At 67.3% G+C, this 113848-nt stretch carries 102 protein-coding genes, 2 tRNA genes and 1 pseudogene (2 of these 105 running past the window's edge); 70 read left to right on the forward strand and 35 right to left on the reverse strand.

The genetic code is table 11. The features are described from left to right. The 3 genes in view from ABIB29_RS02980 to ABIB29_RS02990 are tightly spaced (at most 42 nt apart) and all read right to left on the reverse strand, a layout consistent with a single transcriptional unit that may run on beyond the window. A protein-coding gene (locus ABIB29_RS02980) for an FAD-dependent oxidoreductase (protein WP_354169886.1) crosses the window boundary here: on the reverse strand, positions 1 to 609 show its start. The gene continues 927 nt to the left of window position 1, outside the view; 609 of the gene's 1536 nt are visible here — the first part of the coding sequence; its start codon is at positions 607 to 609; its stop codon lies off the left edge, out of view. Next, on the reverse strand, positions 606 to 1478 hold the full coding sequence (locus ABIB29_RS02985) for an FAD:protein FMN transferase (protein WP_354169888.1): 873 nt from the start codon (positions 1476 to 1478) through the stop codon (positions 606 to 608). Before ABIB29_RS02985 ends, ABIB29_RS02980 begins: the two co-directional genes overlap by 4 nt. Before the next feature lie 42 nt (positions 1479 to 1520). Then, complete coding sequence (locus ABIB29_RS02990) at positions 1521 to 1955, reverse strand: FMN-binding protein (RefSeq protein WP_354169889.1); 435 nt, start codon at positions 1953 to 1955, stop codon at positions 1521 to 1523. A 181-nt stretch (positions 1956 to 2136) separates the two neighbouring features. On the opposite strand from ABIB29_RS02990, the gene argS reads away from it, so the two are divergent. From argS to ABIB29_RS03040, 10 genes are all read left to right on the forward strand, one after another. Beyond that, positions 2137 to 3801, forward strand: a complete 1665-nt coding sequence (gene argS / locus ABIB29_RS02995; RefSeq protein WP_354169891.1) for an arginine--tRNA ligase — start codon at positions 2137 to 2139, stop codon at positions 3799 to 3801. Positions 3802 to 3806: 5 nt separating this feature from the next. Next, positions 3807 to 5324: a diaminopimelate decarboxylase family protein gene (locus ABIB29_RS03000; protein WP_354169893.1), complete on the forward strand. Its 1518-nt coding sequence runs from the start codon at positions 3807 to 3809 to the stop codon at positions 5322 to 5324. After that, the gene (locus tag ABIB29_RS03005) at positions 5325 to 6695 is read left to right on the forward strand and encodes a homoserine dehydrogenase (protein ID WP_354169895.1); all 1371 of its coding nucleotides are present in this window, start codon (positions 5325 to 5327) and stop codon (positions 6693 to 6695) included. Next, on the forward strand, positions 6696 to 7802 hold the full coding sequence (gene thrC / locus ABIB29_RS03010; RefSeq protein ID WP_354169896.1) for a threonine synthase: 1107 nt from the start codon (positions 6696 to 6698) through the stop codon (positions 7800 to 7802). A gap of 2 nt (positions 7803 to 7804) precedes the next feature. Beyond that, a complete protein-coding gene (gene thrB / locus ABIB29_RS03015; RefSeq protein WP_354169898.1) occupies positions 7805 to 8791 on the forward strand; it encodes a homoserine kinase in 987 nt (328 codons plus the stop codon). A gap of 339 nt (positions 8792 to 9130) precedes the next feature. Next, positions 9131 to 11347, forward strand: coding sequence for a transcription termination factor Rho (gene rho, locus ABIB29_RS03020; protein WP_354169900.1), 2217 nt, complete (start codon positions 9131 to 9133; stop codon positions 11345 to 11347). A 193-nt stretch (positions 11348 to 11540) separates the two neighbouring features. Continuing rightward, complete coding sequence (prfA, locus tag ABIB29_RS03025; RefSeq protein WP_354169902.1) at positions 11541 to 12614, forward strand: peptide chain release factor 1; 1074 nt, start codon at positions 11541 to 11543, stop codon at positions 12612 to 12614. Positions 12615 to 12631: 17 nt separating this feature from the next. After that, a complete protein-coding gene (prmC, locus tag ABIB29_RS03030) occupies positions 12632 to 13504 on the forward strand; it encodes a peptide chain release factor N(5)-glutamine methyltransferase (RefSeq protein ID WP_354169904.1) in 873 nt (290 codons plus the stop codon). Between the two features lie 36 nt (positions 13505 to 13540). Further along, positions 13541 to 14329 (forward strand): L-threonylcarbamoyladenylate synthase, encoded by a 789-nt coding sequence (locus ABIB29_RS03035; protein WP_354169906.1) that lies wholly within the window; start codon positions 13541 to 13543, stop codon positions 14327 to 14329. Then, complete coding sequence (locus ABIB29_RS03040; RefSeq protein WP_354169907.1) at positions 14326 to 15093, forward strand: WecB/TagA/CpsF family glycosyltransferase; 768 nt, start codon at positions 14326 to 14328, stop codon at positions 15091 to 15093. The genes ABIB29_RS03035 and ABIB29_RS03040 overlap by 4 nt, the downstream gene beginning before the upstream one ends. Here ABIB29_RS03040 and ABIB29_RS03045 read toward each other — a convergent pair. Further along, the gene (locus ABIB29_RS03045) at positions 15090 to 15986 is read right to left on the reverse strand and encodes a glycosyltransferase (protein WP_354169909.1); all 897 of its coding nucleotides are present in this window, start codon (positions 15984 to 15986) and stop codon (positions 15090 to 15092) included. The genes ABIB29_RS03040 and ABIB29_RS03045 overlap by 4 nt on opposite strands. 296 nt (positions 15987 to 16282) lie before the next feature. On the opposite strand from ABIB29_RS03045, the gene ABIB29_RS03050 reads away from it, so the two are divergent. From ABIB29_RS03050 to ABIB29_RS03115, 14 genes are all read left to right on the forward strand, one after another. Next, entirely contained in the window at positions 16283 to 17416 is a 1134-nt protein-coding gene (locus tag ABIB29_RS03050) for an MraY family glycosyltransferase (RefSeq protein ID WP_354169911.1), read from the forward strand. A gap of 121 nt (positions 17417 to 17537) precedes the next feature. Next, on the forward strand, positions 17538 to 18023 hold the full coding sequence (locus ABIB29_RS03055) for a hypothetical protein (protein WP_354169912.1): 486 nt from the start codon (positions 17538 to 17540) through the stop codon (positions 18021 to 18023). Next, positions 18016 to 18345 carry a hypothetical protein gene (locus ABIB29_RS03060; protein ID WP_354169914.1) on the forward strand — a complete coding sequence of 110 codons (330 nt, stop codon included), beginning with the start codon at positions 18016 to 18018 and terminating at the stop codon, positions 18343 to 18345. The genes ABIB29_RS03055 and ABIB29_RS03060 overlap by 8 nt, the downstream gene beginning before the upstream one ends. Before the next feature lie 91 nt (positions 18346 to 18436). Then, positions 18437 to 19237 carry a F0F1 ATP synthase subunit A gene (atpB, locus tag ABIB29_RS03065; RefSeq protein WP_354169915.1) on the forward strand — a complete coding sequence of 267 codons (801 nt, stop codon included), beginning with the start codon at positions 18437 to 18439 and terminating at the stop codon, positions 19235 to 19237. A 79-nt stretch (positions 19238 to 19316) separates the two neighbouring features. Beyond that, positions 19317 to 19520 carry an ATP synthase F0 subunit C gene (atpE, locus tag ABIB29_RS03070; RefSeq protein ID WP_009356484.1) on the forward strand — a complete coding sequence of 68 codons (204 nt, stop codon included), beginning with the start codon at positions 19317 to 19319 and terminating at the stop codon, positions 19518 to 19520. A gap of 57 nt (positions 19521 to 19577) precedes the next feature. Next, a complete protein-coding gene (locus ABIB29_RS03075) occupies positions 19578 to 20126 on the forward strand; it encodes a F0F1 ATP synthase subunit B (RefSeq protein WP_354169916.1) in 549 nt (182 codons plus the stop codon). Further along, positions 20126 to 20950 (forward strand): F0F1 ATP synthase subunit delta, encoded by an 825-nt coding sequence (locus ABIB29_RS03080; protein WP_354169918.1) that lies wholly within the window; start codon positions 20126 to 20128, stop codon positions 20948 to 20950. Before ABIB29_RS03075 ends, ABIB29_RS03080 begins: the two co-directional genes overlap by 1 nt. 87 nt (positions 20951 to 21037) lie before the next feature. Continuing rightward, on the forward strand, positions 21038 to 22675 hold the full coding sequence (gene atpA / locus ABIB29_RS03085) for a F0F1 ATP synthase subunit alpha (RefSeq protein WP_282382575.1): 1638 nt from the start codon (positions 21038 to 21040) through the stop codon (positions 22673 to 22675). Between the two features lie 76 nt (positions 22676 to 22751). Then, on the forward strand, positions 22752 to 23645 hold the full coding sequence (locus tag ABIB29_RS03090) for a F0F1 ATP synthase subunit gamma (RefSeq protein ID WP_354169920.1): 894 nt from the start codon (positions 22752 to 22754) through the stop codon (positions 23643 to 23645). An 80-nt stretch (positions 23646 to 23725) separates the two neighbouring features. Then, positions 23726 to 25180: a F0F1 ATP synthase subunit beta gene (gene atpD / locus ABIB29_RS03095; protein WP_354169922.1), complete on the forward strand. Its 1455-nt coding sequence runs from the start codon at positions 23726 to 23728 to the stop codon at positions 25178 to 25180. Between the two features lies 1 nt (position 25181). Then, complete coding sequence (locus ABIB29_RS03100; RefSeq protein ID WP_307459655.1) at positions 25182 to 25466, forward strand: F0F1 ATP synthase subunit epsilon; 285 nt, start codon at positions 25182 to 25184, stop codon at positions 25464 to 25466. A 10-nt stretch (positions 25467 to 25476) separates the two neighbouring features. Then, a complete protein-coding gene (locus ABIB29_RS03105) occupies positions 25477 to 25908 on the forward strand; it encodes a DUF2550 domain-containing protein (RefSeq protein ID WP_354169924.1) in 432 nt (143 codons plus the stop codon). 5 nt (positions 25909 to 25913) lie between these two features. Then, positions 25914 to 27308: an alpha/beta hydrolase gene (locus tag ABIB29_RS03110; RefSeq protein ID WP_354169926.1), complete on the forward strand. Its 1395-nt coding sequence runs from the start codon at positions 25914 to 25916 to the stop codon at positions 27306 to 27308. Beyond that, positions 27305 to 29860 (forward strand): bifunctional lysylphosphatidylglycerol flippase/synthetase MprF, encoded by a 2556-nt coding sequence (locus ABIB29_RS03115; protein ID WP_354169928.1) that lies wholly within the window; start codon positions 27305 to 27307, stop codon positions 29858 to 29860. Before ABIB29_RS03110 ends, ABIB29_RS03115 begins: the two co-directional genes overlap by 4 nt. An 81-nt stretch (positions 29861 to 29941) precedes the next feature. Here ABIB29_RS03115 and ABIB29_RS03120 read toward each other — a convergent pair whose 3' ends face one another. Then, positions 29942 to 30145 carry a cold-shock protein gene (locus ABIB29_RS03120; RefSeq protein ID WP_024365900.1) on the reverse strand — a complete coding sequence of 68 codons (204 nt, stop codon included), beginning with the start codon at positions 30143 to 30145 and terminating at the stop codon, positions 29942 to 29944. Positions 30146 to 30523: 378 nt separating this feature from the next. Beyond that, on the reverse strand, positions 30524 to 31219 hold the full coding sequence (nucS, locus tag ABIB29_RS03125; RefSeq protein ID WP_354169930.1) for an endonuclease NucS: 696 nt from the start codon (positions 31217 to 31219) through the stop codon (positions 30524 to 30526). 59 nt (positions 31220 to 31278) lie between these two features. Here nucS and ABIB29_RS03130 point away from each other — a divergent pair, with 59 nt between their 5' ends. Continuing rightward, on the forward strand, positions 31279 to 31632 hold the full coding sequence (locus ABIB29_RS03130; RefSeq protein ID WP_354169932.1) for an Rv1322 family protein: 354 nt from the start codon (positions 31279 to 31281) through the stop codon (positions 31630 to 31632). A 47-nt stretch (positions 31633 to 31679) separates the two neighbouring features. Continuing rightward, positions 31680 to 32483, forward strand: coding sequence for an alpha/beta hydrolase (locus ABIB29_RS03135; protein WP_354169934.1), 804 nt, complete (start codon positions 31680 to 31682; stop codon positions 32481 to 32483). 47 nt (positions 32484 to 32530) lie between these two features. Here the strand turns inward: ABIB29_RS03135 and ABIB29_RS03140 are convergent, their stop codons facing one another. Continuing rightward, positions 32531 to 33715 (reverse strand): AI-2E family transporter, encoded by a 1185-nt coding sequence (locus ABIB29_RS03140; RefSeq protein ID WP_354170297.1) that lies wholly within the window; start codon positions 33713 to 33715, stop codon positions 32531 to 32533. A 317-nt stretch (positions 33716 to 34032) separates the two neighbouring features. Between ABIB29_RS03140 and ABIB29_RS03145 the strand changes: the two genes are divergently transcribed. From ABIB29_RS03145 to ABIB29_RS03180, 8 genes are all read left to right on the forward strand, one after another. After that, positions 34033 to 35850, forward strand: coding sequence for a hypothetical protein (locus ABIB29_RS03145; RefSeq protein ID WP_354169936.1), 1818 nt, complete (start codon positions 34033 to 34035; stop codon positions 35848 to 35850). A gap of 159 nt (positions 35851 to 36009) precedes the next feature. After that, entirely contained in the window at positions 36010 to 37017 is a 1008-nt protein-coding gene (locus tag ABIB29_RS03150; protein ID WP_354169938.1) for a tetratricopeptide repeat protein, read from the forward strand. Then, positions 37017 to 38117: an NADH:flavin oxidoreductase/NADH oxidase gene (locus ABIB29_RS03155; protein WP_354169940.1), complete on the forward strand. Its 1101-nt coding sequence runs from the start codon at positions 37017 to 37019 to the stop codon at positions 38115 to 38117. The genes ABIB29_RS03150 and ABIB29_RS03155 overlap by 1 nt, the downstream gene beginning before the upstream one ends. An 89-nt stretch (positions 38118 to 38206) precedes the next feature. Then, a complete protein-coding gene (locus ABIB29_RS03160; RefSeq protein ID WP_354169942.1) occupies positions 38207 to 39013 on the forward strand; it encodes an ABC transporter ATP-binding protein in 807 nt (268 codons plus the stop codon). Further along, positions 38995 to 40566 carry a transporter gene (locus ABIB29_RS03165; protein WP_354169944.1) on the forward strand — a complete coding sequence of 524 codons (1572 nt, stop codon included), beginning with the start codon at positions 38995 to 38997 and terminating at the stop codon, positions 40564 to 40566. The genes ABIB29_RS03160 and ABIB29_RS03165 overlap by 19 nt, the downstream gene beginning before the upstream one ends. 106 nt (positions 40567 to 40672) lie before the next feature. Then, positions 40673 to 41455, forward strand: a complete 783-nt coding sequence (gene nagB, locus ABIB29_RS03170) for a glucosamine-6-phosphate deaminase (protein ID WP_354169946.1) — start codon at positions 40673 to 40675, stop codon at positions 41453 to 41455. Positions 41456 to 41545: 90 nt separating this feature from the next. Beyond that, on the forward strand, positions 41546 to 41854 hold the full coding sequence (locus tag ABIB29_RS03175) for a DUF3039 domain-containing protein (RefSeq protein ID WP_494952760.1): 309 nt from the start codon (positions 41546 to 41548) through the stop codon (positions 41852 to 41854). Between the two features lie 219 nt (positions 41855 to 42073). Then, complete coding sequence (locus tag ABIB29_RS03180) at positions 42074 to 43858, forward strand: DEAD/DEAH box helicase (protein WP_354169950.1); 1785 nt, start codon at positions 42074 to 42076, stop codon at positions 43856 to 43858. Positions 43859 to 43970: 112 nt separating this feature from the next. On the opposite strand, the gene ABIB29_RS03185 is transcribed toward ABIB29_RS03180, so the two are convergent. From ABIB29_RS03185 to ABIB29_RS03195, 3 genes are all read right to left on the reverse strand, one after another. Then, positions 43971 to 44321, reverse strand: coding sequence for a hypothetical protein (locus ABIB29_RS03185; protein WP_354169951.1), 351 nt, complete (start codon positions 44319 to 44321; stop codon positions 43971 to 43973). A 107-nt stretch (positions 44322 to 44428) separates the two neighbouring features. Continuing rightward, complete coding sequence (locus tag ABIB29_RS03190; RefSeq protein ID WP_354169953.1) at positions 44429 to 45121, reverse strand: isochorismatase family protein; 693 nt, start codon at positions 45119 to 45121, stop codon at positions 44429 to 44431. Beyond that, positions 45121 to 46449 carry a nicotinate phosphoribosyltransferase gene (locus ABIB29_RS03195; protein ID WP_354169955.1) on the reverse strand — a complete coding sequence of 443 codons (1329 nt, stop codon included), beginning with the start codon at positions 46447 to 46449 and terminating at the stop codon, positions 45121 to 45123. The genes ABIB29_RS03190 and ABIB29_RS03195 overlap by 1 nt, the downstream gene beginning before the upstream one ends. Before the next feature lie 95 nt (positions 46450 to 46544). Here ABIB29_RS03195 and clpS point away from each other — a divergent pair, with 95 nt between their 5' ends. The 6 genes from clpS to rdgB all read left to right on the forward strand — a co-directional run bounded on the left by clpS (position 46545) and on the right by rdgB (position 50916). Further along, the gene (gene clpS, locus ABIB29_RS03200) at positions 46545 to 46913 is read left to right on the forward strand and encodes an ATP-dependent Clp protease adapter ClpS (RefSeq protein ID WP_354169957.1); all 369 of its coding nucleotides are present in this window, start codon (positions 46545 to 46547) and stop codon (positions 46911 to 46913) included. After that, the gene (locus tag ABIB29_RS03205; RefSeq protein WP_354169959.1) at positions 46906 to 47472 is read left to right on the forward strand and encodes a DUF2017 domain-containing protein; all 567 of its coding nucleotides are present in this window, start codon (positions 46906 to 46908) and stop codon (positions 47470 to 47472) included. Before clpS ends, ABIB29_RS03205 begins: the two co-directional genes overlap by 8 nt. A gap of 142 nt (positions 47473 to 47614) precedes the next feature. Beyond that, positions 47615 to 48643: a glutamate racemase gene (gene murI / locus ABIB29_RS03210; protein WP_502915537.1), complete on the forward strand. Its 1029-nt coding sequence runs from the start codon at positions 47615 to 47617 to the stop codon at positions 48641 to 48643. Next, positions 48640 to 49437 (forward strand): MBL fold metallo-hydrolase, encoded by a 798-nt coding sequence (locus tag ABIB29_RS03215; protein WP_354169962.1) that lies wholly within the window; start codon positions 48640 to 48642, stop codon positions 49435 to 49437. The genes murI and ABIB29_RS03215 overlap by 4 nt, the downstream gene beginning before the upstream one ends. A gap of 70 nt (positions 49438 to 49507) precedes the next feature. Continuing rightward, on the forward strand, positions 49508 to 50266 hold the full coding sequence (gene rph / locus ABIB29_RS03220; protein ID WP_354169964.1) for a ribonuclease PH: 759 nt from the start codon (positions 49508 to 49510) through the stop codon (positions 50264 to 50266). Beyond that, a complete protein-coding gene (gene rdgB / locus ABIB29_RS03225) occupies positions 50263 to 50916 on the forward strand; it encodes an RdgB/HAM1 family non-canonical purine NTP pyrophosphatase (protein WP_354169966.1) in 654 nt (217 codons plus the stop codon). Before rph ends, rdgB begins: the two co-directional genes overlap by 4 nt. A gap of 129 nt (positions 50917 to 51045) precedes the next feature. Here rdgB and ABIB29_RS03230 read toward each other — a convergent pair whose 3' ends face one another. Then, positions 51046 to 51813 carry a VTT domain-containing protein gene (locus tag ABIB29_RS03230; protein WP_354170299.1) on the reverse strand — a complete coding sequence of 256 codons (768 nt, stop codon included), beginning with the start codon at positions 51811 to 51813 and terminating at the stop codon, positions 51046 to 51048. A 160-nt stretch (positions 51814 to 51973) separates the two neighbouring features. Here ABIB29_RS03230 and ABIB29_RS03235 point away from each other — a divergent pair, with 160 nt between their 5' ends. Both ABIB29_RS03235 and ABIB29_RS03240 read left to right on the forward strand, forming a co-directional pair. Next, entirely contained in the window at positions 51974 to 52993 is a 1020-nt protein-coding gene (locus ABIB29_RS03235) for a 3'-5' exonuclease (RefSeq protein WP_354169967.1), read from the forward strand. A 79-nt stretch (positions 52994 to 53072) separates the two neighbouring features. Beyond that, the gene (locus ABIB29_RS03240) at positions 53073 to 53633 is read left to right on the forward strand and encodes a DUF4395 domain-containing protein (protein ID WP_354169969.1); all 561 of its coding nucleotides are present in this window, start codon (positions 53073 to 53075) and stop codon (positions 53631 to 53633) included. An 82-nt stretch (positions 53634 to 53715) separates the two neighbouring features. On the opposite strand, the gene ABIB29_RS03245 is transcribed toward ABIB29_RS03240, so the two are convergent. Further along, positions 53716 to 54831 (reverse strand): ADP-ribosylglycohydrolase family protein, encoded by a 1116-nt coding sequence (locus tag ABIB29_RS03245; RefSeq protein ID WP_354169971.1) that lies wholly within the window; start codon positions 54829 to 54831, stop codon positions 53716 to 53718. Between the two features lie 142 nt (positions 54832 to 54973). Between ABIB29_RS03245 and ABIB29_RS03250 the strand changes: the two genes are divergently transcribed. From ABIB29_RS03250 to ABIB29_RS03265, 4 genes are all read left to right on the forward strand, one after another. Then, a complete protein-coding gene (locus ABIB29_RS03250; RefSeq protein WP_354169973.1) occupies positions 54974 to 55903 on the forward strand; it encodes an MIP/aquaporin family protein in 930 nt (309 codons plus the stop codon). Between the two features lie 68 nt (positions 55904 to 55971). Then, a complete protein-coding gene (locus ABIB29_RS03255; RefSeq protein ID WP_354169975.1) occupies positions 55972 to 57150 on the forward strand; it encodes an exonuclease SbcCD subunit D in 1179 nt (392 codons plus the stop codon). Next, the gene (locus ABIB29_RS03260) at positions 57147 to 60251 is read left to right on the forward strand and encodes an AAA family ATPase (RefSeq protein ID WP_354169977.1); all 3105 of its coding nucleotides are present in this window, start codon (positions 57147 to 57149) and stop codon (positions 60249 to 60251) included. Before ABIB29_RS03255 ends, ABIB29_RS03260 begins: the two co-directional genes overlap by 4 nt. Before the next feature lie 135 nt (positions 60252 to 60386). Further along, positions 60387 to 61814, forward strand: coding sequence for an MFS transporter (locus ABIB29_RS03265; protein WP_354169979.1), 1428 nt, complete (start codon positions 60387 to 60389; stop codon positions 61812 to 61814). On the opposite strand, the pseudogene ABIB29_RS03270 reads toward ABIB29_RS03265, so the two are convergent. The 3 genes and pseudogenes from ABIB29_RS03270 to ABIB29_RS03280 all read right to left on the reverse strand — a co-directional run. Then, positions 61804 to 62037, reverse strand: a pseudogene (locus ABIB29_RS03270) (VOC family protein); the annotation flags it as partial. The gene ABIB29_RS03265 and the pseudogene ABIB29_RS03270 overlap by 11 nt on opposite strands. Positions 62038 to 62113: 76 nt before the next feature. Further along, positions 62114 to 63616, reverse strand: a complete 1503-nt coding sequence (gene hpaE / locus ABIB29_RS03275) for a 5-carboxymethyl-2-hydroxymuconate semialdehyde dehydrogenase (protein ID WP_354169981.1) — start codon at positions 63614 to 63616, stop codon at positions 62114 to 62116. Between the two features lie 116 nt (positions 63617 to 63732). Beyond that, a complete protein-coding gene (locus tag ABIB29_RS03280; protein WP_354169983.1) occupies positions 63733 to 64449 on the reverse strand; it encodes an IclR family transcriptional regulator in 717 nt (238 codons plus the stop codon). A gap of 193 nt (positions 64450 to 64642) precedes the next feature. Between ABIB29_RS03280 and ABIB29_RS03285 the strand changes: the two genes are divergently transcribed. The 3 genes from ABIB29_RS03285 (at position 64643) to ABIB29_RS03295 (ending at position 68270) form a co-directional block, all read left to right on the forward strand. Further along, the gene (locus ABIB29_RS03285) at positions 64643 to 65179 is read left to right on the forward strand and encodes a flavin reductase family protein (RefSeq protein WP_354169985.1); all 537 of its coding nucleotides are present in this window, start codon (positions 64643 to 64645) and stop codon (positions 65177 to 65179) included. An 89-nt stretch (positions 65180 to 65268) separates the two neighbouring features. After that, positions 65269 to 66723, forward strand: coding sequence for a 4-hydroxyphenylacetate 3-monooxygenase, oxygenase component (gene hpaB, locus ABIB29_RS03290; protein ID WP_354169987.1), 1455 nt, complete (start codon positions 65269 to 65271; stop codon positions 66721 to 66723). Between the two features lie 191 nt (positions 66724 to 66914). Further along, complete coding sequence (locus ABIB29_RS03295) at positions 66915 to 68270, forward strand: MFS transporter (RefSeq protein WP_354169989.1); 1356 nt, start codon at positions 66915 to 66917, stop codon at positions 68268 to 68270. Between the two features lie 125 nt (positions 68271 to 68395). Here the strand turns inward: ABIB29_RS03295 and ABIB29_RS03300 are convergent, their stop codons facing one another. Beyond that, on the reverse strand, positions 68396 to 69052 hold the full coding sequence (locus tag ABIB29_RS03300) for a phosphoribosyltransferase (RefSeq protein WP_354169991.1): 657 nt from the start codon (positions 69050 to 69052) through the stop codon (positions 68396 to 68398). A 195-nt stretch (positions 69053 to 69247) separates the two neighbouring features. On the opposite strand from ABIB29_RS03300, the gene ABIB29_RS03305 reads away from it, so the two are divergent. Next, positions 69248 to 70555 carry a WXG100 family type VII secretion target gene (locus tag ABIB29_RS03305; RefSeq protein ID WP_354169993.1) on the forward strand — a complete coding sequence of 436 codons (1308 nt, stop codon included), beginning with the start codon at positions 69248 to 69250 and terminating at the stop codon, positions 70553 to 70555. A 104-nt stretch (positions 70556 to 70659) separates the two neighbouring features. Further along, positions 70660 to 71067 carry a hypothetical protein gene (locus tag ABIB29_RS03310; RefSeq protein WP_354169995.1) on the forward strand — a complete coding sequence of 136 codons (408 nt, stop codon included), beginning with the start codon at positions 70660 to 70662 and terminating at the stop codon, positions 71065 to 71067. Positions 71068 to 71172: 105 nt separating this feature from the next. Here ABIB29_RS03310 and ABIB29_RS03315 read toward each other — a convergent pair whose 3' ends face one another. The 5 genes from ABIB29_RS03315 to ABIB29_RS03335 all read right to left on the reverse strand — a co-directional run bounded on the left by ABIB29_RS03315 (position 71173) and on the right by ABIB29_RS03335 (position 75978). Beyond that, the gene (locus ABIB29_RS03315) at positions 71173 to 72000 is read right to left on the reverse strand and encodes an alpha/beta fold hydrolase (protein WP_354169997.1); all 828 of its coding nucleotides are present in this window, start codon (positions 71998 to 72000) and stop codon (positions 71173 to 71175) included. 4 nt (positions 72001 to 72004) lie between these two features. Next, entirely contained in the window at positions 72005 to 72334 is a 330-nt protein-coding gene (locus ABIB29_RS03320) for a biotin/lipoyl-containing protein (RefSeq protein ID WP_056426240.1), read from the reverse strand. Further along, on the reverse strand, positions 72327 to 73367 hold the full coding sequence (locus ABIB29_RS03325; protein ID WP_354170000.1) for an alpha-ketoacid dehydrogenase subunit beta: 1041 nt from the start codon (positions 73365 to 73367) through the stop codon (positions 72327 to 72329). Before ABIB29_RS03325 ends, ABIB29_RS03320 begins: the two co-directional genes overlap by 8 nt. Further along, positions 73360 to 74430, reverse strand: coding sequence for a thiamine pyrophosphate-dependent enzyme (locus ABIB29_RS03330; RefSeq protein WP_354170002.1), 1071 nt, complete (start codon positions 74428 to 74430; stop codon positions 73360 to 73362). Before ABIB29_RS03330 ends, ABIB29_RS03325 begins: the two co-directional genes overlap by 8 nt. 135 nt (positions 74431 to 74565) lie before the next feature. Continuing rightward, positions 74566 to 75978 carry an amino acid permease gene (locus tag ABIB29_RS03335; RefSeq protein ID WP_354170004.1) on the reverse strand — a complete coding sequence of 471 codons (1413 nt, stop codon included), beginning with the start codon at positions 75976 to 75978 and terminating at the stop codon, positions 74566 to 74568. A gap of 176 nt (positions 75979 to 76154) precedes the next feature. Between ABIB29_RS03335 and ABIB29_RS03340 the strand changes: the two genes are divergently transcribed. From ABIB29_RS03340 to ABIB29_RS03365, 6 genes are all read left to right on the forward strand, one after another. Further along, positions 76155 to 76628, forward strand: coding sequence for an Lrp/AsnC family transcriptional regulator (locus tag ABIB29_RS03340; RefSeq protein ID WP_354170006.1), 474 nt, complete (start codon positions 76155 to 76157; stop codon positions 76626 to 76628). Positions 76629 to 76954: 326 nt separating this feature from the next. Next, positions 76955 to 77665: an NUDIX hydrolase gene (locus tag ABIB29_RS03345; RefSeq protein WP_354170301.1), complete on the forward strand. Its 711-nt coding sequence runs from the start codon at positions 76955 to 76957 to the stop codon at positions 77663 to 77665. Beyond that, positions 77662 to 78975, forward strand: coding sequence for a quinolinate synthase NadA (nadA, locus tag ABIB29_RS03350; RefSeq protein WP_354170008.1), 1314 nt, complete (start codon positions 77662 to 77664; stop codon positions 78973 to 78975). Before ABIB29_RS03345 ends, nadA begins: the two co-directional genes overlap by 4 nt. Continuing rightward, on the forward strand, positions 78972 to 80750 hold the full coding sequence (gene nadB, locus ABIB29_RS03355) for an L-aspartate oxidase (protein ID WP_354170009.1): 1779 nt from the start codon (positions 78972 to 78974) through the stop codon (positions 80748 to 80750). The genes nadA and nadB overlap by 4 nt, the downstream gene beginning before the upstream one ends. Further along, positions 80747 to 81724, forward strand: coding sequence for a carboxylating nicotinate-nucleotide diphosphorylase (nadC, locus tag ABIB29_RS03360; RefSeq protein ID WP_354170011.1), 978 nt, complete (start codon positions 80747 to 80749; stop codon positions 81722 to 81724). The genes nadB and nadC overlap by 4 nt, the downstream gene beginning before the upstream one ends. Continuing rightward, entirely contained in the window at positions 81721 to 82878 is a 1158-nt protein-coding gene (locus tag ABIB29_RS03365; protein WP_354170013.1) for a cysteine desulfurase family protein, read from the forward strand. The genes nadC and ABIB29_RS03365 overlap by 4 nt, the downstream gene beginning before the upstream one ends. On the opposite strand, the gene ABIB29_RS03370 is transcribed toward ABIB29_RS03365, so the two are convergent. After that, positions 82875 to 83357, reverse strand: a complete 483-nt coding sequence (locus tag ABIB29_RS03370) for a GtrA family protein (protein ID WP_354170015.1) — start codon at positions 83355 to 83357, stop codon at positions 82875 to 82877. The genes ABIB29_RS03365 and ABIB29_RS03370 overlap by 4 nt on opposite strands. Positions 83358 to 83361: 4 nt before the next feature. Then, on the reverse strand, positions 83362 to 84036 hold the full coding sequence (locus ABIB29_RS03375; RefSeq protein WP_354170017.1) for a DUF1684 domain-containing protein: 675 nt from the start codon (positions 84034 to 84036) through the stop codon (positions 83362 to 83364). Between the two features lie 77 nt (positions 84037 to 84113). On the opposite strand from ABIB29_RS03375, the gene ABIB29_RS03380 reads away from it, so the two are divergent. Both ABIB29_RS03380 and ABIB29_RS03385 read left to right on the forward strand, forming a co-directional pair. Next, a complete protein-coding gene (locus tag ABIB29_RS03380; protein ID WP_354170019.1) occupies positions 84114 to 84944 on the forward strand; it encodes a hypothetical protein in 831 nt (276 codons plus the stop codon). 73 nt (positions 84945 to 85017) lie between these two features. Further along, a complete protein-coding gene (locus ABIB29_RS03385) occupies positions 85018 to 85824 on the forward strand; it encodes a transglutaminase-like domain-containing protein (protein ID WP_354170021.1) in 807 nt (268 codons plus the stop codon). 19 nt (positions 85825 to 85843) lie between these two features. Here ABIB29_RS03385 and ABIB29_RS03390 read toward each other — a convergent pair whose 3' ends face one another. After that, positions 85844 to 86809, reverse strand: coding sequence for an AraC family transcriptional regulator (locus ABIB29_RS03390; RefSeq protein WP_354170023.1), 966 nt, complete (start codon positions 86807 to 86809; stop codon positions 85844 to 85846). Between the two features lie 232 nt (positions 86810 to 87041). Here ABIB29_RS03390 and ABIB29_RS03395 point away from each other — a divergent pair, with 232 nt between their 5' ends. The 5 genes from ABIB29_RS03395 to ABIB29_RS03415 are packed head-to-tail and all read left to right on the forward strand — an operon-like array spanning position 87042 to position 92396. Further along, on the forward strand, positions 87042 to 88388 hold the full coding sequence (locus ABIB29_RS03395) for an ABC transporter substrate-binding protein (RefSeq protein WP_354170025.1): 1347 nt from the start codon (positions 87042 to 87044) through the stop codon (positions 88386 to 88388). Positions 88389 to 88414: 26 nt separating this feature from the next. Then, on the forward strand, positions 88415 to 89383 hold the full coding sequence (locus tag ABIB29_RS03400; protein ID WP_354170027.1) for a carbohydrate ABC transporter permease: 969 nt from the start codon (positions 88415 to 88417) through the stop codon (positions 89381 to 89383). Continuing rightward, positions 89380 to 90294 (forward strand): carbohydrate ABC transporter permease, encoded by a 915-nt coding sequence (locus ABIB29_RS03405; protein ID WP_354170029.1) that lies wholly within the window; start codon positions 89380 to 89382, stop codon positions 90292 to 90294. Before ABIB29_RS03400 ends, ABIB29_RS03405 begins: the two co-directional genes overlap by 4 nt. Before the next feature lie 41 nt (positions 90295 to 90335). Continuing rightward, the gene (locus tag ABIB29_RS03410; protein WP_354170031.1) at positions 90336 to 91397 is read left to right on the forward strand and encodes an NAD(P)-dependent alcohol dehydrogenase; all 1062 of its coding nucleotides are present in this window, start codon (positions 90336 to 90338) and stop codon (positions 91395 to 91397) included. A 24-nt stretch (positions 91398 to 91421) separates the two neighbouring features. Beyond that, positions 91422 to 92396 (forward strand): carbohydrate kinase family protein, encoded by a 975-nt coding sequence (locus tag ABIB29_RS03415; RefSeq protein WP_354170033.1) that lies wholly within the window; start codon positions 91422 to 91424, stop codon positions 92394 to 92396. A gap of 76 nt (positions 92397 to 92472) precedes the next feature. Here the strand turns inward: ABIB29_RS03415 and ABIB29_RS03420 are convergent, their stop codons facing one another. Together ABIB29_RS03420 and ABIB29_RS03425 are read right to left on the reverse strand one after the other, a co-directional pair. Then, positions 92473 to 92934 (reverse strand): MarR family winged helix-turn-helix transcriptional regulator, encoded by a 462-nt coding sequence (locus tag ABIB29_RS03420; RefSeq protein WP_354170035.1) that lies wholly within the window; start codon positions 92932 to 92934, stop codon positions 92473 to 92475. After that, on the reverse strand, positions 92934 to 94064 hold the full coding sequence (locus ABIB29_RS03425; RefSeq protein ID WP_354170037.1) for an LLM class flavin-dependent oxidoreductase: 1131 nt from the start codon (positions 94062 to 94064) through the stop codon (positions 92934 to 92936). The genes ABIB29_RS03420 and ABIB29_RS03425 overlap by 1 nt, the downstream gene beginning before the upstream one ends. Positions 94065 to 94340: 276 nt before the next feature. Between ABIB29_RS03425 and ABIB29_RS03430 the strand changes: the two genes are divergently transcribed. From ABIB29_RS03430 to ABIB29_RS03445, 4 genes are all read left to right on the forward strand, one after another. Continuing rightward, on the forward strand, positions 94341 to 95255 hold the full coding sequence (locus ABIB29_RS03430) for a M20/M25/M40 family metallo-hydrolase (protein WP_354170039.1): 915 nt from the start codon (positions 94341 to 94343) through the stop codon (positions 95253 to 95255). A 334-nt stretch (positions 95256 to 95589) separates the two neighbouring features. After that, entirely contained in the window at positions 95590 to 96861 is a 1272-nt protein-coding gene (gene ectB / locus ABIB29_RS03435; RefSeq protein WP_354170041.1) for a diaminobutyrate--2-oxoglutarate transaminase, read from the forward strand. Positions 96862 to 97109: 248 nt separating this feature from the next. Then, positions 97110 to 98462 (forward strand): aspartate kinase, encoded by a 1353-nt coding sequence (locus tag ABIB29_RS03440; protein WP_354170043.1) that lies wholly within the window; start codon positions 97110 to 97112, stop codon positions 98460 to 98462. Positions 98463 to 98578: 116 nt separating this feature from the next. After that, on the forward strand, positions 98579 to 102802 hold the full coding sequence (locus tag ABIB29_RS03445) for a Pls/PosA family non-ribosomal peptide synthetase (RefSeq protein WP_354170045.1): 4224 nt from the start codon (positions 98579 to 98581) through the stop codon (positions 102800 to 102802). 25 nt (positions 102803 to 102827) lie between these two features. Here the strand turns inward: ABIB29_RS03445 and ABIB29_RS03450 are convergent, their stop codons facing one another. The 6 genes from ABIB29_RS03450 to bcp all read right to left on the reverse strand — a co-directional run bounded on the left by ABIB29_RS03450 (position 102828) and on the right by bcp (position 111395). Beyond that, positions 102828 to 106076 (reverse strand): efflux RND transporter permease subunit, encoded by a 3249-nt coding sequence (locus tag ABIB29_RS03450; protein ID WP_354170047.1) that lies wholly within the window; start codon positions 106074 to 106076, stop codon positions 102828 to 102830. Positions 106077 to 106146: 70 nt separating this feature from the next. After that, a complete protein-coding gene (locus ABIB29_RS03455; RefSeq protein WP_354170049.1) occupies positions 106147 to 107652 on the reverse strand; it encodes a malate:quinone oxidoreductase in 1506 nt (501 codons plus the stop codon). 79 nt (positions 107653 to 107731) lie between these two features. Beyond that, on the reverse strand, positions 107732 to 109360 hold the full coding sequence (locus ABIB29_RS03460) for an ABC transporter substrate-binding protein (RefSeq protein WP_354170303.1): 1629 nt from the start codon (positions 109358 to 109360) through the stop codon (positions 107732 to 107734). 348 nt (positions 109361 to 109708) lie between these two features. Beyond that, positions 109709 to 110383, reverse strand: a complete 675-nt coding sequence (locus tag ABIB29_RS03465; RefSeq protein ID WP_354170051.1) for a fasciclin domain-containing protein — start codon at positions 110381 to 110383, stop codon at positions 109709 to 109711. A 296-nt stretch (positions 110384 to 110679) separates the two neighbouring features. Further along, positions 110680 to 110761: transfer RNA gene (locus tag ABIB29_RS03470), tRNA-Leu, on the reverse strand. Positions 110762 to 110921: 160 nt separating this feature from the next. Continuing rightward, positions 110922 to 111395 carry a thioredoxin-dependent thiol peroxidase gene (bcp, locus tag ABIB29_RS03475; protein ID WP_354170053.1) on the reverse strand — a complete coding sequence of 158 codons (474 nt, stop codon included), beginning with the start codon at positions 111393 to 111395 and terminating at the stop codon, positions 110922 to 110924. 117 nt (positions 111396 to 111512) lie between these two features. Between bcp and ABIB29_RS03480 the strand changes: the two genes are divergently transcribed. Together ABIB29_RS03480 and ABIB29_RS03485 are read left to right on the forward strand one after the other, a co-directional pair. Then, positions 111513 to 111986 carry a MarR family winged helix-turn-helix transcriptional regulator gene (locus ABIB29_RS03480; protein WP_354170305.1) on the forward strand — a complete coding sequence of 158 codons (474 nt, stop codon included), beginning with the start codon at positions 111513 to 111515 and terminating at the stop codon, positions 111984 to 111986. A gap of 106 nt (positions 111987 to 112092) precedes the next feature. Then, positions 112093 to 112233, forward strand: a complete 141-nt coding sequence (locus tag ABIB29_RS03485; protein WP_354170055.1) for a hypothetical protein — start codon at positions 112093 to 112095, stop codon at positions 112231 to 112233. 49 nt (positions 112234 to 112282) lie between these two features. On the opposite strand, the gene ABIB29_RS03490 is transcribed toward ABIB29_RS03485, so the two are convergent. The 3 genes from ABIB29_RS03490 to ABIB29_RS03500 form a co-directional block, all read right to left on the reverse strand. Then, positions 112283 to 112825: a hypothetical protein gene (locus ABIB29_RS03490; RefSeq protein WP_354170057.1), complete on the reverse strand. Its 543-nt coding sequence runs from the start codon at positions 112823 to 112825 to the stop codon at positions 112283 to 112285. 118 nt (positions 112826 to 112943) lie between these two features. Then, positions 112944 to 113019 (reverse strand) — tRNA-Lys (locus tag ABIB29_RS03495). A gap of 116 nt (positions 113020 to 113135) precedes the next feature. Next, positions 113136 to 113848: the 3' portion of a PQQ-dependent sugar dehydrogenase gene (locus tag ABIB29_RS03500; protein WP_354170059.1), read on the reverse strand. Its footprint extends 445 nt past the window's final position; the window shows 713 of its 1158 coding nt (coding positions 446-1158); its start codon lies beyond the right edge, outside the window; it ends in the stop codon at positions 113136 to 113138.

Raw genomic sequence — 113848 nt, forward strand, 5'->3', positions numbered from 1 at the left:
TGCCATGCCGGCGCGGAGTAGTTCCACGGACACGATGGTCACCGCCACCACCGTGAACACGGACGCCATCAGCAGCTTCCGGACCCGGTAGAGCACCAGCAGGACCCCCGGCAGCACCAGCCACAGCATCGCAGGGGTGGCAGCCCACCAGGTGGCGATATTGAGTCCGGTCAGCCCGGTGATGAACGCGCCGGCCGCTGCCGGATTGAAGATGTGGCGGCCGCGCCAGGCGAGGGCGTACTTGGACGCCGACGCGAGCACGCAGGCGAGGGCCACACCGGCCAGGTCCAGGTACTGCAGCCCCGCCGAGAACTGCGTGGGCCAGAAGAGGAAGTAGAGCAGCAGCCCCGTGATCAGGGACGACTCAGAGTGCGGGCGCACATGGAACAGCGCGGCAATGGCACGGTTGGAAGCGTACGTCAGGCCGAGGCAGAGCGCCAGATGCGCGATCATCTCCGGAAGCCCGAACGTCAGCCAGCCAAGCACATCGAGCAGCAGGCTGTAGCCGGCGAGCACGGCCAGGACCCAGAGGACCAGCCGGTACATCGTGAACCGGCCCAGCGCCGTCTCCAGCCGTGAACTGGCGGGCGTGGAGATGGTGGCGGTCATAAAAACAACACCCCTTCAAAATCGGCCGAATATTCCGCGTGGCCGTCCGAGTGGACGGTCAGCCAGGAACAATCGAACTCCTCCCGCAGGCGGGACCCCTCAACGAAAAACAGTGCGGTTGCCAGCGCGTCGGCCACCATGGCGCTCGCCGCCATCGCCCAGCTGGCGACGACGGTGCGCACCGGCGCTCCGGTTGTGCCGTCCAGCACGTGGTGCAGCCCGTCACCCCAGGCGCGCCGGTTGGCGGCGGAAGCGCAGAGCGCCCCGGCCCCGAGGCTGACGATGCCAATGGCCCGGGCCGGATCGTAAGGATGCTCCAGGCCCACCTGAACCGGCACGGAACCCGCGTTGACCAGGTCGCCGCTCGCGTCGATGACGTGCTCGCTGATGCCACTCTCACGCAGTGCGGCGGACAGCAGGTCCGCCAGCTGGCCCTTTCCGGCGGCGCCGACGTCGATCACCACCGGGGTACGGGTGGTCAGCACAGTGCCCTGCCAGTCGAGCACCTCGTCCCAGGGCGGGGCGGGCAGCGGCGGGCCGCCGGGGCGAAGGGAGTGGCTGGCGCCATAGCCGAGCTGTTCGAGGCTGCCGCCGATCAACGGCGTCATGGCCCCGCCGCTGAGCCGGTACAGCTTTTCGTAGAGCGGACCCAGGGCAGCGGCCCCGGCCGGCAGGGTGTAGCGTCCGGGCTGCCGCGCGGCGCCCGCGATAACGGAGTCCGGCCGGAAACGGGACCATGCGGCGTCGTAGTCCTCGACGGTGTCCAGCAGGCGGCGGCGCAACGCGCCGGAGAGCGGGGACGGTGTTGAGATGTCCCAACCCGTACCAATCCCATCGAAACTGAAATCCGTCCAGCCCGGATGCGGCACGTTTCCTCCTGCGGCTACTGGCTGCCTACGACGTGCTGTTTACTACTGGGCCTCGGACTTGATCTTTTCCACAGCCTGGTTGAAGCCGCCGCTCGTCAGCGACGAACCGGCCACCTTGGAGACCTTGATCTCGTTGAGGTTCTTCCCGACGATCTGGGACTGGATGCCGCCGGCGAATTCGCCCTGGAACTTCCTGGTGTTGGGGTTGGACGGATGCTGGGTGATCTGGACGTCGGACACGGCGCCGCCGGCCAGGGTCAGGGTCACCCCCACCGTCTCGGTGCCGTTCGGCGAGACGTAGTTGCCGTCCGCGCTGTAGGTCCCGTCCTTGTAGCTGGCGGCACCCGCGGCGGCTGATGGCGCATCGGGCGTTCCCTGGCTGCCGGTGGCCTGCCCGGGCGCGCAGCCTGCCGCGGAGCCGGCCAGGGACAGTCCGGCGATGCCGACGAAGACGCTTTTCCGGAAGGAGGTAGTCATGCGGCGGCTCATTTCTCTGGCGACGATCGGGGGAGGGACGGGAGGCGGTGACCCGCGAGCGGCGGCCCGCCGCGGACACCAATGACAACGTATGAATCAGCGTAGTGGTTCACTTTGTGATCCGGCGGTCACGTCAGGCACCAAATTCCGCGACACTGCAGGCCACCGGTAGGCTGGAACCGTGACCCCTGAAGAACTCTCCCTCGCCATATCCGCCTGCCTGAAGGACGCCGTCGCCGCCGGTGAAATCGCCCTCCCCGCCTCCGAGGTCCCGGATGCGGTGCGCGTTGAGCGTCCGAAGAACCGGGACCACGGCGACTGGGCCACCAACATCGCCCTTCAGCTGGCCAAAACGGCCGGCACCAACCCCCGGGAGTTCGCCTCCGTGCTGAGTGCCCGGCTGAAGTCCATCGACGCGGTCTCCGCCGTCGACATCGCCGGACCGGGGTTCCTGAACATCACCGTGGACGCTGCCGCCGCCGGCGCCCTGGCCAAGGCCATTGTCGAGGCCGGTCCGGACTACGGCACCAACACCGCGCTCGCAGGCCACACGGTCAACATGGAATTCGTCTCCGCCAACCCCACCGGCCCGCTGCACATCGGCCACACCCGCTGGGCGGCCCTGGGCGACGCGATCGCCCGCGTCCTCCGGGCCTCCGGCGCCGAGGTCACGGCCGAGTACTACATTAATGACGCCGGGTCGCAGATGAACGTCTTCGCCCACTCGGTGCTCTCCCGGCTGCACGGCCGCGGTGTCCCGGAGGGTGGCTACCCGGGCGAGTACATCGCCGATCTTGGCCACGAGGTGCTGACCCAGCACCCGGACATCCGCGAACTGACCGACGTCGCCGCGCTGCCGGTGATCCGCGGCGCGGCGTACAAGGCGCAGCTGCACGACATCAAGCGCACCCTGGCCGAGTTCGGCGTCGCGTTCGATGTCTACTTCTCCGAGCAGGAACTCCACGACGCCGGCGCGATCGAGGACGCCGTCGCGCGGCTCCGGGAACAGGGCCACGTGTACGACGACGGCGGCGCGGTCTGGCTGCGCACCACGGACTTCGGTGATGACAAGGACCGGGTGATGATCCGCGCGAACGGCGAGCCGACGTACTTCGCCGCCGACGCCGCCTACTACCTGTCCAAGAAGGACCGCGGGTACACCGAGAAGATTTACCTGCTCGGGGCGGACCATCACGGCTACATCAACCGGCTCAAGGCCATTGCGGCGGCCGCCGGGGACGATCCCGAGGTCAATATTGAGGTCCTGATCGGACAGCTGGTCTCCGTCAACGGCGCCAAGCTCTCCAAGCGTGCCGGAAACATCATCGAACTCAAGGACCTCATCTCCTGGCTGGGCAAGGACGCGGTCCGCTACTCGCTGGCACGTTTCCCGGCCGATTCGCCGCTGACCCTGGACCCGGAACTGTTGAAGAAGCACAGCAACGAGAACCCGGTGTTTTACGTCCAGTACGCGCACGCCCGTTCCCGCGGCACGGCCCGCAACGCCGTAGCCGCCGGGGTGCAGCGCCGTGTGGACGGCAAAGACTGCTTCGAGGCGTCCCTGCTCGAGCATGCGACCGAGAATGAGCTGCTGTCCTATCTCGGCAGCTACCCCTCGATCGTGGCCAAGGCGGCCGAACTGCGCGAGCCGCACCGGGTGGCCCGCCACCTCGAGGTCATCGCCGGCGCCTACCACCGCTGGTACGACGCCTGCCGTGTGGCGCCGCAGGGCGACGAGCCGATCACCGATCTCAACCGCACCCGGCTCTGGCTCAACGACGCCACGAGCCAGGTGCTGGCCAACGGACTGGAACTGCTGGGCGTCTCGGCGCCGGAACGGATGTAACTGCCATGACCACTAACCCGTCCGCCACCGCCGGCGCAGCCTCCCCGCTCGCGCCGGAATGGCTGCAGGTCCCCGCTGACCTCAATGCCCTGCACGAGCCGCTGTGGGCCAGCGGGGTCAGCCGGAACGATGCCGGCGAACTCGCCATAGACGGCATCCCCGCCAGCGAGCTCCAGCGCCAGTTCGGCACACCCTTGTTTGTGATGAGCGAGAACGACTTCCGGGCCCGGGCCCGGGCCTTTTCCGACGCGTTCAACGACGCCTTCGCCGACATCTGCGGGGGAGTGGACGTCTACTACGCCGGCAAGTCCTTCCTGTGCACGGCGGTGGTCCGCTGGGTGGAGGAAGAGGGGCTGCGGCTGGACACGGCCTCCGGCGGGGAACTCGCCGTCGCCGCCCGCGCCGGGATCCCCGGCGCCGACGTCGCGCTCCACGGCAACAACAAGTCCGACGGCGAGATCCACCGCGCCCTCGACATGCAGCTGGGCCGGATCGTGGTCGACAGCCTCGCCGAGCTCGAACGTGTCGCCAGGATTGCCGAGGCCCGCGGCGAAACCGCGAAGGTCATGCTGCGGCTGACCCCGGGCGTGCACGCCCACACTCACGAATTCATCGCCACGGCCCACGAGGACCAGAAGTTCGGCCTCTCCATGGCCGGGGACTCCACCGAGCAGGCCGGCCTCTCCGCGGCCGAGGAAGCCGTGGCCGCCGCGTCGGGCTACCCCAGCATCGAGCTGCTGGGCCTGCACTGCCACATCGGGTCGCAGATCTTCGAGCCGGACGGCTTCGCCCTGGCAGCGGAGAAGCTGCTGGACTTCCTCGCCGCGATGCAGACCAAGTACTCGATCGTGCTCCCCGAACTGGACCTCGGCGGCGGCTACGGCATCGCCTACACGCCCGTGGACACCCCGCGCCCGGCTGCCGAAATCGCCCAGGCGATGGCCGCCGTCGTCCGCGCCAAATGCGCCGAGCTGGGGATCACCGCCCCGCGGATCTCGATCGAACCGGGCCGTGCGATCGTCGGCAGCAGCACCTTCACGCTCTATGAAGTGGGCACGCTGAAGACCGTCCGGGTCGATGCCCCGACAACCGGTGCCGGCGATTCCGGAGAACCCGGCGAAGCCGGTAAACCCGCCACGCCAAGCGAAAACGTTACGTACCCGCGCCGGTATGTGTCGGTGGACGGCGGGATGAGCGATAACCCGCGTCCGGTGCTGTACGACGCGGATTACTCGGCCATTCTGGCCTCCCGCACGTCGGATGCGGCCCCGCAGCTGTCCCGAGTAGTGGGCAAACATTGCGAGAGCGGCGACATAGTTGTTAGAGATGTATATCTGCCCGAGGACGTGGCAGCCGGTGATCTGCTCGCTGTACCGGGGACCGGCGCCTACTGCTGGGCCCTGTCAAGCAACTACAACTATCTGGCCCGGCCGGGCGTTGTCGCTGTGCGCGACGGATCTGTCCGGCTCATTGTCCGCGGGGAAACCGAAGAAGATCTGCTCAACCGCGACATGGGAGTCTGAATGACCGAATTGCGAACCCTGAAAGTAGCCCTGCTGGGCTGTGGCAACGTCGGGGCCCAGGTTGCGCGGATTCTCCTTGACGACGCCGACATGCTGGCGTCGCGCGCCGGCGCCCGCCTGGAGCTGGTCGGCATTGCCGTGCGCAACCTCGACGCCCCCCGCGAAGTCGAGCTCCCCCGCGGGCTGTTCACCACCGATGCCGAGGCCCTGGTCAAGGACGCCGATCTGGTGATCGAGCTGATGGGCGGGATCGAACCGGCCCGGACCCTGATCCTGACCGCCATGCGCAACGGCGCCTGCGTGGTCACCGGCAACAAAGCGCTCGTTGCCAAGGACGGCCCCACCCTCCACGAGGAAGCGGACAAGGCCGGCGTGCAGCTTTCCTACGAGGCCGCCGTCGCCGGCGCGATCCCCATCCTGCGGCCCATCCGGGACAGCCTTTCCGGCGACCGGATCACCCGGGTGCTCGGCATCGTCAATGGCACCACCAACTTCATCCTGGACCAGATGGATTCCACCGGGGCCCAGTTCGCCGACGCCCTGGCCGAGGCCCAGCGCCTGGGCTACGCGGAGGCCGACCCCACCGCCGACATCGAGGGCCACGACGCCGCCTCCAAGGCCGCGATCCTTGCCTCGCTGTCCTTCCACACCCGTTTCTCGCTGGACGACGTGTACTGCGAGGGCATCAGCTCCGTGACAGCCGCCGACATCGCTGCCGCGAAAGACGCCGGCTTCGTCATCAAGCTGCTGGCAATCGCCGAGAAGCTGGGGACCGCAGGCCGGGAAACAGGCTTGGGGACAGGCTTGGGGTCAGGCACGGAAACAGACGCCGACGGGACCACCGGTGTGTCCGTCCGTGTGCACCCGACGCTGCTGCCGCGCGAACACCCGCTGGCAGCGGTACGCGGGGCGTTCAACGCCGTCTTCATCGAAGCCGAAAACGCCGGCGAGCTGATGTTCTACGGCCAGGGCGCCGGCGGCAAGCCCACCGCCTCTGCCGTGATGGGCGACCTCATTTCCGCGGCCCGCAGCATCGTCCTGGGCGGCCCCGGCCGCGCCGAGACCACGACCGGCCAGGTGTCCGCGCTTCCCATCACCGCTGCGGTCACCAGCTACTACATCGGACTCGACGTCGCGGACCAGCCCGGTGTGCTGGCCAGGATCGCCCAGCTCTTCGCGGAGCACGGCGTCTCCATTGAAATCATGCGGCAGACCATCCACCGCGATGCTGACTCGAATATCGAATCGGCAGAACTCCGGATCGTGACCCACCGCGCAAGCGAGGCTGCACTGGCAGCCACCGTCGAGGCCGTCAAGGGCCTGGACGTTATCAATTCCGTTACATCCGTACTGCGGGTAGAAGGAGTCTAAGTGGCTCACCAATGGCGCGGCGTCATCCGCGAATACGCTGACCGACTGCCCGTTACCGAGGCGACCAAGGTCATCACCCTCGGGGAGGGCGGCACCCCTCTCGTATACGCGCAGCAGCTTTCCGCGCTCACCGGCAGCGATGTCTACCTCAAGGTCGAGGGCATGAACCCGACCGGGTCCTTCAAGGACCGCGGCATGACCATGGCCATGACGGCTGCGGTTGCCGCCGGAGCAAAGGCCGTGGTGTGCGCCTCCACCGGAAACACCTCCGCGTCCGCCGCCGCGTATGCCACTGCCGCCGGCCTGAGGTGCGTGGTGCTGGTGCCCGAAGGCAAGATCTCGATGGGCAAGCTGAGCCAGGCGATCGCGCACGGCGCAACCCTGCTCCAGGTCGACGGCAACTTCGACGACTGCCTCGACATTGCCCGCAAGCTGGGGGAGTCCTACCCGGTGTTCCTGGTCAACTCGGTCAACCCGGCCCGGATCGAGGGCCAGAAGACCGGCGCCTTCGAAGTGGTCGACTGGCTCGGTGACGCTCCGGACTTCCATGTGCTGCCGGTGGGCAACGCAGGCAACATCACCGCGTACTGGAAGGGCTACAAGGAGTACTCCGCGCCGTTCGAATCCGCCACCGCCGGGACTCTCGCCGCCGTCTCCACCAGGACCCCGGTCATGTGGGGCTTCCAGGCCGCCGGCGCCGCACCGTTCGTCGCCGGCCACCCGATCACGGAACCGGACACAATCGCTACCGCCATCCGGATCGGCAACCCCGCGTCCTGGGACACCGCCATCGCCGCACGCGACGAGTCCGGCGGCGTGATCGAAGCCGTGACGGATGAGGAAATCCTCTCCGCCCACCGCTGGCTGTCCGCCCGCGAAGGCGTCTTCGTCGAGCCGGGTTCTGCTGCCGGCGTCGCCGGCCTGATCAAGAAGCACGCAGCCGGGGAAGTGCCGACCGGCAAGACCATCGTCATCACGGTCACCGGCCACGGCCTCAAGGACCCGCAGTGGGCGCTCCGCACCGAGGACGGCAGCGAAGTGCAGCCCGTCAAGGTCTCGAACGACGTGGTCACCGTGGCCACGGCCCTGGGACTGGAAGAAAAGTAACCGTGGAAACCACCCTCACCATCCCGGCCGAGTCAGCCGCCGACACGCCGGCGGTTCCGGCCGGGCAGCTCGTGACGGTCCGAGTGCCGGCCACGAGCGCGAACCTCGGCCCCGGGTATGACAGCCTCGGCCTGGCGCTGGCGCTGTTCGACACGCTGACGGTGGAAACCCTGGACAGCGGCGAGCTGGAATTCGAGCTCAGCGGTGAAGGGGCGGACTCCCTGCCCCGGGACGCCACCCACCTGGTGGTCAGGGCCATCACGGAGGCCCTGCACCGCCTCGGCTTCCGGCACGACGGCCTGCGGATCACGGCTGACAACATCAATCCGCACGGCCGCGGCCTGGGCTCTTCCGCCTGTGCCGTCGTGGCCGCGGTAACCGCCGCCAATGCCCTCGTTCCGGAGGCATCCCGCCGGGGCAGGGACTGGGTCCTGCAGCTCACAAGTGAGATGGAAGGACACCCTGACAACGTCGCACCCGCAATTTTCGGCGGACTGGCGCTGTCATGGCAGGACAGTGACCAGTACAGCAGCACCTGCGCGACGGTCGCCTCGGCGGTCGTTCCGGTGGTTGCCGTGCCGGACTTTGAGTTGTCCACCGAAGCCGCACGTGCGCTGCTGCCTGCCTCGGTGGGCCACCACGCCGCGGCCATGAATTCCGGACGTGCGGCCCTGCTGATCCACGCCCTGACGCAAAAACCCGAACTCCTGCTGGCGGGCACCGAGGACTACCTGCACCAGAGTTACCGTGCGGACGCCATGCGGCCCAGCGCGGACCTGATCGCCGCCCTGCGGCAGGCGGGTTTTGCCGCCGTCGTCTCCGGCGCCGGCCCCACAGTGCTGGTCCTGGCCAACGGGGAGGCCCAGGCCGATGCCGCCGTCGAGTTCATCGGCGACTTCACGACCGGCAACACGCCGGACGTGGGCTGGCGTGTGATGAAGCTGGCTGTGGACGTCGAAGGTGCTAAAGTGGAAGTGCACCGGCGGTAACCACGCAGGCAGTAAGTTTACTTGTAGTAAGTCACTTACTGTTCAAAAGACCGCGATGTTGGCCTAGTTGCCTCTCTCATCTTTCACTGCGCAATATTTTTCGGTGCCACCTGCTTTTGGTCTGACGCAGGAATCCGCAGAAACAATCTCTGCACCCCTGAAAAGTCAGCCCGCCGTTCCTTATCTTCCGGAACGCGCCAGGTGTAGCTATATCCGGCCGTGCTGGCCAATATCCATCCGGCAAGGCCGAAATCCCGGCTGCGGATCTGAACTGCAGCCCAGATCAAATCATCGCGTCCAGCTCCTAGCCTGGACGCCGTCGAGGGGGAAGGATCCTTCGTGACCGAAACCACTGAGCTGTCTTCAGCTGTGGAAACATCATCTTCTGCTGCCGGATCGTCTACGGCAGCACCCGCCAAGAGCAGCGGCCTCGCCGGCCTCAAGCTCGCCCAGCTCCAGGCACTTGCCAGCCAGCTGGGGATTTCCGGCGGTTCCCGGATGCGGAAGGGCGATCTTGTGTCGGCCATTTCCGCCCACCGCGCCGGCACTCCCGTGAGCAAGGCTCCGGCCCGCGCTGCTGAGAAGGCGACCGACAACGGCACCGTCTCCCAGGCCGCGGCTCCGGCCGCCGCGCCTGCTGCCGACGCCGAGGCGCCGGCCCAGGAGAACCCGCGTGCCCGTGGACGTGGCCGCAGCCGCCGCGCCGGCAGCGACGGCGTCATCACGACTCCCGCCGCCGAGGCACCCGCAGCCGCTCCGGCCGTGGAGGCCCCCGTGGCTTCCGCCGAGGCCGGCTCACCCGAGAGCGGCACTGCCGCTTCCTCGACGGAAGGCGGCGAACGCACCCGCCAGCCGCGCACCCGCAACCGCCGCCGCGGCGAAGCCGCCGCCCAGAGCGCAGAACAGCCCGCCGGACAGGGCGCAGCCCCGGCCGCAACCGCCGTCGAGGCCCCGGCCGAGCAGCGTCAGGCTGAACAGCGCACCGAACAGCGCACCGAACAGCGCACCGAACAGCGCACCGAACAGCGCACCGAACAGCGTTCGGAACAGCGCACCGAACAGCGTCAGGCAGAGCAGGGCAGTGAAGACGGCCAGCGCCGTGAGCGCACCCGCGGCGGCCGCGACGACGCTGCCGGCAACCGCGACAACCGCGACAACACTGCCAACCGCGACAACCGCGACAACAACCGTGACGATGACGGCGACGGCGGCAGCCGACGGAACCGCCGGAACCGGCGTGACCGCAACGACCGTCCCGAGCGCTCCGGCGGCCAGGACAGCCGCGACAACAGCTCGCGCAACGACCGCTTCCGCGACCGCAACGACCGCCGTCGGGGACGCGTCCAGGGACCGGACGTCGACGACGTCGAGGTCACCGAGGACGACGTCCTGCTGCCCGTCGCCGGCATCCTGGACGTGCTCGAGAACTACGCGTTCATCCGCACCTCCGGCTACCTGCCGGGCCCGAACGACGTCTATGTGTCCCTCGCCCAGGTGAAGAAGTACAACCTGCGCAAGGGTGACGCCGTCGTCGGTGCCATCCGTGCACCGCGTGAAGGCGAGTCCCAGCAAGGGAATCAGCAGCAGACCGCGCGCCAGAAGTTCAACGCGCTGGTCCGCGTCACCTCGGTCAACGGCAAGACCCCCGAGGAACTCAAGGACCGCGTCGAATTCGCGAAGCTCGTTCCGCTGTACCCCTCCGAGCGCCTGCGCCTCGAGACGGACCCGAAGAAGATCGGCCCCCGCGTCATCGACCTGGTCGCCCCGATCGGCAAGGGCCAGCGTGGCCTGATCGTTTCGCCGCCGAAGGCCGGCAAGACGCTCATCCTGCAGTCGATCGCCAACGCCATCACCACCAACAATCCTGAGGTCCACCTCATGATGGTGCTCGTTGACGAACGCCCCGAAGAAGTCACGGACATGCAGCGCACCGTCAAGGGCGAGGTCATCGCCTCCACCTTCGACCGTCCCGCTGACGACCACACCACCGTGGCCGAGCTCTCCATCGAGCGTGCCAAGCGTCTCGTGGAAATGGGCATGGACGTTGTGGTGCTGCTCGACTCGATGACCCGCCTGGGCCGTGCCTACAACCTGGCGGCCCCGGCCTCCGGCCGTATCCTCTCCGGTGGCGTCGACTCCGCAGCGCTGTACCCGCCGAAGCGCTTCTTCGGTGCAGCCCGCAACATCGAAAACGGTGGCTCGCTCACCATCCTGGCAACCGCGCTCGTTGAGACCGGTTCCAAGATGGACGAGGTCATCTTCGAGGAGTTCAAGGGCACCGGCAACATGGAACTGCGCCTGTCCCGCCAGCTCGCGGACAAGCGCATCTTCCCGGCCGTGGACGTCAACGCGTCCGGTACCCGCCGCGAGGAAAACCTGCTGTCCCCCGAGGAAGTCAAGATCATGTGGAAGCTGCGCCGCGTCCTGTCCGGACTCGAAACGCAGCAGAGCCTTGAGCTGCTGACCAACAAGATCCGGGAGACCCAGAGCAACGTCGAGTTCCTCATGCAGGTGCAGAAGACGACGCTTGGCGCGAAGTCCGATAACGACAAGTAGCTACGCGTAACCGCTCGGAAAGTGGCGGCCCTTCCCGGGCCGCCACTTTCCCGGGCGGTTGTTGCGTTAACCGGTTCCGCCGCTTCAAAAGCAACGCGGGGTCACATAGCGCCCATCAGGGCCGTTGGAATGGGCGGTAAGTGACCCCGCGTTGCAGTAACTAGACTTGGAAGAGTCGAAAGAGGTTTTGAAAATGTTTGAGTCCGTACAGGGCCTGTTGGATGAGCATGATGCTATCCAGGCACAGCTTGGGGATCCTGCTGTTTATGCTGACCAGAAGATTGCCCGGAAGCTGGGGCGGCGGTCGGCTCAGCTGAACGGTATTGTCGAGGCTTACCATGCCTGGCACGGCATCCAGGATGACCTCGCGGCTGCCAAGGAAATGGCGGGGGAGGACCCGGAGTTTGCTGCCGAGGTGCCGGAGCTTGAGGCTGCGCTGGAGACGGCTGCGGCCAAGCTGCGCCGGCTGCTGATCCCGCGCGACCCGGACGACGCCCGCAACGTGATCCTCGAGGTCAAGGGCGGCGAAGGCGGCGACGAGGCTGCCCTGTTCGCGGCCGACCTGTTGCGGATGTACACCCGGTACGCGGAATCCCGCGGCTGGAAGACCGAGATGATTTCCGCCAACGAATCGGACCTGGGCGGCTACAAGGATGTCCAGGTGGCCATCAAGGGCAACTCGAACGATCCGGCCGAGGGCGTGTATGCGCGGCTCAAGTTCGAAGGCGGCGTGCACCGTGTGCAGCGCGTTCCCGTGACCGAATCCCAGGGCCGCATCCACACCTCCGCGGCCGGCGTACTGGTGCTCCCGGAAGTGGACGAGCCCGAAGAGCTTGAGATCAACCAGAACGACCTCAAGATCGACGTCTACCGTTCCTCCGGCCCCGGCGGCCAGTCCGTGAACACCACCGACTCCGCCGTCCGGATCACCCACCTTCCCACCGGAATCGTGGTGGCCATGCAGAACGAGAAGTCGCAGCTGCAGAACCGCGAGGCCGGCATGCGCGTCCTTCGCGCCCGCATCCTGGCGCACCAGCAGGAGCAGATCGACGCCGAGAACTCGGCCCAGCGCAAGTCGCAGATCCGCACCATGGACCGCTCGGAGCGCATCCGGACCTACAACTACCCCGAGAACCGGATCGCGGACCACCGCACCGGCTACAAGGCTTACAACCTGGACCAAGTCATGAACGGCGACCTGGAGCCGGTCATCCAGTCGGCCATCGAGATGGACGAACAGGCCCGCCTCGACGCCATCGGCGACTAGTCCCGGCCCGCGCAGTGATGACAGAAGGAACCGGGCTGAGCCTCGCGGACGCGGTCCGCGAGGCCACCTCCGTCCTGGCGGCCGCTGGCGTCCCGAGCCCCCGCGCCGACGCCGAACTCCTCGCCGACCATTTGCTCGGCGTCGGGCTCGGACGGCTCCGCGCCCTGATGCTGGGGGACACCCCGGCCCCTGACGGCTATCCGGAGCTCATCGCCGAGCGCGCCCAGCGCATTCCGCTGCAGCACATCACCGGCGTCGCGCATTTCCGCTACCTGGAACTTGCCGTCGGGCCGGGGGTATTCATTCCCCGCCCGGAAACCGAGTCCGTCGTGCAGCTCGTGATCGACAGGCTGCAGGGCCTGGCGCACCCGAAGGTGGTGGATCTGGGCACCGGATCCGGCGCCATCGCCGGCTCGATCGCGCACGAGGTCCCCGGCGCGGAGGTCCACGCCGTCGAATTCAGCGAATTTGCGCACGCCTGGGCTGCCCGGAACCTGCTGCCGCTCGGCGTCCACCTGATCCGCGGCGACCTGCGCGATGCCCTGCGCGAACACAACGGTACGTTCGACGTCGTGGTCTCCAACCCGCCGTACATTCCCGCCGAGGCGGTCCCCAACGAACCCGAAGTGGCGCTGCACGATCCCCCCGAAGCCCTGTACGGCGGGGGAGCGGACGGCATGGAACTTCCGACGGCGGCCGCGGCCTCCGCGGCGCGGCTGCTGGTTCCCGGCGGCTACTTTGTGATGGAACACGCCGAAGTCCAGGCCGGCTGGATCGCCACGATGCTGGAGCGCTCCGGGCTGTGGGCCGAGGTGGCCACCCATCGTGACCTCAACGGCAGGGACCGGGCCACCAGCGCCGTCCTTGCCGACCCGGCTGCCCCACGGTGAACCGGGCAACGCACGAAGTGATGAAAGAATAGGCCAGTGACGACTAGCTACGATTGCACGGCAGCTGAGCAGCGCGCCGCCGGACTTGAACATGCCCAGCGGGCCATCCGCGACCACAAGTGCGTGGTCTTCCCGACCGACACCGTGTACGGGATCGCCGCCGACGCGTTCTCGCCCCTGGCGGTGACCCTGCTGCTGGCGTCGAAAGGCCGCAGCCGGAAAATGCCGCCGCCGGTCCTCATCCCCAGGCTCAATGCCCTCGACGGACTCGCCACGGACGTGCCGGCCGAGGCCCGGCGCCTGGCCGAGGCCTTCTGGCCGGGCGGACTCACGCTGATCCTGCATGCCCAGCCGTCCCTGGACTGGGATCTTGGCGAAACCAAGGGCACCGTGGCCCTGCGGATCCCGGCCGACGACGTTGCCCAGGACCTGCTGACGCTGACCGGGCCGCTGGCCGTCTCCTCGGCCAACCGCACGGGCCAGGCCGCGGCGCTGACCGCAGCCGAGGCCGAAGCCCAGCTCGCGGAGTCTGTGGAGGTCTATCTCGAGGGCGGACCACGTCCGGCCGAGGGCGCCGACGCCCTGCCGTCCACCATCGTCGATGCCACCGCCGTGCCGCTGCGGGTGGTCCGCCAGGGCGCCATCAGCCTGGAACGGCTTCGCGAGGTTGTCCCGTCAGTGCTCGGCGTCGGCGAGGAACCGGCAGCCGCAGAGGCCGTCGAGGCCGGGCCCGTGTCGGAAGAGGCTGTGCCCGTGTCGGAAGAGGCTGTGCCCGTGTCGGAAGAGGCTGCTGATCGTCCCAACCCGGGGGCCGGAACCGCATGACCCTCCAGCGACAACGCGTCCCCGTCCTCGACGTGGATGCGACGCCCCTGACTGTCCCGGATCTGACCGGGGTGCTGAACCGCTTCGTGGCCGAAGGCACCACCCGCACGGTCGTCGGACACAACCTGCACAGCGTCACTCTGTGCCACTCCGACCCGGCCTTCCGCGCCTTCTACGATCAAAGCGACGTGGTCCTGATCGACGGCGCCCCGGTGCTGATGCTCTGGGCCCGCGGCAGCGGCGCCCGGACGGGCGGGGGACCCGTCATGGACTACCGGCTGGGTTCCACGGACTGGATTCCTGCGCTGGCGGAGGTCGACGGGCTCGAGCGGATCGCCGTGATCGGAGCCGGACCCGAGGCGAACTCCCAGGCCGTTGCCAGGCTCGCGGCCCTGGTCCCGCAGGCCCGCGTGGCCGGACTGCCGGGCGAGGGCTGGAACGAGGAACTCGAGGACTCGGTTGTCACGTGGCTCTCGGAGTTCCGGCCGCAGCTGGTCCTGCTGGGCCTGGGCATGCCGCTGCAGGAACAGGTTCTCACGCGCCGGCTGGCAACGCTGCCCCCGGCGGTCTACTGTGCCGTCGGCGGTGCGATCGAGCAAATTGCGGGGATCCAAAAGCTGGCACCCCGGTGGCTTGGACGCCTGGGCCTGGAATGGGCCTGGCGGCTGATCCTGCACCCCCGGCGGGTCGCCTACCGGGTCTTCGGCGAGCCCTGGCTGCTCACCGGGCTGCTGATCCGGCGCCGGCTACAGCCCAAGGGCTAGAACTTCTGGTCCTTGAGGGGGCCAAAACCCTTGCCGCGTAACCCGGCGGAAAAAGCCCCGAACCAGTCGGCCAGGCCGCGGAGATCCCCGCGCTGCAGGAAGTAGCCGAGGTAACCGCCCACGTCCGCGACGAACGACTTAATCCGGAAGTGGCGGCGGATGAGGTACCCACGGTTCCGGTAGTAGAAATAGCGCTTGAAAGCTGACTCCGGCACGATGACATGCCAGCGGGCGCCATAGACGTGCTTGGTCTCGGAAAAGGCGTGCGGGTGTGTGATCGCCGTCGTCGTGACGGTGCCGAAGCGGATACCGGCCTTGCGGAGCCGGATGGTGAAGTCCACCTCGTCACCGCGGATGAACAGGCGTATGTCCGGCAGGCCGACTTTAAAAAAGACGTCCGAGCGGATCAGGGCGCCGTTGAAGAAGTGTCCGTCGTTTGGCAGGAACCCGATCTTCTCCACCTCGGCACGGTCGTGGGTGACTTTTCCATCCAGGCGGAAGAAGAAGGAGAGCCGGTCGGGGTGGCCGGGGGCGACCACGAGCGGAACGACGGCCTCAAGGTCCCGGGCCTCCGCCTCGCGGACGAGCGTGGCGAGGCATTCCGGGTCGGCGGGCTCGGCGTCGTCGTCCATCATCCAGATCCAGTCGGCCCCGGTGGCGACCGCCTTGAGGATCGCGAGGGAGAAACCTCCGGCGCCGCCAAGGTTGGCCTCGGAGCGGACGTAATCGACGTTTTCGTGCACCTGCGCGACATCCTGCGCGGGGACCGTGCCGGAGTCGACAAGGCAGATCGAACGAACCGATGCCGTCTGGTTGTTGATGGCGTTCAGCAGAACTGCCAGCTCCCGGGGACGGTCAAACGTCACGGCAGCAACTGCAACCGACAGGGTCATCGAGTGTTCCTTTCAGCACGGCCGCCGGTGGTTTTCCCGCCGGCAATGGGCCGTGTGACGCGAAGACAAGTGGCCGTTGGCGTTAGTATCTTGACTAGAGTCCACTGTAATACAGCCCTGTCAGGCACTACGCACTGCCTGCCCTGCGCACGGCGACGGAGAAGTTTCATTTATCGCAAGACAGACCCACAGCAACTGAGTTCACCCCACCCCCGGAGCCACGGAGCAACACCGTGGCTCCGGGCTGTGAAACCGGGTGTGCCCTGTGCCGACGGCTGCGAGCGGGTGTCTTCGCAGTGATTATGTATTTGCTCATGATGCTCTCAGCGGCAGTCGTGAGCTACACGGCGACCTGGGGTGCCCGCTTTGTCGGCAACCGAATGGAGCTGTTCTCCCCGATCCGCAGCCGTGACATGCACTCGACCCCCGTGTCGAGGCTCGGCGGGCTGGGCATCTTTGCCGGATTCTTCGTGGCACTGCTCATCGCCAGCCAGTCGTTCTTCGTCAAGGACATCTTCCGTAACAACGACGGTCCCTGGGGGATCCTCGCGGGCGCCGCCGTGATTGTGCTGGTGGGCGTGGCAGACGACCTGCTGGACCTGCGCTGGTGGGTCAAGCTCATCGGCCAAAGTGCCGCGGCCCTGGTGGTGGCGATCTGGGGCGTCCGGATGACCATCATTCCGTTCATCCCGGAGCCGTTTGTGATCGAGAACGACGCCGTGAGTATCGCGCTGACTGCCGGACTGATTGTGACGACGATGAATGCGTTCAATTTCATCGACGGCCTGGACGGCCTGGCTGCGGGCGTGGCCATCATCGGCGGGACGGCGTTCTTCCTCACGGCGTACTGGGTGCACCGGACTGCCGTTCTGCTGGACCGCTCGGACCTGGCCACCCTGCTGACCGCCGTGCTCGTCGGCGCCTGCATCGGCTTTCTGCCGCACAACTGGTTTCCCGCCAAGATCTTCATGGGTGACTCCGGTGCCATGCTGATCGGCCTGATCATGGCGTCGGCGGGCATCGTGTCCACCGGCCAGATCACGTCCGGTCTGTACGACCGGGCCAACGGCATCCCCACGATCATTCCGATCCTGCTTCCCTTCGCGGTGCTGTTCCTGCCGCTGCTGGACCTCGGCCTGGCTGTTGTGCGCCGCACCGCGCACGGACGCTCGCCATGGTCGGCGGACCGTGGCCATCTGCACCACAAGCTCCTGGATATCGGGTACTCACACCGCAGTGCGGTCATCCTGATGTACCTGTGGACCTGCGTCCTGGCGTTCGGAGGCCTCGCCCTCGCCGTCTTCCAGTGGCAGGTCGTTATGGTCGTGAACCTGGCCGCGATGCTCGTCATGGCCGGCGTCACGGCCTGGCCTTACCTGCGCCACAAGGCTCCGGGGAGGGGTCCGCGTTCTTCGGCAGAGGAAGAGTGACACCGAAGATGTATTACCGGAACCGGGCTTTTCCGAATAATTTCTATCTCATGTAGAATTCAGGAGCGGTCTTTCGCCGCGCCACCGTGACCAGCAACCACCTCTCGACGATTGGGATCTCATGACCTCCAACGCCGAACCCGGACGAAAGTCCGGCGCCGGAGAAGTTGGTGTCTCAGGTCCCACAAAATCATTGTGGCTGCGGCTGCTCGCTATCAGTTTGGCCGTCGGCGGCGGAGCCCTGCTGCTCACCAGCCTGGCGGCGCTTCTGCTCGACGGCACGGCGGCCGCGCTGTCATCCCTCTTTGGCGGGGCGCTGGTGATCGTCTTCTTCGCGATCAGCCTTCTGGTCGGCCATTTCGGCGGCCGCAATCATTCCTCCGGAGCCATTGGCCTGTTCGCGGCCACCTATTTCATCAAGGTCGTCGGCTTTGCGGTGGTGCTGTTTGCCATCGGCAGCCCCGAGTGGCTCAACGGGCGCTGGTTCCTGGCCGGCGCCGTGGTGACCGTGGTCCTGTGGCAAGCCGCCGAAATCTACGGTTTCAGCAAGGCCCGGCTTCAGCTCTACAACGACCCCGAGACCCCGGAAGGCGGCATCGATGTTTAACCGCAAAGAGCGCCCCGCGGACAAGCCCCGCACCCCGGAAAAGACGTCCGGAGCCCCCGGTGTATCCGACAACGGACGGGACGGCGGATACAACGCCGGCATCGCCGTCTTCAGCTACATTGTTGGCGGAATCCTCGTCTGGAGTTTGATAGGGTGGGGTCTGGATAATCTGTGGGGAACCCGCTGGATTGTGCTCGCAGGCGCCCTGCTGGGAGCCGCGGGAGGGTTCTATCTTTCTCATATGCACGGCCTCACCAGCCCGGATAAATCCGCGGGCGGGGACAATGCTGCACGTGGCCCGTCTCAGGGCGAGGAACAGTAATGCCAAATAATTTCACAGGGGGAGAGTGTGACAGTAACGTCGCCTTTTCCCGACAAACGCCCAATGATGGACACTGCAGAGAGGAAACGCGTTGATCGCGCTTGCGCTCCCGGCCCAAGAATCAGGAACTTTTACGCCTCCTGGAATTGATGAAATGCACCTGCCGGCAATCCTGCCGTGGGGGGCGGTCGATGGATTCTCCAAGCAGATGCTGCTGGTAATCCTTTCGGTCGTTATTATCGCCACGTTCTTTCTGCTAGCTGCCCGTAAGGGGCAGCTTGTTCCCGGCAAACTGCAGTTCGCCGGCGAGGCCGCCTATGGCTTCGTCCGCAACGGCATTGCCAAGGACATCATCGGCGGCAAAGACTTCATGAAGTATGTCCCGCTGCTGTTCAGCCTGTTCTTCTTCATCCTGGTGAACAACATCTACGGCGCCATCCCGGTGATCCAGCTCCCGAGCTTCTCGCATGTCGGCGGCGCCTATGTGCTCGCCGGAATCGTGTACTTCACCTGGATCGCCATCGGCGTCAAGAAGAACGGCCTGAAGTACTTCAAGCTGGCCACCGTGCCGTCCGGAGTCCCGGTCTACATTCTTCCGATCGTCATTCCGATCGAGATCATCTCCAACTTCCTGGTCCGCCCCGTCACGCACAGCCTCCGTTTGTTCGCGACCATGCTGGCCGGCCACCTGATCGTGATGATTGCCGGTTCGGGCATCGAGTTCCTCGTGATGCAGGAGAACATCCTCCTGAAGGGCACCTCGGTCCTCGTGCTTGGCGGCGCGATCGCCATGTACATGCTGGAAGCGCTGATCATGGCGCTGCAGGCCTACGTGTTCACCCTGCTGACCGCCATCTACATTGAAGGCGCGCTGCACGCGGATAGCCACTAGGCACCCAAAATCTTCCCCTCACGGGGGATGAAGCACACCAAACAACCTGCCACATAGATGGCATCTTGAAAGGAAAAAAATGGAAGGCAATCTCAACCTCGTAGGTTACGGTCTGTCCGCAATCGGCGGTGGTATCGGTGTTGGTCTCGTGTTCGCCGCTTACATCAACGGCGTTGCACGTCAGCCGGAGGCACAGCGTGTGCTCCAGCCGATCGCATTCCTCGGCCTCGCGCTGACTGAAGCCCTCGCCATCCTCGGCCTGGTCTTCGCGTTCGTTCTCTAGTCTGAACTTTAGAACCAAGCGAACATCCAGAACCGAGTAGATAAGGACGGGTGAATTATGAATCAGCTGATCATCTCAGCCGCCGCAGAGGGCACCAACCCTCTGGTTCCCAATGTCTGGGAAATGGGCGTCGTCTTCGCCGGCTTCGCTGTTCTCATGTTCATCGTGGTCAAGTACGTTGTCCCGATGTTCGAGAAGACCTTCGCAGAGCGTGCGGAGGCCATTGAAGGTGGCATCGCCAAGGCTGAAAAGGCCCAGGCAGAGGCTTCCGCTGCACTCGAAGAGTACAAGCAGCAGCTCACCGATGCCCGTGCCGAGGCCAACCGGATCCGCGAGGAAGCACGTGCCGAAGGCGCTCAGATCCTTGCGGACCTGAAGGAGAAGGCAGCTGTCGAGTCTGCCCGCATCACGGCTCAGGCACACGCGGCGATCCAGTCCGAGCGCCAGGCGGCCGTTGTGTCGCTCCGCACGGAAGTTGGCACCCTTGCCACCACGCTGGCAGGCCGCATCGTTGGCGAGTCCCTCGAGGACGACGCGCGTTCAGCCCGTGTGGTTGACCGTTTCCTGGCAGATCTGGAGAACCAGAACGCAGGTGCAGCTAAGTAATGGCAGGTGTATCGAGCGAATCGCTCACCGCAGCCTTGGTGGCGCTGGAAGCCAAGCTTCCCTTCGCCTCGCTGCAGTTGGCTAAGGAACTCTTCGGAATCCTGGGAACGGTGGACAGCTCGGCTGGCTTGCGCCGCGCCCTGACTGACCCGTCCCGTAGCGGTGACGAAAAGTCGGCGCTTATCAAGCAGCTCTTCGGCGGGAAAGTCTCCGCGGATGCTGTGGAAATCGCGGGCGGACTGGCCAGCTCGCGCTGGGCGTCGGCCCGGGATATCGGCGATGCACTCGAGACTCTTGCCGCTTCGGTGGTAATTGCCGTTGCTGAGAACAAGTCTGCCGTCTCTGCCTCAGGGATCACCGGCCTGGAAGCGCTGGAGAACGATCTGTTCTCCTTCAACCGGGCCGTCGAGTCCAACCACGAGGTACAGCGTGCTGTGTCCGAGCCGCAGGCTGGCTCGGCCGCCAAGGTTGCCCTCGCCGAAAAGCTCGTACCCGGTGCAAGCGAGGAAGCGAAGGTCCTTATTGGACAGGCAGTGTCGCAGCCCCGTGGCCTTAAGGCGACCAAGCTCGTCCGTCGTTTCGCGGAGCTTGCAGCCAAGCGCCAGCAGCGCTGGATTGCAACGGTCAGCGTCACCCGTCCGCTGACGGCGACACAGACCAGCCGTCTGCAGGCGGGGCTGAATGCCCTTTACGGGCGCGAGCTCAAGATCAACATGAACGTTGACCCGGCACTGATCGGTGGCATCCGGATCCAGGTAGGGGATGAAGTGGTAGACGCTTCGGTCCTCGCCCGCCTGGGCCAGCTCCACCGCCAGCTTGCTTAGCCAGCCGGACCAGCACAACTAAACGAAACGAAACCCCGGTCATCGTGAGCAACGATGATCACGAAAACAGGAGAGCAGGGACTGCAGATGGCCGAATTGACCATCAACGCCGACGACGTCCGTAATGCGTTGAACGAGTTCGCGGCGTCCTACGAACCCGGAAACGCAGAGCGCGTAGAGGTCGGCCGTGTAACAACCGCAGGTGACGGCATCGCCCGTGTTGAGGGCCTTCCCTCGGTCATGGCGAACGAGCTGCTTCGCTTCGAAGACGGCACCCTGGGCCTGGCCCAGAACCTCGACGTCCGCGAGATCGGCGTTATCATCCTCGGTGACTTCACCGGTATCGAAGAAGGCCAGGAAGTTCACCGCACCGGACAGGTTCTGTCCGTACCGGTGGGCGATGCCTTCCTCGGCCGCGTTGTCGACCCGCTGGGCGAGCCCATCGATGACCTCGGCGAGATCAAGGCCGAAACCACCCGTGCACTGGAACTCCAGGCGCCCGGCGTGACCCAGCGCAAGTCGGTTCACGAGCCGATGCAGACCGGCCTCAAGGCTATCGACGCCATGATCCCGATCGGCCGCGGCCAGCGTCAGCTGATCATCGGTGACCGTCAGACCGGCAAGTCGGCAATCGCCATCGACACGATCATCAACCAGAAGGCCAACTGGGCTTCCGGGGATGTCAACAAGCAGGTGCGCTGCATCTATGTAGCCATCGGCCAGAAGGCTTCCACGATCGCGGCCGTCCGTCAGACGCTCGAGGACAACGGCGCACTGGAATACACGACCATCGTGGCTTCCCCCGCCTCCGACCCCGCAGGCTTCAAGTACCTGGCACCGTACGCCGGTTCGGCGATCGGCCAGCACTGGATGTACGGCGGCAAGCACGTCCTCATCGTGTTTGATGACCTCTCCAAGCAGGCCGAGGCCTACCGTGCAGTGTCGCTGCTGCTCCGCCGCCCGCCGGGACGCGAAGCCTACCCGGGTGACGTCTTCTACTTGCACTCCCGCCTGCTGGAGCGTTGTGCCAAGCTCTCCGACGAGCTCGGTGCAGGTTCGATGACCGGCCTGCCGCTCATCGAGACCAAGGCAAACGACGTCTCCGCCTACATCCCGACCAACGTGATCTCCATCACCGATGGCCAGATCTTCCTGCAGTCGGACCTCTTCAACGCCAACCAGCGTCCCGCTGTCGACGTGGGTGTCTCTGTTTCCCGCGTGGGTGGCGCCGCCCAGGTCAAGTCCATGAAGAAGGTCTCCGGTACCTTGAAGCTGGAACTGGCCCAGTACCGCGACATGCAGGCGTTCGCAATGTTCGCGTCGGACCTCGACGCCGCATCGCGCCAGCAGCTGACCCGTGGCGCACGCCTGATGGAACTGCTCAAGCAGGGCCAGTACTCGCCGTTCCCGGTCGAGAACCAGGTCGTCTCCATCTGGGCCGGCACCAACGGGCACCTCGACAACGTTCCGGTTGAGGACATCAACCGCTTCGAGACCGAGTTCCTGGAGCACCTCAAGCACAAGTCCTCCATCCTGACGACGCTGGCCCAGACCAACGTCATGAGCGATGACACTGCAGAAGCACTGAAGACCGCGATCGTGGACTTCAAGAAGGGCTTCTTCGGCGAGGGAGACAACCACCTGGTTGGTGCGGGGCACGAAGAACACGCCCCCATCGACGAGGCACAGGTCGACCAGGAAAAAATCGTCAAGCAGAAGCGCTAGTTTCGCTGGCAGGGACTGCCGGAGCCCACTTAGGTTCCGGCAGTCCCGGCCATCGGGATCTTAGGAAAGGATAAGTATGGGAGCCCAGATCCGGGTCTACCGCCAGAAGATCAGCTCGACGACGTCGATGCGCAAGATCTTCAAGGCGATGGAACTGATCGCTACCTCGCGCATCGGGAAGGCCCGAGCACGCGTAGCAGCTTCACTGCCTTACGCAAACGCCATCACGCGTGCCGTTTCTGCTGTCGCAAGCCAGAGCGAAATCGACCACCCGCTGACCACCGAGCCGGAGCAGATCCGCCGGGCCGCCGTCCTGGTAATCACCTCGGACCGTGGCCTTGCAGGGTCGTACTCCGCAAGCGTGCTCAAGCAGGCGGAAGGCCTCAACGAGCTGCTCGTCGAGGAGGGCAAGGAAGTCAAGATGTATTTGGTCGGCCGCAAGGCGCAGGCCTACTTCGACTTCCGGAACCGTCCCTACGGGCGCGTTTGGACCGGCGGCACGGATGCGCCGGAGTTTGCCACCGCACAGGAAATCGGCGAGGCATTGCTGTCTGACTTTGCGACGGACTATGCAGAGGGAGGCGTCGACGAGATCCACGTCGTGTACACCCGCTTCAAGTCCATGGTCACCCAGGAGCCGACGGTCATCCGTCTTCTCCCGCTTGAGGTTGTCGAAGAGCAGGCTGCGTCCGAATCGGACCTCCTGCCGCTCTACGAATTCGAGCCGGAAACGGAGCAGGTTCTTGACGCTCTGCTGCCGCGCTACATCGAATCACGCATCTTCGCCGCAATGCTGCAGGCAGCAGCTTCGGAACTCGCTGCCCGCCAGCGGGCAATGAAGTCCGCCGGCGACAACGCCACGGAGCTCATCAAGAAGTTCACGCGTCTGCGCAATACTGCCCGCCAGGCTGAAATTACGCAGGAGCTTTCCGAAATCGTGGCCGGCGCCGACGCGTTGAACGCGTCCTAGCCTCCCCGGGTTCGGATCCAGCTGTACCTGCATCAAAGTAAACTTAACCCCCACGCCATCTACTGAGTGAAGTGAGAGAGATGACTGCCACTGCTACCGAACACGTAGCCGCGACGACCGGTGCTACCGGCCGTATTGCACGTGTTATTGGCCCGGTTGTCGACGTCGAATTCCCGGCTGACGCAATCCCCTCGATTTACAACGCACTCACCACCGAGATTACTCTCAACGGTGAGACCAAGACGATCACGTTCGAGGTTGCCCTGCACCTCGGCGACAACGTCATTCGCGCCATCTCCCTGCAGGCAACCGACGGACTTGTCCGCGGCACCGCTGTAGTGGACTCGGGTGCCCCCATCTCCGTTCCCGTCGGCGACGTCGTGAAGGGACACATCTTCAACGTCCTCGGACAGCCGCTGGACGTGGCTGAGTCGGAACTCGGGATCACCGAGCGCTGGCCCATCCACCGCAAGGCTCCTGCCTTCGCGACGCTCGAGGGTTCCACCGAGATGATGGAAACCGGCATCAAGGTCATCGACCTTCTCACCCCGTACATCAAGGGTGGCAAGATCGGTCTGTTCGGTGGTGCCGGCGTCGGCAAGACCGTGCTGATCCAGGAAATGATCACCCGTGTTGCCCGCAACTTCGGCGGCACCTCGGTGTTCGCCGGTGTCGGCGAGCGTACCCGTGAAGGTAACGACCTCTGGGTTGAAATGGAAGAGGCAGGCGTCCTCAAGGACACCGCCCTTGTCTTCGGCCAGATGGATGAGCCGCCGGGAACGCGTCTGCGCGTGGCACTGTCTGCGCTCACCATGGCGGAGTACTTCCGCGATGTGCAGAACCAGGACGTGCTGCTCTTCATCGACAACATCTTCCGCTTCACCCAGGCAGGCTCCGAGGTTTCCACCCTCCTCGGCCGCATGCCGTCGGCCGTGGGCTACCAGCCCAACCTGGCTGACGAGATGGGCCTCCTCCAGGAGCGCATCACGTCCACCAAGGGCCACTCGATCACCTCGATGCAGGCCATCTACGTTCCCGCAGATGACTACACCGACCCGGCCCCGGCCACGACCTTCGCACACCTCGACGCGACCACGGAACTTTCCCGTGAAATCGCTTCCCGTGGTCTGTACCCGGCCGTTGACCCGCTGACGTCGACTTCCCGCATCCTGGATCCGCAGTACATCGGCAACGACCACTACAACACGGCCGTCCGCGTCAAGCAGATCCTGCAGAAGAACAAGGAACTTCAGGACATCATCGCCATCCTCGGCGTTGACGAGCTCTCTGAAGAAGACAAGATCGTCGTGTCGCGTGCACGCCGCATCCAGCAGTTCCTCTCGCAGAACACCTACACCGCCAAGCAGTTCACCGGCGTCGAGGGCTCCACCGTGTCCATCAAGGACACCGTTGAAGGCTTCACCGCGATCTGCGACGGCGAACTCGACCACATCGCAGAGCAGGCGTTCTTCAACGTCGGCGGCCTGGATGACGTTGAGCGCCAGTGGGCCAAGATCCAGGAACAGACCAAGTAATATGGCTGAGCTTGAGGTTGAGATTGTCGCAGCGGACCACTTCGTGTGGTCCGGAGCGGCCACGATGGTCAAGGCCCGCACCAGCGATGGTGAAATCGGAATCCTGCCCGGCCACGCGCCCCTGCTGGCGATTCTGGCCGAAGGTGAGCTGGCAATCCAGCCGGTATCCGGTGACCGCATTGCTGTAGTAGTCGACGGCGGATTCTTCTCCGTCGACAACAACCGGGTCGTTATTGTTGCTGACAACGCCCAAATGGGCGACGCGGCTACTGCGGGGATCCGCTAGCACGACCTTGATGAGCGATACTGTTATTCCGTTCATCGTCCTGGCAACGATCTTTGCGTTGCTGGTACTTGCACTGTGCCTTTCCGGGGTGCGCCGCTTCAATCTGCGGCGTGCCCTGGGCACGGTGGACGCCTCCATTTGCACGGCTGGAAACAGCTGGCAGATGGGGGTTTGTCGTTATCAGGACAACGACCTGGAGTGGTTCCGCCTCGCCTCGCTCAGCATGCGTCCGAAGCACACCTTCCGCCGGAGTTCGCTTGAGCTGATCGGCCGGCGCAAGCCCACCGGGTCCGAGCTTGTCAAAGTCCAACCCGACGCCGTGATTGTCGAACTCCGCTACGAAGGGCAGGATATCCTGCTCGCGATGCGGTTCGACGCCTACACCGGGCTCTCATCCTGGCTTGAGGCAGGGCCCGTCATCGGCGTCGGCACCTGGCGCTAGCCGCTGTGGACTTCATCGAAGACCTCCGGCTCGTTGACGGGCCGGTGCTGTGGATCGCCTGGACCGCCGGCGCCGCGGGCCTGCTCTACTTCCTGTGGCAGGGCGGACGCCGCGCCGTCCGGGCTGCCACAGGAGGGAAAACAGCCCCCCGCCGGCTGGCCTTCCTGCTCCGCCCCGCCGCCGCCGTCCTGCTAGCCTCCGCGCTGCTGGCCGGAGCGCACTGGGCGATGATCTACCTTTTCGCCGTCTTCCCGGGGGAACTTCCCCGCGAGGTCCTGGCCTGGTCGCTTCCCGCCGTCACGGCACTGCTGCTCTGGCTGATGAGCCTGTGGCGCATTTGGCGGCCCACGGGTGCCCGGGCCCCCGGCCGCGGCGACCCCCGGCGCCCCGCCCGGACGACGGCGCTGGCCACAGCCGCCCTGCTCGGCGTCGTCCTGCTCTCCGCCGTCCAGATCAACGGCTACTTTGGCCTCAACCACACGGTGAGTGACCTGACGGGCACCGCCCTGGCGCGGATCCAGCCGTTGGAAGAGGGGCTGAAACGCGCCCCCGGGCCCTCCGCCACCGTCAGCCTGGACCAGTGGGACCCGCCGGCCGGCCTGCCCGACGGCGGTGAGCTGCGGCGGGCCGAAATCCCCGGCACCCGTTCGGGGTTCCAGAGCCGGGAGGCCTACCTCTACCTTCCGCCCGCCTACCAGGCCACGCCCCGGCCCGCCCTTCCCGTCCTGGTTCTCTTCGCCGGCCAGCCGGGCGCCCCGGCAGACTGGCTCACCGGCGGGGCACTGCGCAGCCGGATGGACCGGTACGCCGCAGCGCACCACGGACTGGCTCCGGTGGTGGTCGTCGTGGACCCGAACGGTTCCGCCGCGGGCAACACCCTCTGCATGGACAGCAGGATCGCCCGGGCCGACACCTTCCTCGCCGAGGACGTGCCCGCCTGGATCAACCGGACGCTGGACGTGGACCCGGACCCCAGGAAGTGGGCGGCCGGGGGATTCTCCTTCGGCGCGACCTGCGCGATGCAGATGGTGACCCGCCATCCGGACATCTACAGCTCCGCCCTGGCCTTCTCCAGCGAGCAGGAACCCGCCCTGGCCAAGGAGAGGGAGAAGACCATCGCTGCCTCCTTTGACGGCGACACCGAAGCTTTTGACCGCCTGACACCGCTGCGGCTCATGAGGGAGAACCGCTTCGACGGGCACGCCGTCTACTTTGCCGCCGGTGAGCGGGATCCTGAGTTCATCAGTTACATGGAGGTTTTGTCCGAAGCCGCGCGCACCGCCGGGTTCACGGTGGAGGCGCGGCTGGTCCCCGATGCGGGGCACTCCTGGGAGACCGGGTCCAAGGGGCTGCCCTCCGGGCTCGACTTCCTGGCGTCCCGCTGGGGCATCCCGCAGTGAGCCCGGCAACAGCTGCACGGCAGCGGGGGAGCGGCGCCGCCTCCCTCCGGGGCCTGGGCCGCGAGGGCCTGCGGCAGTCCGCGGGCCATTTGCGCGCCATCCCGTTCACCCTCGCCGTCCTCGCGGCCTTCCTGATCACCGGCGCGGCCACTGGAAGCTTCCTCGCCGGGCCGCCGGAGTCACTCCTGGACCTGGCGTCCGTCAGTGCCCCAGAGCTGAAGGCCGGCCGCTGGTGGGCCATGTTCAGCTCGATGTTCTTTGCCACGAACCTGCTGGCCTACACCTCGGCCGCGCTGATGATTCTCCTCCTGCTGGGCCTCGCCGAGCGGCAGCTGGGCACCCGGCGCACAGCGGTGTTCTACTTCGCCGCCCAGTTCGCCGCGGTGACGCTGTTCCTGCTGGTGACACAACTTGCCCGCTATACCGACGACGGCTGGCTCAGCGCGATGGTGGACGCACGGCTCATGGGCCCGTACGCTGCCGTCCTCGCCGTCTCGCTGGCGTCCTGCGGCCTGCTGCCCACGCTGTGGCAGCGGCGGCTGCGCACCGCCGTCGTCTCCGTCTCCCTGATGCTCGTGCTGTACGTGGGGCATGCGGAGACCGTCGTCGGGTTCGCCGGCGCGCTGGCCGGGCTGGCGGCCGGCTGGTGGATCCAGGGCGACAAGGGCACCCTGCACCGGCACCGCTCCACGGGACGCGAAACCCGGAACCTGCTCGCCCTCAGCGTTGCGATCTTCGCCGTCGGACCCATCCTGACCGCCACCGTCCGGACCCCTACCGGCCCGCTGGCGCTGCTGCGCGACGTCGTCCTCAACCCGCTGCCCACGTTGAATCAACTGGAGCAGAACTGCGGCGGCACCATCGATGCCACCTGCCTGGAGGCCGGCCACGCCGGCTTCGCCGGGCCGCTGGGCCTCGCGCTGGCGGTGGTCCCCGTGGTGCTGCTGCTCATCTGCGCCGACGGCATGCGGCACGGACGCCGGCTCGCCCTGCGGATCGCGATCACCCTCCAACTCGCAGTGACCGTCATGGCCGCCGTCTACCTGTCCCTGTTCGCCAGGATTCCGCAGTACGCCAACCGGCCGCACACCGGCGTGATGGGCTCCGGGATTGTCCATGTGCTGCCCCTGGTGGTGGTTCCACTCGTGCTCGTTGTCCTCCTCGCGGTGAACCGCCGCCAGTTCCGCGTCGAGACGAGTCCCCGGGCACGCCGGGCCCTCGCCGCGGTTGTCGGCGGCACCTGGCTCGTGCTGGCGTCCCTCTACACCGGCGTCTGGCTGGCCGCGGGCGGCATGGACCGCGACGGCGGCCTGCTGGGCCTGGCCGCCGAGCTCTCCCGCCAGTACCTGCCGCTGCCCATCCCCGGAATCTACAGCCGCGTCTTCCAGGGCCGGGACGCCGTCGAGGCCTTCCTCTTCGCCGCCTCCGGCATCGTCTTCTGGGCCGTCGCCCTGGCCGCCGTCTGGCTGGTCCTGCAGCGCCGGCTGCACCCGAGCGACGCAGGGGCGGGCGACCGGGACGTGGCCCGCAGCCTGATCCGCCAGGGCGGCGACTCCCTGTCCTGGATGGCGCTGTGGGAGCCCAACAAATACTGGTTCGCGCCGGAGGGCCGCGGGGGAGTGGCCTACCAGCAGCATGGCAACGTCGCGCTGACGCTGGCCGGACCCTTCGGCCCGGCGGAGTTCCACGGGGAAACCGCGGCGGGCTTCATCCAGTACTGCGCCGAGCAGGCCCTCATTCCCTGCTTCTACTCCTGCACGGACGAGCTATGGCCGCTGCTGGAGGACCGGGGGTTCCGGCGGGTCGCGGTGGCACAGGAGACCCGGCTGGCCGTGCGCTCACTTGAGTTCAAGGGAAAGGACTGGCAGAACGTCCGGACCGCCCTGAACCGGGCCAAGAAGTCCGGGGTGCACGCGGTGTGGGGCCGTTACGCCGACTTCGCGCCGTCGGTGCGCGCCCAGCTGAGCGAGGTCTCGGAGGAGTGGGCCGCCCAGAAGTCCGTCCCGGAGATGGGCTTCACGCTCGGAGGCATCGATGAGCTTGAGGACCCGGAGGTGCTCTGCTGCCTGGCGGTGGACGCCGAGGGGCAGGTCCAGGGCGTCACCAGCTGGCTGCCGGTGTACGCGGACGGCCGCCTCGTAAGCTGGACGCTGGACTTTATGCGCCGGCGCGGCGACGCCTTCCCCGGCGTCATGGAATTCCTGATCGCCTCGGCGGTGCAGGAGCTCCGGAGTTCGGTGGAGGTTATCTCGCTGTCCGGATCCCCGCTGGCGAAGGAGGAGGCCACAGTGGCGGATGCTGCCGGCGATGAGCCCGGGCCCGAGGCGCTGGCCAGAATCCTCGACGTCGTCGGGAAAGCGCTCGAGCCCGTGTACGGCTTCCGTTCGCTGGCTACGTTCAAGTCCCGTTTCAAGCCCGACTACCGGACGCTGTACCTCTTTTACCAGGACCCGCTGCAGCTGCCTGCCATGGGGCGTGCGCTGAGCCGGGCCTATCTGCCGGGTTTGTCCGTGCGGCAAAGTGCGCGGCTGCTGAGGACCCTCGTGCGCTGAAGAAAAAATGGTCCCCGGCCAGGAAAGCCGGGGACCATTCTTTGCGCGGAGGCTGCCGCAGGCAGTTCCGCTGCGGGGGTACTAGACCAGCGTCACGCCGGTAGCCTGGGGGCCCTTGGCGCCCTGGCCGATTTCGAACTGAACGCGAGCGTTCTCGTCGAGGGTCTTGAAGCCACCGGTCTGGATCTCGGAGTAGTGAACGAAGACATCGCCATCGGAGTCATCCGGGGTGATGAAGCCGAAGCCCTTTTCAGCGTTGAACCACTTGACGGTTCCCTGTGCCATGTATATCTCCTCATTGTGGATCTTGATGAAGATCGGCACACTTCGTGCCGGTCCTGGTCACTCCGCGAGAAGAACCTTGGCCGTGGACCGGATTAACCGGACTTCGGCGGCAGGAGCTTCACGCTCGCAACATGTCTTGCGAGCATGAAAAAACACCTACACAAAGACTGGTCTAAGAATTTCATGTCAGTTGCGCCAGGTCAACGGGCCCGGCGCACAATTGGCATAAAATTTGTACAAAGTATCGATGAACGATTTCACCGCGGATTACCGTCGCCCCTGTCGGTCGGCCGTACACTCCGGGTGGACACCTCGGAGCGCGTTGACCGTGCCGGACTGCGGGAACGGTTGGCCCGGTGCACGGGCCTTTAACGCTATCTAGAAGAGCCGGGACTCGACGTCGTCGACGCCGCGCATGGCGTCGTAGTCGAGGGTGACGCAGTCAATTCCGCGGTCGTTGGCCAGGACCTTGGCCTGGGGTTTGATCTGCTGGGCGGCGAAGATCCCGCGGACCGGAGCCAGGCGGGGGTCGCGGTTGAGCAGTTCAAGGTAGCGGGTGAGCTGTTCGACGCCGTCGATGTCACCGCGGCGCTTGAGCTCGATGGCCACGGTGGCGCCCCTGGCGTCCCGGGCAAGAATGTCCACCGGGCCGATGGCGGTGAAGTACTCGCGGCGGATGAGCGAGAACCCGGCGCCGAGGAGTTCGATCTGGTCCGCCAGCAGCCGCTGCAGGTCCGCCTCCACGCCGTCCTTGATCAGCCCGGGGTCCTGGCCCAGCTCATGGGAGGTGTCATGCAACTGCTCATGGATGTTGATGATCAGCCGGTCGTCGGTTTTGGCCGACTGGACGGTCCACTGTTCGACCACACCGGTTTCGACGTCGACCTCGTCCGGGGTGGAGACCCGCAGGGACGCCGGGGGGCTCATCCAGTTCAGCGGCTTGTAGGATCCGCCGTCCGAGTGGACCAAAACGGAACCGTCGGCTTTGACCAGCAGGAGCCGGGTGGCGAGCGGGAGATGGGCTTTGAGCCGGCCGACATAATCAACGGAGCAACGGGCTATGACTAAACGCACCCGGTCAACACTACCGTCTGCGGGGGCAGCGGGCACCCGGACTGGGGCAGAATGGAACCATGCCCCGTTCCAACCGTCCCCGCCGAGCCGTGTCAGGACGAGCCGGCTCAGGCAAAGCCGCCAAGCCCGGAGTCAAGGGCGGGCCGGTGCCGGAGCTGGACCTGGAGCGCGCACGCTCGGGCTTCGCACGGCGGGAGAGTGCGCCCGACGGCGAGTGGTCGGTCCGGCCCGTGACCGCAAGCCGTGCGGAGAAGACCTATATCTGTCCGGGCTGCTCGACGGCGGTACTGCCCGGCGTGGCGCACCTCGTCGTCTGGTCCGAGGACCATCTTTTCGGGGCAGCCGCGGGTCTCGCGGAGCGGCGGCACTGGCACACCAACTGCTGGACCTCACGCAGCTACCGGTACCGCTGACCGCTGCGCCAGCAGCTGCACCCGGCAGGCTTCGCTAAGCTGGACGCATGAGTTTTGACCCGGCGTCGTACGTCTTCAGCCAGCCTTCCGCACCGACCGCGATCCGCGCCTCCACCGTTCTACCGGCCCGCCGGGAGAACGTGGAGCTCCGCACCAGTGACGGACACAGGCTCGTGGGGGAGTTGGCGCTCCCGGAGTCCGGCGAGGTGACGGCCACCCTGATCACGCTGCATCCGCTGCCCACCCACGGCGGCTTCATGGACTCGCACGTCTACCGGAAAGCCTCCTACCGGCTGCCCGCCCTGGCCGGAATCGCGGTGCTCCGGTTCAACACGCGCGGCACCGGATCACCGCGGGGGACCAGCGAGGGAGCCTTCGAGGAGGGCATCGGCGAACGCCTCGACGTCGAGGCGGCCGTGCAGTTCGCCGTCGACCGCGGCCTGCCGAACCGCTGGCTTGTGGGCTGGTCCTTCGGTACCGAGCTCGCACTGATGTACGGGGCGTCGGAACCGGTGGCCTCCGAGGTGGAAGGTGCCATCCTGCTCTCACCCCCGCTGCACCGGGCCACGGAGGTGCACCTCAAGGAGTGGGCAGCCTCCGGCAAGCCGCTCAAGGTTCTGGTTCCCGAGCTTGACGACTACCTCCAGCCGGCCGGGGCCGCGGAGCGCTTCGTAGTGGTGCCCCAGGCCCGCGTCGTGGGCGTGGACGGAGCCAAGCACCTGTGGGTGGGGGAGAAGTACGCCGGCCGGGTGCTCAACGAGATTGTCGATGAAGTGCTCGCGGCCTCCGGCGGCGCCGCGACTGAGCTGCCGCAGGAATGGGACGGTCCGGTGGCCACGGCGCACGCCTGAGGGCCCTGCGGAACTTGTCCGAGCTTGTCAGTGCTTGTCAGTGCTTGTCAGTGCTTGTCCTGGCGGACGATGAAGATTTCCTTGATCAGGAGCATGATGGCGGCCGCGGTGGGGATGGCGATCAGCGCGCCCAGGACACCGAGCAGGCTGCCGCCGGCGATCACCGAGATGACGGCGACGGCGCCGGGCACCGCGACGGCCTTCTGCATGATGCGCGGGGAGATGAAGTAGGCCTCGAACTGCAGGTAGGCGAAGTAGCAGATGGCATAGACGACGGCGGTCTGCCAGCCCGCCGTGAGGGCGATCAGCGTGACGATGACACCGGCAATCAGCCCGCCAACCAGCGGAATGAAGGCCAGCAGGGCCACCACGAAGGCCAGCAGCACGGCGAACGGGACGCCGACGATCGTCATCACGATGAACGCGAACGTTGCGTTCACGAGGGCGACGACGGCCTGGCCGATCACGTAGTTGCCCACCGATCCGGTGATTTCCTCGGACAGGGCCTCGACCCTGGCCCGGCGGGACCGCGGGGCCAGGCGGTATCCCCACTTCTTCATGGCCGGCAGGGCGGCAAGGAAGTACAGGCTCAGCACCAGCACGATCAGGGCGCCGAACAGGCCGTTCGCAAGGGTGGAGCCGAAGCCGACGACACCGCCGAAGATGCCGCCCATCGCCGCCGGGTCGTTGACGAACTTCTCCAGTTCCTGGGTGATGCGTTCACGCACCCCGTACTGGTTGTCGATACTGCGGAAGAAGTCGGAGTTAATGAAGTCCGTGATCCAGCGCGGCGCCTCCTCGACGATCTGGGTGACCTGCTGGACGATCGTGGGGATCAGCGTGGCGAAGAAGGCTGCGACGCCCAGGGCCAGGGTGGAAACCGCGACCACAATGCCCGCGGCGCGCGGGAACTTCTTTCCCTCGAGCCAGCGCACCACCGGGTCAAGGCCCAGGGCGATGAAGAGCGCCGCCACGATCCAGAGGATCAGCTGGGTGGTGTTGGAACCGATCCAGTAGACCAGCAGGGCCACGCCGACGCCGACCGTCCCCATAAACCCGACGTAGAGGGGGTGCTGGGAGGACATCCGCGGGCCGGGATTGCCAAAGCGGGTCCCCTTCTCGGTCTCGGGCGTCGTCTCGTCGTCCTCCTGCTCCGGGGGCATCTCGAAGCGGAGCCGCGGCTGGGCCCCCGGGAGGGGCTGGCGCAGGCGGTGGGCCATCGAGTTCAGCATCCCGGCCAGGGCCGCGCGGCGGGGGGGAACCTGCTCCTGCGGACTGCCCACCGTGCTGCCGGATTCCTGGTTTTCTTCCGGTCCTGTGGGGGACGAGTCCGTGTGTCCTGTCACTGCGTTGAAAGCCCTTTATTCTCTGTATATCCCCGGCGGAGACGCTGCGTCGGCCCCAGTGTGATGATCACCGCACACACTATCAGCCGGCTTGTTATGGCGCCCTTTTATGGCTGCTGCGGAGACCCCGGGTGGGGTTGACAACCAGCCCGATCTGACTCTGTGGTAACAAAACGGTTACTATTGAAGCTAAGTGTCCGCTGATGATAGGTATAATTTTGCGTTTCAAGACTGCAGTTGCACTAGTGCTGCTGGGCCTCCTGACACTGCTGGCCGGTATTGGCCAGAAGACATTCTGGGCTCCGCCGGAGACCGTGACCGCCACCGCCCCCTCAGGTGCCACCGCCGCTCCGCTGACCGTTTTTGACGAGAAGCTCCGCACCCTGCACGACGGTACCGTGACGATCAACGTCAAGGGCGAGGGCAGCTTCATGCTGGCCGCCGGCCGCCCTGACGACGTCGACGCCTGGGTCGGCGCCACCGCCCACAACACCGTCTCCGGCGTCACCGAGGACGGCAAAGCACTGCAGTTGACCCATGCTGACGGGGAAGCCACCGCACCCTCGCCGGCCGGCTCGGACCTGTGGGTCAGCACCGAGAACGCCAGCGGCGAGCTGAAGTACAACTGGACCCCGCCGGCCGACGGCGACTGGGCGCTGCTGCTCGCCACGGACGGCACCAAGCCGGCCCCGAGCTCCATCACCATGACCTTCCCGAACGATACCTCCACTCCGTGGGCCATTCCCCTGATGGTCATCGGCGGCCTGCTGATCCTGGCCGGCGCCGTGCTGCTGGTGCTCAAGCCCAAGTCCGGCACCCGCCCCGGGACAGGCGGTGTCGGTTCCGGCAGCGGCAGCTCCGGCAGCGGCAGTTCCGGCAGCTCCGCGACCGGCGCACCGGCCGCTGATGCCAAGGGCACTGCCCCCCGGGGCGCCGAAGCCGGCACCGCCCCGAAGAACGCCTCAGAGCAGTCCGTCGCCGCACCGGCCACCGCGGCGCAGCGCCTGCGGCGCTCCGGAGCGGTCGTGGCAGTGCTGACAGCCACTGCCGTCGCCGGCAGCGGCGTGGCGGCCCAGGCCACCCAGGCGCCTGCCCCGTCACCGGGCACTTCTTCTGCCGCGGCGGAGCAGGCTCCGGCTTCGCCGGTCGTGGTTGATGCCCAGTTCCGCCGCATCCTGGAACAGGTTGCCAGCGCGGTCGACGCCGGAGATGCCGCCAAGGACACCAGCAAGCTGGAGCCGCGCGTGGCCGGACCCGAACTCGAGGTCCGCACGCAGAACTATAAGATCCGCTCCCAGGTCGGCTCGTACGAGCCCCGGATGCCGGTGCGTGCCACCAAGCTCCTCACCACCGTGGTCACCGAGCAGCGCAGCTGGCCGCGCACGGTCATGGCGGTTACCCAGGGCGAGGGCAACGTCGTCCCGCAGCTGCTCACCCTGACCCAGGCCTCGCCGCGGGATAACTACAAGCTGGTCCTCACCACGCCGCTGCAGCCGGGAACGACCTTCCCGGGGATCGCCCGCGGCGGTACCGAGACCCTCGCTCCCGCGGACAAATCGGGTCTGCTCTACAGCGGTGAGGAAGCGCTGGGCGCTCTGGGCGACCGGCTGAACTCTGCCGAATCCGCGTTCAAGGACAAGGTGGCCGAGGGCGAGTCCTCCCCGTATATCGCGGACACGCTGGCCTACCAGGCGGATGTGGTCAACTCGGGCGTCAACGGCGTCTTCTCCTTCACCCACAAGATGGTCCCGGAGAGCGTTGTGGTGTTCCGGACTGCCGACGGCGGGGCGCTGGCCCTGGGCCGGCTGGACTTCGCCTTCGACGGCACCCCCAAGGCCGCCGGCGACAAGCTGACGATCGGTGACGACGCAGCGGCCCTGGCCGGCGGCAAGGAGACCAGCACCGGCATGGTGCTGAACTTCGCCGAGTCCGTGGCCGTCTATATCCCGCCGGCCGGTTCCCAGGACCCGATGAAACTCGTGGCCGCCACCCGTGGCCTCGTGGGAGCCAGCTTCAAGTAGGCCCGGCCACAAACAGCGCCGACACCCGCAGCTCAGGCACCAGCGGCGCTGGCAGTCCGGGCGGCAACAGAAAAGACCTGGCCACAAGGCCGGGTCTTTTCTGTTGCCCGGGCGCCTCCGAGTGGCACCGGCCCGGGCCGATATGGCTAGAGTGGAACCATGACTTCGCCAGCTTCCCGTCCGGTCCCGCCAGCTGCCGCCAACCCGCTCAACCTGCGGGGTGCGGTCGACCTGTCCTCCCTGAAACAGCGTCCCGCGGCACCATCCGCGCCCGGCGCCGCCGGCTCGCCAGCGGTCCCCGGGGCCCCTGCCGCGGGCAACGGCGGCGCCGAACACCCCGCCCGTGCGCTCCGGGTTGATATCACCGAGGCAAACTTCCAGGAACTCGTCGAACTGTCTGCCCAGGTCCCGGTCGTCGTCGCGCTTTGGGCGGCCTACTCGCCCGGCTCCGCCGACGTGGTGGACGTCCTCGAACGGATCGTGGACAGCTATGCGGGCCGGCTGGTCCTCGGCGCCGCGGACGTCGAAGTGTTCCCGCAGCTTGCCCAGGCGTTCCAGGTGCAGGCCGTTCCCACCGCCGTGGCCCTCGTCAAGGGCCAGCCGATACCCCTTTTCCAGGGCGGTGCCGAGGAACCGCAGGTCCGCAGCCTCCTGGACGAACTGCTCAAGGTCGCCGCCGCCAACGGCGTGACCGGACAAATCGGCGCGGGCGGACCCGGCGCCGCCGAACCGGAGGCTCCGCCGCTGCCGCCCCTGCACCAGAAGGCGTTCGACGCCATCGAAACCGGGGACTACGCCGCCGCCGCGGACGCCTACCGCCAGGCCCTTCTCGAAATGCCCGCCGATGCCGAGGCCAAGGCCGGGCTCGCGCAGGTGGAGCTGATGGGCCGGCTCCAGCCGCTCTCCGCCGCGGACACCGAGGCGCTGCGCCAGCAAGCCGCCACCGAACCGGACAACCTGGCGGCCCAGCTCAGCGTGGCGGACCTGGACGTCGCCGGCGGACACGTGGAGGACGGCCTCGGCCGGATCGTCGCGTTCATCGGCAGGAACTTCGGCCCGGAGCGGGAAACGGCACGGGTCCGGCTGCTGGAACTGTTCGACGTCGTCGGCACCGGCGATGACCGGGTGGCGAAGGCGCGCCAGAACCTGGCGCGGGTGCTGTTCTAATGGGCTCCGCCCTCTTCACACCGCTGGAACTGCGGTCCCTGCACCTGCAGCACCGCGGCTGGGTGTCTCCCATGTGCCAGTACAGCTGCGGGCCGGAAACCGGGGAAGGCGTGCCCAACGACTGGCACCTGATGCATCTGGGTTCCTTTGCCACCGGCGGGGCAGCACTGATCCTCACCGAGGCCGCCGCCGTGAACTCCGCCGGGCGGATCAGCCCCCGTGACGCCGGGCTCTACAACGACGACCAGGCGGCAGCCTGGGAACGGATCACATCCTTTGTGCACCGTCACGGCACCGCGAACACCAGGATCGGCACCCAGCTGGCGCATGCCGGCCGGAAGGCCTCCTCCTACTGGCCCTTCTCCGGAAACCAGGGCACCGTGCCTGGCGACGACGGCGGCTGGCCCACCGTTGGCCCCGGCACCGGAGCCTTTGACGGCTACGAGGCCCCTTCGGCGATGACGGAAGGGGAGATCAACGGCGTCATCGAGGATTTCGCTGCCGCTGCGGTCCGGGCCGTCGCAGCCGGGTTCGACACGATTGAAATCCACGGCGCCCACGGTTACCTCCTGCACCAGTTCCAGAGTCCGCTCGTTAACGACCGCACCGACCGCTGGGGCGGTGACGAGACCGGCCGGAACCGGCTCACCCTCGCCGTGGTCGATGCCGTGCGCAATGTCATTCCCGACTCCATGCCGCTGCTGCTTCGGATCTCGGCCTCCGACTGGGCCGAGGGCGGCATCGACGCCGAGGCCTCGGTACGGATGGCCAGGGCGGCCTCGGATCACGGAGTGGACCTCGTGGACGTCTCCAGCGGCGGGGCTGTTGCCTACCAGCAGATCCCGGTGGGACCCGGCTACCAGACCGGGTTTGCCGCCCGGATCCGGCGGGAAACCGGCGTCAAGACCGGCACCGTGGGGCTGCTGACCTCGGCCGGCCAGGCCGAGCATGCCGTCGCGACCGGCCAGGCTGATGGTGTCTTCATCGCCCGTGCAGCCCTCCGGGATCCACACTGGTGGCTGCGGGCTGCCTTCGAACTGGGCCATGAGCTGGCGTGGCCGCCACAGTACGAACGGGCCATTCCCCGCCACTCCTTCTAACAGGCCTTCTGGCTGAGAGAGAGCTCCGCCGGCAGGGGTACGCCCTGCGGACGATCCCTTCCGCGCACCCGGGCGGTTAGTCTAACGACATGACTTCCCAGCAACCGTATCCGCCTGCCTCCGAAAACCGGGCGGGCCAGGGCGTTCCCGCACTGTCACTGCGCGGGCTCGCCAAGCGCTTTGGTGACAAAATCGCCGTCGACGGTATCAGCCTGGACGTTCCGGCGGGTTCCTTCTACGGGATCGTCGGCCCGAACGGCGCCGGCAAGACCACGACACTGTCGATGGCGACCGGACTGCTGCGGCCCGAGTTCGGCACAGCGCTCGTGCACGGCGTGGATGTCTGGCAGCGGCCGCTGGAGGCCAAGAAGCTGATGGGCATCCTCCCGGACGGCGTCCGGCTCTTCGACCGGCTGACCGGCGAGCAACTGGTGAGCTACGCCGGCCTGTTGCGCGGCATGGACAAGGACGTTGTGGCCACGCGCGTCAAGGAACTGCTCGCCGCCCTGGACCTGGGTCCGGATGCGGGCACGCTGGTGGTGGACTACTCCGCCGGCATGACCAAGAAGATCGCCCTCGCCTCGGCGCTGATCCACGCGCCCCGGCTCCTGGTCCTGGACGAGCCGTTCGAATCCGTGGATCCCGTGTCGGCCGCCAACATCCGCGACATCCTGGACCGTTATGTGGCGTCCGGCGGCACCGTCATCGTCTCCAGCCACGTGATGGACCTGGTCCAGCGGATGTGCGACCACGTCGCCGTCGTCGCTGCCGGGCGTGTCCTCGCCGCCGGGACGGTGGACGCCGTCCGCGCGGGGGAGTCCCTCGAAGACCGCTTCGTCCAGCTGGTGGGCGGCCGCAACCACACGGAGGGGCTGGAATGGTTGCGCACCTTCTAAGGCTCAAACTGACCCTGCTGCGCAACAGCGTCCGGCGCAGCCCGTGGCAGCTGGTGGGCCTTGGCATCGGCACGCTGTATGCGCTGGGGCTTGTGGCGCTCGGCATCACGGGGCTGCTGTTCCTCCGCGGGGCGGATGCCGGCGTGGCGCAGACGGTCGTTGTGCTGGGCGGCGCCGCGGCGCTGCTGGGCTGGGCCGTTGTCCCGGTCGCTGCCTCCGCCGCGGACCTGACCCTGGACCCGGCAAGGTTCACCACCTTCGCCGTGCCGATGCCGCAGCTGCTGACCGGTCTGGCCCTCGGCGGGCTGATCGGAATCCCGGGCACGGCCACCACGCTGGTGGCGCTGGGGACCGTCGGGACGTGGTCCCGGAACCTGCCCGGTGCGGCCGGCGCCCTGACCGGGGCGGTCCTCGGTGTGCTGAGCTGCATTGTGCTGTCCAAAGTGGTCACCACCGCCACTGCAGGGTTGGCGAGTTCCCGCCGGTTCAAGGACGCCAGCGCCGTGATTTTCCTGATTCCGCTGGTCCTGATGGGGCCGATCGTGGCGGGTGTCGCCGAGGGGATCAGGAGCTCCGGGGACTTCCTGACCGGGCTTGCCCGGACGCTGTCCTGGACCCCGGCCGGGGCCGCATGGTCCCTCGGCGGCGAACTGGCCGCGGGGAACTACGGCGCCGCGGCGCTCAAGTTACTGATCGCGCTGGCCACGCTGGCCGGGCTCGCTCTCTGCTGGAAGCTCCTGCTTCAGCGGGCGCTCGTGACGCCGCCCTACGCCGGCGCGTCCAGGAAAAAAGCCGGCGGGCTGGGCTTCTTCGGGCTGTTTCCGGCGACGCCGACGGGCGCGGTGGCGGCGCGTTCGTTGAGCTACTGGCTCCGGGACCCGCGCTACGCGGGCGCCCTCGTCGTGGTGCCGCTGCTACCGGTGCTGCTCCTGTTCCAGGCCGCCCAGACCGGATCCTACGCAATGCTCCTCTTCATCGGCCCGCTGACCGCGTTCCTGCTGGCCTGGTCCATCTCAACGGATGTCTCCTACGACAACACCGCCTTCGCGCTGCACCTCTCCACGGGAGTGAGGGGGGTCCACGACCGGCTGGGCCGCGCCGTGGCGTGCCTGGTCTTTGCCCTGCCGGCGGTGCTGGCGCTCAGCATCCTGCCGTTCCTGATCGGCGCGGACTGGCAGCTCCTGCCGGGTGTGCTCGGATTGTCCCTCGGTGTGCTGTTCAGCGGGATGGGACTGTCCTCGGTGGTCTCGGCCCGCTACACCGTGGCCGTGCCGCTGCCCGGGGACAGTCCCTTCAAAAAGCCGCCGGGTAATGTGGCACAGACCATGGCGGTGCAGTTCGGCGGCATGGGCGTACTGCTCCTGCTCGTGGCCCCCGAGATGGCGCTGCTGGTGGCACAGTTCGTCACCGGCAGCGTGGTCCCCGGCTGGATCAACCTGGTCCTCGGCCCCGTCCTGGGGCTCGCGGTGTTCGCCGCCGGGGTCCGGTTGGGCGGGACATGGCTCGACGCCCGGGGGCCGGAACTGCTGGCCCAGCTGGCCGTCAACCGCTGACGCGAGCGCGGTGGCCGGGACTGGGATACCCTGCCCCTAAGGCACATCCGGCAACGGGCACGGCACAGGCCGCGGGCCCGGCAGAGGCACAGGCAAAGGCGGGGCCATGGAAGTCGTCATTCTCTCCGGCAGCAAGCCGATTGCCGCCCTCGCGGCGGATGCGATCGGGGCGCTGCTCCAGCGCAAGCCCGACGCTGTCCTGGGCCTGGCAACCGGTTCGTCCCCGCTGCCGGTGTACAACGAACTGGCACTGCGGCACGAGCGGGACGGCCTGGACTTCGGCCAGGTGCGCGGCTTCGCCCTCGACGAGTATGTGGGGCTGCCGTCCGGCCACCCGGAGTCCTACCGGGAGGTGGTCAGGCGTGAATTCACCGAGCGCGTGAACATCGACCCCGCGAATGTCCTGGGGCCGGACGGCTCGGCCGCGGACGTCCCGGCCGCCTGCCGGTCCTTCGAGGACGCCCTGCGCCGGGCCGGGGGAGTGGACCTGCAACTGCTGGGCGTGGGCACTGACGGCCACATCGGGTTCAACGAGCCCGGTTCGTCCCTTGCCTCGCGGACCCGGATCAAGACCCTGATCGAGCAGACACGCCGGGACAATGCACGGTTCTTCGGCAGCCTGTCCAAGGTTCCGCACCACGTCCTCACGCAGGGACTGGGGACTATCCTGGAGGCCCGGCATGTGATCCTCATCGCCACCGGCGCGCAGAAGGCCCAGGCGGTCCGCGACCTCGTGGAAGGACCGGTCGCCGCCATCTGTCCGGCGTCCGTCCTGCAGCTGCACCCGCACGCCACGGTCCTGCTCGACGAGGCGGCGGCATCCTCGCTGCGGCTCGCCGACTACTACCGCCACAGCTATGAGAACAAGCCGTCGTGGCAGGGTCTGTAGGGCACCCTTTTCGCGATGAAGCCGCCATGCCGCCGACCGTCCGTCGCACCGCCGGCCGAGCCAGCGGCTAAGATGGGTCTCATGAACAGCATGACTGATCCTCTCGAAAACGACCCGATGCGCGAGCTCTCCGGAGCCGGGACGTCGACGGCCACGATCGAGCGCGAGGAACTGCGCCAGGAAGTGGAACCCGGTGACCGGGAACGCTTCTCGCACTATGTGCGCAAGGAAAAGATCATGGAATCCGCACTGTCCGGCGAGCCTGTCATCGCCCTGTGCGGCAAGGTCTGGACGCCCGGCCGCGATCCGAAGAAATTCCCCGTCTGCCCCGAATGCAAAGAGGTCTACGACGGCCTCCGCCCGGGCAAAGACGGCGGCAAGGGTTCCGGCGACAAGTAGCGCGGCCACACGAAGCGGCGACGCCAGAGTCTTGCGCGCTCCCGCGCCCAGTCTCTCAGGCGCGCCGCGGTGCGCCGGGGACCCCTGTTCTCCCGGTGAATGATGCCCGGCCCATGCTGGCCGGTGATTGCTTACGGTTCATCCGAAAAGATTGGTGTTTTTGTGCTTATTTGGGTTTCTCCGGCAGCGGCAGCAGTGCGCGGAATGGAGGGGACCTAAGTGACAGAGACGCTCTTTGGCGGCCCCGTGCTGCCTCCCGCGTATCCCGAGCGGGCAGCCTGGGGCACCGCCCCGAAGCTCCGTGCCTGGCAGCAGGAGGCCCTGGACAGCTACTTCACCACCCATCCGAGGGACTTCCTGGCGGTTGCCACGCCCGGCGCCGGTAAAACAACCTTTGCGCTGCGGGTGGCCTCCATGCTGATCGAGGCCAACGTCGTCAACCGCGTCACCATCGTGGCGCCCACGGACCACCTGAAGCGGCAGTGGGCCGACGCCGCCGCCAAAGTGGGCATCGCCATCGATCCGAACTTCAAGAACGCCGACGGCCAGCACGGCCGCGGCTTCATCGGCGTCGCGGTCACCTACGCGCAGGTGGCGAGCAAACCGATGCTGCACCGGGCCAAGACCGAGGCCGCCCGCACGCTGGTCATCCTCGACGAAATCCACCACGGCGGCGAGGCGCTGTCGTGGGGCGACGGGCTCCGCGAAGCCTTCGAGCCCGCGGCACGCCGGCTCTCGCTGACGGGCACGCCATTCCGTTCCGACACCTCGCCGATCCCGTTCGTGGAATACGCCGAAGACCGGGACGGGATCCGGCGGTCCAAAGCGGACTACACCTACGGTTATGGCAAGGCGCTCCGGGACCACGTGGTCCGTCCCGTCATGTTCATGGCCTACTCCGGGCAGATGCGCTGGCGCACCAGCGGCGGCGAGGAGATGGCCGCCTCGCTCGGCGAGTCGGCGGTCACCAAGGACGTCACGTCCCAGGCCTGGCGGACCGCACTGAATCCCGCGGGTGAATGGATCCCGGCGGTGCTCGCCGGGGCGGACAAGCGCCTCAGCGAGGTGCGCCGTACCGTTCCCGACGCCGGCGGGCTGGTCATCGCGACCGACCACGAGGACGCGCGCGCCTACGCCGGCCAGCTGAAAAGGATCACGGGCGAGTCACCCACGGTGATCCTCTCCGACGACGCGAAGGCCTCCAGCAAGATCGAGGAGTTCACCGCCAGCGAGAAACGCTGGATGGTGGCCGTGCGCATGGTTTCCGAAGGCGTGGACGTGCCGCGGCTCTCCGTGGGCGTGTACGCGACGTCCACCGCCACGCCACTGTTCTTCGCCCAGGCCGTGGGGCGCTTCGTGCGCGCCCGGAAACGCGGCGAGACGGCGTCGGTCTTCCTGCCCTCCGTGCCGCAGCTGATGGCGCTGGCCAACTCCATGGAGGCCGAGCGCGACCACGCCCTGGACCGCCCGGAGAAGGAGGACGGCGACGGCCTCTTCAACCCGGAAGACTCGCTCATGGATGAGGCGAACCGCGAGGAGAAAGCCTCCGATTCGCTGACGAAGGGCAAGTTCGAGGCCCTGGATTCGCAGGCGTCCTTTGACCGCGTGCTGTTCGACGGCGGCGAGTTCGGCACCGGCGGCGAGGTGGGCTCGGAGGACGAGCTCGACTTCCTCGGGATTCCCGGCCTGCTCGACGCCGAACAGGTCGGCACGCTGCTCCGCCAGCGCCAGCACGAGCAGCTTAGCCGCAAGAACGCGCGCGCCCCCCAGGGTGCGGTCTCCGCTGCGGTACCGGCCGTGCCGGACCACCGGATGCTGATGGACCTGCGCACCGAACTGGCGAAGAACGTCGCGGCCTGGTCAGCGCGCACGGGCACGCCGCACGGCGTCATCCACACCAAGCTCAGGACGGTCTGTGGCGGCCCGGCGGTGGCCCAGGCCAACGAGGAGCAGCTGCAGACCCGGTTGCGGAAACTTCAGGACTGGTTCATCGGCCGGAAGTAGCCGCCGGCATACAAAAGGGACCGCGGCCCGGACTGTTCAGTCCGGGCCGCGGTCCCTTTTTGCCGCGAATTTTTGCGGCTTGTCGCGACTTCCCGCCGATGAGGGCGGAGCGTTACTGGCCGCCCGCGCCGCAGAGTTCGCTGAGGCTCTGGCCGGCGGCGGTGTAGCTGGCCTGCATCTCCTGCAGCTTGGCGGAGTCCGGATTTTCCTTCGCTGACTCGTCCAGGAATTCGATGATGGAGTGCAGCGGCGCCTGGAGTTCCTCGGACGCGGTGGCTTCGATGGGCCGGAGCCGGTTGCCCAGGCGGATCATCCCTGCCTTGTCCTCGTTGGAGGTCGGACCCGCGCCGACGGTCTGGACCCGGGCGCAGGTTTCCTCGGTGGTGTCTTGAGGGGTGGCCGAGCAGCCGGCAGCGCCGAGCAGGGCCCCGGCAGCGATCAGGACGGTCAGGGTCTTCTTCATGGTGTACTCCGGGGTTTTACGGGTCAGACGATATTGGCAAGGATTCCGAGTCTACTGCGAGGGCACTGTTTTCCCGTCAGCGGTCCGGCCAGGGAGACGCCAGCGCGTCAGGCGATGTCGACCCCGCCGAGTTCCATCTCCGCGATGGCGTCGTCCAGATCCTCGGCAATCCCCACGGTCAGATCCCGCAGCACGGTCACGGAGTAGCCGGCCTGCACCCCGTCCAGTGCGGTCGCTTTGACGCAGTGGTCCGTGGCGATCCCGACGACTACGACGTCCTCGACGTCGTGGCTCTGCAGCCAGTCGTCGAGTCCGATCGCATCCTCGCCGGCGAGGTCACTGGCGGCGAAGTCACTGCTGGCGGCCTCGCCGTCGTCGGCCCCGGCTGCGCTGCCGGAAGAACCTCCGGCGACCGGCATGGCGCCGGGCTTCCGGTCACCGGTGGGAACGGCGTCGTCGGGCGCGAGCAGACCTTCAAAGCCCGAGTAGGCCGCGGTGAACTGGCCCTTGCGGAAGTACGCCTGAATGTATTCGGTGTCGAGGTCCGGGTGGAGCTCGGCCCCCCGGGTTCCGGCCACGCAGTGCTTCGGCCAGCTGTCGACGAAGTCCGGGCTGTCCGAGAAGTGCGCGCCCGGATCGATGTGCCAGTCCTGGGTTGCCACGACGTGGTCGAACTGGCCGTGGTGGGCGTCCACGTACTCGCTGATGGCACCGGCGAGCTCCGCCCCGCCCTCGACGGCCAGGGAGCCGCCCTCACAGAAATCATTCTGGACGTCGACGATGATCAGGGCGCGGGACATCAATTCTCCTCGTAGATGGTGGGGATGGCTGCTTCGCCGCGCTGCAGGCGGTTGACGACAGCGGGAAGCTCCTTCATGGTGTCCGCGTGGCGCTGGCGGGCGCGGAGCACACCCTCCGGACCGGTCCAGCCGGGCAGGAGTTCGCCGTTCTTGACGAACTGCTGCAGCAGGGGCCGGTCATTGCCGTCGTCGTCCGGGCGGTGTCCGACTCCGATGATCTCCTGCGTGGCCGTGCCGCGCTCGTTGAGTTTGCGCAGCGCGTACTTGCGCCCTCCCTTGCTGGTCTTGTTCTTGGCCGCCTTGGCGACGGGAACGAAGTCGCCGTCGTCGTCGGTGCGGCTGACCAGCTTGTAGACCATACTGGCCGTCGGGGCGCCGGAACCGGTGACGAGGGAGGTGCCGACACCGTAGGAGTCCACCGGCGCGGACTGCAGGGCGGCGATGGCGAACTCGTCGAGGTCGGAGGTGACGATGATGCGGGTCCGCTCATTGCCGAGGTCGTCCAGGAGCTGGCGCACCCACTGCGCCTGGGCCACGAGGTCGCCGGAGTCCAGGCGCACCGCACCGAGCTTGTCGCCGGCCAGTTCGACGGCGGTGCGCACCGCTGCCTCGACGTCGTAGGTGTCCACGAGCAGCGCGGTGCCGGCGCCCATCGAGGCGATCTGCGCCTCGAAGGCCTCGTGCTCGGTGTCGTGCAGGAGGGTGAAGGAATGCGCGGCCGTGCCCACGGTCTTGAGCCCGTATCGCAGGCCGGCCTCCAGGTTCGAGGTGCTGTCGAAGCCGGCGATGATGGCGGCGCGGGCAGCGGACACGGCGGACTCCTCCTGGGTGCGGCGCGAGCCCATCTCCACGCAGGGGCGGCTGCCGGCCGCGGTGATCATGCGCGAGGCCGCCGAGGCGATGGCGCTGTCGTGGTTGAGGATCGAGAGGATGTAGGTCTCGAGGATGCAGGCCTCGGCGAAGGTGGATTCGACGATGAGGATGGGGGAGTTCGGGAAGTACGCTTCGCCCTCCGCGTAACCCCAGATGTCGCCCGAGAAGGAGAATCCGGCCAGATAGTCCAGGGTTTCCTCGTTGACCACCCTGGTGCGGCGTAGGAAATCGATTTCGGTATCGCCGAAGCGGAAGTCCGCGATGCCCTCCAGCAGCCGGCCCGTGCCGCCCACAATGCCGTAGCGGCGCCCGTCCGGCAGGCGCCGGGCGAAGGCCTCGAAGACTGACTTGCGGTGGGCGGCGCCGGAATGCAGCGCAGCCTGCAGCATGGTCAGCTCGTAATGGTCGGTGTACAGGGACGTGCGGGGACGGTCCCAGCCAGCTGATGAACTCACAAATTCACTCTAGTCCCCACCGGCTCCCTCGTCTCGCTTCGCTTCGCCGCGGGGCCCTCGCCGGCGTGGGCCCAGCCTCCCCATAGAATGGACAGATGACCCTCAGCGTTGCGCTCGGCCCTGACATCCAGGAGAGCACCCAGACCGGAACAGTGACGTCGACCGATGTCCTGTCCGCCCCGGACATCCCTTGGAACCTCGTGATCTGGAACGATCCGGTGAACCTGATGAGCTATGTGAGCTTCGTGTTCCGCAGCTACTTCGGCTATTCCGAGGCCAAAGCGAACAAGCTCATGCTCGAAGTGCACAAGAAGGGTCGCTCCATCGTGGCGCACGGCAGCAAGGAGCAGGTGGAGCAGCACGCGGTCGCGATGCACGGCTACGGCCTCTGGGCCACGGTGGAAAAGGCCACCGGCGGCGGCTCGGGCTCAGGATCAGGCAAGGGCAAAGGAAAACGTGGCTAAGGCATTCAAATACGGCGTCAAGGGCATCACCGGCTACCTGGAACCGGCCGAACGGGAACTGCTGCGCAGCCTCTTCGACGACGTTGTGTCCATGCTGGAGCCGGAGGAACGCGCCAACCAGGACCCGCTGGCCGCGCTCGTCGGACTCGACGCCGATGCCCGCGAACCCTCGGACCGTGCCCTGCGCCGGCTGCTCCCGAACGTCTCGAAGACCGACGACGCCGCCTCGCTGGAATTCCGCCGGTACACCGAGCGGTCGCTGCGCGAAAGCAAGATCGGCGCCTTGAAAGCCGCGTCCCTCGGGCTGGACAAGGACGAGCTGGTCCTGGCCCCCGCCGACGCGCGGCACTGGTCCATGGCGCTCAACGATGTCCGGCTGGTGCTGGCCGAACGCCTGGACATCCGGGACGACGAGGACGCCGGGCACGTGCACCTGATGCAGGACTGGTCCCAGGCCGAGGACGTCGAAAGCTACCTGGCCCTGGTCTACAACTTCACCACCTGGCTGCAGGAATCGCTGGTGCAGGCGATGCTGCAGTCGCTGGAGACGCGCGGCTGAAGTGCGGCTGAAGTGCGGCTGAGCGGCAGCGCCGGGCGCCGGCGGGCAGCGGAGGTGCCGGGCGCGTGTGACACATTTGACATGAGTCGGACGACACAATGAGATGGCCGCACCCCCAGCTAAGCCCTATCCTCGAATAATCATGACTTCAGCATCGAGCATGGATCCGGCAGCGGGAGCTGTTGCGGACTCCCCAGCGAGCAACAGCGCCAGCAGCCAGTCCGCCAGCCAGATGGGATCGCGTCCCATCGGTGTGTTTGATTCCGGCGTCGGCGGACTCACCGTGGCCCGGTCCATCATCGACCAGCTGCCCAACGAATCCATCCTCTACGTCGGCGACACGGCCAACGGCCCCTACGGCCCGCTCCCCATCGCCGAGGTCCGGGCCAATGCCCTGGGCGTGATGGATGAACTGGTGGATTCCGGCGTGAAGCTGCTGACCATCGCGTGCAACTCGGCGTCCGCCGCCGTGCTGCGCGACGCCCGGGAACGCTACACCGCGCGCTACGGGATCCCGGTCATCGAAGTGATCCAGCCCGCCGTGCGCCGCGCAGTCGCGGCCACCCGCAGCGGCCGCGTCGGCGTGATCGGCACCTCGGCCACCGTCGGCTCCCGCGCCTACGAGGACACGTTCGCCGCCGCCCCGGACCTGCACATCACCTCCGCGGCCTGCCCTGCCTTCGTCTCCTACGTCGAGGCCGGAATCACCACCGGGCCGGAGCTGCTCGCCGTTGCCCGCGAATACCTGGAGCCGCTCAGGGCCGCCGGGGTGGACACCGTGGTGCTGGGCTGCACGCACTATCCGCTGCTCACCGGCGTCATCTCCTATGTCATGGGGGAGGACGTCACACTCGTCTCCAGCGCCGAGGAGACAGCCAAGGACGTCTACCGGGCCCTGGCCTCCCGCGGGCTGGAACGGACCGACGCCCCGGCCCCGTCCCACAACTTCATCGCCACGGGGGACGCCGAACAGTTCGAGCACCTTGCCCGGCGCTTCCTTGGACCTGAGGTGCTCAGTGTCCGCCACGTGGACCACGTCGCGGCCCAGTACCCGACAGGCAGCCTGGCCCGGATCACGCCGGAAATGATCGCCGCCGCGCAGGCCGGCACGAACCGCCCCCGGATCTCCAACTTCGTGGGCGGATCCGCGGGCGGGAGAACACTGCTGTGAAGCTGACCATCGTGGGCTGTACCGGGTCTTTCCCGGGGCCCGGCTCGCCGGCGTCGTGCTATCTGCTGACCGCCAGCGACGGCGAGCGGAACTGGAAAATCGTCCTGGACCTCGGCAGCGGCGCGCTTGGTGCCATCCAGCGGTACACGGACCTTGAGGATATTGACGCGATCTTCCTTACCCACCTGCATCCGGACCACTGCATGGACCTGTGCGGGCTCCACGTCGCGGTGCGCTGGAAGCCGGGCGGCTGGGGGCGGGGCAGGATCCCGGTCTGGGGACCCGCCGCGACCGCGGACCGGATGGCCACCGCCTACGGCCTGGAACTGGACCCCGGCATGCATGAGGAATTCGACTTCAGCAACTGGTCCGAGCGCAAGCCGGTGACCGTGGGCCCGTTCACGGTTACTCCGTACGCCGTCAACCACCCGGTGGAGGAGGCCTACGCGCTCCGCGTGGAGGTCACGGAACCGGACAAGGACGGCAACCCCGTCACCCGGGTGCTGAGTTACTCCGGCGACACCGACTCCTGCGGCGGGCTGGAGGACGCGGCCCGCGACGCCGACCTGTTCCTGTGCGAGGCAGCCTTCGAGGAGGGCCGCGACGACGGCATCAAGGACGTGCACCTGACCGGCAAGCGGGCCGGGGAGGCCGCCGTCGCTGCCGGCGCCCGGCGGCTGCTGCTGACCCACATCCCGGTCTGGACGTCCCCGACAACCGTCATGGCGGAAGCCAAGGGCGTCTTCGGCCAGCACGTGGCCGTGGCCGTGGCAGGCGTGCACTACACGATCTAAGCGGAACACGTCCGGCCCGGACGGGCCGGGCGTGCTCTCGCGGTCCGGTGAGGGTCGATAAGCTATTGGCATGACTTCCGAAGCCCTGACTGCCCCCATCATCCGCGCCGATGGCCGGACCCCCGATCAGCTCCGTCCGATCAGCATCACCCGCGGCTGGTCCAAGCAGGCCGAGGGATCGGCCCTGATCGAGTTCGGCAACACCCGGGTGCTGTGCACGGCCTCCCTCACCGAAGGCGTCCCGCGCTGGCTCAAGGGTGAGGGCCGCGGCTGGGTCACGGCCGAATACGCCATGCTGCCGCGCGCCACCAACACCCGCTCCGACCGCGAGTCCGTCAAAGGCAAAATCGGCGGCCGCACCCATGAGATTTCCCGGCTGATCGGCCGCTCGCTGCGTTCCATCATCGACACCAAGGCCCTCGGCGAAATCACCATCGTGCTGGACTGCGATGTCCTGCAGGCCGACGGCGGAACCCGCACCGCCGCCATCACGGGCGCCTATGTGGCGCTGGCCGAGGCCATCCGCTTCGCCCGCGAGAACAAAATGATCCCCCGCAACGCCCAGCCCCTGGTCGACACGATCGCCGCCGTCTCCGTCGGCATCATCGACGGTGTCCCGATGCTGGACCTGCCCTACGTGGAGGACGTCCGGGCCGAGACCGACATGAACGTCGTCGTCACCGGATCCGGCAAGTTCGTCGAAGTCCAGGGCACTGCCGAAGGAGCCCCCTTCGACCGCGACGAGCTCAATAAACTCCTCGACCTCGCACTGATGGGCACCGAGCAGCTCGCCGCCATCCAGCGCGAAACCCTGGCGGAAGCCCCGTGACAGCGGGCGCTGCCGCCACCCCGGTGCTGGTCCTCGCCACACACAACCAGGGCAAGCTGCGGGAACTGCGGGAACTGCTGCGCGGGCAGGTGCCCGGCCTCGACGTCGACACCCAGGTGGTGGACGCGGGCGCGGTCGGCGCCCCCGACGTCGCCGAGACCGGTGTGACCTTCGCCGAGAATTCGCTGCTTAAGGCGCGCGCGGTGGCGCAGGCGACCGGGCTCGTGGCGATTGCCGACGACTCCGGCCTCGCCGTCGACGTGCTCGGCGGGGCGCCCGGCATCTTCTCGGCCCGCTGGGCCGGCCGCCACGGGGACGACGCCGCCAATTTGAGACTGCTGCTGGACCAGCTGGCCGACGTTCCCGACGAGTACCGCGGCGCCGCGTTTGTCTGCGCCGCGGCGCTGGCGGTCCCGGGATCCGTCCCGGACGAGGGCCGCGAGGTCGTGGAATACGGGCAGCTCGAGGGGACGCTGCTGCGCGAACCGCGCGGGGCCGGTGGCTTCGGCTACGACCCGGTACTGCAGCCCAGCGGGCTGGACCGCAGCTGCGCCGAGTTGAGCCCGGCGGAAAAGAACGCCATCAGCCACCGCGGGCACGCGTTCCGGGCGCTGCTCCCGGCGATCGTGGAGGCGCTGTCCGGCAGGTAGCCGGCCCGCGGCAGCAGGTGCGTTAATAGCGGAAGGCGCCCCACAGTGTGGGGCGCCTTCCGCTTGAGCTGTTGTGGCCGGACCGCTTGTCCGGACCGCTTGTCCGGAACCGCTTGTCCGGACTAGGGGTTAAGGGGTCTTGCGTTCCTCTTCGGGCTCGTGCTCCTCGATGAACTCCTCGACAAGGTCCGTGCCGTACTTTTCGGACTGGCGCTTGGCGATGAAGCCGCGGGCGACCTCAATGCCGATCGGGATCACGGAGACCAGGACGATCACGATGAAGATGATGTCCAGGTTTTCGCGGACCCACGGGAAGGTGTCGCCCAGCAGATAGCCCAGCAGAGTGACGCCGCCGCCCCACAGCAGCGCGCCGATGACGTTGAACAGGAAGAACTTGCGCTTGTCCATCTGCGCGACGCCCACGATCACCGGGACAAAGGTCCGGATGATCGGCACGAAACGGGCCAGGATCAGGGCCTTGCCGCCATGCTTCTCGAAGAAGGCGTGGGCGCTTTCCACGTTTTCACGCTTGAAAAGCCTGGAATTCGGTTTGTTGAAGATTGCCGGACCGGCCTTGGACCCGATCAGGTAGCCGACCTGGTTCCCGACGATGGCCGCGACGATGATCAGCCCGACGAAGGCCCAGATGTTGACCTTGATGGTCCCGGTGGCCACGAGGAGTCCGGCCGTGAACAGCATCGAGTCGCCCGGCAGGAAGAAGCCGATCAGGAGTCCGGTCTCAGCGAAGATGATGCCGCAGACCAGCAGCACCACCCAGGGCGCGAGGGCGGGATCGGCCAGGAAGACCTGGGGGTTCAGCCAGTCGGGCAGGAAGGAGGCCAGCTGCGGCTGTACCGGGCCTGCGCCGCCGATCGTGGACACGGCAAAGTCGCTCAAAGCTAAAAGGTTCACCTGTCAAGGGTACTTGACGGCCGCCGTCGGGCGCTCCCGGCGGGCGGGCGCAGGCAACGGGAACGGCACGGCGCAGACTGTTTCATGTGCCCGGCACGGGCGCGGCCGTGCCGGGCGGGCCGGATTCCGGCGGTAATGTTGGAGCGTGGGTTTGGACTTTACGGCGATCGACTTTGAGACCGCGAACGGCTTCCGCGGTTCACCGTGCGCTGTTGGCCTGAGCAAGGTGCGCGGCGGCGTTGTGGTCGAGGAGGCCTCGTGGCTGATGCGGCCGCCGGAAAACCACGACCGCTTTGACCACCACAACGTCCGGATCCACGGCATCCGGCCTGAGCAGGTCGCCGGGCTGCCGCGTTTCGGTGAACTCTTTCCGGAGATCGGCGCCTTCATCGGCGGTGACGTGCTCGCCGCCCACAATGCCGCCTTCGACCTCGGCGTGATCCGCTCCGGCCTCGAGGTCTCCGGACTTCCGGGCCCGGCCTATGACTACGTCTGCACGGTGATGCTCGCCCGCCGCTGCTACTCCCTGGTGTCGAATTCCCTGCCGTACGCGGCCGAGGAAGCCGGCGTTCCGCTGGTCAACCACCACGACGCCGCCGAGGACGCGCGCGCCTGCGCCGGGATCCTGATCGACATTGCCGCGCGCAACGGCGCCGGCAGCATCGCGGAGCTCTACCTGTCCCTGGGACTGACAGTGTCCCGCCAACCGGCGTTCAACCCGCTGCGCGATCCGCTCTCCAAGGCCAGCCAGTCCGCCCTGGACGCCCTGGCTGGGGGACCGGCCGCCGCGTCTCCGGTCCGGGCATACCAGCCCGGCTGGCCGGAAGAGGGCGCCAATCCGCTGCCCAACGCCTTCGCCGAGCCCGGCCACCCCTTGTTCGGCCAGACCGTCGTGTTCACCGGCGAGCTCGCCATTCCCCGTCCCGAGGCGAAGACCCGTTCCGCCGAGCTCGGCGCCCGGCCGGAGAGCCGGGTCACTGCCCGCACCACCGTCCTGGTGGTGGGCGACGGGTTCGTGGCCGCCGACCTGCGCTCCGGCCGCCTGACCGGCAAGGCGCGCCGCGTGCTGGAGCTGCACGAGCGGGGCCAGCGGATCGAGGTTCTCTCGGAGGGAGAATTCCTGCAGATGGTGGGCGGCCACGTCGCCTCCGCCGCGATTGCCTGACCCCGCCGGTCGAGGCGTCCGGGGTCATACTGCGCAACAAACATTCCGCCCGGGGCAGTCCTGCTCCTAGCCTTGAACGATGAGCAAACCGACCACGGCACCTCCCGCGCCGCCGGCATCCGCGACTGCATTTTCGCCTGCACGCAGGGGCGGAATCAGCTGGCGGACGGTCTTCGCGTTTCCGAACCCGGTCAATGAGTACGCGGCCCGGATCACGGCCGCCCTGGTGGTGCTGCTGTCCGTGGCGACGCTGCTGACCGGCATCGGCTGGGGCCTGGCCGTCATCGCCGCGGGGTTCTGGCTGCGAGTCCTCTTCGGCCCGCGGATCTCGCCGCTCGCCCGGCTCTCTGTCAAGGTCCTCACTCCGCTGCTGGGGAAGACCCGGCTGGTCCCGGGCCCGCCGAAGCGCTTCGCCCAGGGCATCGGCGCCGCCGTGTCCACCGCCGCCGCCCTCCTGCTGGCCGTGGGACTGGCGCCGGCGGCCTGGATTCTGCTCGCGGTCCTGATTGTCGCCGCGTCGCTGGAAGCGTTCGCGGGCTTCTGCCTGGGCTGCGCCATCTTCGGCTTCCTGCAGCGCCGCGGCCTGATCCCCGAGGACGTGTGCGAGGCCTGCAACAACATTTCGCTCCGCCGCGCCTGAGCGCCGGGGCCTCCGGCCCCTACACCAGCCGGCTCCGGCCCTTGCACCAGCCGGCTCCGGCCCGTGCACCGGCCGGCGCAGCTCAGGCGCCGGTGACTGCTGCCAGCTGCGACGCCATGCCCCGGATAACCTCCGGGGCTTCCAGCGCTTCGAGCCACTGCGCCGGCAGGCAGTTCTCCCCGTAGAAGGTGCCCAGGATGTTGCCCGCAATCGACGCGGTGGAATCACTGTCGCCGCTGTGGTTCACCGCGAGGGCGATGGCCGCGCGGAAGTGGGCCTCCGGGTGCCCGGCAGCCGACGTCGGATCCGGTTCCGTGGCCAGGACCGCGTACAGCGCGACGGCGAGTGCCTCCTCCGCCACCCATCCTTCGCCGAGTTCCCGGACCAGGTCCTCGGGCTCCAGCACCACCCCGGCGGTGCCCAGCCGGAGGGCGGCCTCCAGCCGGGCGACGACATCCGGGTCAGGTTCCTCACCTTTGCGCAGGTGGCCGGCGTCCAGCTGTCCGAGGGCGTAGACCGCTGCTTCGCGCAGGCCGTGCCCGGCGGTCAGGGCATGGATGACGAGGCTGAAGATCCCGGCGCTCTGCCGGGCCGCGGGGTGCCCGTGGGTCAGTGAGGCCGCGTCGGCGCTGAGCTTGTAGATGGCGTCGGCGGCGATGTACGGGACCAGTCCGAACGGGGCGGAGCGCATCACCGTGCCGCAACCCTTGGAGTCCGGGTTGACCGGGCGGAAGAACGTTCCCATCTCACCGGTGGCCAGCCCGGTCAGGCAGGCGTCGCCCGGAGCACGGCGGTGCTTGAGGACGCCGTGGGAATCGATCCAGCGGGGCGGCTGGAACGGCGCCGCCTCCGGAACCGGCACGTCCTGGGTGGCGAGCCAGCGCAGGTACGCGAGCCACAGGCACGCGTTGGTGTCCGCGGCAACGCCCGAGTTGGCCCACTCCAGCGCCTCCAGCAGCCCGTCCACGGTGTACAGCGTGAGTTGCGTGTCGTCCGAAAAGTGGCTGCCGCGCTCGAGCGCGGAAAAGTCCTGGAGCCCGGCCGGTCCGAACTTCCCGCGGATGGTGGAGATGTCGTCGAATTCGACGGCGTACCCGAGCGAATCACCCAGCGCGCCGCCCAGCAGACACCCGTGGATCCGGGACTCGTGCGAGGGGGTCGGGAATGGTACGGGGGAAGTGACGGGCTCGGTGCTCATGACTAAGAATTTTACCCCTGGCCCGTTGCCGTCGCGGCCTGACCACCGGGGGTGCCGGCCTGTACGCTGAGCGCGGTTCCAGCCAACGTCCAGACTCCGCTGTCAGACTGCTCGCTGACCCCAAGCAAAGGAACACCTGCACATGATCACGCCCGCGCCAGCGCCCGCGTCACCCGACCGGCCGGCCGCCACCTCCGAACCGGTGCGTCCCGGTCTGCTGGGCCGGGTGTCCGCCGAGGCGCTCGGGACCTTCTTCGTGGTGGTCGCCGGCCTGGGCGTGCCGCTGTTCACGATTCCGCAGTCGAACCCGCTCTCCGCCTCGCTGGCCGCGGGGCTGGCGGTCGCCGCGGCGATGCTGGCGTTCGGATACGTCTCCGGCGGACACTTCAACCCCGCGGTCACGGCGGGACACGCCGTTGCGGGCCGTCTCCGGCTCGCTCACGCCGCGGCCTACGTGGGCGCGCAGCTGGTGGGCGCCCTGCTTGGCGGAGTGACGCTCTTTGCTGTCCTGCGCACCGTCCCCAACATCGCCGACACCAGGACCGCCTTTGACACGGTGGCTGCCGGTTTCGGCGAGAACTCCATCATCCAGGTCCCGCTGGCCGGGGTACTGCTCATTGAGGTGCTCGGCGCAGCACTGCTGGTGGCCGTCTTCCTGGGCGCCACCTCGGCCCGGAACCCGTCACGGCTCGCGGCCCCCTTCGCCGTCGGCCTGACCATGGCGGTGCTCCTGCAACTCGGCCAGGCGCCCGGCAACACACCCTTCAACCCGGCGCGCGCCACCGCATCGGCGCTTTTCAGCAGCCCCGACACGCTCGGGCAGCTGTGGCTCTTCTGGGTTGCCCCGCTGGCGGGCGCGGCCCTCGCGGGACTGGTGTTCCGCGGCTTCGCGCTGTCGACGCCCGCCGCGGTTCCGGTGCCGGAGGCTTCTGACGGGGTGGATGAGGACACGGGCGGGACCCTGCTGGCGGAATCCGAGGCCGCGGCGGCACCCCCGGGCACGGCGGCACCCGCAGGCCGCACGGCAAACGAGGATGAGGCACGCGACTTCTTCGACAAACGCGGCAAATAGTCCGCAGCCCGCGCCGGGTCCCGGAGCGGTGGCGCAATCCTGTCGGTGCCAGCCGATACCGTAGGAACATGCGGTTATTGCACACTTCGGACTGGCATCTGGGCAGGTCCTTCCACGGCGTCGGGATGCTGGATGCCCAACGCGCGTTCGTCGACCAGCTCGTCACCTTCGTCCGGGACGAGTCGGTCGACGTCGTCCTGATCGCCGGCGACGTCTACGACCGCGCCCTGCCCGGAGTCGACGTCGTCCGCCTGCTCGACGACGCCCTGGTGGGCCTGACCGGTGCCGGCGCGCAGGTGGTGCTGACCAGCGGCAACCACGACTCGGCCATCCGGCTCGGCTTTGCCTCCCGGCTGCTGGAGCGCGGGGGAGTGCACCTTCGGACCCGGCTCAACGAGCTGGACCAGCCCGTGCTCTTCCCGCTCGACGCTGCTGACCCGGACGCCGGACCGGTGCTCGCCGTCTACGGCATTCCCTGGCTGGAACCGCGGCTCGTGGCCGAACAGCTCGGCGTGGACACCGCCAGCCACTTCGAGGTGACCCGGGCCGCCACCGCCCGGATCCGGACCGATCTTGCAGCCCTGGCCGGAACCCGGACCGTCCATTCCGTGGTGCTGGCGCACACCTTTGCCAGCGGCGGGATCAGTTCGGACAGCGAACGGGACCTCAGCATCGGCGGCGTCGGCGCCGTCCCGCTGGACCTCTTCGACGGCTTCGGCTACACGGCGCTGGGCCACCTGCACGGCCGGCAGGAGCTCTCTCCCACCGTTCGCTATTCGGGTTCGCCGCTCGCGTACTCCTTCTCCGAAGCGCAGCACCGGAAAGGCAGCTGGCTCCTGGACGTCGACGCGGCCGGCGTCAGCGGAATCAGCGAGGTGCTGTGGGAGGCACCCCGAACCCTGGCCGTGCTGCGGGGGAAGCTGGAGGAACTGCTCCAGGCGGAGGAGCACGCCTGGGCCGAATCCGCCTACTGCCAGATCACCCTGACCGACGCCCAGCGGCCGGCGCAGGCGATGGAACGGCTGCGCTCGCGGTTTCCCGACACCCTGGTGCTGGGGTTCGACCCGGAAGGTGCCGGCGCCGCGGCTAAAACCAGCTACAGCAGCAGGCTCGCCGAGGCCGAGGACGACCTGTCCATCTGCTGCGGTTTCCTCGAGCACGTCCGTGGCAGAGCTGCCGACGACGGTGAGGCTGCGGTCCTCGCCGACGCCCTGGAATCCGTCCGGCTGGAAGGAATTTCGCTGTGAGGATCCACCGTCTGGAGATCTCCGCTTTCGGGCCCTTCGCCGGCACCGAACACATCGATTTTGACCGGCTGAGCGCCCACGGGCTGTTCCTGCTGAACGGTCCCACAGGAGCCGGCAAGACCAGCGTCCTGGACGCCATCTGCTTCGCGCTCTACGGTTCGGTTCCGGGGGCGCGGCAGGACGGCAAACGGCTGCGCAGCGACCACGCCGAGGCTGCCGCCGAGCCCCGCGTCACCTGCGAGTTCTCCGCCCGCGGCCGGCACTTCGAAGTCTCCCGCTCTCCGGCCTGGGACAAGCCCAGCGCCCGGGGCCGGAACGGCTTCACCGTGCAGCAGGCCAACACCCTGCTCCGCGAACGTATCGACGGCGAATGGATCGAAAAGTCCGGCCGCAACGACGAAGCCGGCGCCGAGATCGCCGACGTCCTTGGCATGAACCGGGAACAGTTCACCCGCGTCGTGATGCTGCCGCAGGGCGACTTCGCCGCCTTCCTGCGGTCCAAGGCCGCCGACCGGCTCGAGCTGCTGCAGAGCCTCTTCGGCACCCAGCGTTTCGAGGCCGTCGAACAGGAACTCGGCCGGAAGGCACAGGCCGCCCGCGCCGAGGTGGCCACCCTTAACGGCCAGCTCGAGCTCCTGCTCGCCCAGGCGGAAGCCGAAACGGCCGCGTTGGAGCCCGACACAGCAGCTGCCCCGGACCGCGCCGACCCGGACTCCTTCCTCAGCTGGCTGCAGGTGCATGCCGGGACCGCCGCAGAACTGCGCCGCGCGACCGCACTGGAGGCCGAGGGGCTGCGCGCCGTCAGCCTGTCCGCCCGGGACACAGCGACAGCGCGCGCTGCCCGGCAAGCGAAGCTGGCCGCAGCCGAACGCCGGCGCTCCGACGCCGGGGCCGCGGCCCCGGCAGTCGCCGCCAGGAAAAAACAGCTGGGGCTGCACCGCCAGGCCGAAGTTCTCAGCGGCCAACTGCACGCGGTGGATAGTGCCGGTACAGCCGAGCAACTGGCCGCCGCCGCCATGGCAGCCGCCGCGGAGGAACTGCGCACCGCCGCCCTCACGGACCCTGAACTCGCCGCGTTGCGCGACGGGACCCCGGACCGCATCCCGGGCCCGGTGTCCGGTGACCCGCTCAGCAGCGCCGGCGGCGCCGGCATCTCCACCTACGACGGCGACGCCCTCCGCTCCGCGCTGGGCGGACTTCGCTCACTGCGTGCGGTGCTGGACGAGCGGCTGCCCGACGAAGCCAGACTCAGCGGACTCCGGAACCGCACCACCGGGCTGCGCCTCAGCCTGGCGAAGCTGGAAGAAGGACGGACCACCGGGGCTGCTGTCCTGGCCGCCCTGCGCCAGGAATCCGACGCCCTGCTCGCCGGGTTGCGTCCGCTCGAAGAACTCGCCGCCGAGGTGCAGTTGCGGACGAAGGAAGCAGCCGCTGCGGAGGAACTGCTGGTCCTGGTCCGGCGCTACGCCGCGGCCGAGACGAACTGCGGAGCCGTCGCCGGACGCCACGGCCGCGCCCGGGAGGAGTACCAGGACCGGCGCCAGCGCTGGCTCGATCTCCGCGAGGAACGGCTGGCCAACGCTGCCGCGGAACTCGCGTCCCAGCTGCGGCCCGGCGTCCCGTGTGCCGTGTGCGGCAGCCCCGAACACCCGGCACCCGCCGCGGCCGCGGCCTCCGCCCTGACCGTGGCCGAGGCCGAGGAATCCGCGCAGCAGGCCTGCGAAGCTGCGGAGGCCGCCCTGGCAGCGCTCGACCGCGAACTCTCCGATGCACAGCAGGACGTGGCCGTGCTGGCGGCCCAGGGAGGCAACACCGCGCCCGAGGACGCCACCCTTGAGGCCGCCCTGGCCAAGGAACGTGCCGCCGAGGCACGCCGCGGGGCGGCGGAACTCGCTGCCAACCGCGCACGGCACACCGAACTGGAAGAGGAGACCGCCGGCACCGAACGGGACCAGGCGGCCGCGGCGGCAAACATCGCCCAGACCGAATCCGCCCTCACGGAAGTCCGGGAGCAGGCCGATGCCCTCGAACTGGCCCTCGAGAAACTCCGGGCGGGCCACGCGGTCCTGGCCGATCGAATCGCGGCGCTGGACGGCACCGCCGCCGTACTGGAACGCGCCGATGCAGCGCGGTCGCGGCTGGAACAGGCCGCCACCCGTTCCGAAGAGGCCCGGCTGCAGTTGGAGCTGGCGCTTCCGGGCACCGGCTTCGAGTCCGCGGACGCGGCCCGGTCCGTGCTGCTTCCGGCCGCGGACGCTGCGGCACTGGAAGCCGCCGTCCGCGCCGGGCAGGACGAAGCTGCCCGGATCGAGGAACTCTTCGCCAGCGAGGAACTTGTGCTGGCCGCCCACGAACTGGAAGCGCAGGGGCCTCTCGCCGAGGGACTCGTGGAGCAGCTCCGCGCAGACGCTGCTGCGGCGGAACGCTCAGCCCGGGACGCGGACCTCGCGGCCGGTCTGGCGGAAAAATCCGTGCGGACCCTGGGTGCCATCGGCGCCAACTATGCGCAGCTTGCAGAGTCCGGCCGGGAACCGCGCGAACGGGCGCAGCTGCTGACCGCCGTCGCCGACGCGGCCCGCGGCGCGGGAGACAACACCTACCGTATGAGCCTGAACAGTTACGTGCTCGCCGCGAGGCTTGAACAAGTGGCAGTGGCGGCCTCGGAGCGGCTGATCGGGATGAGCGACGGCCGCTACACCCTGCAGCACACGGACGCCAAGGCGGCCCGCGGCGCGAAATCCGGTCTCGGCCTGGAGGTGGTGGACGAATGGACCGGGCAGCGGCGCGACACCGCAACGCTGTCCGGCGGCGAGTCCTTCATGGCGTCGCTCGCTCTGGCCCTCGGGCTGGCGGATGTGGTGCAGCAGGAATCCGGCGGCGTGGACATCGAGACGCTGTTCGTGGATGAGGGCTTCGGCAGCCTCGACGAGCAGGCCCTCGAGCAGGTCATGGATGCGCTGGAGGGGCTCCGGGACGGCGGCCGCGTCGTCGGCCTGGTGAGCCACGTGGGGGAAATGAAACAGCGCATCGGCACGCAACTCCAGGTGGTCAAGGGACGCAACGGTTCCACCCTGCACATTTCCGACGACGCCCCAGTCTGACCCGCCCGCGCGGGCCTGGCCGCCACAGCCGCCGGTCCTGCGCCAACAGGTGCCGGTGCCGCTACACTTGGAGAGTTACCGGGTCGCGCGCATCGGGAGGAGGGACGATGCGCACCATTGAACGAACCCGGAATCATGACCCTTTCAACGCCGTCCCAGGCGCCCGTTTCCGCGGCGCCCCATCGTCCTGAAAACGCTGTTGCCCTCACCGGGCGTTCCCCTGCGCCGGGACCCGCCCCGGCACCGCCGGAACCGCCGGCACGCGGGCGGTATGCCCGCCTGCCGCTGCTGGCCGGCCGAAGCTTCATCCCGATCGGGATCTTCGCCCGTCTCCCGCTCGCCATGCTCACGGTTGGAGCCCTGACCCTGGTCACCGCCGTCACCGGATCCTTCGCAGTTGGCGGCATGTCGGCCGGCGCCGTCGGCATCGGCTCGGCGCTCGGCGCCCCCGTCATCGGTGCACTGGCGGACCGTCAGGGCCAGCGCCCCGTGCTGGTCGTGGCCGCAATTTTCAACACCGTCGCCGTCATCGCACTGATTCTCGCCGCTTACCTGGTCCCCGGCGGACAGGACCTGGCAGCCGCCCTCCCGGTCCTGGTGGCCGGCTTCGTTGCCGGTGCCAGCTGCCCGCAGGTGGGACCGCTGGCCCGGGTCCGCTGGATGGCTCTGACCGCCCGCGGCGGACGCACTGCCAACCCCGCAGACCTGGACACGGCACTGTCCTACGAAAGCACCGCCGACGAACTGACCTTTGTCCTGGGCCCGGCACTGGTGGGAATCCTCGCCAGCCTGGCCGCACCGTGGCTCCCGCTCGCCCTCGCCGCGGCGCTGACCATCACCCTCGTACCGGCCTTCGCCGTGCACCCCACGCATCATGCGGTGGTCCGGACGCCTGCGCGGACCGTGGCCGGTGCCGCCCGGGAGAAAAAGCGCCGGGCGTCCCTCCCGGCCGGACAGCGCGCGGGCGCCTTCGCCGCCGTCGCCCTTCCCGTGCTGGCCATGGTCTGCATGGGCACGTTCTTCGGCTCCACCCAGACCTCGCTGAGTTCCTTCTCCGCCAGCTTCGCCACCTCGGAACTGGCCGGCCTGCTCTACGCGGTGATGGGGCTGAGTTCGGCCGCGGCGGCCCTGTCGGTGGCCTACTGGCCCCAGCGGTTCACGGCCAACGCCCGCTGGCTGGCCTGCGCGGCGCTGATGGCAGGACTGGCGTTGCTGCTGTTGCTGCCCTCGACGGCGCTGCCCATGATCCTTGTGCTCCTGGTCCTGGGCCTCCCGGTGGGACCACTGATGGTCACGGTCTTTGCGATCGGCGGAGTCGTCGCCCCGGCTGGAAAACTGGGCACGGTCATGACCGCGCTGGCCAGCGGCATCGTGGCCGGCACCGCGATCGGCTCGTCCATCGCGGGACAGCTGGCGCAGCACCACGGCTATTCCACGGCGTTCCTGGTGCCGGTGTGCGCCGCCACGGCATTGTTCCTGCTGGGAACGGCGGCCGCCGTCGTGCTCCAGCAGCGGAACAGGACAGCGGCCGCAACGGAGGCTACAGCTGTGACCCGAGCCTGAAGCCGCGCTCCTCGCCGGGCTCCCGGGTGTAGGCGAAGCCGTCCAGCCGGACCAGTGCCTCGGCCTTGTCCACATCCCCGGGGGTGCGGACACGGTAGGCGAACGCCGCGGCGGCGGCTACCGGTCCCTTGCGCAGCACCAGGTTGTGGTGGATGAATTCCTCCAGGGAGCGCAGGTAGATGGCATCCTCGTCCTCGTAGGGGACGTGCAGGCCGAGCAGGTCGGGGTGATGATGTCATTGGCCATGATCGGGACTCCTCATGGAGTGTGGAGCAGCAGTGGGTGCCAGGGCAGGGGCGCTACTGCGCCGAGGCGCCGAATTTGGGGGTGTGGACGGTGCCGAGGGTGATGTGCACGGCCTGCTGGTCGGTGTAGAAATCGATCGAGCGGTATCCGCCCTCGTGGCCCAGGCCGGAGGACTTGACCCCGCCGAACGGCGTGCGCAGGTCGCGGACGTTGTGGCTGTTGAGCCAGACCATGCCGGCTTCGAGGTTCTGTGAGAAGTTGTGCGCCCGGGTCAGGTCGTTGGTCCAGACATAGCCGGCCAGCCCGTACCGGGTGTTGTTCGCCAGGGCCAGGGCTTCGGCGTCGTCCGCGAACGGCGTGATGGCAACGACGGGGCCGAAGATCTCCTCCTGGAAGATCCGCGCGTCCGGGGCGACGTCGGCGAACACGGTGGGCTCGATGTAGTTGCCGGTCGGGAGGTGGTCCGGGCGGCCGCCGCCGGCGAGCAGCCGGCCCTCGGACTTGCCGATCTCCACGTACCGGGCCACCTTGTCGTAGTGCTCCGGGTGGACCAGGGCGCCCACCTCGGTCTTGGGGTCGTGCGGGTCGCCGACGACGATGTTCTTCGCGCGGGCGGCGTACTTCCCGCAGAATTCCTCGTAGATATCCTGGTGGACGAGGATGCGGGAGCCGGCGGTGCAACGCTCGCCGTTGAGCGAGAAGACCCCGAACAAGGTGGAGTCGATCGCGGCGTCGAGGTCCGCGTCGGCGAAGATGATGGCCGGGCTCTTGCCACCGAGCTCCATGGACAGGCCTTTGAGGTTCTCCGCGGCGTTGCGGAAGATGGTCTTGCCGGTGGTGGTCTCGCCGGTGAAGGAGATCAGTGGGACGTCAGGGTGTTTGACGAGCGCGTCGCCGGCTTCCTCGCCGAGGCCGTTGACCAGGTTGAACACACCGTCCGGGAGGCCGGCGTCCTTGAAGATCTGCGCCCAGAGCGAGGCGGAGAGCGGCGTGAACTCGGCGGGCTTGAGGACCACGGTGTTGCCGGTGGCCAGCGCGGGCGCCAGCTTCCAGGACTCCAGCATGAACGGGGTGTTCCAAGGTGTGATGAGGCCGGCGACGCCGATCGGCTTGCGGTTCACGTAGTTGATCTGCGCGCCGGGGACCTTCATGGCGTCGTCGAACTGTGCCACGATGAGGTCCGCGAAGAAGCGGAAGTTCTCCGCCGCCCGCAGCGCCTGGCCCTTGGCCTGGGTGATCGGCAGGCCGGTGTCGAAGGTCTCCAGCTGGGCCAGCCGGGACTCCTGGGCTTCGACGGCGTCGGCGATCTTGTTCAGGATGCGGGCGCGTTCCCGCGGCTTCATCTTCGGCCACGGGCCGTTGACGAACGCTTCCCGGGCGGCGGCGACGGCGAGGTCGATGTCCTCCTGCTGGCCGGCCGCCGCGGTGGCGTAGATTTCGTTGGAGACCGGGTCCAGCACATCGAAGGTCCTGCCACTGACGGAATCGACGAATTCACCGTCGATGTAGTGGCGAATCCGTGTCGGAAGGTCGTCTGGAATGTAGTGCTCAGCCATCACATCTCCTCATTGAGTATGAAATCGTATACGATACAAACTGCCTGAGACCGCCCTGCTTGTCAAGCATTCCCCGGAACGAGCTCCGCGGGCGGCGGGGGAGTGCCCCGTCGCTGTCAGCCCAGCTGGCTCTCGATGCGCCGGGCACTCGCGGACAGGGCCGCGGCGACCTCCCCCGGATCCTTCGCGGCGCGGATATACACCACGGCGAGAGCCGCCGGCCGGCCGCCCGGAACCCGGATCGGTACGGCCAGCGAGGAGACGCCTGAGATGACCTCGTCATGGCTGGCGGCATAACCGCGGCGGCGCGCCTCGGCCGCTTCGGCCCGGTAGGGGATGCCGGGTGCGGCGGTGGCCCATTCCTCTTCAGAGAGCGCCGACTGGATCGCGATGCCGGGGGCGCCGGCGCTGATCGGATGCCGGGAGCCGGGATGCTGGACCACGGTGGCGCCGGTGTGGCGCGGATCCACGGTGACCAGCGTGACGCATTCCGCGTGGTCCCAGACGGCAACGAAAGCGCTCATCGTCAGCGCATTGGCGAGCTGGGTGAGCTCCGGCAGCGCCGCCGTCTGCAGGTTCCGCGAGACCCCCCGGGCCAGGACGGCGAGGCCAGGGCCGGGCTGGACCCGGCCGCCGTCGTCGCGCACCAGCAGGGAGTGGTCTTCAAGAGTGCGGAGGATGCGGTAGGCCACGGAGCGGTGCACCCCCATGGCGTCGGCCAGTTCGGCGATGGTGAGCGGGTGCTGGGCGTCGGCCAGGATTTCCAGGGCGCGGATGCCGCGTGACAACGTTTGGGACGGGGAAGCCTGGGCGCTGCCGGCGGTCGGGGTCATGTGTCCATCCTAGGTGCGGGCGGCGGGGGAGCCTGGAGGCGCCGTCCGGCCCTTGTGCTTCGTCTCACGGTGCGTTAGCGTTCTATATGGGAACTACTTGTTCGATTATAGAACTTGCAGGGACGAAATGCACCCCTGGCAAGACAAAGCGCACCCCCAGCCAACAGCCGTCACCCAACGCAAGGGATCAGTGATGATTGCCAAGCCCCGCACCGGGCCTGTCCCGGTTGTTCCGGGCCGCACGTCCGGCGCCCGGGGCCACTCCTTCCGCGGCAGCCTGGGCCGGTTCGCCACCGGAGTGGCGATCGTGACCTTTGACGGTTCCACGAAGCGCCACGGTATCACCGTCAATTCCTTCACCTCCGTGTCCATGGAGCCGCCCCTGGTGCTCGTGAGCATCGCCCGCACCGCGAAGGCCCACGACGAGCTCGCCGGCCGGCCGTTCACGGTTAACATCCTGGGCGCGGAGCAGCAGCACCTCGCGCTGCACTTTGCCGGCCGTCCCGGACCAGAGCCGCTCTGGGTGGAGGGCGGGACGTCCCCGCGGCTCTCGCATGTGCTGGCCTACTTTGAGTGCAAGCCCTGGGCGGCGTACGACGGCGGGGACCACACCCTCTATATCGGTGAGGTCGTGGACTTCAACTACCGCACCGGCGATGCGCTGGCGTACGCGAACAGCACCTTCACCACCATCCCGGAGAGCCAGCTGGGCATGGAGGACCTGCTCTGAGGCCCCGCAACGCCCGGCCCCGCGGCGGCCCGGCCTGAGGCCTCCGCACCCGCTTTCGACTCAGCTCAACGATGACTGGAGAAACCACAATGGGTATCCGTACCGGACAGCAGTACCTGGACAAACTCAACGCCATGACGCCCCACGTGGTGATCGACGGTGAGGTTGTCAGCGAAAAGATCGCCGAGCACCCCGCGTTCCGCAACGTGGCGCGTTCCTACGCCAAGCTCTTCGACATGCAGCATGACCCGAAATACCAGGACGCACTGACGTACACCTCGCCCACCAGCGGCGACCTTGTCAACGCGTCTTTCCTGGTGCCGAAGACCGTCGGGGACCTCACGCGCCGCCGCCGCGCCATTTCGACCTGGGCCGAGTCCTCCAACGGTTTCCTGGGCCGTTCCGGCGACTACATGAACTCCTCGCTCACCGCCCTCAGCACGGCCGGCAAGTGGTTTTCCCAGGCCGATCCCAAGTTCGGCGAGAATATCCGCAACTACTATGAGTGGGCCCGGGAAAACGACGTCCTCGCCACGCACACCCTGATCCCGCCGCAGGTCAACCGCTCCGTCTCCGGCTCCGAACAGCTCGGCGGCCAGCTGTCAGCCCGGATTGTCGAGGAGCGTGAGGACGGCATCGTCATCCACGGCGCCCGGATGCTGGCCACCATCGCCCCGATCGCGGACGAGCTGCTCGTCTTCCCCTCCACAGTGCTCCGCGGCACGCCGGAGGACGCCCCGTACTCCTACGCCTTCGCCATCCCCAACGACGCGCCGGGCCTGCGCTACCTGTGCCGCACCTCGCTGTACAACGGCGGCAGCACCCACGACGAGCCGCTCGCCTCCCGGTACGAGGAAATGGACGCCGTCGCGATCTTCGACCATGTCTTCGTTCCCAACGAGCGCATCTTCATGCTCGGCAACCCGCAGCTGTGCAACGGCTTCTACTCCGAAACCGGCGCCGGCGCCCTCATGACCCACCAGGTGGTCACCCGCACCATCGCCAAGAGCGAGTTCTTCCTCGGCCTGGCCTCTGAACTCGCCGACTCGATCGGCATCGACGGATTCCAGCACATCCAGGAGGACATCGCGGAACTGATTGTCGACGTCGAAATCGGCCGCGCGCTGGTCCGGGCCTCCGAGGCGGATGCGGAACTCAACGAGGCCGGCGTGATGCTGCCGAAGTGGTCCACGCTGAACGCCGCGCGCAACTGGTACCCGAAGGTCGCCCAGCGCTTCCCGCAGATCATCCGCAAGTTCTCCGCCTCCGGCCTGATGGCGCTGCCCGGCGAAGCGGACGTCAACAGCGACGCCCGTGCCGACATCGAGATGTACCTGCAAGGCAAGTCGCTGACCGGCCCGGAGCGCGTCCGGCTGTTCAAGCTGGCCTTCGACGCCTCGGTCTCCGGCTTCTCCGGCAGGCAGTCGCTGTACGAATACTTCTTCTTCGGCGATCCGGTCCGGATGGCCGGCGCGATGGTGAACAGCTACGACCGCGGGCCCGTCCGGGCCCGGGTGAGGGAGTTCCTGCACCGCACCGACTGACCGCCGGAGAGGGACTTTGCCGTCTTTTTGGCGGCGGCAAAGCTTTTTTCCCAGGATGTGTGCCCAATCACACAATCCATAGTAAGATGCTGAATACTAACTGACCGTTCGATCAGTAAATGCTAGAGGCATTCAGTTATCCCATCGCACCCACCCCGGGCAGTACCTCTGCCCCCAGCAACGGAGTTCCAATGACCGCAACTTCAAGTGTCGATTCTGAGGCGGGCCCCAGCAGCAAGCATGAGGAACGCAAGGTCCTCGCGGGCACCCTGGTCGGGACCACCATCGAGTGGTACGACTTTTTCATCTTCGCCCAGCTGACGGCAACGCTGCTGTCCCCGCTGTTCCTGGCGCCGCTGAATGCGTCCAACCCCGGCCTGGCGCAGATCCTGTCCTTTGCCCTCATCGGCATCAGCTTCCTGTTCCGCCCGCTCGGCGCCATCGTCGCCGGCCACCTGGGTGACCGCCTCGGGCGCAAGGCGATGCTGGTCTTCACCCTCGTCATGATGGGTGCCGCCACGGCGCTGATCGGCATGCTGCCGACCTACGCCCAGATCGGCGTCTGGGCGCCGGTCCTGCTGATCCTCCTCCGCGTCGTCCAGGGCTTCTCCGCCGGCGGTGAATGGGGCGGCGCCGCCCTGATGGCCGTCGAGCACGCTCCCAAGAGCAAGCGCGGCCTGTTCGGCGCGTACCCGCAGATCGGTGTTCCGGTCGGTATGATCCTCGCCACCGGCCTGCTCTACTTCCTCAACACCAGCATGTCCAAGGAAGACTTCGCTTCCTGGGGCTGGCGTGTGCCGTTCCTGCTCTCCATCGTGCTGATCGTCGTCGGCTACCTGATCCGCCGCGCCGTGGCCGAGAGCCCCGTCTTCAAGGAGATGCAGGACCGCAAGGAAGAGAGCAAGGCTCCGCTCGGAGAGCTCATCCGCAAGCACAAGAAGGCCGTCCTCTACTCGACGATGATCTTCATCGGCAACAACGCTGCCGGCTACCTGCTGATCGCGTTCTTCATCTCCTACGCCACCAAGTCCCTGAAGATGCCCGTCGCGCAGATCCTGCTGGCCACCACGCTGGCTTCCTTCGGCTGGCTGATCTTCACCCTGGTCGGCGGCTGGCTGTCGGACAAGATCGGCCGCGTCAAGACCTTCCTGATCGGCTACGGCATCGTCTTCGCCTGGATGATCCCGATGTTCGCCCTGATCGATACCAAGAACATCCTGCTCTACGGCGTCGCGCTGTTCGTCCTGACCATCGGCCTGGGCCTGTCCTACGGTCCGATGTCCGCGATGTACGCCGAGATGTTCCCGGCGAACGTGCGCTACTCGGGCATCTCGATCGGCTACGCCTTCGGCGCCATCCTGGGTGGTGCGTTCGCGGCCACCATCGCGGAGGCCCTGCTGCAGGGCACCGGCTGGACCGGTTCCATCGGCATCTACATCATGATCCTCTGCGTTATCTCCGCAGTCGGCGTCCTGCTGGCCGGGGAAACCAAGGGCCGCCCGCTCGGCGTCAGCCACGGCGCAACGGATGAAGCGGCAAGGCACTAACAACAGTCAAGCCAGGAGGGGTGCGGGCCGCAAGGTCCGCGCCCCTCCCGGCTTTAACCCGAGGCGGGGCGCTCCGCGCCCATCCGCCCCCTCCGGACGGGCCGTCTCTGACCCCGGGTTGCTGTTCAGCCGGCCCGGGCGCCGAGCAGCCGGACGACGTCGTCGTCCCGCACCTGCCGGAAGGCGCGGTAATAACTGCCGACGGCGCGGAACTGGCCGGGGATGAAGAGGCTGAAGACGGCGTCGGCGAGCTGCTGCAGGGACGCCTGTGCCTCCAGGGAAGCAACCGGAACCGCGACGACGACGGTTGCCGCACCGGCCGCCCGCACGGCCTCGACGGCGGCCCGCATCGTCGCTCCGGTGGCCATCCCGTCGTCGGTCACGATCACGGTTTTGGCTGCCAGCGGCAGCCTCGGCCCCGGGTAGACCCCGCTGCGGCGCTCCAGTTCCGCCTGCTCGAACCTCACAACCTCGTCGAGTGCAGACTGCGGAATCCCCAGCTCGAGAAGCTCGTCCACGAAGGGCCGGTTCAGTACCCGCACCACCCGGCCGTTGACAGCGGCCAGCGCACCGAAGGCCGTTTCCCGGTGCCCGGGGATCCCCAGCTTGCGGACCGGAAGCACGTCCCAGGGCAGCTGGAGTGCTGCGGCGGCCCCGGCGGCAACCGTGACACCGCCGCGCGCGAGGCCCAGCACCACAGCGTCCGGGCGTCCGCGGAACTGGGGAAGCGCGGCGGCCAGGAGCCTGCCTGCCTGCTCGCGGTCGGTGAAGCGCATGCCCATGGAGACACACCTCTTTCGGTTCCGGCCCCTTCTGCTGCGGCCAGCCTACGTCCGGCGGGGTAGCCGCGCGAGATGGGTGCCTGGCGTGGTGCGGGGGAGTTCTATCCATCCATCGAATGGAAAAACGGCTGTAGCATGTCCATGGGTTGGCCGTTCCGGCCGACCCGTCAACGTGGGAATGACCGGGGAGAATCCATGGCCGGAAGCTTTTACGGCGCGGATGTGGCGCAGCTGCGCATTCTGGCGTCGCAGGCCGGAAGCAGCGCCCTGACCCTCGGCGGCCTCCACCGCCGCCTGGCCTCGGAGCTTGCGGCGTCGGGGCACTGGCAGGGGAACGACGCCCGAACGTTCCGAACGGACTGGGAAACCAGCCATTCGCGTTCCATGATTCGGGCCGTCCAGCTGCTGGAGAAGATGCAGCGCGAGCTCACGGCCAACGCTGACCAGCAGGAAAGTGCCAGCGGAGCTGCAGGCGGTCCGTCCCCTTCACCCGGTGTTGCCGCGCCGACGGCTGAACTCGCCACACCGGCCGCGCTGGGATCGATGTCCCCCCGGCAAGTCCACGAGTGGTGGAACGGCCTCAGCGCAAGCCAGAAGTCGGAATTTGCCCGGCTCTATCCCTTCGCGGCCGGCAACACCGACGGACTCCCTGTCACGGCCAGGATCGAGGCGAACCGACTGGCCGCCGAAAGCCGCCTGGCCATCCTGGAGCAGGACGGAAAAGGCTGGACGGAGGAAGCCGAGTACCTGAAGAGCACGGTGGAGGGAGGGATCGATCTCGTGGCCTACGATCCTGCGAAGGGTAATCTCATTGAGATGATCGGCGACTACGACGGACACACCACGACGGTCCTGACCTATGTTCCGGGAACGTTTGCCACGGCAGGCGACTTCTACGGCGGAACGGCCCAGAAAATGGCAGCGTTCCTGCAGCAGTCGGATCCGGACGGCAGCACGGCGGCCTTTGTCTACAAGAACAGTGAGTTCCCCCAGGACCAGACGTTCGTGCAGTCGGCGGACAAGACCTTCGGGGAGCAGGCCGGCCGGAAGCTGGCGGACTTCGAAGAAGGTCTCGCCGTGCAGAACCCGCCCGGCGCACGCACGGTGGCGGTGTCCCACAGTTGGGGCGAAGCTGCGGTAGCGTCGTCTGAAATGTACGGGACACATTACGACCAACAGGTCTCCCTTTCCGGGGCCTGGATGCCGGACGGCTGGAAGGCCGATCCGGAGACCGAGTACCACCATTTCGCCTATGACTTTGACGCGCTGGCCACCGCGCAGCGCCTCGGCCTCGTGGGCGGGAACTACCCGCTGGAGGATCCGGCGTTTACGAAGCACATCTACGATGACCCGGCCCGGAACTATCAGGTCGGCCCGGTAAAGATCACGACGGACCCGATGGCCAAGATAGACAACCACAGCCTGATCGCCAGCGCTCAGGATGCCAGGAACCGTGAGGCCCGCGAGGACATTGCCCGCGTGGTCTTTGGCGGCCGCAAGTGAACACCGCCAGACGTCCCCCACGATTGTCCTTCGCCCTATCAGTCCTCTGCCTGGCAGCCTCACTGGCAGCCTGCGCACCCGCTACCGAACCCCGGAGCCCCAGCATGGATCTTGCCACCGCCAAACAGTCCACCCGTGCGCAGCAGGACGAGCTGCTCTCGGTGGTCCCCACCGTGGCTGTATCGACGACGAAGCAGACCGAGACCTCCCGCGCCCTCTTCGAGTGCGAGGCCGGCGGCTACTACTGGCCGGGCACCCTGGATATCGTCCTCAGCGAAGACGCCGACGGCGCGGCCCTGCTGGAGCAGATCAAAGCTGACTGGTCTGCCAAGAGCGGCTGGACCGTCAGGGACAAGACGAGCGTCAACGGCGACCCGGAACTGGTGATCGTGAGTGAGGAAGGTTACCGGCACTCGATCGAGTTCAGTCCGGAGCGGAACGCGCTTAACGTCCTGTCCTCCTCCGCATGCTTCCAGATGGAGGGAAAGCCCAAGTCGGGCATCGACTACTAGAACCCAACAACGTCCCCACAAAAACAATGCGGGGTCACTTGCCGCCCTTCCGCGTCGTCCGGAGGGGCGGCAAGTGACCCCGCGTTGTCTTGAGGCGCCGGGAGATCAGACGCCCAGGAAGCTGATGGCCCCCTGCTTGAACGCGCGGCTGGTGATGGCGTTGCTGTGGTTCCGGCCCGGCAGGACCAGCTGCTCGACCATGGCGCCCGCCTTCGCGCCCAGGGCCGCGAGTTCCGGCATCGACGCGGCGCGCCCGTCCTTCTCCCCGGCCACCAGCAGCATCGGCATGTGCGGCACGGCCTCGGCGGGGTCGAACGGCTCGCTCTTGATGGCCTCCACGAGGGACAGCAACGAGAAGATGTTGTTGCTGGGCAGCATCTGGGCCATCTTCAGCAGGCCGGCGGTGGACGCGTCGGCGATCGGCGTGCCGTCAGCCAGATAGCGCTGCGCGGCAACGAGGTCGAAGTCGGCCAGCGGATCGGCGACGTTGGGCCCGCCCAGGACCAGCCGGTGCACCAGCTCGTGCTGGGTGGCGCCGAACTCCCAGGCGAGCCGGGAGCCGAGCGAGTAGCCGACCAGGTCCAGTCCGCTGGACGGGTCACCGTCACGCAGGGGGCGGACGCCGGCGTCGAACGCGATCTGCAGCAGATCCGCGCGGATCCTGCTGGGCGTGTAGGAGTCCATGTCCTCGGGGGCGCCGCTGCGGCCGTGGCCGGGCAGATCCACGGTGATAACGCGGCGGCCGGCCTCCAGCAGCGCGGTGAGCCAGCCGGTGTCCTCCCAGTTGAGCTTGGAGGAGGAGGAGAAGCCGTGCAGCAGCAGCACCGGGCGCAGTCCGGCGTCGGACCCGGGCTCGTGCACCCCGACGTACAGCTGCGGGTCGGTGCCCTCGACGGTATGGGAATGCTGTTCGCCGGTGTGTCTGCCGCTCATGGTGTCAGTCCTCATCAAGTACGGCGCTCAGGCGGACCCGGCGCTTCGGTGCCTCTTCCTTCGGGACCGTGCCCACAATGCCGGCGGTGTTGTCCGGCACTTCAAACACAATCAGGGGCTCGCCGACATTGATCTTGTCACCGGGCCCGCCGTGGATACGCACCACTTTACCTGCCTGAGGACTGGGCAATTCAACGGCTGATTTGGTGGTCTCGACCTCAACGAGGGGCTGGTTGCGCTCGACCTGGTCGCCCGGGGCCACGAGCCATTCCAGCACGGTTGCCTCGATCAGGCCCTCGCCGAGGTCCGGGAGCGGGAAGGAAATTTCAGCCACGTTTGTACTCCAATACTCGCTGGATCCCGAAGAGGATCCGGTCAATGTTCGGGATGTATTCGTCTTCCAGGTCCCCCGAGGGGTACGGGACATCGAAGCCGGTGACCCGTTCCACCGGGGCCCTGAGCGTGTCGAAGCAGCTCTGGGTGATCAGCTGGGCCACCTCGGCGCCCAGGCCGGAGGTGAGCGGCGCTTCGTGGACGACGACGGCGCGGCGCGTCTTGCGCACGGAGGCGGCCAGTGCCGCGGCGTCGATCGGCTTGAGCCAGCGCAGGTCAAGGACCTCGATGTCGATCCCGTCCTCGGCGGCGAGTTCGGCCACCTGGAGGCAGCGGGCCACCATGGCGCCCCACGCGACGAGGGTGAGGTGCCGGCCTTCACGCATGACCTTCGCGCCGGTGGGGGAGCCGCCGGCTGCATCGTGGCTGGTGACGTCCACCTCGCCCTTCTGCCAGTAACGCGACTTCGGCTCCATGAAGATCACCGGGTCCGGCCGCGTCGCGGCGTACTTGAGCAGGTGGTAGGCCTCGTGCGGGTTCGACGGCGAGACCACCTTGAGGCCGGGCACGTGTGCGAAGAGTGCCTCGAGGCTTTCGCCGTGGTGTTCGGGGGCGCGGATGCCGCCGAAGCTGGGAACCCGCAAGGTGATGGGCATCGGCATGGTGCCGCGGCTGCGGTAGTTCATCCGGGCGATCTGGCAGACAATCTGGTTGATGGCCGGGTAGGCGAAGCCGTCGAACTGGACCTCCGGGATGGGGTGGAAGCCGGCCATGGCCAGGCCCACAGACATGCCGAGGATGCCGGATTCCGCCAGCGGCGTGTCGAAGACGCGCTGCTCGCCGTGTTTGGCCTGCAGGCCGTCGGTGATGCGGAAGACACCGCCGAGCCGGCCGCAGTCCTCCCCGAAGATCAAGGTCTTCGGGTTTTCGGCGAGCACCTCGTCGAGGGCCCGGTTGAGGGCCTGCTGCATGGACATGGTCTCGGTCGCGGTAGCATCCACAGCGGTTGCGCCTTCGAGTATCGAGTTAGACATGTTCGGACTCCTCGCGCCAGTTGGCGGCCTGGGCCTGCAGGGCAGGGGTAGTTTCCTGGAAGACCAGGTCAAACATTTCAGTGCCGGGGCGGGAGCCCAGCGCCTGGATGCCGGTGCGGATCTGTTCCTCCTCGGCTTTGGCCGCGGCGAGGGCCTCGGCGAAAAAGGCCTCGTCGGCAATGCCGTCGGCGAGCAGACGCTGCCGGAGGCGCTCGAGCGGGTCGGTGCCGGCGCCGTCGCGCTCCTCATCGAGCGAGCGGTAGCGTCCCGGATCATCCGAGGTGGAGTGCGGGCCGCGGCGGTAGGTCATGGCCTCGAGGAGCACGGGGCCGTTCCCGGCCCGGGCGTGCGCGAAGGCGCGGCGGGTGGCCCCGACGACGGCGACGACGTCGTCGCCGTCGATCTGCAGGGCCGGCATGCCGTAGCCGGCGGCGCGGGCGGCGACGGAGCCGCCGGCCACCTGCCGTTCGGTGGGAACCGAGATCGCCCAGCCGTTGTTCTGGACAAAGAACACCACGGGGGCCTTCATGACTGCGGCGAAGTTCAGGGCCTCGTGGACATCGCCCTGGGAGGAGGCGCCGTCGCCGAAGTAGGTGAGCGCGACGCCGAGTTTGCCGTCGGCATTTGCAGCGTTTGTCCCGGCGTTGCCGGCGGCCAGCGTCTGGCCGTGGGCCCAGCCGACGGCGTGCAGCACGGAGCCGGCCACGACGGCCTGGATCGGGGCGAGCCGGGATTCCTGCGGGTCATAAAGGCCGCCGTGCCAGGTGGCCTTGTGGGTGGCCATGTACGCCACCATGTCCACGCCCATGGTGCGGGCCACGCCCATCTCACGGTAGGTGGGGAAAACGAAGTCCCGGGTGGTGTCCACGGCATAGCCGCTGCCCACCTGGGCGGCCTCTTGGCCGAGTTCGGGCGCGTAGCCGGGGATGATGCCCTGGCGTTGCCAGGCGATGGCCGAGGTATCGAGGTGGCGGACCGCCACCATCAGCGAATAGAGCTCGCGGAGCTGGGCGGGAGTGAGCGGTTCGGCGGCATCGCCGGAAGCCGCGGGAAGAGTGTCCATGGCTGTGACCCTAGTCACCCGCCATGCGCTGTGCAATCAGCCGTGGAATCACTGACCAGACTGCACAAGAGTGCCAGCCGGACTGGCGCCGGGCCTGACAGTTTGTGCAGTCTGGTCAGTTGTGGCTTGGTCCTGCTACTTCCCGGCGTCGGCGTGCCCGGCCTGCTCGGCCGGTGCCGTGCTGCGGTTGCGGGTGAGCCGGGCGCCGATCCAGCAGGCCGCGGCAATGCCGGCGACCAGGATGATGGTGCTGAGAAGCTGCCTGCTGCTGTCCGGGCTGCTGAAGCCGACGGCGAAGATCAGGGCCAGGAGCACCAGTCCGAAGATCGTCAGTCCCGGGAAACCCTTCATCCGCAACGGCAGGACGGTGCCGTCCCGGTCTGCGCGGCGGCGGAGGATCAGCTGGGACACGAGCGCGGAGCCCCAGACCATCAGGCAGGTCGAGCCGACCAGCTGGAACAGGGCCGGCAGGATCTTCTCCGGGAAGAGCAGCTCCATGACGGTGGCCAGGAAGCCGAACGCCACGGACACGCCGACGGCGAGCACCGGCACCCGGGCCTTGTTGATCTTCGACAGGAAGCGGGGGGCCTCGCCGCGTTCGGACAGCGAGAAGACCATCCGGGACGCGCCGTAGAGGTTCGCATTCAGGGCCGAAAGGAGCGCTATGACGGCCACCAGCGTGATGGCGGCACCGGCGCCGGGGATGCCGGCGACGTCCAGGACGCCGGCGAACGGCGAGGCGAGGGCCTCCGAGGTGTAGGGAAGGACCGCGGCGATGACGAACACCGAGCCGATGTAGAAGACCAGGATCCGCCACACGACGGTGCGGATCGCCAAGCCCACACTGTGCTGGGGGTTCTCGGTCTCGGCGGCGGCCACACTGACAATCTCGGTGCCGCCGAACGCGAAGATCACAACGAAGAGCGCGGTGGCGATGCCGCCCAGTCCGGCGGGGGCGAAATCGGCGGTGAAGTTGCTGAGGCCGGGGGACTCGACGTCCGGCAGCCAGCCCAGCAGCAGGGCCGTGCCGATGCCCAGGAACAGCAGGATGGCCGCCACCTTGAGGATGGCGAACCAGAACTCGAACTCGCCGAAGTTCTTCACCCCGGCGAGGTTGATTGCCGTGAACACGACCATAAAGATCAGTGACAGGACCCAGACGGGAATGACCGGCCAGACCGTGAACAGCAGGGCGGCGGCGCCGAGGGCCTCGGCGGCGATGACCACCACCAGCTGCAGCCACCAGAGCCAGCCCACGGTGGCTCCGGCGGTCCTGCCCATGGCTTTGGCGGCGTAGACGGAAAACGCGCCGCTGTTGGGGTTGGCTGCGGCCATTTCGCCCAGGGCCCACATCACAAGGATGATCAGGGTTCCGGCGACGAGGTAGGAGATGAGGACGGCGGGCCCGGCGGCCTGGACTCCGGCCCCCGAGCCAAGGAACAGGCCGGCGCCGATGGCGCTGCCGAGGCCCATCATGGTGAGCTGGCGTGGCTTCATGCTGTGGCCGAGTTTGAGGCCGGGGCGCTCCGCGGTGGACTTCATTGTCATGCTGGCGAACCTTCGTGTGGTGTGGATCTTTGGGTCCTTATGGGACCTATTGAATTTACCGCTACGGGGCGGGGTCTTCGCGCGCCGGCCGTGAGAGCATGGACACAGTTTGTTAGCCACGAACGGATTATCTGCAGCGGTTTGTGATGCGAATGCGTCGACAGGAGGAATATCTGATGGACGTTGATGCCCTGGACGCGAAGATTGTCCGATTCTTCACCGATACACCCCGGGCCTCGGTGCTGGAGGCGTCCCGTGTGCTGAAGGTCGCCCGCGCCACCGTGCAGTCGCGGCTGGACCGGATGCAGGACAGCGGCGTCATCGGCTCGTGGGTGCCGCAGCCGGATCCGGCACACTTCGGTTTTCCGGTCGTCGCGTTCTGCTCCCTGACGATCAACCAGGACCTGGGCCATGACGCGGTGGTCGAGGCCCTCGCGGCGATCCCTGAACTGATCGAAATCCACACCGTCTCCGGCAGCTCGGATTTGATGGCCCGCATTGCGGCCCGCTCCAACCCGGACCTGCAGCGGGTACTGGATGCCATGATTGCCACCCGGACGGTGCTTCGCTCGTCTTCGGTGATTGTCCTCAACACGCACTTCCAGGGACGCACCCTCCCGCTGCTGGAAGCCGCCGCCGCGGGACGGTGAGCCGGGCCGGAGCGGAGCCGGGCCGCCGCCCGGGCCGCCCGCCGCCCGCACGCCACGCCCGCCCGCCGCCCGCACGCCACGCCCGCCCGCTGCCCGCACGCCACGCCCGCCCGCTGCCCGCACGCCACGCCCGCCCGCTGCTCGCACGCCACGCCCGCCCGCCAAACGCCTGGCCCGCCCGGTGTGAACGGAAACATTTTGCGCCCGGCGCCCGACGTCGTAGAATTAGTTCTAGTCAATTTGACTATAACTACTCCGGCGGTCGGCCGGACCGTCCGTGCAGTCCCAAAGGACCGCCCGGAGCCCGGATTGCGGGGTGAGTCTCCATCTACACAACAGCTGCCAACGTCTCCGAGCGCCAGCTCGCGCCGCCGACGCTGGCTATCTCCACGGTGATTTTCGCCCTCCGCCCCAGTGAGCGTTCCGGACGCCCCACGCTCTGGATCCCGCTGGTGCGCCGGATCCGCGAACCGTTCAAGGGAATGTGGGCCCTGCCCGGGGGTCCGCTGACCCACTCCGAGTCCCTTCAGGATGCCGCCTCGCGGAACCTGCAGGAGACCACCGGCCTGGCGCCCAGCTACCTCGAACAGCTCTACGCCTTCGGCGGCCTGCACCGCTCGCCCACCCAGCGCGTCGTCTCCATTGTGTACTGGGCGCTGGTGCAGCCCACCGAGGCCGCGCTCGCGGACGAATCCGAAAACGTCCGGTGGTTCCGCGCGGACCGGCTGGGCGGCCTGGCCTTTGACCACAACGCGATCATCGACTACGCGCTCTGGCGGCTGCGCAACAAAATGGCCTACGGCTCCATCGCGTACCACCTGCTCGGCGAGTACTTCACCCTGGCCCAGGTCCGGGAGGTCTACGAGGCCGTCCTGGACCGCGAGCTCGACCCGGCCAACTTCCGCCGGCAGGTCAAGGCCACGCCCGAAATCGAAGAAACCGACCAGTACCTTCAGGGCGGCAAACACCGCCCGCCCCGCCTCTACCGCTTCACCGGCCGCCCAGGCCTTGACCCAGACAACAGGAGCACACCATGAGCAGCGTCAACACGGCCATCCAGCTGATCACGCGCGAACAGGCCGCCAGCAGCGCCGAGGGCATTGCAAAAGCCGCCTCCACCTGCAGCCCGGCTCTCGCCCGCGGGCCCTGGGACTACGACCTCGCCGAAGCCCTTGCCGGTGTGCCCGCCTACGGGCCCGGTGCCTCCGTCGCGGACACCGCCCCGGCGTCGACCCCCCGGCAGGGCCAGCTCCCGGAGGAGTACAAGCTTGCCAGCGACGCCGAACTCGACGCGCGGATCCGGGCCGCGAAGGCAACGCTCGGGGACCGCGCCGTGGTGCTGGGCCATTTCTACCAGCGTGACGAGGTGGTGGAGTACGCCGACTTCGTGGGGGACTCCTTCCAGCTGGCCAACGCCGCGCTGACCCGCCCGGACGCCGAGGCCATCATCTTCTGCGGCGTGCACTTCATGGCCGAGACCGCGGACATCCTGTCCCGGCCGGACCAGGCCGTGATCCTGCCCAACCTCGCCGCCGGCTGCTCGATGGCGGACATGGCGGACATCGACTCCGTGACCGAGTGCTGGGAACAGCTCGAGGAACTGTTCGGCACCGGGCCCGACGCCGAGGGCCGGGTCCCGGTCATCCCGGTCACCTACATGAACTCCTCCGCCGCCCTCAAGGGTTTCTGCGGCGAGCACGGCGGCATCGTCTGCACCTCCTCCAACGCCGCCACCGTCCTGGAATGGGCGTTCGAGCGCGGCCAGCGGGTGCTGTTCTTCCCGGACCAGCACCTGGGCCGCAACACCGCCAAGGCCATGGGGGTGCCGCTGGAGCAGATGCCGATGTGGAACCCGCGCAAGGACCTCGGCGGCAACGACGATCGGACCCTCGAGGACTCCCGGGTCATCCTCTGGCACGGTTTCTGCTCGGTCCACAAGCGCTTCAACGTGGGCCAGATCGCGAAGGCCCGCGCCGAGTTCCCGGGCGTCCAGGTGATTGTGCACCCGGAATGCCCCATGGAAGTGGTGGACGCCGCTGATTCCGCCGGCTCCACGGACTTCATCCGAAAGGCCATCGCCGCCGCCACCGAGCCCGCCACCTTCGCCGTCGGCACCGAGATCAACCTCGTCAACCGGCTGGCCGCGGAAAACCCGCAGCACACCATCTTCTGCCTGGACCCGGTGATCTGCCCCTGCTCCACCATGTACCGCATCCACCCGGGCTACCTCGCCTGGGTCCTGGAAGCGCTGGTCCGGGGCGAGGTGGTCAACCGCATCGAGGTGGAGGACGCCATCGCCGCCCCGGCACGGGTTGCCCTCGAGCGGATGCTGGCGGCGCGGCCGTGACCCAGCTGCGGCGTTTAGTGGTCGTGGGCAGCGGCATCGCCGGACTGTACGCCGCGCTGCTCGCGTCCGACGCGGTCCGGGACGGCGGGCCCGCCTGCGAGGTGGTGCTTTTGAGCAAGGGAACCCTGGAACAGAGCAACACCTTCTACGCCCAGGGCGGCGTCTCGGCCGTGCTCACGCCGGGTGAGGCGGCGCCGGGCGATTCCGTGGCGGCCCACATCGCCGACACCCTCGACGCCGGCGCCGGGCTCAACGACCCGGAGGCCGTCCGGGCCCTGTGCACCGAGGCCGTCCGGGACATCGCCGGCCTGGGCCGCTACGGTGTGCACTTCGACGCCGGACCCGGCGGGGGCCCGGCACTCGGCCTCGAAGCGGCACACTCCGCCGCCCGCATCCTGCACGCCGGCGGGGACGCGACGGGTGCGTGCATCGCCCGCGCCCTGGTCGCCGCCGCCCTGGACCGCGCCGTCCAGGGCCGGTTGCGGGTGGAGACCGGTGCCTTCGTCACGGACCTGCTCACCGAACACCCCACCCGCGACGCGTCGGGCGCCACCCGCGATCCGTTGGGCGCAGCCCGGGTCACCGGCGTCGCCTACCTGGCCAACGGGCAGCCCCGTCAGCTGGACGCGGACGCGGTGCTGCTGGCCACCGGCGGTGCGGGACGGCTCTTCGCCCGGACCAGCAACCCTTCCGTCGCCACTGCCGACGGCCTGGCCCTGGCATGGCGGGCGGGGGCGGCCGTCCGGGACCTGGAGTTCTTCCAGTTCCACCCCACCACGCTCGCGGCGGATGAGATCCCCGGGGGTCCGCCGGCGCTGCTCATTTCCGAGGCGGTCCGCGGCGAAGGAGCTGTCCTTCTCGACGCCGCCGGTTACCGCTTTATGCCGGACTACCACCCGGACGCCGAGCTTGCCCCGCGCGACGTCGTCTCCCGCAGCATTGCCCTGCACCTCGCCGTGACCGGCGCACCGGCGGACAGCCCCGTCTTCCTGGACGCCCGCGGAATCGAGGCCGCCCGCGGCCCCGGATTCCTGGCCCGGCGCTTCCCCACCATTACCGCGGCCACCCGCGCCGCCGGCTACGACTGGACCACGCAGACGCTTCCGGTGTCCCCGGCGGCCCACTACTGGATGGGCGGTGTGGCCACCGACCTCCGGGGGCGAACCTCCGTGCCGGGACTGTACGCGGCCGGTGAAGCCGCGTGCACGGGCGCGCAGGGCGCCAACCGGCTGGCGAGCAATTCCCTCTTGGAGGGGCTGGTCTTCGGCCGCCGTGCGGTGGAGGCGTTCCTCGGCGGGGCGGACCCGGAACCCGGTCCGGCGGGATCGGCCACCGGGGCCAGGGACGAACTTCCCGCTGCCGCGGCGGGGCAGCGAAGTGTTCCGTTCCGCCGGGACGCCCTGCGGCGCCTGATGACCGGCGCGGCCGGGGTGATGCGCACCGGATCCGAACTCGACGCCGCCGCCATCCAGCTCGCGGAATGGGCAGCGGCCTGCACCACAGCTTCCGGTATTCCGGAGCCGGGGGAGGGCCTTGACCAGTCCGGCCACGAGGACCGGAACCTGCTGCTGGCCGCCCAGCTGCTCGTGGCTGCAGCGCTGAAGCGGACCGGTTCGGTGGGGGCCCACTACCGTGCCGACGCAGCCCCGGAAACCGCAGCCCCCGCCGCCTGCCCTGCGCTGCTCGCGGCCCCTGCCCGCCCAACACCGCCGGCCGGCACGCACGCCCAGCGGCATGCCACCCCATCCCGTTCGAAACAAAGGATCCCGTCATGACAGCACCCGCCGCAGCCCGGCCGGACGCCCTTCCGGTGACGGCGCTCGCCGGTACCCTGCCCGCCGCCGCCGTCGACGCTGTGCTGCGGGCGGCCCTGCTGGAGGACGCACCGTACGGGGACATCACCTCGCAGACGCTCATCCCGGCGGACGCGCGCGCGACGGCGGTCCTGGCCGCCCGCGTCCCCGGCGTGCTCAGCGGCGGGGAGGTGTTCGCGGCGGCGATGAAGCTCACGGACCCGGACGCCGCCGTCGAACTCCTGGTGGCCGACGGCGCCGCCTTTGCCGCCGGCACGGCGCTCGCGAGGGTCAGCGGGAACGCCCGCGCCGTGCTGCTCGCCGAACGGGTGGCCCTGAACCTGGTCCAGCGGATGAGCGCCATCGCCACCAGGACGGCGGAGTTCGTCGCCCTCGTGGACGGCACCGGGGCGCGCATCACGGACACCCGGAAGACCACGCCGGGTCTGCGGGTGCTGGAGCGGTACGCCGTCCGGTGCGGCGGCGGAGCCAACCACCGCTTTGGCCTCTCGGACGCGGTGCTGGCCAAGGACAACCACCTGGCCGTCCTGACCGGGGGAGACCCGTCGAAGCTCACCGCGGTGCTGCGGGCGGCCAAGGCGCGGCTCGGGCATACCACGCACTTCGAAGTGGAGGTGGACAGCATGGACCAGATCGGACCGGTGCTGGCCGCCGGGGTGGACACCATCATGCTGGACAACTTCAGCGTGGCCGAGCTGGCCGCCGGGGTGGCCCTGGTGGCCGGCCGCGCCCGGGTCGAGGCCAGCGGCAACGTCAACCTGGCCACCGTGGCGGGCATCGCCGGCACCGGGGTGGACGTCATCTCGATCGGCGGACTCACCCACAGCGTCACCGCCCTGGACCTGGGACTCGACATTGAGCTGGGCCTCGGCACCGGACGGCGCCGGGCACCCGGCCTTGAGCAGAGCGAACAGGCCGGCCAGGCGGCGCCATGATCTTCCTCGACGCCGCGGCCACCACACCGGTCCGCCGCGAGGTGCTCGAAGCGATGTGGCCGTTCCTGTCGGGGGAGTTCGGGAACCCCTCGAGCCACCACTCGCTTGGCGACGCGGCCGCCACGGCGCTCGCCGGGGCACGGGCAGCGACGGCGGAGGCGCTGGGCTGCCGCCCGGGCGAGGTGGTCTTCACCTCCGGGGGAACGGAAGCGGACAACCTCGCTGTCAAGGGCATCGCCCTGGCCCGCCGGGCTGCGGACCCGCGGCTGGACCGGGTGGTGATCAGCGCCGTCGAACATCCCGCCGTGGAGGAGTCAGCCCGCTACCTGGAGCGCGTGCACGGTTTCGCCGTCGATGTGGTGCCGGTGGATGCCTGCGGCCGCGTTACCGGGGAAGCCCTCGCCGCCGCGCTCCGGCCGGAGACCGCCCTGGTCAGCATCATGTACGCCAACAATGAGGTGGGCACGGTGCAGCCGATCACCCGGCTGGCCGCGCTGGCCCGCGCGCAGCGAATCCCGTTCCACACCGACGCCGTGCAGGCCGCCGGCTGGCTTCCGCTCGACACCGCAACACTGGGCGTGGACGCCCTGAGCATCTCCGGCCACAAACTGGGGGCGCCGAAAGGTAACGGGGCGCTGGTCGTGCGCAGCCGGACCCGGCTGGAACCGGTGATCCACGGCGGCGGGCAGGAACGCGGGCGCCGGTCGGGGACCGAGAACGTGGCCGGGGCCGTAGCCCTCGCGACGGCGCTCACCCTCGCCCGGAACTCACAGGGGGACCGGGCGGCACACGTCGCCGCCCTCCGCGATGACTTCATCCGCTCGGTGCAGGCCCAGGTTCCGGGCGCGGTCCTCACCGGCCACCCGAGCGAGCGGCTGCCCTCGGTCGCGTCGTTCTGCTTCCCGGGGACCAGCGGCGAATCCGTGCTGCTGGAGCTCGAACGGCTGGGGGTTATCTGCTCCAGCGGCTCGGCCTGCGCTGCGGGTTCGGACGAGCCGTCCCCGGTGCTGCGGGCGATGGGCATCGGCGACGCCATTGCCCAGACAGCGGTCCGCTTCAGCTTTGACCCGACCATCACGGCGGCGGAGCTGCAGGAGGCGGCGGCCGCGGTCCGCACTGCCGTCGGCAGCGTCCAGGCCCTCGGCACCCCTTAGCGGTGCCGGGCTCGGCGGAAGATCCAGTGCCGCAGCAGGGTGAAACGCACGGCCGTGGCAGCGAAGCCGGCGATAGTGGTGGTCCACAGCTCATCGGCGACGGTGGCCTGGGGGTTGATCCAGTGCAGGACGCCGAGGCTTCCGCCGGTGATCAGCAGCGCCACCAGAATGACGATCAGGCCGTTGAGATGGTCGCGCTTCATCCGGTGGCGTTCGCGGATCTTGAAGGTCAGCCGCCGGTTCAGGGCCGTGTTCATCAGTGACGTGAGGATGAGGGCCGTCGCGTTGGCCGGCTGCGAACCGAGGTACGGGCGGAGGAAAGCATAGAGCGCCAGCGAGGTTGCCGTGCAGACGACGCCGACGGCGGTGAACCTCAGCAGCTGCCGGACCAGGGGATAGCGGAGGACGCCGCGGTGGCGGCGGGCAGGAGCCCGGCCGGAGGCAGGCGCAGGGGAGTGCTGCTCGAGCTGGGCATCCATCCGCTCAGTACAGCTCGCCGACAGGGATCTCCACGGCCAAGCGGTTGGAGGGGCCGGCGAGGGGGCATGCCCACGCCTCGTTGTAGGCGCAGGACGGGTTGTAGGCGAAGTTGAAGTCGACGACGAACTCGGCCTCCGGGCCGGACCCCTGCACGCCGTGGAAGGCACCCTTGATCGTGTCCAGCAGATAGCGGCCCGCACCGTAGCTGCCGCCGGGCTGACCGGCCGTGGCATCACGGAACGGCACAAAGATGCCGCCGCCATAGCCGTGGATCTTCCACACGGCGAGCTGGCCCAGTTCCGGCAGGTCGAAGGTGCCCAGCCGGACAAACCGGACCAGGCCGTCGGTGCCGGTTTCGACATTCATTTCCCGTCCGGCACCCTCGCTCGTCAGCGGGATGTGGAAGCGGTAGATCGGATCGTAGTCCGCCGTCTTCAGTCCGCCGAAGCTGGACTTGGCGGCCGCAGTGAGTGGCGAAGCGGGGTGCGTGCCGAACATCCGGTCCCGCTCCTGGCGCCAGTAGGAATGCGCCTCGGCTGGGTCCTCGGCCGCGATCTTCCGCACGTTGGCGTACAGCGCAAAGGTCCGGAGCCGCCAGTCCGCGATGTCCACGGCGGAGATGTCCGCCACGCTGTCCTGGGCTCCGAAATCCGTCGTGCCAAAATCCTGTTCCGCCATGTCCCCAGCGTATCCCGCTTTCCCTGCGGGGAACCGCGCCTCCGGCGGCGGGTCCCGGGCCCCACTACGATGGCACCATGACTGGGACAGATACCTTCCGGCGGACGCCGGCCCGCGGCGTCCGGATCGCCGCTGCCCTGGCGCTCGCCGGCGCCGCACTGTCCGGCTGCAGCAGCGAAGGCAGCGACGCGCCCGGCTGGACGGCCGGCAGCACCCCGAGCGCCAGCGCCAGCGTGGCAGGGTCCCCGACCGATCCGCCCACGGGCAGCACGGCGCCGGGTACCTCGCCGGGTCCTACCGCCTCCGGCGCTGCGGAAACCAGTTCGACGGCGGCGGCCTGGAAGGTGTTCACCGATCCTGCGAAGACCGTCAGTTTCGAGCTCCCGCAGGAGTGGATCGCCCAGTCGGTGACCCCCGGGCAGGGAACCCTGCCCGGAGCCCTCAAGATCGAGGTCAAGGACGCCGAGGGCCGCTACCTCGCCACCCTGCAGACCGGGCTCCAGCCCCGGCCCGCCCCGGCCTGCGCGGACGACGCCGCGAAACCGTACGTCGTCGTCAGCAGTGTCCCGGTCGAACTGCCGCACCGCGGCGGCGAAGGCACCATCGACCCGCGGGTGGTGTACCGGGTCATCCAGGGCTATAAATACTTCGGCTCCTACGGCATCACCAACGTCGTCGGCGGCACGGATGGACAGTCCTGCGTGCTGCAGAACCTGGTCCGCGGCCCCGAGGGCCGGGGGGACTATTCCTTCGCTGACCTGACGGAGCTGAAGGCGTTTGCCCCGGACCAGAAGGTCGCACCGGCCCGGGCTTTTGACACCCTCGACCATGCGGCCGCATACGTCAACGAAGGCTCGGAATTCGCCAACGTCCAGCGGATGCTAATGTCTCTGGAGATCAAGAACTAGTCCCGCACCGCCCGCACACACCCGGGCCGGGAGCGGTGACTTCACCCGCTGGTAACTCACACCCCGGAGATACATGGAACGCTCTGTAGCCGCCCGCATGGCCTTCAAGACCGTGGCCGACACGAAGGTCGCACTGGCGGTGTCCGTGGCACGCAACTCTGGCTACAGCGGCTTCGTGGAGACCCTGTCCGTGACCTCCGGCGGCGTCGACGTCCCGCTCACCGAACTCTCCGACCACCACGGCGGACGCTTCCATTACATGGAATTCGCGGAACCCACCGAAGTGCACGTGGAGTACACAGCCACCGTCACCGGCTTCGCGCTGCCGGAGGAACCCCGGCGGATGGAACTCATCCGCTACGTCCGGCCGAGCCGCTACGCCGAGTCGGACCGGCTGCTGCCAACGGCCTACGCTGAATTCGGCGGCCTGCAGGGCACCGAACTGGTGCACGCGGTACGCAATTGGGTCTTCAGCGAGCTGCGCTACATCAGCGGATCCTCCCGGGGAACCGACGGGGCCGTCGAGACCCTGCTACACCGCCGCGGAGTCTGCCGCGACTTCGCCCACCTGGCGATCTCGCTGCTGCGCGCCAAGGATATTCCCGCCCGGCTGGCAGCGGTGTACGCCCCGGGACTGAGCCCGATGGACTTCCACGCGGTGGCCGAGGCCTACATCAACGGTGCCTGGTACGTCATCGACCCCACGGGCCTGGCGCCGCGCGAGAGCATGCTGCGGATCACCGCCGGCCGGGATTCCTCGGACACCGCGTTCCTGTCGACGGTGGGCGGCAGCCTGTCGCTGACCCAGCTCACCGTCACCGCGATCGTCGACGGCGACCTGCCGGACGAGGATCCGGCGAAGCTGGTCACCCTCCAGTAGGGACGCTCCCGGAGCAGGATCACCCCTGGACGCGTTGGCGGTAGTGGCGTGGTGTAACGCCGGCGTCGCTGAGGAAGTGCCGGTTGAAGTTGGAGAGGTTCGTGAAGCCGACCTCGTAGCAAATGTCGGAGATGGCTTTGTCGCTGTGTTCCAGCAGGCGCCGTGCATTTGCGAGCCGGAGTTTGCGGACCAGGTCACTGAAGTTCTGGCCGGTGGCGCGCTTGAAGTATTTCGAAAACGTCGGTTCTGACATTCCGACCAGCGCCGCAGCCCCGGACATTTTGACGCTGCCGGTGTGGTTGGTGAAGACGTATTCGAGGACGATGTCCACCACGGCCGCGGCCTGGCCGTCCAGTTGGGGTCTGAACCATTCGTCGGCCAGGTAGCGTCGTTCCTCCTGCGGTGCACGGGCAAGAACCGTGAGGAGCTCAAAGAGGTGGTGCAGCCGCTCCAAGCCAGTCGATGTGCCCATCGCGTCGATGGACGCGGCTGCCGACTCGGCTGACCGACCCAGGAATTCGATCCCGCGGGAGGACTGTTCCAGCAGGGGCTTGACCTCGGCCATCTCCGGGATGATCGAAGCAGCCTGTTCAACCCATTTTCCGTCGAACTGGATAAGGGCGTCCCTGCCCTGGAGGACTTCTCCGGGCTCGAGGTCGCTGACCCAGTCGTGCGGCAGCCCAGGTCCCACCAGAGCCACATGCCCGGCCTCGAATGTGCCGATGTGGTCTCCGACGATGAACCGTCCGGTGCCTTTGCGGATCAGGTGCAGTTCGTATTCAGGATGATAGTTCCAGCGTGCCACCGGGCTGGGATAGTCGTGCTCGTGCCATCGGACGGAATGGTCCGGATCCTCCGGGATGACCTCACGGTTGGCGCGCATGCCCAGCAGTCTTTCGGCCAGCCGGGCCGTTGCGCCGTCGTTGGAGTCCGCCGTGCCCATCGTGGTCCTCCCCGCGTTCGGGTTATCAAATACAGACAGCACCTTTGACTGCCTTTTCCCAGAGTAGCGTCCGGCTGCGGCCCGAACAGGAAAATTAGTATCAGAAACTGGCAACCACGGCGCTAGTTGTGCCCTACCCCACAGGCCTAATGTTGAGGAACACCAGCGAGGCACCCCGGCTTCTGGCCCCGGTTCCCGCTTTCGGCGCCCGCCCCGACACAGCAGTCGGAGCGCAGGTCGCATTGCATCCCCTGAAGAACAAAGGAGTCCTTGAATGCGCGCAAAAATACGCGTCACCGCGTTGGCCGCAGGTGCCCTGTGCGTGGCGCTCAGCGCCTCAGCCTGTGCAGGTGCCGGCGGCGGCAACTCCGCAGGAGACCCGAACAGCATCAATGTCCTGATGGTCAATAACCCCCAGATGGAGGACCTGCAGCGGCTCACTGCCGATAACTTCACCAGGGATACCGGTATCAGGGTCAACTACACCGTCCTGCCGGAAAACGACGTCCGCGCCAAAATCAGCCAGGAGTTTTCGAGCCAGGCCGGCCAGTACGACATTGCGTCGCTGTCCAACTACGAAATCCCGTTCTATTCCGCCAACGGGTGGCTGGCGCCGCTGGACCATGTGGCCAAAGATGCCGAGTTCAACCAGGCGGACATCCTGCCGGCCTACACGGCGTCGCTGACCGGCAAGGACGGCAAGCTCTACGGCGAACCGTTTTACGGAGAATCCTCCTTCCTGATGTACCGGAAAGACATCTTCGACGCCAAGGCCTTGACGATGCCGGAGAAGCCGACCTGGGACGAGGTCGCCGCCCTCGCCGCCCAGGCGGACGGCGCCGCCCCGGGCATGAAGGGGATCTGCCTGCGCGGCCAGCCCGGCTGGGGACAGGTTTTCGCACCGCTGACCACGGTGGTGAACACCTTCGGCGGAACCTGGTTCGACAAGGACTGGAACGCGCAGGTCAACGCCCCGGAGTTCACCGAGGCGGTTGAGTTCTACACCAAACTGGTCCGGGACCACGGTCCGGCGGGGGCCGCCCAGGCCGGGTTCACCGAGTGCCTGAACAATATGAGCCAGGGCAAGGCCGCCATGTGGTACGACGCCACCTCCGCGGCCGGCGCCCTGGAAGCGGATGCCTCGCCGGTGAAGGGCAAGATCGGCTACGCCCAGGCCCCGGTAAAGGAAACCAAGTCCTCAGGCTGGCTGTGGACCTGGTCCTGGGCCGTGCAGGCGGCCTCCAAAAAGCAGGATGCCGCCGGGAAGTTCATCGCCTGGGCCAGCTCGAAGAAGTATGAGGAACTCGTCGCGTCCAAGCTCGGCTGGTCCAAGGTCCCGTCCGGCAAGCGCATCTCCACCTACGAGAACACCGAGTTCCAGCAGGCCGCACCGTTCTTTGAAGCCGAACGTTTCGCTATTGAGAACGCCGATCCGACCAACCCCGGTGTGCAGCCGCGTCCGGCTGTGGGCATCCAGTTTGTCGGCATTCCCGAGTTCGCCGCCCTCGGCACCAGGGTGTCCCAGGGTGTGAGCTCCGCCATCGCCGGCCAGGGTACTGTCGCCGACGCGCTGGCCAAGGGGCAGGAAGCCGCCCAAAAAATCGGCGACAAGTACAAATAATCACCACCCAACCGCAGGAGAACATCATGACTGACGCAACGGCGCGCGTCTCCCGGCACGGGAGCACCACCGCCAAACCTTCCAGGGACGCCAGGGCGCGGGAACGGGCTGTGGCCTGGGTACGGCGTGCACCACTGCTGCCGGCCCTGATCTTCCTCATCATTGTCACCCAGCTACCGTTCGTGGTGACCCTGGTCATCTCGTTCATGAACTGGAACAGCCTGAGCCCGGACACGACCGGGTTTGCCGGGTTCGAGAATTACGTCCAGGTCCTCACCGATCCCTACATGCAGCAGGCGATCGTCACCACGATCGTCATGACCGTCTCCGTGGTCCTGGCCAGCCTGCTCCTCGGCCTGGGCCTGGCCCTGCTGCTGGATAAGAAGTTCATCGGCCGCGGACTGGCGCGGACCTTACTGATCGCACCCTTCCTCGTGGTGCCCGTGGCTGCGGCGCTGATCTGGAAGCACGCCATCCTCAACCCCGTCTACGGCCTGATCAACGGCACACTCACCTGGGTCTGGGCGCTGTTCGGCAGCGACACCCCGCCCCAGACTGACCTGCTGTCCTCGGCGCCCCTGCTGGCCATCATCATCTCGCTGGTCTGGCAGTGGACACCCTTCATGATGCTCATCCTGCTCGCCGGCCTGCAGTCCCGTCCCATGGACACCGTCGAAGCCGCCCAAATGGACGGCGCCACTCCCTGGGCAATTTTCCGCCACCTCACCCTGCCGCACCTGAGGCAGTATCTGGAACTCGGCGGACTGCTCGGGGCCATCTACATCGTGCAGAACTTCGACGCAGTCTTCACCCTCACCTCCGGCGGCCTGGGCACGGCCAACCTGCCCTACGCCATCTACGAGACGTTCTACTTCGCCAACGAATACGGCCTGGCGTCCGCCGCCGGCGTTGTGGTGGTCATCGGCACCATCATCGTGGCGACCTTCGCACTCCGCACCGTATTCTCGCTCTTCAAGAAGGAGGCAGCACGATGAGCACGCTCACCCCCACCGAGCCCCGGGCATCTGTCCCGGTCCCCGCCCGTACCACCGGTTCACGGCGCCGAGGCAAGTCGCGCATGGACCCCACCCGGAACAACACCGCCGCCGGGATCGCGGCCTGGCTGCTGGCCCTGATGTTCGCAGTACCCGTCCTGTGGATGATCCTGACGTCCTTCCACTCGGAAACGGACGCCGCGACCAACCCGCCCTCCGTCGCAGCCAACCTGACGCTGGACGCGTACAAGGAGTTCTTCGGAGCAACGTCCGGGGTCAGCCCGTGGCCTTCGCTGATCAACTCCGCCACCGCTTCGATCTTCTCCACCGTCCTGGTGCTGCTGCTGGCCATCCCGGCCGCGTACGCGCTGTCCATCCGGCCGGTGAAAAAGTGGTCCGACGTGATGTTCTTCTTCCTCTCCACCAAGATGATGCCCGTCGTCGCCGCGGTGCTGCCGCTCTACCTCGTCGCCAAAAACATCGGCGCGCTGGACAACATCTGGTTCCTGGTCCTGATGTACACCTCGATGAACCTGCCCATCGCCGTGTGGATGATGCGCTCCTTCCTCGACGAAGTGCCGGTCGAAATGCTGGAGGCCGCCCAGATCGACGGCGCGGGCCTGCTGCTGACGCTCCGTAAGGTCGTCGCCCCCGTGGCGATGCCCGGCATCGCCGCCACCGCCCTGATCTGCTTCATCTTCAGCTGGAACGAGCTCCTCCTGGCACGGGTCCTCACCGGCGTTGTCGCCGGCACCGCCCCGGTCTTCCTCACCGGATTCGTCTCCGGCCAGGGCCTGTTCCTCGCCAAGGTCTGCGCCGCCGCCGTCGTCATCTCCCTGCCGGTGCTGTTCGCCGGCTTCGCCGCCCAGGACAAACTCGTCCAGGGCCTCTCCCTCGGCGCCGTCAAATAGCCGGCCGCCGCAGCCCCCTCGATTTTCAAAGGAGTACTTCGATGACAACATCAACCGCACAGTCCCGCACCCCCGGTCACCCGGAGGTCCCAGCCACCATGCGCGCCGCCGTGCTCAAGCGCCAGGGCGACATGGCCATGGAAACCCTGGCCGTCCCGCAGCTGGACGCGGACCAGGTCCTGGTGCAGGTCGCCGCTGTCGGCGTCTGCGGCAGTGACGTCCACTACTACGAGCACGGCCGGATCGGCGACTACGTCGTGGACCACCCGCTGATCCTGGGCCACGAGCTCTCCGGGCGGGTCGCCGCCGTCGGAAGCGCCGTGGACCCCGCCCGGATTGGCCGGCGGGTCGCCGTCGAGCCCCAGCGGCCCTGCAGCACGTGCAAGCAGTGCAAGGCCGGCCGGTACAACCTGTGCCCCGACATCGAGTTCTACGCCACACCGCCGGTCGACGGTGCGTTCGCCGAATACGTGAGAATCCAGAGCGACTTCGCCTACGACATCCCGGACAGCGTCAGCGATGAGGCGGCCGCCCTCATCGAACCCCTCTCCGTCGGCCTCTGGGCCTGCGAACGCGCGGGGATCAAGCCCGGCAGCCGCGTCCTGATCGCCGGGGCCGGCCCTATCGGCATCATCGCCGCCCAGGCCGCCCGGGCCTACGGCGCCACCGAAATCTACATCTCTGACATCGCGGAGGACCGGCTCGCCTTCGCCCTGGAACACGGCGCAACCCATGCCCTGAACGCCCGGACGGACAGTGTCGAAGGGCTCGACGTCGACGCTTTCATCGACGCCTCCGGCGCCCCGCAGGCCGTCCGCTCCGGCATCAAGGCCGTCGGACCGGCAGGGAAGGTCATCCTGGTGGGGCTCGGGGCCGACGACGTCGAACTGCCCGTCTCTTACATCCAGAACCGGGAAATCTGGCTCTCCGGCGTCTTCCGCTACACCAACACCTGGCCGCTGGCCATCCAGCTCATCGCGGACGGCAAGGTGGACCTGGACATCCTGGTCACCGGCAGGTTCTCCCTGGCTGACTCCGGAGACGCACTCAAAGCCGGCAGGCAGCCCGGACAGCTCAAAGCCGTGGTCTACCCGGGCCGCTGACCAGAAGACGCCAAGGAGCCAGCCATGCCAGCACATGAAACCACGGTGGTCGTCATCGGCGAGTCCCTCGTCGACATCGTCAGCGATCCCGGGCAGCCGGAGGCGATACAGGTCCACCCGGGCGGAAGCCCCCTCAACGTGGCGGTGGGGGCGGCGCGCCTGGGCTTGCACACGAGCCTGGTCACCCACTTCGCCGATGACCGGCATGGGCTCATGATTGAAGAGCACCTGCGGTCGAACGGCGTCCGCGTGATCAACGGCGGAACCGCGCCGACGTCGACGGCCCTCGCGACGCTGGGGCCCGACGGTGCCGCCGACTACACGTTCGCCATCACGTGGGAACTCAGCGGGGCATCCCTGCCGGCCCTGGCAGCAATCCGGGATTCCACCCACGTCCATACCGGTTCGATCGCTACCGTGCTGGCACCGGGGGACCAGGCCACACTTGCCCTCGTCAGGGCAGCCGGTGAGCACACGACGATCAGTTACGATCCCAACTGCCGGCCCGCCATCAGCCCCGATGCGGCCGCAGCACGCCACCAGGCGGAACTCTTCGTCGCAGCCAGCGACGTCGTCAAGGCCAGTGATGAAGACCTCCGCTGGCTCTACCCGGACCGGACCCCGGAGGCAACTCTGGAGGCCTGGCTGGGACTCGGCCCGGCTCTGGTGGCGCTGACGCGGGGAGCCTCCGGGCCGGTCATCCTGTCCCGTCGCGGGAGGGTGGACATGGCAGCTGAGCTGATCACTGTGGCCGACACAGTGGGCGCCGGTGATTCATTCATGGCAGGCCTCATCTCCGGGCTCTCCCAGCTGGGTGCCCTCGGTTTGGGCGGCAGGATACGGCTGAAAAGCCTCACGCCGGAGGAACTGCAGGCTCTGGCTGCCTACGCCAACCTCGCGGCAGCGGTCACCTGTTCCCGGCAGGGCGCGAATCCTCCCCGGAAGAACGAACTCGGCCTGCTGGCCGTGCCGTCGACGGCGGAGGAAATTATGCCGTGAACGTTTGAGGCAGCGAACGTTTATCCGGATTCGCGTGAGGAGCCCGGACGCGCGGGAACAGTGGGCCCTCCACGCGTCAGCGCGCGGCCACCGAGGCCCGCAGCTTCTCCGTGAGGCGCAGTAGTTCCTGCTGCTCGGCCGCCGTCAGCGCCGGAACTACCAGGGAAGCAATGTCTCGGACGTGCTCCCGGCCGATCTGCTTCTGGAGCTCCCAGCCCGCTTCGGTGAGTCTGACCAGGACGCCGCGGCCGTCGTCAGGAGCCGGCATCCGCTCCACCAGGCCGCGCTTTTCGAGGCGCTCCACCAGCCGGCTCAGGCTGGACTGGCTCAGCAGCACATGGTCATTGAGCTCGTTCTGGCGCAGCCAGCCGGACGGACAGCGCGAGAGGGTGAACAGCACGTCGTACTCGTTCAGGGCCAGGGACTTGAACGCGGGGCCGGCCTGCAGCCGGCGCATGACCGCCACCTGGGCGCGGAACAGGGATTCCCAGGTTTCCGCGGCCAGGCGCACCGGCGATCCGGTTGTTTTAGTGGACATCACACGCTCTGGGTTCGGTCGGGGCTGACGGCTACGCTGGCGGACTGACTGGCGGCGGCCAGGGATGCGGCAACGCGGCCGGCGTGGGTGGGGGGTTCGGGGACGTGCGCCGGGGTCTTGTCGGCGTATTCCTTGCGCAGGACCGGCAGGACCTCCTCGCCGAACAGGTCCAGCTGTTCCAGCACGGTCTTCAGCGGCAGGCCGGCGTGGTCGATCAGGAACAGCTGCCGCTGGTAGTCGCCAAAGTATTCACGGAAGGTCAGCGTCTTCTCGATGACTTCCTGCGGGCTGCCGACGGTCAGCGGGGTCTCCGAGGTGAAGTCCTCGAGCGACGGGCCGTGGCCGTAGACCGGGGCGTTGTCGAAGTAGGGACGGAACTCCTTGACGGCGTCCTGCGAGTTCTTCCGCATGAAGAACTGTCCGCCGAGGCCCACAATCGCCTGGTCCGCCTTGCCGTGGCCGTAGTGCTCGTAGCGTTCGCGGTAGAGGCCGATCAGCTGCTGGTAGTGCTCCTTGGGCCAGAAGATGTTGTTCGCGAAGAAGCCATCGCCATAGTAGGCAGCGACTTCCGCGATCTGCGGCGTGCGGATCGAACCGTGCCAGACGAAGGGGGCGACGCCGTCGAGCGGGCGCGGGGTGGAGGTGAAGTTCTGCAGCGGCGTGCGGTGCTTTCCGGACCAGTTGACGGTGTCCTCGTCCCAGAGGCGGCGCAGCAGGCTGTAGTTCTCGATCGCGAGTTCGATCCCGTCCTGGATGTTCTTGCCGAACCAGGGGTAGACCGGGGCGGTGTTGCCGCGGCCCAGGACCAGGTCCACGCGTCCGTCGGCCAGATGCTGGAGCATAGCGAAGTCCTCGGCGATCTTCACCGGATCATTCGTGGTGATCAGTGTGGTGGCCGTGGACAGGATAATGCGCTCCGTCTGGGCGGCGATGTAGGCCAGGGTGGTCGTGGGGGAGGAGGAGAAGAAAGGCCGGTTGTGGTGCTCGCCAATGGCGTAGACATCCATGCCGATTTCCTCGACCTTCTTGGCGATCGCCACGGACGCCTTGATCCGTTCGTGCTCCGTGGGCGTGCGGCCCGTGGTGGGGTCGGTGGTGATATCGCTGACGCTGAATACGCCGATCTGCATGATGTGCCTTTCCGTGGCCGGGTACTTCCGGGACCTGTTTCAACTATAACCGATATACATGCATTTGCATCTATCGACGGGTATAACGCCCGCCGCGTCCGACTATTCCCCACCTGTGCGGGTCTTTCCCCCGAAGGGCTTCGGCGTTATCTTCATTACCTGGAGGACGTCCACATGATGAGAAGGCTCGGAAAGGCTGCGGCCGCCGCAATCCTGCTTGCGATCAGTCTCGTGTTATCGGGATGCACGGCCTCGCGGCTGGAGCCTGTGGCTGGAGTGGACGCGCGCGCGGTGCTGGAGGAGTTTCAGGGCCGGGGCATGGTGAAACACCTCGAGGCGCTGCAGCGCATCGCTGATGACAACGGTGGCAACCGCGCCTCGGGCACCTCCGGGTTCGAGGAATCCGCCCGGTACGTCGAGGAGCAGCTGCGCGCCGCCGGGTACACACCGGTCCGGCAGACCTTCACCTTCCGGGGCGAGGGCAAGAACCGCAAGCAGGTGAAGAGCTTCAACATCCTTGCCGACACCGAGGGCAGCGCCGGGAACACCGTGGTGGTGGGCGGCCACCTGGACTCCGTGCGTGAGGGGCCGGGGATCAATGACAACGCCAGCGGGGTCGCGGCCATGCTGGAGATCGCCGCCTGGCTGAAGGACAGCGGGATCACCCCGGTCAACCGGGTCCGGTTTGCGTTCTGGGGCGCCGAGGAGGACGGCCTCTACGGTTCCCAGCACTACGTCGACGAGCTGAGCCGGGCCGAGAAAGCGCAGACCGCGGCGAACCTGAACGTGGACATGCTGGCCTCCCCGAACGGGGTGCGGTCCATTCACGACGGCAACGGTTCGGATTTCAAACAGGCCGGGCCGTCCGGTTCGAAACAGATCGAGGAGGTCTTTTTCCGGTTCTTCGAGGAGAACTCGCTGCCGGCGGAGACCACACCCTTCGACGGCGGCTCCGATTACGAGGCCTTCCTTCAGGCCGGAATTCCCGCCGGCGGGCTGTTCAGCGGCGACGTGAAAACCAAGACCAAAGCCCAGATGCAGGCCTACGGCGGGGTGGCCGGCAAGGACCTCGATTCCTGCTACCACGAGGCCTGCGACACCATCAGCAACACCAACGCGGAGCTGCTCAAGGATATGTCCGCCGCCCTGGCCTACGCCACCGCCACCTACGCACTGGCCCCGCGGGGCTGACCCCCGGCTCCTTGGACACAGGGAAAGGCCCACCCCGCTGCGCGAAAGTTGGCCCGGGGAGCCGTGCGACGGGCCGGATCCCGGACTACTTGATTCGAACGTCTTGCCGTCTAAGTACAGCTAAGTAGACCGGGCCCGGATATCCATCAACTATTCGAGTACGGCCTACGGATCCGTAAGTTAGCGGCGTTCCCTAGCTTGGAAATATCACCGGTCGCGCCTCCTGACTACGGCATGGCGCCGCAGTACTTACCAGCACTTAATTGTCCCGTGACCGATTTCCGGATGTCTGAGCCGTAACTGGGCCGGGGAAAAGAACGAAGGAAAAGTACTGATGGACATATTTGAAATCCTTGAGTCAGAAGTCCGCACGTACTGCCGCACCTGGGATACGGTCTTTGACCGCGCGTCCGGCAGCACTCTCTACAGCGAGGACGGCAGGGATTACCTTGATTTCTTTTCCGGCGCCGGGGCGCTGAACTACGGACACAACAATCCTGACCTGCTTCGACCGCTCGTCGAATACCTCCTTTCCGGGGCAATCGTTCATTCCCTCGACATGAAAACCGTCGCCAAACGGCGCTTTCTGGAAACATTCCACGAGCTGATCCTGAAGCCCAGAAAGTATGACTATAAAGTCATGTTTCCCGGGCCCACGGGGACTAACTCGGTGGAAGCAGCCTTGAAGCTTGCTCGAAAAGTCACCGGTCGTTCCCATATCCTCAGTTTTACGAATGCATTCCACGGGATGACTCTTGGATCCCTGGCGGTGACGGGCAATTCCATGAAGCGGGCGGGCGCCGGGGTTCCGCTAACGAACACATCCAGCATGCCCTATGACGGATTCTTTGACGGCCAGACGGCGGACTTTTTGTGGCTCCGCCATGCCCTGGAGGACAGCGGCTCCGGCGTCGACAAACCTGCCGCCGTCATCGTCGAAACCGTACAGGGAGAGGGCGGGCTCCGGGCTGCACGTGCCTCCTGGCTCCAAGGGCTGGCGGAATTGTGCCACCGGCACGGCATCCTCCTCATTGTCGACGACGTCCAGGCCGGATGCGGACGCACAGGCACCTTCTTCAGCTTTGAGGATGCCGGCATAATCCCGGATATCGTGTGCCTTTCGAAGTCCATTTCAGGCTTCGGGCTGCCCTTGTCGTTGACGCTTTTCAAACCGGAGCATGACATCTGGAAACCGGGCGAGCACAACGGAACCTTCCGCGGCCACAACCCGGCGTTTGTCACGGGCACGGCTGCCCTGGAGCGTTACTGGGGGGACCGGACCCTTGAAGCGAAAGTCGAGGGTCTCGCCTCGCAGCTGCACGAGGCGCTGACGCAGATCGCCGCGGGGACCGAAGGTGCCCGCGTCCGGGGACGTGGACTGCTTGCGGGCATCTACTATCCCGACCACCAAACGGCAGGGAAGATCGCGGCCGAATCGTTCGCCCGCGGGCTGCTGGTGGAGACCTCCGGGCCCGAGGGCGAGGTCATCAAAACGATGCCGGCGCTGACCATCGACGCCGAAGAGTTGTCGAGGGGACTCGACATTCTTGCCGAGGCCGCCGAGTCTGTGGCGGGCGGAAAGGTCGCGGTGAAGTCCATTGCCTAGGAGACGCTGCAGAGGGCATTAGGCAGCGACGAGCGACCGATCAGATTTTAGGAACGGCAAATGAGCACCCAAAAAGCAGCGGCCAACCAGGTTGGACGCAGCGCAGTACCCGCAGAGTGGCGGCATTTCCCAGTCGGATCGAAGACGGCGCCGGGACTTCCGGGTCGACGGCCGGCATCGCCGGCTCGACCGTTGGGTCTCGGCTCGTGCTAGACGAAAGAGACACGATTCCTCAAGGGGGCGTCATCGTGCAGAAGTTCGGCGGCTCGTCGCTGGCGGACGCCTCCGGAATCCTTAGGGCTGCCCAAAGGATAGCCAGAACACGAGAGAACGGATACCAGGTAGTTGCAGTGGTGTCTGCCATGGGGGACACGACCGATGAACTGTGCGACCTCGCCGCCGAGGTTTCCTCCCGACCGCGCCCCAGCGACCTCGATGCCCTGCTGAGCACCGGCGAACTCGTGTCGTCGGCGCTGTTGGCCATCGCCTTGGCAGATCTTGGCCAGGCACCCATCACCTTCACCGGCAGTATGGCCGGCCTCATCACGGACAACGTTCACGGCAGGGCACAAATTACCGACGTCCGCCCCGACCGCATCCGCACCTGCCTGGCCCGCGGGGAAGTGCCGATCGTTGCGGGATTCCAGGGCCGGACGAAGAAAGGCAAGAAAGTCACGACCCTCGGCCGGGGTGGCTCTGATTTGACCGCCGTTGCGCTGGCCGCGGCACTGGGTGCCGGGATCTGCGAGATTTACACGGATGTGGACGGTGTCTATACCGCGGACCCGCGTGTTGTCCCGAGGGCCCGCAAAATCGGTGTTCTCTCCAGCGAGGTAATGCTTGAGTTCGCGGCCTCGGGGTGCAAGGTACTGCATTTGAGGTGTGTTGAGTATGCCCGTCGGTTTGGCATTCCCATCCATGTGAGGTCTTCGTTCGTGCCGGCGCCGGGCACCCTGATTCTGCCCGGCCTTGACCGCCACCCCTTCCGCAAGCCGGTGCGGGAGCAACCCGTAGTGACCGGTGTTGGCGGGGTCAACTCCGCCGCGAAGGTCATCGTCGTCGGAGTTCCGGATGCACCGGACAGCATGGCGAGACTGTTCCAGGTGCTGTCGCGTTCGGGGGTGAACGTCCAGACAATTGTCCAAAGCGCGGCAAACTCAGGGTCCAGACGTTCCGACGTTGCCCTGATCGTCCCGGCGCCGGAGGCGTCTCCCGCCCTCGCCGTGCTGGGTGCTGCCCAAGGAACCATAGGATTCCAGGGCCTGCAGTACCGGGGTGAAGTCGGCCGGGTGTCAGTCACTGGCGTGGGCATGCGGTCTTCGCCGGATGTCGTCTGTACTTTCCTGTGGACCCTGTCGGAAGCCGGGATCGACGTTGATTTGGTCGAAATATCGGAGACCTACGTCGCGGCCATCACCCGCGCCGAACGTCTCGCGGACGCTGAGCGCGCTGTCCGGCTGGCGTTTGGCATGGCCCCGGTAGCCGAGGACGCGGCAGGGGCCGCCCCACGGCCGGCCCGCGACCGTTCCTTGGCCGGCGACGTCCGCTGGGGTTATGACCTTCGGGGGTTCGCGGCCAGTCCCGCATCCCGGGGCAGCTGATAGCACGGCCGAAGATCCAGTGAACCGCACAGCCGCCAGGAATGAGTTTCGAGGGAATCAGCAGTCTGTCTGCGACACGTCACGTCATGCGAAAGAGGCAATCCATGAGTAAAAAGGTGAGAGTCCCAAGTGGCGTCACTGCCCCCGATGAGCTGCGCGGCAAGATCTTTACCGACGGCGGTGCGGTGGAGGGAACAGTCCTGACTTCGGCCACGACGGACCAGGCCGCCCGCTGGCAGCAGGGCGAGCGGCTGGACCAGCTGTTCGAGGATCGCTGTGACCGGTTGCGTGACGAAGGACTGGGCGCCCAGATTGCCGTGGACGCGGGGGACGTGGTCTTGAGTTACCTGGAGCTGGATGCACGGGCGAATCAGCTGGCGCGCCACCTCCTCGCCTGCGGAGCCCGGCCCGGGGACCGCATCGCGCTGCTGTTCGACCAGCCGTGGCGCGCCTACGTGGCCATGCTTGCGGCGCTGAAGATCCACGCGGCTTACGTGCCCCTGGACCCGGGATTCCCCCCTGACCGCCTCAAGTACATTGTCGAGGACGCCGATGTCGCGGTGGTACTGTCCTTGTCGCATCTTAAGGACCTGCTGCCTGAGGTCGCGGCCCAGACGGTCTGCCTTGACCACGTGCAGGCTCACGTCGACGCGGAAGACTCCTCCCGGTTAGACGGAGTGGAGATGGGCGGGAAGGTTGATGAACTGGCTTACATTATCTACACGTCCGGCTCGACTGGACGGCCGAAGGGCGTGGCCGTAGAGCAGGCCAGCATCTGCAATTTTGTCCGTGTGGCGTCCGCGTATTACGGCATTGAGTCCTCGGACCGGGTCTACCAGGGAATGACGATCGCCTTTGATTTTTCGGTGGAGGAAATCTGGGTCTCCTGGATGGCAGGGGCCACCCTGGTGCCGAAGCCGGGCGGACCGAGCCTGCTGGGGGCCGAGCTGGCTGAATACCTGCAGGAGAAGAGCATCACGGCCCTGTGCTGTGTTCCGACCCTGCTGGCGACCCTTGATGAGGACCTGCCCGGTCTGAGGTTCCTGCTGGTCTCCGGTGAGGCGTGCCCCCGGGATCTCGTGATCCGCTGGCATCGCCCCGGGCGCCGCTTCCTGAATGTCTACGGGCCTACCGAAGCGACAGTGACGGCCACATGGGCCCTCCTTGACCCTGACAGGCCGGTGTCGCTGGGGGTGCCCCTGCCCACTTACTCGGCTGTCATTCTGGACCCCAACGAATCCCGCGCATTGCCCGCCGGGGAATCGGGGGAAATAGGACTCGCAGGGGTGGGCCTGGCGCGGGGCTACGTCAACCGGCCGGATCTGACCGAGCGGGCGTTCATTCCGGATTTCCTCGGGATCGGGAACAATCCCTCCGGCCGGATTTACCGCACCGGGGACCTGGGCCGGATAAACGTTGCGGGGGAGATCGAATACTTTGGCCGGATCGACACTCAGGTCAAAATCCGCGGGTATCGCATTGAGCTGACCGAAATCGAATCGTTTCTGCTGCAGCTTCCGGGGATCGCGGCGGCAGTGGTTCAGACCTTTGAACCTGCGGGCGGATCCGTTGAGCTCGCCGCCTACTACACTATCCGCCAGGACGTCGCGAGCATCGACGCCGGGGAGATCCGCCAGATGCTCCGCACCCGGCTTCCCGGCTATATGGTTCCCGGCTATTTCGAACAGCTGGATTCCATGCCCATGATGGCCAGCGGCAAGGTGGACCGGAAGCGCTTGCCTCCGCCGACGCACCGGCTCAGCCTGGCCGGCAACGGAACCTATACCGCCCCGACCACGGAGGCCGAGGAATCCCTGGCAGAGCAGCTTGGTATGGTGCTGGGTCTGGAGAAGGTGTCCACGGACGCGCACTTCTTCAACGACCTGGGCGCGGACTCGTTGCTGATGGCCCACTTCTGTGCCCGCCTCAGAAAAGAAACCGGGCTGCCGCCAGCGGCCATGCAGGACGTCTATCAGCACCCCACGGTGCGTCAGCTGGCCGAGTGTCTCCAGACCAGGCGCATTGCAGCTGAACTGATTCCGGCCACGCCGGCGGTTGACCTTGCACCCCCGGCACCGTTGCCCCGCGTCAGCTCCATCCAATACGTCCTCTGCGGGGCCATCCAGCTGCTGGTATTCCTGGGCTACACCATGTATGCCGCCTGGCTGATAGTTTTCGGCTTCGAATGGGTGTCCGGGGGAACCACGCCCCTTGAGATGTGGCTGCGGTCCATAGGCTTCGGGATCGGCACGTTCCTGATCCTGTCCCTGACCCCGATCCTCGTGAAATGGGTTCTCGTAGGGAGATGGAAGCCCGGGCTGATTCCCATCTGGAGTATGGCCTATCTCCGGTTCTGGGTGGTCAAAACCCTGACGCGGGCCAATCCCCTCGCGCTGTTCGCGGGCTCACCGATCTACGTGCTGTACCTGCGGCTCCTGGGGGCAAAGATCGGCAAAGGGGTGGTGGTCTTCTCCCGGACGGTGCCGGTGTGCACGGACCTGCTCACCATCGGTGACAATACCGTCATACATAAGAACTCCTTCTTCCTCTGCTACCGGGCACGCCCGGGTGTCCTCGAAAAGGGTCCCGTGACGTTCGGCAGGAACGTGCTGGTCTCGGAGAAGACCACTTTCGACATCGGCACCTCGATGGGGGATGACAGCCAGCTTGCGCATGCCTCGGCACTGCAGACGGGGCAGGCGGTGCCTGACGGACAGAGCTGGCACGGTTCCCCCGCCGAACGCACGGCCACCGACTACCGGAGGGTTCCGGCGGCGAACTGCAGCACCCGCCGGCGGGTTATCTTCAGCCTGCTCCAGTTGTTCAACCGCCTTGTCCTCGTCGTCCCGGTCGGTGTCCTCGGGCTGGCCGCGCTGCTGCCTTCCTACCTGGACACCGGGCACCTGCAGTTGGGTGCCTTCGCGTTCTTTGTCGATACAGCGGCTTTTACACTGGTCGTGTTCATCGCCGGGCTGTTCGGCGGCCTCATCTTTGTCCTCACCGTTCCGCGTCTGCTGAATCCCTTCCTCACGCAGGACAAGGTCTATCCGCTGTACGGGGTGCACTATTCGCTGCAGCGGATGATGGCGGGGATCTCCAACGCCGGCATTTACAAGAACCTCTTCGGCGACAGTTCCTACATCGTTCACTACCTGCAGGCCTTGGGCTATGACCTGGGCAAAGTGGTGCAGACCGGATCCAACTTTGGCCCGGCAGTCGCCCACGAATCGCCGTTCCTGAGCACCGTGGGATCGGGAACCATGGCCTCGGACGGTCTGAACATGATGAACGCGGACTTCACGAACACTTCATTCCGCCTCTCACGTGTCAGCGTCGCCGCCCGCAACTTCCTGGGCAACGACATCACCTTCCCGATTGGCGCCCGCGTGGGGGAGAACTGCCTGCTGGGCACCAAGGTGATGGTTCCGATCGACGGTCCCACCCGGTCAGACGTCGGCCTGCTGGGCTCGCCTCCGTTCGAAATTCCCCGGTCAGTGCAGCGCGACGCGCAGTTCGATGAAAGCAAGCTGGAGGAGGCGAAGGACCGGCTCCTCCCGGCGAAGAACCGGTACAACATCCGGAGCATGGCAATTTTCCTGGCCTTGCGCTGGTTCCTGGTGTATGTCGCTGCCCTCGCCGGTGCTGTCGCCGTGTCGGGGCACGGCTACCTCGGTGTGCTCGCGGTTTCCGGCGCAATGCTCGGCTTCATGCTGTTCAGCACCTTCTTCTCCATACTGGTCGAGCGCTCGGTCATGGGCTTCCGCCGGCTCAAGCCGGAATACTGTTCCATCTACGACCGCTACTTCTGGCGGCACGAACTGCTCTGGAAGCTGCTGACCGGAGCGCCCTTCGGCGGAACTCCCTTCAAATCCGTGTTCATGAGAATGCTGGGTATTAAAGTGGGCAAGCGGCTCTACGATGCAGGCTGTGGCATTCCGGAGAAGACCCTGGTGACGATCGGTGATGACTGCGCGCTCAACGAAGGAACCGTCATCCAGGGCCATTCCCTGGAAGACGGCACCTTCAAATCCGGCCGTATTGTCCTCGGCAACCGCTGCACCGTAGGGGTGGAGGCCTTTGTCCACTACGGGGTGACCATGGGCGACGGCTCCACCCTTGAGGCCGACGCGTTCCTGATGAAAGGCGAAGATGTCCCGGAAAACGCCACGTATGTCGGCAACCCGGCACGCGAAGTGAGCTCACCGCGTGACCAGCGCCCGGCCCCGCCCGCCGGGCCCCGCCACCGCGCAGTGACGGCAATGGCCGGAAGATCCCATGCACCGGCAAGGGCGGCACACAGCGCCCACGCCCCGCGCCGCCACAATGCGGTCCGGATCTGACGGGGTTCCCGCGGACCAGCGCCCGCTAATGCGAGCCCGAGGGGACCCGTGCGTCGTCGGAAACGTCATCCGGGAAGTCGTCGGGGACGGCCCCGGGGGCGGCCCGGCGGCCACGGGAACGGGTCCCCAGGGAACCGGCATCCGCTCCGGCATCCGTACCGGAAGCGGCACCCGGCCCGGCCTTGGCCAGGGCCTTCCGCTCGCGCCGTCCCTCCACGAGGCGGTAGAGCACGGGCACCAGGACCAGGGTGAGGGCGGTGGAGGAGATCAGGCCGCCGATCACCACGATGGCGAGCGGCTGCGAGATGAAGCCGCCGCCGCCGGTCAGGCCCAGGGCCATCGGCGTCAGCGCGAAGACGGTGGCTAGCGCCGTCATCAGGATCGGCCGGAGGCGCTGGCGGGCGCCGTGGGTAATCGCGTCCGCCACGCTCATTCCGGGTTCGCCGTTCCGCGGCTCGCGGTACTGGTTGATGAGGTCGATCAGCACAATGGCGTTCGTCACCACGATGCCCACCAGCATCAGCATGCCAATCAGTGAGGGCAGGCCCAGCGGCACGCCGGTGATGAGCAGCAGGCCGACGGCGCCGGTGGCGGCGAACGGCACGGAGACGAGAAGGATCAGCGGCTGGATCAGCGACTTGAATGCGGCCACCATGATCACGTAGACAATTGCGATGGCGGCGAGCAGGGCGAGGCCGAGCTGGCCGAAGGATTCCGCCTGCTGTGTCGTGGCGCCACCGATCTCTGCCGTGACGCCCGGCGGCAGCTGGACGGTGTCCAGCCGGGCCTGCACTTCGGTGCTCAGCGCGCCGAGGTTGGCGCCCGACGGCGTGACGGATACGCGGGCGGTCCGTTGGCCGTTGCTGGCGGTGATGGAGACGGGGACGTCGACCTGCTCCACGGAGGCGATGCTGACCAGCGGCACGGGGCCCGCCGCCGTCGGCAGCGGGGTCTGCCGGACGGCATCGATGCTGGTGAAGCGGGTGCCTTCGCCGATGCGGACCGGGTAGTCGTTCGTGTCGATCCGCACGGTTCCGGCCGGGACGGGGCTGATGGTGGAGGCGAGCACACCGGCCACCTGTTCCTCGCTCAGGCCCGCCGCGACGGCTTTGGCCCGGTCCACTTTGACCTGCACTACCGGCTGGCTGGCGGCCAGGTTGGTGGCCACCTCGGAGGAGCCGGGGACGCCCTCCATGGCGTTGACCATGGCGTCGCTCGCGGTCCGGAGGTCGGTGGTGGTGGCAGCTTTGAGGGTGATGTCCACCGTTGAGGACGTGCCGAAGCCGCCCTGCTGCGAGCCCACGCTGATCTTGCCGGAATCAGGGATCCTGGCAAGCTCGCTGCGGACGGTGTCCTTGAGTTTGCCCTGGTTAGCCTTTTCCTCCGTCACCACCGTGAAGCTGGAGTTCGAGGCCCCGGACGACAGCAGCGCGGAGAAGCCGGTCTGGGCGTTGCCGGTGGTGACCTGGACGTCTTTGACGCCGTCGATCTCCCGCAGGACTTCCTCGACCTTGACGGCCGAGGCACTGGCTTCGGCCAGGCTGGTGCCGGCGGGGAGCGCCTGCCGGACCGTCATACTGTTTTCGCCGGAGTTGCCCAGCAGGTCGGTGGCCAGCAGCGGGGTCATGGCGGCGGTGCCGCCCAGGACCAGCACGGCGGCGATCAGGGTCACCACGGGATGCTTCTGGGTCTTGGTCAGGACCGGGAGGTAGCCGCGCTGCAGGACGGTGCGCTGCTCCGCCTCGTGGGCCTTCGCCGCAATCTCCCGGGCAGAGCCTTGCTGGGCTGTGCCCGCCTGGTCGGCGGGGTTCCGCAGGAACCAGTACGCCAGCACCGGGACGATGGTCAGGGAGACCAGCAGCGAGGACAGCAGTGCGATGGTGACGGTCAGCGCGAACGGCCGGAACAGCTCACCGGCCAGGCCGGCCACGAAGGCGATCGGCAGGAAGACGGCCACGGTGGTGAGGGTCGACGCCGTGATGGCACCGGCGACTTCCCGGATGGAGGTCTGGATCGCGGTGATCTTCGCCTCGCCGTAGCTCAGGTGCCGCTTGATGTTCTCGATGACCACAATCGAGTCGTCCACCACGCGGCCGATCGCGATGGTGAGCGCGCCGAGGGTCAGGATGTTCAGTGAGTAGCCGGTGGCCGAGAGCCCGATGAACGTGATCAGCAGGGACAGCGGGATGGAGACGGCCGTGACCAGGGTGGCGCGGACGGACATCAGGAACACCAGGATCACCGCGACGGCGAAGCCCAGGCCCAGCAGGCCCTCTGTCGTGAGGTCCTTGATGGACTTCTCGATGAACGGTGCCTGGTCGAAGATGGGCGTGAACCGGGCATTGGAGCCGAGTTCGGCCTCAAGCTCGGGGATGGAGTCCTTCACCGCATTGGAGATGCCGACGGTGTCACCTTCGGGCTTTTTGGTGACGGACAGGGCCAGCGTTTCCTGGCCGTTGGTCCGGGTGATGGAGGTGCGGGCGTCCTCGGCGATGCTGACGTCCGCCACGCTGCCGATGGTCGCGGCGTTTTTGGTGCCGCCCAGCGGCAGCGCGTTGATGGCATCGAGCGAGTCGACCGGGCTGCCGATCTGCAGCGCCAGCGTCTTGCCCTGCTCTTCGATGGTGCCGGCCGGAACGAGCGCCCCGTTGTTGCTGAGCGCCTCGCGGATGGCCTGGATGCCCGCGCCGGAGGCCGCCATTGCCTCGGGGCGGGGGAGGATCTTGATGTGCTGTGTGGCCCCGCCGGTCACCTCGGCACCGCGGACGCCGTCGAGCTTTTGCAGCCGCGGAACCGTGAGCCGGGCCAGATCGGCGTTCAATTCGCTGAGCGGCTTGTCCGAGGAGACGGCGAGGAACACAATCGGGAAATCGCTGATGCTGCCGGCGATCGCCTGGGGCTGGACGTCGTCCGGCAGCGACCGTTTGGCGTTGGAGATGGCACGGTCGATCTGGTTCCGGGCACGGTCCAGGTTCGAACCATAGGTGAACACCATGCTGATCTGGGAGACGCCGTTGCGCGAGGTGGACGACGTCGATTCCAGGCCCTCCACGCCCTTCAGGGCCGTCTCCAGCGGGCTGCTGACCTGCTTGTCCACGACCTCCGGCGAGGCGCCCGGCATTGACGTGAGGACCGTGATTTGCGGGAACTCGATGGACGGGATGAGCTCCTGCTTGAGCGAAGACATCGTGATCACGCCGAAGACCGACGCGAAGACGGTCACCAGCGCGATGAGGGCCCGGTTGGCCAGCGACAGCTTTGCGAGACGGAACATCTCAAGGTCTCCTGATGGGTTGACGGACGTGCTTCCAAGGGATCAAACCGGCCGCAACCCGGAGCGGGCATCAGTTGCGCGAGGCGCTGACCGGTTCCAGCTGCAGTGCCTTGGCCGTATCGGCTTCAAGCTGGGCGGCGAGGTCCGGGTTCTCGTTGAGCTTGACGCCATAGCCGGGCATCATTTCCTTGAACCTGGGCTGCCAGCCCTTGAACTGCTTCGGGAAGGACTTCTGGAGCAGTTCGATCATGATCGGCACCGCCGTGGACGCGCCGGGTGACGCGCCGAGCAGGGCTCCGATGGATCCGTCGCGGCCGGCGATGACTTCAGTGCCGAACTGGAGCACGCCGCCCTTCTTCGGGTCCTTCTTGATGATCTGTACACGCTGGCCGGCGGTGATGAGTTCCCAGTCGCCGTCCTGCGCCGCGGGGTAGTACTCGCGCAGGGCCTCGACCTTGGCGCCGTGCCGTTTGGCGACTTCCTTGATCAGGTAGGCGGTCAGGTCCATATTGTCCTTGCCCACGGCCAGCATCGGGATGATGTTGGAAGGCCGGATGGACCGTGGCAGGTCCAGGTAGGAGCCGTTCTTCAGGAAGTTCGTGGAGAAGCCGGCGTAGGGGCCGAACAGCAGGGAGCGCTTGCCGTTGACGAAGCGGGTGTCCAGGTGGGGGACTGACATGGGCGGGGCGCCCACGGAGGCCTGGCCGTAGACCTTGGCGCTGTGCTGGCCGGCGAGTGTCTCGTCGGTGCAGCGGAAGAACTGGCCGGAGACCGGGAAACCGCCGTAGCCCTTGCTTTCCGGAATCCCGGAGGCCTGCAGCAGGTGCAGGGCTCCGCCGCCGGCGCCCACAAAGACGAACTTCGCGTGGATCGAGCCGTGCTCGCCGGACCGGGGGTGCTTGAGCGTGAGGTCCCAGCCGCCGTCGGAGGCGCGTTTGATGCCGGAGACGTTGTGGCCGTAGTTGACCTCCACACCGTTGTTCCCGAGGTAGGTGGTCAGCTCACGGGTCAGGGCACCGAAGTCGACGTCGGTCCCTTCCGCGGCGCGGGTGGCGGCGATCCGCTGCTTCGGATCGCGGCCCTTGACGATCAGCGGGGCCCACTTGGCGATCCGGGCGTGGTCCTCGGAGTATTCCATGGAGCGGAACAGGGGGTTCGGCTTGAGAGCCTCGTAGCGGGTGCGCAGGAACTTGGTGTTGTCCTCGCCGATCACAAAGCTCATGTGCGGAACGGTGTTGATGAAGCCCTTGGGGGAGCCGATCATGCCGTTCGTGACGAGGTGGGACCAGAACTGGCGGGACAGCTGGAACTGCTCGTTGATGAGGAGCGCCTTGGCGGGATCCACCGAGCCGTCTTTGGCTGCGGGGGAGTAATTAAGCTCACACAGCGCGGCGTGTCCGGTGCCGGCGTTGTTCCAGGGGCCGGAACTCTCCAGACCCGGCTCGTCCAGCTTTTCGAACAGGGAAATCGTCCAGTTCGGCTCGAGCTGCTTCAGGAAGGCACCGAGCGTGGCGCTCATGATGCCGCCGCCAATCAGGACGACGTCGGCATGTTGGGTCTTTGAAATGAAAGTCACAATCAGTCTCCGATAGCAGCGGGTCTGGCTGTCACAGAATATCCCCGGACCCGCCGCATACTGAAATTGGCTCCGCCCGTCAAGGCTTTAGTTCCACCTTTGTGAAAACTTCATTCAGTACGGGCGACGCCGGGTACTTCAGGACGCGGTCCGAAAGGGCCAGGGCCGAGATCGGGAAGGCGATCGGCACGGCGGGGACCGTGGCGGCGATCTGTGCGTTGATGGTCTGGTACTGCTCCGTCCGCTCCGTGCCGTCCGGCAGGCCGCGCGCCCGGGCGATCTTGGAGAAGACCTGCGGGTCCTGGTAGCCGAACTCGCCGGTGTTCTCGCCGAACAGCGGGCCGACGAAGTTGTCGGGGTCGGCGTAGGAACCGTTCCAGCCCAGCAGATGCAGGGCGTGGTCGCCGGGGGATGTGACCTTCTGGAGGTACCCTTCGGACCATTCGACCGGCACCGGCTTGATGTTGAGCCCGACGGCGGTCAGCTGCTTGCTGATTTCCGCGTAGACCTTTTCCGGTGTCGGGAGGTATGGCCGGGTGACGTTCAGCGGATAGTAGAACTTCAGTTCCTCGCCCTGGTAGCCGGCCTCGGTGAGCAGTTCCTTGGCCTTGGCCGGATTGTGGCCCAGGGACGGGGCGTTGTTGTTGAAGCCGCTGAGCTTGGGCGGAACGAACTGCGTCGCCTGGGCGGTGTTGTCGATGAAGAACCTGCGGATCAGGGTGTCCTTGTCCAGGGCCATTTCGATGGCCTGGCGGATCTTGAGGTCCTGCAGGGTGGGCACTTCCTGGTTCATCCCCAGATACATGACGGAGAAGGGATCCCGCTGGATGATCTGCTGGCCGCGCTTTACGAGCTGGTCGAAGTTGCCCACGGTCACGGCGTCGTAGGCGTCGATCTTGCCGTCGAGCAGGGCCTGCATCCTGGTCTGGGTGTGATCGTAGGTGACAAAGTTGATCGTCCCGATCTGGCCCTTGTCGCCCCAGTAGTCCTTGTTGCTGGCGAGCGTGATGCTGTCCGGTTCCCAGGACGTAAAGACGTAGGGGCCGGTTCCCACCGGGTGGAGCCCGTAGGCGGAGACGGGCTGGCCGTCGCGGCTCTGGTTCAGTTCGTCGGCGTTTTGGGACGCGAGCGCCTGGGGGGAGGAGATGGCGAAGGCGGGGAGCGTCAGGGCCTGCAGGAACCCGGTGAAGGGCTGGGTCAGTTCGATCGTCACATTGTCCGCGGCAGGGGCGGCGCAGCCCTTGTAGATGGAAAGCGACGCCTGGTCCACGTGGGCCTTGAAGACGCCCTTGAACGTCGTCCCCGGAGCCTGCTGGCGCAGCGTCTCGGGGAAGTTAAACCAGCGGTCAAAATTGCTGCAGACGGCCGAGGCATCGAAGGGGGTACCGTCCTGGAAGGCAACGTTTTCGCGGAGCTTGAACGTGTAGGCGCGGCCGTCGTCGCTCGCCGTCCATTCGGTGGCCAGCAGCGGCGTGGGGTCTCCGGTGGTCTGGTCCACACCGACGAGTCCCTCCAGGACCTGGCGGGTGATCCGGTAGGACTCAATGTCGGATACGAGGGCGGGGTCCAGCCCGAGCGGCTGCGAGGCGGTGCCGAAGGTGAAAACGGCGGTGGGGGCGGCATCGGTGGAGCCGGCAGAGGCATCAGTGGAGCTGGCCGTGCCCGGTCCCGGTCCGGGGGTTCCGGTGCAGGCGGCCAGCGGCAGCATCAGGAGCACAGCACCGAATCCGGCTGCGACGCGGCGCGCAGCACGGGTCCGCGCTCCGATGGCCCGCGCTGGACTGGCATGGCTGGCGCGCGCGATGCGGCTGGACGCTGTACTTCTGGGCACTCGGGTATCACCTCGGGGACTGGATGGACCGCCGGCTGCGGAACAGGGCCATTGTAGTTGACCGGCCCGGACGCTCGCTGTGAGCCAGGCTGGCCCCCGGAGGCCGTCCCCGGGGCTACCCAGGCGGCACACAAGCGAAGGCCCGCACCACGGGTGCGGGCCTTCGTTTCTCCTAGTTGGCCCAGTGAGTCAGGCTGGAACCGCAGCAGGAGCGCTTGGTGCTGGCTACTTGGGCATCAGGACTGAGTCGACCATGTAGACAGTGGCGTTGGCGGTCATGACGCCGCCGCAGACAACGTTGGCGTCATCGACCATGAGGGCGTCCTTGGTGCCGGTGACGGTCACGGAACCGCCCTGGACGGTGGCGTGCGTGCCGACGATTTCGTCCGGGCTGATCTGGCCGGGAACAACGTGGTAGGTCAGGATCTTGCTGAGCAGGGCATCGTCCGTCTTCAGCGTTTCGATCGTGGCGGCGTCGATCTTGGCGAAGGCGTCATCCGTCGGTGCGAAGACCGTGAACTCGCTGCCGTTCAGGGTGTCCACCAGGTCGACCTTGGGGTTGAGCTTGCCGGACACCGCGGCGGTCAGGGTGGTGAGGATCGGGTTGTTGGACGCCGCGACCGCTACCGGGTCGAGGGCCATTCCGGAGACGGAGCCGGCGCCGCTGGGGACCTGCTCGGCGTAGGCTGCGCAGCCGGCACCGACGAGGTTGGCGGCCGGGTCCATGGCAGCTGCCGAGCTGGTGGACGGCGACGGTGCCATGCTTGATTCCATCGGCGTGGCGGCCGGAGCCGAGGAGGCGGGCGCCGTGGTGGTGGATCCGCCACAGGCAGTGAGGCTGAGCATGGCTGCAGCAGCGATTCCTGCAACGGAAAGAGTCGTGCGCTTGATGGTCTGCATTTCGGTTTCTCCTTTGTTGTGCCGATCGTTGCCAGCGGCGAACTGTTACCGCTTTGGCCCTTTTCCGACTTGTCGGGCACCGACCCTTGGTTGGTGTCTCAATGGGTATTCGCGGGGTCCGGGGAAACGGATGGGTGGAGGATGAAAATTCTTTTTTGCGCGTTTGATGTGCAGCCAAAATGCCCGGATTTGAGCGTCTTCGACCGGGACAGCGGCCCGGTAAGTCTTCGGTTGGACTGGGTTGGGAGCGGGTTAAAGGACAGGAGCCCCGGTCCGTAGACCGGGGCTCCTTAGTGTGCGCAAGGGGGGATTTGAACCCCCACGCCCGAAGGCACAGGAACCTAAATCCTGCGTGTCTGCCAATTTCACCACTCGCGCGCAGCACCGGCACCGAACACGTCCGGGGACGGTTGCGGCGGATGCCAGCCTCCATTGTACATTTCGCACCATGCGCCACGGTGCTTCGTCCCGCCGCGCTTGGGCGGGCCACGGCCGACGGCGGGAGGCCGTCTTACCGTGGTCCGGCAGGGTCAGGCGGCTACGCGTCGACCTTGAGGTCCCGGCGGAGCTTTGCGACATGCCCGGTGGCCCGGACGTTGTATTGCGCGACGGCGACCTTCCCGTCAGGGTCGACGACCACCGTGGACCGGATGAGACCTTCGTACGTCTTGCCGTAGTTCTTCTTCTCGCCCCAGGCCGCGTAGGCCTCGGCAACGGTGTGGTCAGGATCCGACAGGAGGGGGAAGGTAAGTCCTTCCGCGGCCGCGAACTTGGCGAGCTTGTCCACTGAATCGGGGGAAATGCCCACCACCTCGTAGCCTGCCTGCTGCAGGGACGCCAGGGAATCCCGGAAATCGCAGGCCTGTTTTGTGCACCCAGGGGTGGAAGCCGCCGGGTAGAAGTAGACGACGGTGCTGCGGCCACGGAAGTCCTCGAGGGAGACGTCCTTCCCGTCCGGGTTCTTCAGCGTAAAAGCCGGCGCCGTATCACCGGGGATGAGTCGTTCAGGCAACTTGTGCTCCTTCGTGGGGTGGCCGCCGAATGGTCTTTAGCGGCGAGATACTAAGCTTAATGAGCGTCGATGGCGGCGCCGAATCCCAGGCTCGCTATACTCATTGGTATGCCTGATATGGATCGCTGGCCCACTGGGCGCCTATTGTCCACGGCAGCACGCCTTGTTGAACACTCCTGGAACGAAAAATTGGGGGCCATTGGCCTGACCCATGCCGGGGTCATCGCCATGGAAGTGCTCTCCGTCAACGGACCCATGACCCAGGCGCAACTTGCCCAATTGGTGCGTGTACAGGCGCAGACCATGGGGAAGACGCTCAGCCGGCTGGAAGCACACGGCCACATTTCCCGGCAGCGCAGCGCCTCCGACCGCCGCAGCCACGTGGTGTCCCTGACCGACCGGGGCCGCGAAGCAGTTGCTGAAGCCGCGGACATGGAACGCTCCGTGCTCGCTGCCGCCTCCATCGACCCCGATGTCTTGCGGCAGGAACTTCAAGCTGTTGTCAGGGAACTGGCAACCAGGATTTCCTCGTCCGATGTGAAGGCGATTGTCACCCCTGTTGAACCGAACATGCCGGTCGAGGCCAACTAGGCCACAGGCCAGCCCGCTCCGAACCTGTCCGGAACTCCCACCTTCCGGTCCGGGCGTTTCCGTGTCCCTCATCGAAGCGGACGCCACCTGCGCCTAGGCTCAAGGGATGGATCCGAAACCGACGGTGCAGCTCGAAGGGCAGACCTCCATCAATGAGCTGCTCGACGAGCCGGTCGGGGCATTACCGGTGCAGCTGGCACTGCCCATCCACTTCCAGCTGGCTGCTGCGGTCCGGCGTGACTCCTAACCTTTCGGGCCGACCCTTCGCCGGGCTTTAGCCGCGGGCCGGCCAGCTTTTAAGGGACCGTGATTTTGATGCCGGCGACTGCCCCGGTCCATGCGCCGGTCGGATCCTGGCGGGTCAGGTGGGCACTGACGTACCCTCGTTGCAGTTGGACAACCCGGGTTTGGACTCCTGAGCAATCGAAGACCAGCGATAGCGGTTCGGTCCCGGCCCCATCCTGGGACAGGACGATCTGGGCCTGTGAGGCGCCCACACAGGCTGCGGACACAGTGTGGGGACCGGCTGCCAGTACGGTTGCTGCTTTGCTGAAGCCGACCCCGGGCCCGTCAGCCGGGCCGGCGTCGGCCAGGAGGACTGACCCTGGGGCCTTTGCCAGGCGCTGATGCAGTTCTGCGAAGTTGCGCGCTTCAACGCTTAGGACGTCCTTGTCCTTCGCCGGGACTGTGGGCGCAGGCCGGTGGGTTCGCTTGGCCGGCGTCGGCTGCGGATCAACCCCGTCCTCATAGGCGCAGGCGGCCAGGCCTCCGGCCAGCAGGAGGCCGCCAATGAATGCCGCAGTGCAGCGGACTGTTCGTGTTCCCCCAGCACCAGACATGCGCCGAGTCTACGGTCCGTTCACTGCACAACAGGGCAAATTCCCCGCGGGTCCAGATTAAGACAAACGAAAACCCCGCCTTCATGGCTTGTGGCCAGTGAAGACGGGGTTTCTTTGGTGGTGCACCCCCCGGGACTCGAACCCGGAACCCATTGATTAAGAGTCAATTGCTCTGCCAGTTGAGCTAGAGGTGCATCTGTTGTTTTCGTTCCCCGCGGTCTTTTTGTTCCCGCGTTGTTCTCCGCAACGACATGAAACTCTACACGAGTTTGGGCGGAGTGTGAAATCGGGCCGGGCGCCGGCCCGGGGCTCACTCCGGCAGCTGCAAAACCAGCACAAAATCAGGGTTTTTGTTGTTGCTGAGCACCCACAGGCGGCCGTCCGGAGCCAGCGAGACGTTTCGGATCCTGCCGTACATCCGTGTGAAATAGCTCACAGGATCACCGGCGAATTCGCCGTTCAGGGGGACCGCCCACAGCCTCTGGCCGCGAAGCGCGCCGAGGTACGCCGTGTCGCCGACGATTTCAAGCCCGCTGGGAGAGGACTCCGCCGTCGATGGCCACACCACCTTCGCGTCGAGGAACCCGGCGCGGTTCGGCGCGCCCGTGACCTCCGGCCAGCCGTAGTTGCCGCCGGGCACGATCAGGTTCAGCTCGTCGTCGACCTCGGGTCCGAATTCGCTCGCCCACAGCCGGCCGGCGCTGTCCCAGGCGAGCCCCTGGACATTGCGGTGGCCCAGGCTGTACACCGGATTGTCCGGGAAGGGATTGCCCGGCGCAGGGCGTCCCTCGGGAGTGATGCGCAGAATCTTGCCGCCGAGGGCGTTCACGTCCTGGGGCTGCCCGCGGCGCTGCGAATCGCCGGTGCCGACGTACAGGTGGCCGTCCGGCCCGAACCGGATGCGCCCGCCGTTGTGGGTGGATGCTTTGGGGATCCCCTTGAAGATGACCTCCGACGGTCCCGGCTCCAACTTTCCGGCACGTTCCTCGAGGCGCAGCCGCGCGATCCGGTTGTCACTCGCGG

Source organism: Arthrobacter sp. UYEF36, from assembly GCF_040547025.1.
Lineage (GTDB): Bacteria > Actinomycetota > Actinomycetes > Actinomycetales > Micrococcaceae > Arthrobacter.

What these genes read in the sequence shown, in the direction of transcription:
- ABIB29_RS03140 (WP_354170297.1), bottom strand. Translation starts at nt 33,715, where the DNA reads ATGCTGAACTCGATGGCCCACCGCCTGCGCCAGCCCCTCCCGGGGGCC.
- ABIB29_RS03145 (WP_354169936.1), top strand. Translation starts at nt 34,033, where the DNA reads ATGATAGGTATAATTTTGCGTTTCAAGACTGCAGTTGCACTAGTGCTG.
- ABIB29_RS03365 (WP_354170013.1), top strand. Translation starts at nt 81,721, where the DNA reads ATGATCTTCCTCGACGCCGCGGCCACCACACCGGTCCGCCGCGAGGTG.
- murI (WP_502915537.1), top strand. Translation starts at nt 47,615, where the DNA reads ATGACTTCAGCATCGAGCATGGATCCGGCAGCGGGAGCTGTTGCGGAC.
- ABIB29_RS03335 (WP_354170004.1), bottom strand. Translation starts at nt 75,978, where the DNA reads ATGACAATGAAGTCCACCGCGGAGCGCCCCGGCCTCAAACTCGGCCAC.
- ABIB29_RS03425 (WP_354170037.1), bottom strand. Translation starts at nt 94,064, where the DNA reads ATGCAGATCGGCGTATTCAGCGTCAGCGATATCACCACCGACCCCACC.
- ABIB29_RS03000 (WP_354169893.1), top strand. Translation starts at nt 3,807, where the DNA reads ATGACCACTAACCCGTCCGCCACCGCCGGCGCAGCCTCCCCGCTCGCG.
- ABIB29_RS03480 (WP_354170305.1), top strand. Translation starts at nt 111,513, where the DNA reads ATGGATCGCTGGCCCACTGGGCGCCTATTGTCCACGGCAGCACGCCTT.
- ABIB29_RS03305 (WP_354169993.1), top strand. Translation starts at nt 69,248, where the DNA reads ATGGCCGGAAGCTTTTACGGCGCGGATGTGGCGCAGCTGCGCATTCTG.
- ABIB29_RS03080 (WP_354169918.1), top strand. Translation starts at nt 20,126, where the DNA reads ATGGCAGGTGTATCGAGCGAATCGCTCACCGCAGCCTTGGTGGCGCTG.
- ABIB29_RS03150 (WP_354169938.1), top strand. Translation starts at nt 36,010, where the DNA reads ATGACTTCGCCAGCTTCCCGTCCGGTCCCGCCAGCTGCCGCCAACCCG.
- ABIB29_RS03370 (WP_354170015.1), bottom strand. Translation starts at nt 83,357, where the DNA reads ATGGATGCCCAGCTCGAGCAGCACTCCCCTGCGCCTGCCTCCGGCCGG.
- ABIB29_RS03300 (WP_354169991.1), bottom strand. Translation starts at nt 69,052, where the DNA reads ATGGGCATGCGCTTCACCGACCGCGAGCAGGCAGGCAGGCTCCTGGCC.
- ABIB29_RS03405 (WP_354170029.1), top strand. Translation starts at nt 89,380, where the DNA reads ATGAGCACGCTCACCCCCACCGAGCCCCGGGCATCTGTCCCGGTCCCC.
- prmC (WP_354169904.1), top strand. Translation starts at nt 12,632, where the DNA reads ATGACAGAAGGAACCGGGCTGAGCCTCGCGGACGCGGTCCGCGAGGCC.
- ABIB29_RS03190 (WP_354169953.1), bottom strand. Translation starts at nt 45,121, where the DNA reads ATGTCCCGCGCCCTGATCATCGTCGACGTCCAGAATGATTTCTGTGAG.
- nadA (WP_354170008.1), top strand. Translation starts at nt 77,662, where the DNA reads ATGAGCAGCGTCAACACGGCCATCCAGCTGATCACGCGCGAACAGGCC.
- ABIB29_RS03395 (WP_354170025.1), top strand. Translation starts at nt 87,042, where the DNA reads ATGCGCGCAAAAATACGCGTCACCGCGTTGGCCGCAGGTGCCCTGTGC.
- ABIB29_RS03330 (WP_354170002.1), bottom strand. Translation starts at nt 74,430, where the DNA reads ATGGACACTCTTCCCGCGGCTTCCGGCGATGCCGCCGAACCGCTCACT.
- hpaE (WP_354169981.1), bottom strand. Translation starts at nt 63,616, where the DNA reads ATGGCTGAGCACTACATTCCAGACGACCTTCCGACACGGATTCGCCAC.
- ABIB29_RS03460 (WP_354170303.1), bottom strand. Translation starts at nt 109,360, where the DNA reads ATGCTGCCGCTGGCCGCCTGCACCGGAACCCCCGGACCGGGACCGGGC.
- ABIB29_RS03310 (WP_354169995.1), top strand. Translation starts at nt 70,660, where the DNA reads ATGGATCTTGCCACCGCCAAACAGTCCACCCGTGCGCAGCAGGACGAG.
- rph (WP_354169964.1), top strand. Translation starts at nt 49,508, where the DNA reads ATGACTTCCGAAGCCCTGACTGCCCCCATCATCCGCGCCGATGGCCGG.
- atpE (WP_009356484.1), top strand. Translation starts at nt 19,317, where the DNA reads ATGGAAGGCAATCTCAACCTCGTAGGTTACGGTCTGTCCGCAATCGGC.
- ABIB29_RS03160 (WP_354169942.1), top strand. Translation starts at nt 38,207, where the DNA reads ATGACTTCCCAGCAACCGTATCCGCCTGCCTCCGAAAACCGGGCGGGC.
- ABIB29_RS03005 (WP_354169895.1), top strand. Translation starts at nt 5,325, where the DNA reads ATGACCGAATTGCGAACCCTGAAAGTAGCCCTGCTGGGCTGTGGCAAC.
- ABIB29_RS03410 (WP_354170031.1), top strand. Translation starts at nt 90,336, where the DNA reads ATGACAACATCAACCGCACAGTCCCGCACCCCCGGTCACCCGGAGGTC.
- hpaB (WP_354169987.1), top strand. Translation starts at nt 65,269, where the DNA reads ATGGGTATCCGTACCGGACAGCAGTACCTGGACAAACTCAACGCCATG.
- ABIB29_RS03465 (WP_354170051.1), bottom strand. Translation starts at nt 110,383, where the DNA reads ATGCAGACCATCAAGCGCACGACTCTTTCCGTTGCAGGAATCGCTGCT.
- ABIB29_RS03175 (WP_494952760.1), top strand. Translation starts at nt 41,546, where the DNA reads ATGACTGATCCTCTCGAAAACGACCCGATGCGCGAGCTCTCCGGAGCC.
- ABIB29_RS03250 (WP_354169973.1), top strand. Translation starts at nt 54,974, where the DNA reads ATGATCACGCCCGCGCCAGCGCCCGCGTCACCCGACCGGCCGGCCGCC.
- ABIB29_RS03075 (WP_354169916.1), top strand. Translation starts at nt 19,578, where the DNA reads ATGAATCAGCTGATCATCTCAGCCGCCGCAGAGGGCACCAACCCTCTG.
- ABIB29_RS03165 (WP_354169944.1), top strand. Translation starts at nt 38,995, where the DNA reads ATGGTTGCGCACCTTCTAAGGCTCAAACTGACCCTGCTGCGCAACAGC.
- ABIB29_RS03280 (WP_354169983.1), bottom strand. Translation starts at nt 64,449, where the DNA reads ATGACCCCGACCGCCGGCAGCGCCCAGGCTTCCCCGTCCCAAACGTTG.
- atpA (WP_282382575.1), top strand. Translation starts at nt 21,038, where the DNA reads ATGGCCGAATTGACCATCAACGCCGACGACGTCCGTAATGCGTTGAAC.
- ABIB29_RS03185 (WP_354169951.1), bottom strand. Translation starts at nt 44,321, where the DNA reads ATGAAGAAGACCCTGACCGTCCTGATCGCTGCCGGGGCCCTGCTCGGC.
- ectB (WP_354170041.1), top strand. Translation starts at nt 95,590, where the DNA reads ATGGACATATTTGAAATCCTTGAGTCAGAAGTCCGCACGTACTGCCGC.
- ABIB29_RS03100 (WP_307459655.1), top strand. Translation starts at nt 25,182, where the DNA reads ATGGCTGAGCTTGAGGTTGAGATTGTCGCAGCGGACCACTTCGTGTGG.
- ABIB29_RS03060 (WP_354169914.1), top strand. Translation starts at nt 18,016, where the DNA reads ATGTTTAACCGCAAAGAGCGCCCCGCGGACAAGCCCCGCACCCCGGAA.
- ABIB29_RS03245 (WP_354169971.1), bottom strand. Translation starts at nt 54,831, where the DNA reads ATGAGCACCGAGCCCGTCACTTCCCCCGTACCATTCCCGACCCCCTCG.
- ABIB29_RS03450 (WP_354170047.1), bottom strand. Translation starts at nt 106,076, where the DNA reads ATGTTCCGTCTCGCAAAGCTGTCGCTGGCCAACCGGGCCCTCATCGCG.
- ABIB29_RS03415 (WP_354170033.1), top strand. Translation starts at nt 91,422, where the DNA reads ATGCCAGCACATGAAACCACGGTGGTCGTCATCGGCGAGTCCCTCGTC.
- ABIB29_RS03375 (WP_354170017.1), bottom strand. Translation starts at nt 84,036, where the DNA reads ATGGCGGAACAGGATTTTGGCACGACGGATTTCGGAGCCCAGGACAGC.
- ABIB29_RS03105 (WP_354169924.1), top strand. Translation starts at nt 25,477, where the DNA reads ATGAGCGATACTGTTATTCCGTTCATCGTCCTGGCAACGATCTTTGCG.
- ABIB29_RS03135 (WP_354169934.1), top strand. Translation starts at nt 31,680, where the DNA reads ATGAGTTTTGACCCGGCGTCGTACGTCTTCAGCCAGCCTTCCGCACCG.
- prfA (WP_354169902.1), top strand. Translation starts at nt 11,541, where the DNA reads ATGTTTGAGTCCGTACAGGGCCTGTTGGATGAGCATGATGCTATCCAG.
- ABIB29_RS03045 (WP_354169909.1), bottom strand. Translation starts at nt 15,986, where the DNA reads ATGACCCTGTCGGTTGCAGTTGCTGCCGTGACGTTTGACCGTCCCCGG.
- ABIB29_RS03090 (WP_354169920.1), top strand. Translation starts at nt 22,752, where the DNA reads ATGGGAGCCCAGATCCGGGTCTACCGCCAGAAGATCAGCTCGACGACG.
- ABIB29_RS03385 (WP_354170021.1), top strand. Translation starts at nt 85,018, where the DNA reads ATGGAACGCTCTGTAGCCGCCCGCATGGCCTTCAAGACCGTGGCCGAC.
- ABIB29_RS03295 (WP_354169989.1), top strand. Translation starts at nt 66,915, where the DNA reads ATGACCGCAACTTCAAGTGTCGATTCTGAGGCGGGCCCCAGCAGCAAG.
- ABIB29_RS03265 (WP_354169979.1), top strand. Translation starts at nt 60,387, where the DNA reads ATGACCCTTTCAACGCCGTCCCAGGCGCCCGTTTCCGCGGCGCCCCAT.
- ABIB29_RS03130 (WP_354169932.1), top strand. Translation starts at nt 31,279, where the DNA reads ATGCCCCGTTCCAACCGTCCCCGCCGAGCCGTGTCAGGACGAGCCGGC.
- ABIB29_RS03340 (WP_354170006.1), top strand. Translation starts at nt 76,155, where the DNA reads ATGGACGTTGATGCCCTGGACGCGAAGATTGTCCGATTCTTCACCGAT.
- nadC (WP_354170011.1), top strand. Translation starts at nt 80,747, where the DNA reads ATGACAGCACCCGCCGCAGCCCGGCCGGACGCCCTTCCGGTGACGGCG.
- ABIB29_RS03400 (WP_354170027.1), top strand. Translation starts at nt 88,415, where the DNA reads ATGACTGACGCAACGGCGCGCGTCTCCCGGCACGGGAGCACCACCGCC.
- ABIB29_RS03155 (WP_354169940.1), top strand. Translation starts at nt 37,017, where the DNA reads ATGGGCTCCGCCCTCTTCACACCGCTGGAACTGCGGTCCCTGCACCTG.
- ABIB29_RS02990 (WP_354169889.1), bottom strand. Translation starts at nt 1,955, where the DNA reads ATGACTACCTCCTTCCGGAAAAGCGTCTTCGTCGGCATCGCCGGACTG.
- ABIB29_RS03420 (WP_354170035.1), bottom strand. Translation starts at nt 92,934, where the DNA reads ATGTCCACTAAAACAACCGGATCGCCGGTGCGCCTGGCCGCGGAAACC.
- ABIB29_RS03285 (WP_354169985.1), top strand. Translation starts at nt 64,643, where the DNA reads ATGATTGCCAAGCCCCGCACCGGGCCTGTCCCGGTTGTTCCGGGCCGC.
- clpS (WP_354169957.1), top strand. Translation starts at nt 46,545, where the DNA reads ATGACCCTCAGCGTTGCGCTCGGCCCTGACATCCAGGAGAGCACCCAG.
- ABIB29_RS03120 (WP_024365900.1), bottom strand. Translation starts at nt 30,145, where the DNA reads ATGGCACAGGGAACCGTCAAGTGGTTCAACGCTGAAAAGGGCTTCGGC.
- ABIB29_RS03485 (WP_354170055.1), top strand. Translation starts at nt 112,093, where the DNA reads ATGGATCCGAAACCGACGGTGCAGCTCGAAGGGCAGACCTCCATCAAT.
- nagB (WP_354169946.1), top strand. Translation starts at nt 40,673, where the DNA reads ATGGAAGTCGTCATTCTCTCCGGCAGCAAGCCGATTGCCGCCCTCGCG.
- ABIB29_RS03240 (WP_354169969.1), top strand. Translation starts at nt 53,073, where the DNA reads ATGAGCAAACCGACCACGGCACCTCCCGCGCCGCCGGCATCCGCGACT.
- ABIB29_RS03040 (WP_354169907.1), top strand. Translation starts at nt 14,326, where the DNA reads ATGACCCTCCAGCGACAACGCGTCCCCGTCCTCGACGTGGATGCGACG.
- ABIB29_RS03490 (WP_354170057.1), bottom strand. Translation starts at nt 112,825, where the DNA reads ATGTCTGGTGCTGGGGGAACACGAACAGTCCGCTGCACTGCGGCATTC.
- atpD (WP_354169922.1), top strand. Translation starts at nt 23,726, where the DNA reads ATGACTGCCACTGCTACCGAACACGTAGCCGCGACGACCGGTGCTACC.
- ABIB29_RS03325 (WP_354170000.1), bottom strand. Translation starts at nt 73,367, where the DNA reads ATGTCTAACTCGATACTCGAAGGCGCAACCGCTGTGGATGCTACCGCG.
- ABIB29_RS03380 (WP_354170019.1), top strand. Translation starts at nt 84,114, where the DNA reads ATGACTGGGACAGATACCTTCCGGCGGACGCCGGCCCGCGGCGTCCGG.
- ABIB29_RS03315 (WP_354169997.1), bottom strand. Translation starts at nt 72,000, where the DNA reads ATGAGCGGCAGACACACCGGCGAACAGCATTCCCATACCGTCGAGGGC.
- ABIB29_RS03255 (WP_354169975.1), top strand. Translation starts at nt 55,972, where the DNA reads ATGCGGTTATTGCACACTTCGGACTGGCATCTGGGCAGGTCCTTCCAC.
- ABIB29_RS03055 (WP_354169912.1), top strand. Translation starts at nt 17,538, where the DNA reads ATGACCTCCAACGCCGAACCCGGACGAAAGTCCGGCGCCGGAGAAGTT.